Raw genomic sequence first — 112,256 nt, forward strand, 5'->3', positions numbered from 1 at the left:
TCACCTCATTTCGAAGGTGATGCGCGATGGCAAGCGTTCCCTGGCTGAGCGCATTGTTTACGCCGCCATCGATAAGGCCAACGAAGGTGTCGATACCGTCGACCCCCTCGAAGTGGTCACCCGCGCCATCGAAAACGCCAAGCCGCGCGTTGAGGTCAAGAGCCGCCGTGTGGGTGGTGCGACCTATCAGGTGCCGCTTGAAGTGGCTCCGGATCGTTCCGAGTCGCTCGCTCTGCGCTGGATCGTGGGTTACGCCCGCAATCGTAAGGGCACCCCAATGCACGTCGCCCTCGCCAACGAGATCAAGGACGCCGCCAACAACCAAGGCAGCTCCGTTCGTAAGCGTGATGACGTTCACAAGATGGCACAGGCCAACCGCGCCTTTGCTCACTTCCGCTGGTAATCCGACCTGCTGATCCTTCTCTACCGCGCCCGCATTCGATGAGCTCCGCCCAATCACCATCCGATCGCCCGTTTCCGCTTGAGCGGACTCGGAACATTGGGATTGCGGCGCACATCGACGCTGGCAAAACCACACTGACTGAGCGGATCCTCTTCTACACGGGGATGATCCACAAGATCGGTGAGGTGCACGACGGCGCTGCGACCACCGACTGGATGGAGCAGGAGCGCGAGCGCGGGATCACCATCACCTCCGCTGCTGTCACCGCCGATTGGTGGCAGCACGAGGAAGAGGGGGTCTTCAAGTTGTTTGACGGGGTTAAGCACCGCGTCAATATCATCGACACTCCCGGACACGTCGACTTCACCGCTGAGGTCGAGCGTTCGCTCCGGGTGCTGGATGGTGCCATCGTCGTCTTCTGCGGCGTGGCTGGCGTCCAGCCCCAAACGGAAACGGTCTGGCGTCAGGCGACGAAGTACAAGGTCCCACGGATCGTCTTCGTGAATAAGATGGACCGGGTGGGCGCGAACTTCGACAATGTCGTCGAAGAAATTCGCACCAAGCTCAATGCCAAGCCTGTCCGGATCTTGATTCCCATCGGCTCCGAGGAGAACCTCCGAGGTCAGATTGATGTGATCAACCGCCGGGCAGTTGTGTATTCCGACAGTGAGGTGCTCGGCTCAACTTATGAAGTTGCCGATCTCACACCAGAGCAGGCTGCCCTCGCCGAAGAAGCCTACGAGGAGTTGATTTCGCTCCTTGCGGATCACGACGAAGCCATCGGTGAAAAATTCCTCCTCGAAGAGGAAATCACCCTTGGAGATGCCAAGCAGGCATTGCGGCGTTGCACCATTGCCAATCAACTGATCCCCGTGGCGGGTGGATCCGCTTTCAAAAACAAAGGCGTTCAGTACCTCTTGGATGCCGTTCTCGATTACCTTCCCAGTCCGCTCGACATTCCAGCCGCGGTGGGAATGGACCCCGATGACGAGGAGCATGCGATTGAAGTGCCAACTTCCGATGAAGGAAAGTTCTGCGCTCTCGCCTTCAAACTCTGGGCTGACAAATTCGTCGGAAAGCTTGTTTTCTTCCGGGTCTACTCTGGAGTCGTTCGCAAGGGCGACACGATTTACAATCCTCGCACTCGCAAATCCGAGCGAGTGGGCCGCCTGATTCAGATTCAGTCAGATACTCATCAGGACATTGACGTTTGTCATGCCGGTGATATCGCCGCGATGGTGGGACTGAAGAACGTCCAAACCGGTGATACCCTCGCAGCACCCGGCTTTGATGTGGTGCTTGAGCCGCCGAGTTTCCCGGAGCCGGTCATTTCGATGGCTGTCGAGCCGAAGACCAAAGCGGATCAGGAAAAGCTCGCCAATGCCTTGGTGCGCCTGTCCGAAGAGGATCCGACCTTCGTCGTGAAGACCGACGAAGACACCGGACAAACCATCATTTCCGGGATGGGTGAACTTCACCTTGAAATCATCGTCGACCGTTTGCGTCGCGAGTTTAAGGTCGAGGCCAACACCGGAGCTCCCCAAATCGCCTATCGCGAAACCATCACGGGTGCCGCGGATGGCGAGGGTAAGCTCGTCAAGCAATCCGGTGGCCGTGGGCAATATGGCCACGTGCGCCTCCGGATGAAGCCGAACGAAAAGGGCAAAGGTCTCACCATTGAGAACCAGATCGTCGGCGGAGAGATTCCCAAGGAATATCACAATGCCGTCTTCAAAGGCGTCGAGCAGGCCATGAGCAATGGCATCGTCGCCGGATACCCCGTCGTGGATGTCCACGTCGACGTCCTCGGGGGTTCGTTCCACGATGTGGATTCGAACGAAAACGCTTTCACCATGGCGGCCATTTTCGCCATGCGCGATGGCTTCAAGAAAGCCTCTCCCATCCTTCTGGAGCCCATCATGGGTGTGGAAGTCTCCACGCCAGATGACTACCAGGGTGACGTGATGGGGGATCTTTCTCGCCGTCGTGGCCAAATCGGCCAAATGGAGTCGAAGGGTAACCTCGCCATCATCCATGCGGCCGTGCCGCTTAAGGAGATGTTTGGTTACTCGACAGCGGTTCGCACGCTGTCGTCCGGACGGGCCTCCTACTCCATGACCCCCTCGCACTTCGAGCAAGTGCCCCAGAACATCGTCGAAGAGATCGTCAACGAACGCTGATCCCAGCCATCCTCAAAGAATCAACCGCCACCGTTCCGACACCATGGAAAACCAAAAGATCCGCATCCGCCTCCGGGCTTTCGATCATCGTGCCATCGATCGCTCCGCCCAGGAGATTGTCGAGACCGCCAAGCGCACCGGCGCCAAGGTGGCGGGTCCGATTCCGCTTCCGACTCGCATCGAGAAGTTCTCGGTGAACCGCTCGGTCCACGTGAACAAGAAGTCCGCAGAGCAGTTCGAAATCCGCACGCACAAGCGCGTGTTGGACATCGTTGACCCGACCGCCCGCACGGTGGATGAGCTGAAGAAGCTCAACCTGCCCGCTGGTGTGGACATCGCGATCCGCATCTGAGTTAGCCCCTGAAATCACCCATCTCTTTCAATCTCCAATTTTCCCACTAGCCATGTCTCTCGGACTACTCGGAAAGAAACTCGGCATGACCCGTCTGTTTGACGAGGAAAGCCAGTCCATGATCCCCGTCACGGTGATCGAAGTCGGCGGTAATGAAATCGTGCAAACCAAGACCGTTGAAAAGGACGGCTACAGCGCGGTGCAAGTCGGCTACGATGACAAAAAGGAGTTCCGCGTCGGTAAGCCGGCCCTCGGACACTTCAAAAAGCACGGAGCTTCTCCAAAATACAAGGTGCAGGAATTCCGCTTCGCCGAAGGCGAAGAAGTTCCCGCCGAGCATCCTGGTGCTGCGCTGTTCGAAGCGGGTCAATGGATCGATGTGATCGGAACGACCAAGGGTCGCGGTTTCCAGGGTGCCGTGAAGCGCCACGGATTCGGCGGTCTCAAGCAGACTCACGGTTCGATGATGCACCGCCGGACGGGCGCCATCGCCGCGGGCTCGACCCCGGGCCGCGTCTGGAAAAATCAAAAGATGCCCGGGCACATGGGCACCGATCGCCGCACGGTTCAGAACCTCAAGGTGGTTGCTGTCCGTGCCGAGGACAATGTGATCCTCGTCTCGGGTGCCGTCCCTGGCCACAAGGGAGCCTACGTCACCGTCCGCCCCGCCAAGAAGAAGACTGCCTGATTCTCGATCCGGCGAAACCATTGCTAAACGACCATGTCTGCCAAAGTTTTCACTGCTGACGACGCCAAGGCCGCCAAGATCACGCTGGCCGAGGAAGGCAAGGGCTCCCAGGCCGTGCACGACCTCGTGACTGCCTACCGCGCCAACCGCCGCTCCGGCTCCGCGAACACCAAAACCCGTGGTGAAGTCCGCGGGAACAACAAGAAGATCTACCGCCAGAAGGGCACGGGTAACGCTCGTCACGGCGATAAGCGCGCCCCGATTTTCGTCGGAGGTGGTGTGGTCTTCGGACCGAAGCCTCGCGACTACTCCAAGAAGGTGACCAAGAATACCCGTCGCCTCGCCTTGCGCCGCGTGCTCGCTGATCTCATCGCTGAAGGCACCCTCAAGGTGCTGCCTTCCTTCTCCATCGCTGATGGCAAAACTAAGTCCTTTGTCTCGACGGTTTCCTCCGAAGCCGATCCGAAGAAGGTGCTGCTGGTCGCCAAAAGCTTCGACGACGCCACTTACCTCGCCGCTCGCAACGTCGGTTGGGCCCAGCTGGTCACCGCCGACAGCGTCAACGTGGAAGAGCTCCTCCATGCCAATACCGTGCTCCTCGTTGAGGATGCGCTGGAAACCCTCGCTACCCGCACCGCCTGAAGCCCTATCCGCTGAAACGCGCCATGAAAGACCTTTACCAAGTCATCAAGAACGTCCGTGTCTCGGAGAAGGCCACGATGCTCAACGAGCTGAACAACGAGGTTGTTCTCGAAGTGGATCGCCGGGCCAACAAGATCGAGATCGCCCAGGCCGTTGAAAAGGTCCTCGGCAAGAAAGTCGAGGCCGTCCGCACCCTCAACCAGTGTGGAAAGCTGAAGCGCCAGCGTCGTGCCGACGCCGGTCGCACCGCCCACTGGAAAAAGGCCATCGTCCGCCTCAAGGAGGGCGAAACCCTCGACCTCGTCTAATTCACCATTTCACCCGCTTTCCAAGCGCAACACCCTAACGAGCCATGTCTCTCAAGGAGTTCAAACCCCACACGCCGCCACAGCGCTACAAGGTGCTTCCGGGCTTCGACGAAATCACCAAGAAGTCGCCGGAGAAGTCGTTGCTGACCCCGCTCAAAAAGAGCGGTGGCCGGAACAACACCGGACGCATCACCACCCGCCACATCGGCGGTGGTCACAAGCGCCACTATCGTCTGGTCGACTTCAAGCGCCGCAAGCATGACGTCGCCGCCGAAGTTCTCGGCATCGAATACGATCCGAACCGTACCTGCCGGATCGCCCTCATCCAATATGAGGACGGCCAAAAGAGCTACATCCTGGCTCCTGTCGGTCTTGAGGTTGGTGCTAAGGTTGTGGCCGGCGAATCCGCCGCTCCCAAGCCTGGCAATTCTCTGCCGCTTTCGAAGGTTCCTCTCGGCACCGCGATCCACAACATCGAGTTGGTTCCTGGATCCGGTGGCAAGGTGGCACGCGCCGCCGGTCAGCAAGCCATCCTCTCCAACCGCGATGGGGAATGGGCGCTGGTCAAGATGCCTTCCGGCGAAATCCGCCGCTTCAATGCCCGGTGCTACTGCACCGTGGGTCAGGTCGGAAACCGCGATCACATGAACGAGGTTTCGGGCAAGGCTGGCCGCACCCGTTGGCAGGGCACCCGCCCGACCGTCCGCGGGATGTGCATGAACCCTGTCGACCACCCGAACGGTGGTGGTGAGGGTAAGTCGAAGTCCGGTGGTGGTCGTCAGCACCTTCTCAGCCCCTGGGGCCACGCGAAGGGCGAAAAGACCCGCAACCCGAAAAAGCCGACCAGCACCTTCATTGTCGAGCGCCGCAAGAACAAGAAGCGCTGAGCCTAAACTTAGACCTTAAGAAGCCATGCCCCGTTCTCTCAAGAAAGGCCCGTTTGTCGATCAGAAGCTGCTCGTCAAGATCGATAAGGCCGTCGAAACCAACGACAAGAAGCCGATCAAGACCTGGAGCCGCAAGTCGATGATCACACCCGACTTTGTCGGACTCAACTTCTCGGTCCACAACGGCAAAACCTTTGTTCCGGTGTATGTCACCGAAAACATGGTGGGCCACAAACTGGGTGAATTTGCACCGACCCGTATCTTCCGTGCTCACGGAGGTATCGGTAAGAAGTAATCCCTGAGTTTTCGGTCAACGGTCCGCATCTCCATGAAACTTTCCTCCACGACCCTTTTGGCTCCCGCTGCGCTTGCGCTGCTGGTGGGTCCGGTCGTGGGGCAGGGGAGCGATGCGGACCAACTCCAGGGCATCATCGCCCAGCTCCAGACCGAGAACCAAACCCTCCGGGATTCCCTCGCCGCTGCCAATCGCGCGGAAAAGGAAGCATCGGAACAACTGGCGGAGATCCGGATCCGCCTCAATGCCATGGGTGGGAGTCTCCTCGAAGGAGGGGACCAGCGCCTTCTCGACGCGGTTTCCGACCGCATTCTTCTCGAGGAGCGAAACACTCAGCTTGAAACTTCGGCCAGTGGATTCTCCGCAGCCGTCACGGAATACCTCCGCCAGGCGGTGGCTTCCGACCCTCAGGCGCGACTTCGTGTCGAATCCGCCATGAGAGAGCTTGACGTCGTCCTCGGACTGCGCCACAAGCCCGCCCCCGCCGCTCAGGCGTCCGGCACGGCCAACCGTGCCAACGTGATGAGCATCGATTCGGAGAGTGGTCTTCTCGTCCTCAATGTGGGGGAGAAGCAGCAGACCCGGATCGGATCCACCTATCGCCTCTACCGGGGCGACCAGCCCTATGGCACCGCCATCATCGCCGATGTTCGATCGACGATCGCCGGTGCCTTCGTCGAATCGCTCGAGCCCGGAACGGGTGGCGTGCGTGTCGGCGACCTTGCCCTTCTCGAAACCGAATAACCGCACAGGCCCAGCCAACCCTTCACCTTCAACTCCGATGGAAGTCAAGAGCACCAGCAAATTCGTCCGCGTCTCGCCGAAGAAGGCACGTGACGTGGCGCGCGAGATCCAGGGTCTCCCTGTTTCCGCCGCCCTCGATATCCTCGCCTTCACTCCGAAGAAGGCGGCCTTCCTGATCAACAAGACGCTTAAGACCGCTGTGGCGGATGCGGAGAACAACTTCTCGCTGAATGCCGATGACCTTGTGGTCAAAGAAGCGGTGATCGGTGCAGGTCCGGTTCTCAAGCGTTTCCAACCTCGGGCCCGTGGGTCCGCCGGTGCCATCCTCAAGCGCACCAGCCATATTTTCATCACGCTTTCCGAAGCTCCGGAAGCAGCTCCGAAGAAAAAGCGGGTCAACGTGTCCGCCAAAGCCAACGCCTGATCCCGTCTAATAACTCACTCTCGCTATGGGCCAGAAAGTCAACCCCATCGGATTCCGTCTCGCCGTCAATAAAGACTGGCGCTCGAAGTGGTACGCCTCCGGCAAGGACTACGCCGAGAAGCTTCACGAAGACCTGCGCATCCGGAAGTATCTGAAGGATCGCCTCCAATTCGCCGCTCTCTCGAAGGTCGTCATCGAGCGCGCCTGGGCCAGCGTCCGTGTCACCCTCCACACCTCTCGTCCGGGTTTGATCATCGGTCGTAAGGGTTCGGAGATCGAGCGCATGACCAACGACCTTGCCAAGATCTGCAAGAACTCGAACGTCAAGATCGACATCGTCGAGATCCGCAAGCCGGAACTGGATGCACAGTTGGTCGCTGAGCAGGTGGCGGTGCAACTTGAGCGCCGGATCTCGTTCCGCCGCGCCATGAAGCGCGCGGTGCAAACCACCATGGATTTCGGTGCTGATGGCATCCGTATCCGCTGCGCTGGCCGCCTCGGTGGTGCTGACATCGCGCGTGCTGAGTGGTACCGCGAGGGCAAAGTGCCGCTGCAAACGCTTCGTGTCCCTCTCGACTACGGATTTGCTGAAGCCCGCACCGTCTACGGCGTCATTGGCGTCAAGTGCTGGGTGAACAAGAAGGAGGAGGCCGAGCGTGCCCCCTCGCCGAACCAAGAGCGTCGTCCCCGTCGCCGGAACAACTCGGCCCCTGCTGGCCAAGCCTGAATCTGAACATCTAACTCATTTTAGGAGGACCCTGTCATGCCTTTGATGCCCAAACGCACGAAGTTCCGGAAGTCTCACCGTGGAAGCCGCGCCGGCAATGCGCAGCGCGGCACCACCGTCGCTTTCGGTGACTTCGGTCTCCAGTGCCTCGGCCGCGGCTGGATGACCAACCGCCAGATTGAAGCCTGCCGTATCGCCATCAACCGTTACCTCAAGCGTAAGGGTAAGGTGTGGATCCGGATCTTCCCTCACAAGTCGATCACCTCGCGTCCTCCTGAAACCCGGATGGGTAAGGGTAAGGGTGCTGTCGATGCCTGGGTGGCTGTGGTTCGCCCTGGTAATATGCTCTTCGAAGTCGCCGGCGTGCCGGAATCCCAAGCTCGCGAAGCCATGCGCCTCGCCTCTTACAAGCTGGGTGTTCCGACCCGTTTCGTCGTCCGCAACCCCCACGCCTGATCCAACCATGGCTACGACCAAGAAACATCCTTTCGCCGAGCTCACTGCCAAGGAGCTGGAGGCCAAGATTCGTGATCTCAAGGAAGAATCCTTCGCTCTGCGCTTGCAAAAAGCGACGGGTCAGCTTGAGAACACCGCCCGCATCCGCACCGTCCGTCGCGATCTCGCCCGGGCTATGACTTTCCTCAACGCCCGCCAAGAGGCCTGAATCCCTAGCCATTTGATCTCCCAGCCATGAGCGAGACCCAACAGGACTCCCGTCCGCACATCCGCAAGACCCGCGTCGGCGTCGTGGTTTCTGACAAGATGGATAAAACCATCGTTGTCGAACACGTGGCACGCGTTCCGCACCCGCAGTTCAAGAAGATCGTCAAGCGCTCCAAGAAGTACTACGTGCATGACGAAGATGGTGTCGCCAAGATCGGTGACAAAGTTCGCATCGTCGAGACTCGGCCGATGTCGAAGAGCAAGCGCTGGAAGGTGGCCGAAGTTCTCAGCCACTAATCCAACTAGGATCCTTAGACTCCAACCACTTTTCAGCCATGATTCAGATGGAATCCCTCGTCTCGGTCGCCGACAACACCGGTGCCCGTTCCGCCAAGATGATCGGTGTTCTCGGAACCCGCTCCCGCGTTGCCAACGTGGGTGATATCATCACTGCCCACATCCGTGACTCGATCCCGACCGCTTCGGTCAAGAAGGGTTCCGTGGTCAAGGCCGTGGTCGTTCGCACTGCGGCACCGATTCGTCGCGCCGATGGTTCGGTGTTGCGATTCGACAACAACGCCATTGTCGTCATCGACAAGGACAACAACCCCAAGGGAACCCGTATTTTCGGACCGGTTGCCCGTGAACTTCGCGAAAAGCAGTTCATGAAAATCGTGTCCCTCGCTCCCGAGGTTCTCTAACTTTCAACCACCGAAATTTCATGAAATCTCACGTCAAAAAGGGTGATGAGGTCGAAGTCATCTCCGGCGGCAGCAAAGGCAAGCGCGGCAAGGTTCTTTCCGTCAATGCCAAGAAGCAGCAAGTCGTGGTTGAAGGCGCCCGCACCATGAAAAAGGCCATTCGCCGGTCCGAACAGAATCCCGATGGTGGGATCGTCGACCAGGATGGACCGATCCACCTTTCCAATGTGAAAAAACTGGGCTGAGTCGGCTTGCCGACCCCGCCCGCGCTTAAGCGCAACGAGCAAAACCAGCGCTGACCCGCTAAAACAACATGAGCACCCCAGTCCTGCTACAACACTACAAGGATAAGGTTGTGCCGGCTCTCAACGAGAAGCACGGCTACACCAATCCCCACCAAGTGCCCCAGCTTGAGAAGATCGTCGTGACTTCCTGCATGGGCAAGGCCCCCGACCGGAAGGTCGCGGTGGATGACGCTGTTTCCGAGATCGCCAAGATCACCGGACAAAAGCCTTCGATCACCTTCTCGAAGAAGGCAGTTGCCAACTTCAAGCTCCGTGCGGGTGAGCCGCTCGGTGCTCGCGTCACCCTCCGCGGTGAGCGCATGTGGGAGTTCCTCTACCGTTTCATCAACATCACCTCGCCGAACATCCGCGACTTCCGTGGCATCGGCTCGAAGGGATTTGATGGCCGCGGCAACTATGCTGTCGGTTTCGCCGACCAGTCGATTTTCCCGGAAATCGAGCTCGATCAAATCAAGCGCCAGATCGGTTTCGACCTGATCTTCGTGACCACCGCCAAGACGGATGCCGAAGGCAAGTCGCTCCTTTCCGAGCTCGGCCTGCCGTTCCGTGACACCGCCAAGGCCGCCGAAGAAGGTGCCGCCGCCTGAACGACCCCGAACCGATAGATTACCATGGCTGTTCTTTCAGACCCCATTTCCGATTTCCTGACCCGTTTCAAAAACTGCTGCCGGGCGGGTAACGAGGAATTCACCGCTCCTTACTCCCGGATCAAGGCGGACATCGCCAAGATTCTTCAGGAAGAAGGTTACATCTGGAACTACGAGGTCGTTACGACCGGTAAGTTCCCCGAAATCAAGGTGAAGGCCCGCTATGTCGATGGTCGCCCCGTGCTGACCGACCTCAAGCGTGTTTCCAAGCCAGGCCGCCGGGTTTACTCCGGCTCGGAAGACATCCCTCGCGTCCTCAATGGACTCGGCATCGCGATCGTGTCCACCTCGAAAGGGGTGATGTCCGGTGCCACCGCCAAGCGCTCCAAGCTGGGCGGCGAGATCATCGCCAACGTTTGGTAAACCCCAACCCGAGAAAGGAAATAGAACCATGTCACGAGTTGGATTGAAGCCCATTTCCCTTCCCGAAAAGGTGAAGGTGAGTGTGAGCGGAAGCACCGTTCAAGTCGAAGGCCCGAAGGGCAAGCTCGACTTCGCCCTCCCGCAGGGCATTCATGTGAAGGAGGAAGATGGCTCTGTGGTTGTCTCCCGCGCCACTGAGCAGCGCGAGCACCGCGCGCTTCACGGCACCGTTCGCAGCATCGTCAACAACATGATCACCGGCGTCAGCCAGGGCTTCATCAAGGAGCTGGAGATTCAAGGTGTGGGTATGCGTGCCGCAGTCAAGGGCCAGGATCTTGACCTGTCGCTTGGTAAGTCCCACCCGATTCTTCACCCGATCCCGGCCGATCTGACGGTCAGTGTTGCTGACAACACCAAGATCAAGGTCGAAGGCATCGATAAGCAAAAGGTCGGTCAATTCGCAGCCGAAGTCCGCGGTTACTACCCGCCGGAACCCTACAAGGGCAAGGGTGTTCGCTACGCAGGCGAGCGCGTGCGCCGTAAGGAAGGTAAGAGCGTCGGCAAATAACACTCCGCAACCGCCCCAACATCATGAGTCAAATCAAACGCAAGGAAGTGCGCCGCCGGATTCACAAGCGGATCCGCCGCAAGGTTGCCGGAACCGCCGATCGTCCGCGTCTGGCCGTGCATTACTCGAACCAGCACATCTACGCCCAAGTGATCGACGATACCGCCGGTCGCACCCTGGCTTCCGCTTCGACGCTCGACAAGAGCGTGGAAACCAGCGCCTCGAACGTTGTTTGCGCCACCTCGGTGGGCAAGCTGATCGCCGAGCGTGCCAAGGAAGCCAACGTCAGCGCCGTGGTCTTCGACCGTGGCGGCCACCTGTATCATGGCAAGATCAAGGCACTTGCCGAAGCAGCCCGGGAAGCCGGTCTCCAATTCTAATCTCCGACCGCGCATAACGTCATGGTGACCACCAACGAAAATCCGTCCGCCTCTCATAACCGCCCGCCCCGCGAGGGTCGGGGTCGTGGACCGCGCCGCGAAGAGCGTCAACCCATTGAAGTTGACGGCAAGGAAGTGACCGAAAAGGTCGTCTTCATCAACCGCTGCGCCAAGGTCGTGAAAGGCGGCCGTCGCTTCAGCTTCTCCGCACTTGTCGTGATCGGCGACAAGGAAGGGAAGGTTGGCCTCGGCTTCGGCAAGGCGAATGAGGTCGCGGATGCCATCCGCAAGGCCAGCGAAGCGGGTCGCAAGTCTCTGGTGCTGATGAATATCGGCACTGAAGGCACGATCCCTCACGAAATCTACGCCGAATACGGCGGCGGTAAGGTGCTTTTGAAGCCCGCCTCTCCCGGAACTGGGATCATCGCTGGCGGTGGCGTTCGCGCCGTCTGCGAGGCTGTCGGTATCCGCGACGTGCTGGCCAAGTCTCTTGGTTCAGCCAACCACGCGAATGTGGTGAAGGCGACGCTCAAGGCGCTTTCCCTGCTTCGCACTCGCGATCAGATCCTCGGCGCACGGGGCAAGAAGAAGGGGGAGTCGATCTAATTTTCGATCGCACCTCGAACGTCCAACAGAGAACGTCGAATTATGAAACTTCACACTCTCAAGCCGAACAAGGGAGCCAAGCACCGGGTCAAGCGCCTCGGTTGCGGCGAAAGCTCCGGCCACGGCAAAACCTCCTGCAAGGGCAATAAGGGCCAAAAGGCTCGCTCCGGGGGTTCCGTCCGTCCGGGTTTCGAAGGTGGCCAGATGCCCCTTCACCGCCGTCTTCCCAAGAAGGGCTTCAATAACTTCAACTTCAAAACGAAGGTGTCTGTGGTCAATGTGGCCCAGCTCGAAAAGCTCTTCGAAGCCGGTGAAACGGTCAACGAAGAGGCCCTTCGTGCCAAGGGAGCCGTCAGTCGCCAATGCGATGTGGTCAAGGTTCTCGGTCAAGGTCAGCTGAGCAAGAAGCTGACGGTCACGGGCTGCACTGTCAGTGCTTCTGCCCGTGAGAAGATCGAGCAGGCAGGCGGTACCGTGGAAGGCTGATTCGTTCCACAGCCAAGAATGAATTCCAAACGTCGAGGAAGCGCTTGCCCGCTTCCTCGACGCGTTTAAAAGAGCGCGTCTTTTTTCCAAATCCACCAACATGATTTCCGCATTCGCGAATACCTGGAAGGTACCCGAGCTCCGCGACCGCATTCTGTTCACTTTGGCGATGATCATCATCGTGCGCCTTGGGGTGCACGTGACGCTTCCCGGCGTGGACGCTACGGTGATCGATGCCTGGGTTCAGCATACGAAAGAAAGCCGTGATGCCACCGAGCAAGGCGGCCTTCAGGCGATTTTGGGTATTTTCTCCGGCGGTGCCTTGCAGCAGGCCGGGGTTTTTGCGTTGGGGATCATGCCTTACATCTCGGCATCGATCATGATCCAGCTGATGACGGCGGTGGTGCCCAAGCTGGCGCGTCTTTCGCGGGAAGATGGGGGTCGGCAGAAGATCACCCAGATGACCCGCTATTTGACGATTGCCATTGCGCTCGTTCAAGGAACGTTCGTCGCTCGTTCGCTGGTGAATCCGGAGTCGTTGCAATACATGCAAGGCATTGGGAAGGTGATTCAAGAGTTGGGACGGCCCTTGGTGCCGGATCCGAGCATGATGTGGCAGGTGTTGACTGTGATCACGATCGTGACGGGAACGCTGCTGCTGATGTGGATTGGCGATCAGATGACCGAGCGAGGGATTGGCAACGGCACCTCGATCATCATTACGGTGAACATCATTGCGGCGCTGCCGAGTGCTTTGTTCCAAACTTGGCAGTTCTTCGTGGCTCGTGAGGATGCCAATGCGACCGATGTGATTTGGTTGGTGGTGATGATCGCCATGTTGTTGCTGGTGATCGCTGGGACCATTGCGATCACCCAGGCGCAACGCCGGATTGCGATCCAGTATGCGAAGCGTGTGGTGGGCCGGAAGCAATTCGGTGGTCAGACGCAGTACCTCCCGTTGAAGGTGAACTATGCGGGGGTGATGCCGATCATTTTCGCGAGTGCGGTGCTGTCGTTGCCGACGGTGATTCTGGCGCAGATTTTCCCGACGGCGGCTTGGGCGCACAAGCTCCAGGCAGCTTTGGCGGGTGGTTACTGGTATTATGTGCTAGGTGCCATTTTCATCTTCTTCTTCTCCTATTTCTGGGTGGCCACCATGTTCCAGCCGTCTCAGATCTCTGAAGATCTCAAGCGCAATGGTGGCTACATTCCGGGCGTTCGTCCGGGCAAGCCTACGGCTGAGTTCCTCGACTTCACGATGACTCGCTTGACCTTTGCCGGTGCGATTTTCCTGACCGCTATTTTCCTGCTTCCTGCGACCATCGCGAAGTTTGTTGGCCTGCCTCCGGGTTCGATGGTGTTGCAATTCTTCGGTGGTACTTCCCTGCTGATTTTGGTCGGCGTGGTGCTGGATACCATGCGTCAGGTTGAAACCCACCTCCTGCAGCGCCACTACGATGGTTTCCTCCGCAAAGGAAAACTGAAGGGACGCTATGACCGCATGGCCCAAGGTGGATCGTCCACGGGTTCCAGCAGCGCGCTGGTGTTCTTGTGGACGGTGATCGGGATTCTCCTGATCGTTGGAGCAGTTGCTTGGTTCGCCAAGGGCTGATGTGCCACTCGAAGCGATGCCTCTGAGGCTGATCCTTCTAGGTCCCCCTGCGTCTGGAAAAGGCACGCAGGGGCGCCGGATTGCCGAGAGAGAGGGCCTCGCCTATTTGAGTACGGGTGCCCTTTTGAGGGAGGCCCTTGAGCAAGGGGGAACACTTTCAGAAGAGATCCGGCCGATCTTGGCGCGTGGTGGCTACATTGCCGATGGGACCATGTGCCAGATTCTTGAGCCTTGGCTCCAGACCCACCATGCGACAGGTTGGGTTTTGGATGGATTTCCAAGAACTCTGGTTCAGGATAATTTTCTCCGCGACTGGTTGGCGAAGGTCGACTGTGAAGTCGATGCTGCGGTCGCTCTTGATGTTCCGAAAGAGGACCTGATCGCCCGGATTCATGATCGGGTCGAGTGCCCCGATTGCCGCTGGTCAGGACGGCGTTGCGACAGTGTCGCGGGAAGGTGTCCAAAATGTGGAGGTCCTGCGGGGCCGCGTGCCGATGACGATCTTGACAATTTTCTCCACCGGTTTGACGAGTTCGTCTTGCACGCGGTGCCGGTGATCGAAAGATATGCCGGACTTGATCGTCTGATTCGAGCGGAAGCGACAGGAGGCATCGAGGTGGTGGCAGATGGGATCCGGGAGCAAATTCAACGATTTATTCAAGATGGCCAAGAGGCGTAAAAGAATCCGGATCAAGTCCGCAGCTGACATCGAAGGCATGCGGGTGGCGGGTGCGCTTGCCAGTCAGATCCTTTGTGAGATGGCGGCGGCGGTGGTTCCCGGCGTGACGACCCGTGAGCTTGATGAGCTCGCGGCAGCTCGGATGAAGGAGAGCGGGAGCAAGAGTGCGTTTTTGGGTTATCGCGGTTTCCCGGGATACACCTGCCTGTCGGTCAACGAAGAGGTGGTCCACGGAATCGGTGGGCCTCGTGTCTTGCAGATGGGTGACATCATCAAGATTGATGTGGGGGTCCTGAAGGACGGCTGGATCGGTGACAACGCCACGACGGTTCCTGTTGGAGAGGTTGATTTGACGACCAAGCGTTTGTTGGCGGTGACCGAGCAGTCATTGTTTGAAGCGATTGCGCTCGCTCGGGCCGGGAATCGGCTCGCCGACGTCTGCGGTGCGGTGGAAGCCTATGTCAAACCTCAAGGCTTTACGGTGGTGAGGGAGTTTGTTGGGCACGGTGTGGGGCGTGAACTCCATGAAGAGCCTCAGGTTCCGAATTACCGACCCGTGGGGAAGACGCCCATTTTGGAGCCTGGAATGGTGCTGGCGATTGAGCCGATGGTGAATGCCGGTACCGCCTCGGTTCGAATTTTGGACGATGGCTGGACGGTGATCACTGCGGATCGAAAGATGTCTGCCCACTTTGAGCACACCGTGTTGATCACGGAGGGTGAGGCTGAGCTGCTGACGGCCCGCCCGCGCGAAGCGACGCCGGAGATTCTGGGAATCCTTTGAGGTCAGGGTCTCGATCGACTATTGCGTGCGGTTCATGGCGGGGGGTGCTGGAGCACTGGGTTGGCGGCCGACCGCGAACCGGTATCGTGAAACGGCATTGGCGATCAATTTGGCCAAGGTCCTTTGATAGCCGGAGTCGTGAATGAGTTTGGCCTCGTAGGGATTGGTCATGAAGCCGCATTCAACGAGGATGGAGGGGTGTCGCACTCCGGTTAAGACGCTGAAGCGAGCCCGCTTGATCCCACGATCGAGGGTGTATTGCTTTCCGGACGTTTTGTCGGCGAGTTTGCTGAGAAGCATGCCGTGAACCGCCGTGGCTAATGCGACATTGGCGGAGTCGTGCGAGTTCCCGGTTGCCGCACGGAAATCGCTCGCTTTGAGTCCGCGACCGTAGTGGGCGACGCCTACGGGCGAGAGGGTAAAGGTCTCGATGCCGCGGGCTGCTGAGCGGCCGGAGTTGTGGTGAATCGAGATGAAAATGGCGTTTTCGCGAACGGCGTTGGCGACGTCGACACGTTGTTGGAGGGTCAGATAATGGTCGTCAGAGCGGGTCATGACGACCTTGAACTGGGCCGCTTCGAGTTGCTGTTTGAGCAGTTTCGCTACTTGGAGGTTATAGCGAGATTCGGTTCCATAGCGATTGGTAGCACCGGCGTCTTTGCCTCCATGACCTGGGTCGATGATCACGGTGCGGAAGGTCCCTGCGTTTTCGATGAACGTGGGTCTCAGCACGGGGTGAATCAATTTCACCAAATCGATGCGGGAGATCCACGATTTTCCGGCGGACTCGACGACAGGGTAGCTGAAAACGAACTTGATGCCGTTCATCAGGCATTCCACGCCACCGACCGAGAGGTTGAGGCGGGTTTTGGAGTCTTCGAGGGTGATGCCTTTCCCTGTCCGCTTGAGGGAGGTGAATTGGTAATAGGCCTTGATGGACTCGACGCTGACGTAACCGCGGCCATTGATTTCCCGCTGCTCCCATTCGGCCCGAGCGATCAGGGTGCAGGCGAAGAGGATCAGGGGAATCAGGCGGAATCTGGAGATCAGGCGATCCATGGTAAAAGAGAATCCGGCAGGTCAGGGGACCGGGGATCGATACTGTGAAGCGGGGAATATGACAAATCCGATTTGGTTTGAGAAAGGGGATGTTTTCTTGTCGTGACGAGCTTCTTGGCGGAAGCATGAAGCATGCACAGTAGGGCGAGTGAAGACCTGCCGGATTTCTTTGGTTCGATGCTGGTGAAGGAAATGCGGCAAAATCTGCGGAGGGGCAGCTTCATCGTCCCTTTTCTGGCGGTGCATGTGCTGGCAGTGGCGGCGATTCTCGTCGAATTTCAGGGTGGGCGGGTGCCTTCGTTGTCGGTGCCGGCAGGGATGTTGAATCTTCAAATTCTGGTGGATTCGGGTCCGCTGTGGTGGGTGATCGGTGCGGTTTGTGGGGTGGTGATGCCTGCGGCGGGGTTGATTTTGATGGGACAGGAGTTGGAAGAAGGGAATCATGAGTTGCTCTTGCTCACGAAGTTGTCGCGCTGGTCCGTGGTGCGCGGGAAGTTTCTGAGTCTTTGGTCGCTGTGTGTTCTGACCTTGTCCTCTCTGTTGCCCTATGTGTTGGTTCGCTATCAGGTGGGTGCGATTGAGTTGGTGGACGATCTGGCCTGCACTCTGACGGTACTTGGGTGGTCAGCGATTTTTTCTGCGGGCGCCATTGGAGCTTCCTCGTTCAAAGGTTTGGGAGCCCGCGTGATGGCCATGATCTTGTTTGTTGGATCGTCCATGGCATCAGTTTTCATTTCTCTGATGTTGTTTTTGGTCGAGGACGAGGTGGGGGTGATGTGGAATCTCAATGCCGTCGCTGGGATCTTTTGCTTCACGACGTTGGGACTGGCGCTGGGTCGCTCGCGATTGCGATTGGTGATTCACGCGTTCGAGGTGAAGCCAAGCTACATGGTTTTGGGACTGCTGTTTTTCACCCCATTTGTGGTTGGGATTACCACGGCGATGTCGATCGGATACGCTGGGTTGGTGGGGCTGTTGGCGATGGCGGGAGTCGGAATCTATGCGGATGTGACACCCAAGATGCCTGTGGGAGCTGCGGCACCACAGCCTCAGATCCCGGGACCTACCCCAGGGGCCTCCAAGGGAACGCTGGGGGGATAAAAAAAAACGTCCTCCGCGGTGATGGACCGGGAGGACGATGGAAAAGAATCGAGGCGGAATATCAGTGACCGACAGGGCTTTCGCCGGAGGCGTCACCCAAGTGCTCCAGTTCCTTGGGAAGGAAGGGTTTGAAGCGGGTCTTGTCGATGGCCTTCATGTAGGCCTCTTGCGGCGAGATCATGCCGGACTGGAGGCGCTGCCAAATGGATTCGTCCATGAACTGCATACCCTCGCCCTTACCGCCGGTGATGACGTCGTAGAGCTTCTGGGTCGCACCTTCCCGAATGATGGCCGCGACCGCAGGGGTGGCGAACATGATTTCGTGGACGGCGGTCCGACCGGGCTTGTCGACTCGCTTGCAGAGCAGCTGGGCAAGCACCCCACGGAGTGAGGCCGCAAGCATGGTGCGAACTTGAGATTGCTGGTCGGCAGGGAAGACGTCGATGATCCGGTCAACGGTCTTTCGTGCGTTGTTGGTGTGCAGCGTACCGAAGACGAGAAGGCCGGTTTCAGCTGCGGTGAGCGCGAGGGAGATGGTTTCCAGGTCCCGCATTTCACCCACCAGAACGATGTCCGCGTCTTCCCGCAGTGCGGCACGGAGGCCATCGGCGAAGGAGGGAGTTTGGATGGGCACCTCGCGTTGGGTGAAAATCGAACTTTTGTTGCGGTGCACGAACTCGATTGGCTCTTCGATGGTGATGATGTGCCGGTTGAAGTTCGTGTTGATGTAGTCGAGGATCGCCGCCAGGGTCGTTGATTTCCCGGAACCGGTGGGACCGGTGACGAGGATGAGGCCGGAGCGGATTTGCGCGAAGCGTTTGACCACTTCCGGAACACCGAGCTGTTCCATGGTCATGATTTCGGTCGGAATGAGACGGAACACGGCTCCCAATCCATTTTTCTGCTTCAGGTAGTTGCAGCGGAATCGGGATTCTTCGTCCATTTCATAGGCAAAGTCGAGGTCGCCGGATTCGAGGTAGTGCTCGAAAGCCTTGGGATCGCAGATTTCCTCAAGCATGCGACGAATCGTGTCGTGCTCAAGAATGGGTTCATCAGGGATTGGGGTGACGGCACCGTGGACGCGGGTCTTCGGCGCCTGGCCCTCGGCAAGGTGGAGGTCCGAGCCACCACTGGAAACGAGGTATTGGAAAAGTCGGTCGATTTCGGCCATGGGATGAGGTCGTAAAAGGTTTTTGGCTCAGTGGTGAGGGCTCAGGATTGGAAGAACGAAGCCATTTGGTTTTTGTCTTCGGCCCGGTAGTAGGCTTCTTCCTGGGAGATGAGTCCCTTGATGTAGAGCTGCCGAAGCGACTCATCCATGGTGATCATTCCGACGTTTTTGCCGGTTTGCATGACGCCGGGGAGCATGAAGGTCTTGCCCTCCCGAATGCAGTTGCCGACGGCGGGGGTGTTGACGAGAAGCTCGAGGGCGAGAGCTCGACCTTGACCATCGGCCCGGGGAACGAGCTGTTGGGAAAGCACTCCTCGCAGCGATTCAGAGACCATGATCCGGATTTGGTCCCGTTGGTCAGTGGGGAACACGTCGAGAATCCGGTCGAGTGTCCGAGGGGCATTCCCGGTGTGCAGGGTTCCCAGCACCAAGTGGCCCGTTTCAGCAGCGGTGAGGGCGAGCTGAATCGTCTCCAGGTCGCGCATTTCCCCGACCATGATGACGTCCGGGTCCTCCCGCAGGGCTCCACGCAGGGCCTTGGCGAAGGATTCGGTGTGAAGGTGAACTTCGCGCTGATTGACGTGGCAACCTTTCGATTCGAAGACGTACTCGATGGGGTCCTCAAGGGTGAGGATGTGATCTTCACGGTCGCGGTTGATGAAATCCACCAGTGCTGCGAGGGTGGTCGATTTGCCCGAGCCCACGGCACCGGTCACGAGGATGAGGCCGTTGTGGTAACGGGTCAATGGGCGCAAGTGCTCGAGAGGCAAGCCTAGGGTCTCGATGTCACGGATTTCAGAATCGATGATCCGGAAAACCATATCGTAACCGAGACGCTGTTTCACGACGGATGCACGGAAACGTCCTTCTTCGTTCGAGTAGGCGAAGTCGACGTCGCCCTTTTCTTGCAAGCGCTTCCATTCCCGTTCCTCAAGGAACGAACGGGCAAGGCGCTCGGTGTCCTCGGCGCTAAGCGGGGGATGATCGTCCCAAATGGGCTGGAGTTGGCCAAAGCGTCTCCAAGCGGGAGGATAGGCAGTCGGAAGGTGAATGTCGGAGCAGCTATACTCACGCCCAAGGCGGAGATACTGGTCCACGTGATCGAGCACTTGGTGTTCGGACATGAGGTCGATGGTTTTTTAGGAAAGGGTGGTGGCGGAGCGGGTTGGGGCCACAGGACGCATCGCGGAGCGGCGGGCGTCGAAGGATTTCAGGAGGCTTTTTCGGAGTTCGGCGGTGAGAATTCGCATCAAGGTGGGTTTGAGGGCGGCGAAGATCGCTCCGAGGATAAAACCCAGCACGCCGCGCTTTCGTTTCGCAGGCTTTGGCCGACGCCGAAAACGACTCAACAAAAAGCCAGCACCCAGCATGCCGCCGAAGACGGGAATCGGGTTTTTTGACGTAAACTGCAGGAGATGCTTCTTCGCGCGACGGGGCGCGTCCAGCTTGGCACGGAGCGAGGAGATCTCAGCTCCGGCTGAGCGCCGGGAAGCTTCGATTCTGCCGATCAGTGCTTCGATTTCCCGGATTCTTTGAGAGTTTGCAGCCATGCGCGGTCTTTCGCGAGTTCCGAGCGGGTGAAGGGAAACAAAGTCACCGATTGTTTGAGCAAGACGACAGCGATTCCGGCGACCAAGGCATGGAGCACAGCGGCCCCAAGGGTCACAAAATACCAAGGCCAGCCTGAGGCGGCCGAAATCCAACCGATGAGGCCGATCAGCCCTAAGGCCCACAGTGCCAACGCGCAGATGAGCACGAGGGCGATCAGCGCGAGTTTGCGGCTGATTTCGCGGCCAGCATCCTGCGCCTCGATCTGAAACAGTCCGAGACGCGCGTCGATAAACTCGGCGACGGTGGCTTTCCAGCCATCGGCTGGGGGCGGTGGAGGGAGGTCACTCATGCAGCGTGGCGGATGCCGGGAAGGCAGCCGGTCAGCGGCGGGTGATGAGGCCGATGAGGAAGCCCACCCCGAGGGCACCCAGCACGCACTGAGTAGGGTGTTGGCGGACGTAGTCTTCGGCGGAGATGTGAAGCTCCTTGGCCCGATCGCGAGTCTGACCCCACTGTTCGTCTGCGACCGTGCGGAAGTGGTCGGCTTGCTCACCCGCTGCGCTGCGCAAGGTGGTGGCGCGCTCGGAAGCGACGGCCTTGAGGGCCTGGGCCTTTTTCATGGCGCTGTCGCGGAATTGTTGGGCTGATTCGCGGGCCCGATCGGATGCTTGCTTGGCGTGATCCGATTGTTCGTGGGCGAAAGCCCGGGCCTTCTCCGTCACCGCTTCTTTGAGGTGACCGGCGGCATCACGAAGTTCGTTGGCGGCCTTGCTGACCGACGATCCGGGGACTGCGGGGTCGACCGGGGTGAATCCCGCATTGGGATCGAGCGAATCCGAGAAATTCTCTGACATGGGAGTAAAAGGTTAAGGTTAGGAAACTCGCGTCGTTGCTTGGGGACGGTTGCACCGATGTCGGCGGGAGGCAAGACGTGACTCGGGATGGAAGTTATCTCTTCTTTCGTGGAGACAGGGTTTCGCGATGGGGGCGGGGTGCGCCTTCGAGCACCGGCAGTGCTCGTGGAGGCTCCATCAGCCGTTGGTTTTGTTCCTCATCGGGTGGCGAAGTGAACATGACATTGTCCCATTCCGGGTTTTGGAGCGGCCCTGTCCCCCGAAATTGGAAAAGGCCATAGAATGGTTTGAGAGGCAGGGTGATCACTCCCAACAACCCTCGGGCATTCATGCGCACGGTCATGTCTAGAGTTTGATCATTGAGGTCCGCTGAACCATCGGCGGTGAACACCAGGGACGGAGTGGTGGTCAGGAAATCGTGACTGTGGAGGACTCCCTCCTCCACGTTGAAGGTGAAAAATGCGGAGGAGGCTTCTTGGAATCCGGCTTTTCGATTGCCCAGCACCGTGGCAACGACGGGCGAAAGCGGGCCGAGAATGGGGACGTCGAACAGTTGAGAATCCTCGATGGCGAGGTGTCCCTGCGCGTCCAGGCCTGAGACTTGATCTCCTTTGAGACTGAAATCGGCCCTGCCGGTGATTCTGCCAGGGAGAGGGCTTTTGAGGTGATAGGCGTTGGCGATTTTCTTGAGATCGAGTTCGGTCCAGTCAAGGGAACCGCTGAGACGAGGTTTTTTCCCCTGAAGACTGTTCACGGAGGCCCGGATCGCGCCGCCAAGAGTGTCAAACGCCAGATCTTCCACGCGCACCCGGTCGGGAAGCACCCTGACCACTCCCTCGGGACGTTCCAGAACGAGATTCTCGTCAAGAAATGTGTAGTCCATGGGGGACTTGCTGGAGAAATTCACGGTCAGATTCTGTTTGGGTAGACCCTCAAGAATCCCGATGACTCCATTCGCAGCAAGATCCGGCGGCTGGTGGAATCCATAAACTTCCAATTCGTCGGCCACCTCCGGCGCAAAGGTCCGCAAGATGGGGGCAGGCCAGGCGGTGCCCTTGAGGTTTTCGATGATGACGACTTGTTGGGCATCGTCATAGCGAATCAAGTCCATGTCGGCGGTTCCGCTCGCCGCCCCTCCGTGGCGCAGTTTGAGGGGGTATTTTTCGTAGTCAAAGACCACGTGGCCTTCACGAAAATCGAGTTTTTCACCACTGAGATCGAGCTTCACTCGGCCTTCCCGTGCTGGCACCCCTTGGTAAAGGAGGTGGTGAGCGGAAGCATCTCCGATAAAAGACCAGTCATGGTCGTGGTGGGGGTGGGCGTGACCGTGGAAAACCACCTGGGAGTCGAATCCTTCCCCGGCGGAAAAGTCGTTGAGGATGGTTCGCAGAGGCTCGATGGGGATGCCTTGTTGCCAGAGGTGGAGAGGTAAGGTGCTGGCGGCATCGTAGCGAATCATCTCAGGCTGGATGAAAATGCGGCCGGTCAGCTCGCCGCCTTCGGCTTGCACGTCGAGATCTTCCAGCAGCAACTGGCTTCCGTCCCATGCAAAGGAGGTCGAGACTTGGTCGACGGCGATGTCTCTCCAGCGAGGTCCGGCCAATTGGAGCTGACCGATCACGCGTTTATCCCAATTCCCATCATCGTTTCGGGAGAACTCTGCTCGAGCTTCCAAGACGGGAGGTGCCGAAAAGGAGGGCAAATCCTCAGGGAGGGGAATTTGAAGCTGACGCAGCAGGGCGGGGATATCGAGTGTGGAGCGAAGATTGCAATGTCCACGAGCTTTCCACAGGTCGTATTCCGCATTGCCGGTCAGTTCTCCCCGATCCGCGCGGATGTTGCCGTGGTGGAGCACCAGTGTGGAGCCATAGAGTTCACCCCGAAGATCGACTTCCCGCAGGTTCACTTCGCGGGCGAGCAGGTTGCTGGCGCGGACTTGAATAGAAGCTCGCAGGCTCTCTGGATCTTCGAGATCACCGCGGATTTCCAGTCGGATCCGAGGCGGAAGGGATGCCGGGAATTCGAAGCTTTCGAGAGTTTGAATCACCTGAATGAGCACCTGCCGGCGCTGATCGCGCGCCAGTTCTTCTTCGACGGGGTCGGTGATCCCCGGAGTGCGGTAAAGGTCGAGAAGACAGTGAAGATCGAGGCGGATTCCATGGATGCGTCCGCTCGCTTCACTGATTACCAGAGAATGGGGGCCGGCAAATTCGATTTGGCCGGTGAGGTCGGAAATATCGAGCGTCTCTGACTGAGGATCGAGTGGGTCGGCAGCGAGCATGAAACGCGCCCCTGAAAGCTGGAGGCGTTCGATCTGAAATTCCCCCCGGGTGAGTTGCGAGCGGTCGAGGTCGAAAATCAACTGCTGCAAGCGTCCTGCGACCCTTTGATGGGAGGGATCGGAAAACAAGACGACTTCTCCGGCCACGAATCCACGGAATGGCACGAAGCGGAGGCTGGCGATCTCCGCATGGACGCCGTGTTTGGCGAGGGCCTCGCTGATACCCTGTCGCCAAGCGTCGGGAAGCCCGGTTTGATTCGCCCATGCCACCAATCCCACCAGGGTGGCGACGGCTAAGAAGCCGGCAACCGCCACACAAATGCGGAATCGGTGAATGATGCGGATGTGTCTCACGTGTCGGGCATTAGCATGCCGCGAACGTGCTGCGAATCAATGGCGAGGATGCGCCATTTTCTTCTCATGCGCCAAGATCGTAGGTCTGACCGGGCTCTGGAATGATCGCCTCGGTGCTCGGGAGCAGCTCCCGCAGCTGAGCACGAAACCATTCACTTGCCGGTCGGTCCCCATGGACGAGGAAAGTGCGCTTCGGTTTTACCTTGAGAATGTAGGCGAGCAAATCGTCCCGGGTGGCGTGCCCGGAAAAGTCGAAGATGTCGACTTCAGCCCTCAAGCGAACGGCCGGGTGGCGGGGATCTAGAGAGATCAAATCGTCCCGTTGAGCTGCACGAATATGACCGGCAGGCGAGTCCGGATCGGCATATCCGACGAACAACAGGCGGTTTTTCGGGTTTTCCAAAAAGCCGGCCCGGGCAAATCCGTTGGAAACGGTGTTCTCGGTCATCATGCCACTGGACAGGCAGAAAATCGCACCGGGCTCGGGAACGATCGGAGCCTTTCGGCGCCGGGTGCCCGCGCGCAGGTCCATGTCCTTGAGAATTCGGAAGTCGTCATCGTGACGTCGGGTCAGCCCCTTGGCGTAACGATCGTAGATGACGGTCATTTTGGTCGAAAGGCCTCCGATGACCACAGGCGCCCTACTTGGAATCCAGCCCCGTTGTTTGAAGCGATGGATCATCGTCAGAACCTCCTGAGTTTTTCCCATGGCGAAGACGGGCACGAGAACCGTGCCTCCACGCGCGACAGTTTCGGCGATGGCGTCGGCAAATCGCCGTTCCTCGGCCTCGCGCGTGTAGCTCTCGGGTCGTGGGCTATCCCCGCGGGTGGTTTCGATCACCAGGGTATCGACCGGTCCCTCGGGCAGATAGGCGCCCTTGATCAGCGTGGAGGATTCAAAATTGACGTCTCCTGTATAGAGCAAGGTGTGGTCTTTGGACTGAACGGTGACGGCCACCGATCCCAGCACGTGCCCGGCATCGTGGAAGGTGGCACGAAGATGTCCGTCGGCATCCAAGTCAAAGGGCCTTTCGGTCGCTCGAGTTTCGATCCGGCGCTCAATCTCGTCGAGTTGAGTGTGACCAAAAAAGGGATAGTCGGTCAGGCCGAGCTCGGTGCGCTTGGCCTGCATCACATTCACCGAATTGTGGAGCATCGCGAAGCCCAAGTCGGCACCGGCGGGGGAGAAAAACACCCGTGAATTCGGTTGGTCGTCGAGCAACACGGGCAGGGACCCGATGTGGTCGAGGTGGGCATGGGTGATCACCGTGGCATCCACGGAACCTTCCTCCAACAGGTCATATCGGGGCAAAGCGTCGCCGCCCTCGTGTTTCGGGTGCATTCCGGCATCGAGCACGATCCGGGCATCGTCGACTTCGACGACGTAGGAGTTGGAGCCGATTTCGGCATGGCGGCAAAGACTGCGAAAGCGCATGGGCGCGGCACCATGAGGCCTTGTCGGCAAATGTCGAAGACGGATTTTGCCGTGCTTTCCCGAGGTCAACGGAGCTTTTCAAGGATTGCGCCCTGCATGGCTCGGTCGCTATCCTCGCGTCATGGCGACGGATTGCTTCGAGTTGCAGGTTTTTCTCTACCAGATCACCCCGAAAATTTGGCGTCGGGTGGCGGTTCCCGCAGATTTCACATTTGCGCAGGTGCATGATGCCTTGCAGGCCGTGCTGGGTTGGGAAAACAAGCACCCTCATGAGTTTCGTCATGGGAAAGGAAAGCGCCTGGTCGATGTGATTGGGCCCGTGGGATTGGCCGATCAGGTTCCTCCCGGTGGTTCCTTTCAGGATGAGGCCCAGCTCACCCTCGCTGACTATGTGGGACGTCGGAGACTGCCCTTGCGCCTCCTCTATCGGTATGATTTCGCCGAAGAGTGGATCCATGAACTGGTTATTGAGAAACGGAGCGAGCAGTCCACCGCGCCGGTAGTTCTGGGCGGGGAGAGGGCCTGTCCTCCTGAAGATTTCGGAGGAGCATTCCAATACATGCAGGCTTCCGCTGGCGAAATTGCTTGGGATCAGCCCGGCTATGATCCTGACGCCTTCGATCCAAAGAAGGTCGACTTCACTCCGCCGAAAAAGCGCAAACGGCGCGTTTGACGAGCTGCTGGGCTCGGGAAATTCCGCAGATCGGGCGATTGCGTGACAGTTCCGTTTGCTTTTGGTCCGGCCCATGCAGAGAGGTCTAGGGACGCACGGTTCGACCTGCGTTTGATTCGACCCCAAACCCTCATGAAAATTGTCCGCAAAAAGGCTGATGGAGAAACCCGTGAACTTCTCCTCAAGGAATACTTTCTCAATGCCTACCTGATCGCTGCCCTCAAATCGGTGGGCGAGCAAGTGCGTCGCGCTCGCGGCCAGAAATTTGACGAACCTGCCGTGGTGCCGGTCCGGCGTTCCTAAGATGAGGGAATTTCTCCTAAGGAGAGCGACTTCTCCTTAGGCTTGGCGCCGTTCGCGGACGGCTTGGGCGAACACCTCAAGGATTTCCACAGTGTCGTCCCAGCCGATGCAGGCATCAGTGACGGATTGGCCGTAGGTCAGCGCGTCGAGCTGAGGCACCAGTTTCTGGTTTCCTTCGACTAGGTTTGATTCGACCATCACGGCTGCAATGGCGGAAGATCCTCGGGAGATCTGTCCGGCGAGGTCTTTCGCCACTAGCGGTTGGTTCCGATAATCCTTGCGGGAGTTCCCGTGGGAGCAATCGACCATCACATAGGGTGGCAGGCCCTGTCCGTTCAGCATTCCAAGCACTTGGTCGACATCCTTTTCTTCGTAGTTCGGGCCCGATTTCCCCCCGCGGAGGATGATGTGGCACGAGTCGTTTCCTGAAGTGGAGACGATAGCTGACACCCCTTGTTTGGTAACGGAAAGAAAATGGTGGGGTCGGGAAGCGGACTGAATGGCATCGAGGGCCAGCTGAATGGAGCCTCCGGTTCCATTCTTGAAGCCGACCGGCATGGATAGGCCAGAAGCGAGCTCGCGGTGGACTTGCGACTCCGTCGTCCGCGCACCAATCGCCCCCCAGGCGATCAAGTCTGCGATGTACTGCGGCGAAATCGTGTCGAGAAACTCAGTCCCGGCTGGGATTCCAAGCTTCGCCAAGTCGATCAAGAGACCGCGGGCCACACGAAGTCCGTGATTGATGTCGAAAGAGTCGTCGAGATGGGGATCATTGATCAGCCCCTTCCAGCCGACCGTGGTCCGCGGCTTCTCAAAGTAGACCCGCATGATGATCTGGAGGTCTTCCTTGTGCTGCTCCATCAATGGGAGCAGACGCTTTCCATAATCGATAGCGGCCTCGGGATCGTGGATGGAGCAAGGACCGATCACGACCAAGAGGCGGTCGTCGTGCCCTTTGAGGATGGCATCGGCCTCCGATCGGGCGGCGGCCACGATTTCTGAAATGTCCTCGGTGACAGGCAGGAAATAGTTCAGGACCGCCGGTGAAATCAAGGGGTTGAGTCCGGAAATGCGAAGGTCGTCGGTGCGGTGCTGCGTCACGCCCGGGAGAAAAGGAAACTCACAGGCGAGAAGCAAGTAGCAAGGCTGTCCGGTTTTCCGATCTTGTCAGACCCGTGAGCCGGGTGGCTACTGGGAACCCGATGCCGAAGGAACGAGTCGATTTGCTATTGGTCGCCCGTGGATTGTGTGAAACCCGCGAGCAGGCGAAGCGTCTGCTCCTCGCAGGGGAAGTTCGCAGTGGGGATCGCATCATCGACAAGGCGAGCACCAAATTGCCTGACGATGCCCCTCTGGAGCTTAAGGAAAAACTTCGCTACGTCGGACGGGGAGGATTGAAAATGGAGGGGGCTCTCGATGCTTTTGGGATGTCTCCTGAAGGCTTGGTCTGCTTGGACATTGGTGCCTCAACTGGGGGGTTCACAGATTGTCTCCTTCAGCGGGGCGCCTTGCGTGTCCACGCCGTCGATGTCGGGACCAACCAGCTCGCCTGGAAAATTCGCAGCGATCCACGCGTGGTGGTGAAGGAGAAATTCAATGCTCGTGGCTTGGTCGAGTCCGATTTGGGGGAGAAAGTGGCCTTGGTGGTCATGGATGTATCCTTCATTTCCCTCACCAAAATTCTACCCGCTGCCTTTGGGGTTCTCGCTGATGGGGGGTCGATCGTGTGTCTGATCAAGCCACAGTTTGAACTTGAGCGCGAAGACATTGGGAAAGGGGGAATCGTCCGGGATCCACAGCTCCATGAGCGGGCAGTGGAAAAGATCCGTGAGTTTGTCGCGGAGTCAGGGAGGGAATGGCGAGGCGTGATGGACTCACCGATCACTGGCACGGACGGCAATCGCGAGTTCCTCGCGTGGCTGCAGTAAAGCTGAGAAGGAGGAAGAGAATATCTCTCTGCTCGGGAAGGTCAGTAGGGGGTTATCCGTCACCTTTGTGATGGGTTTTGCCTTGCTTCCGAGTTCGAAAGAAAGGGAGTTTTTGCTCCCGGAACGCGCAAAAGGTTGCGATCGAAAGAAGGGTGATCGCTGAAATCATGGCCTGATCCGCTGGTCCGAGAGCAGGGGAAGTGGTGGTCAACGACACGGGAGATCCGAGTCGTGGGCTCAACCCGAAAAGGTAGTCATCTGTCGGGTAGAGGTAAGCCGTGTCGAAGTCCTTCCAGACTCCGTCGAGATGCAAGCCATCAAGGGGCCACCGGACTGGGACTTCGGTGTCGAGAGAGGACCAAGAAAGGATAGGTTCTCCGGTTGAGGATTCCTCAAGAATGAGGCAAACTTGGCGATGTGGAGTGGAATCATGTTCCAGATGGAGGGGGGAGGCCGTGGTTGAGGAAAGCGCTTGAGCCGAGGAGTCGGGTTGATGGACTCCGGGCGCGGGGTCAGGGAAAAGTCGACAGCTCCACTTTTGCCCGTTTCCGTAGTGAGAAGAGGCGAGGCTCCAACTCGCATCCGTGAGAGTTTCACTCTGCTCCAAGCGGTAGAAGACTCCTGGAACTGAGTAGACCGTGATCGCCTTCCACCACAAACCTGAAGAATCTTGTAGGGATTCCAGCTTCGATTCGGTGGGCCATTCTCTGGCGAAAAGTGGGGAGAGTGCCATTCCGAGAAATGAAAGTGAGGACACGGCGTTTTTGAGCCACCTTTGGGAAGTCGTTGGGAGTTTCATGGATGGAGGGGGAGAGGAATCGCCGGCTTTGGCGTTCGGCTTAGCCGGATGTTCCGATGGGAAGCGCAATGAAATTTCGCAACGAACACATCACGAGTGCTTAATGAAGGTGTTTTTGCCTGGGGGATGGATCTTCTCGAGGGATGGAGGGCCAACCGGGCGGCGGAATAAGACCTTCGGTTTCAAAAAACTTTGCGTGGGGTTGGGGGTATTTTTGATAAATGGTTAAGATTTTTTAATAAATCGAAACCACCACATCATGTGTCAAAATTGGAAAATGGATACCGTATATAGTGTTTTTCTCCAACAGAGCTTTTCCACGGGTAGACGTTCACTAAGCTGCCTCCTGCCCGGATTCCCTCCTGGGCGGAACCTCGAACCCACTCCTGTCTGAATGTATTTAAAATCGCTTGATATCCACGGCTTCAAGTCGTTCGCGGACAAGACGCGGCTGGAGTTTCACCAGGGGGTGACCGGCATTGTGGGCCCGAATGGATGTGGAAAGTCGAACGTCGTCGACGCCATCCGTTGGGTCCTCGGGGAGACCTCTGCCAAAGCCCTGCGTGGGGGAGAAATGGCAGACGTCATTTTCAATGGCACCGAACGGCGCAAGCCTCTGGGAATGGCTGAGGTGACCCTGACGATGGCCGACTGTGAAGGCTCCCTGGGAGTTGACTACAACGAGGTGGCCATCACCCGGCGAGTCTTCCGCGATGGCAAATCGGAGTACCGGATCAATGGCACTTTGTGCCGGCTGAAGGACATCCACGACCTCTTCATGGATACGGGGATCGGTCGGACGGCGTACTCGATCATGGCTCAGGGGCAGATCGATCAGATTCTCTCGTCGAAGCCCGAGGAACGTCGGGCGGTGTTCGAGGAGGCGGCAGGGATCACCAAGTACAAGCGGGAAAAGAAGGATGCGCTGAGAAAGTTGGACTACACGGAGGCCAATTTGTTGCGGGTGAGTGACGTGCTGGCGGAGCAGGAGCGACGGATGAATTCATTGAAGCGGCAGGTAGCGAAAGCCCGTCGTTATCAGACATTGGCCAACGATGTGCGGGTTTTGGACACGCATTTGGGGCACAAAAAGTTTGTGGAAATGAGTGCGGCGGCCGCGGAGTTGCGGACGTCGATTCGGTCCCTGGAGATCACGGAAGGGGACTTGGAGCGAAAGATGGCGCCCAAGGAGGAGGCCGTGGCAGGGGCCCGGGAAGCGGCGAGAAGTTTTGAGGGCTTATTGGCAGAGCGGAGACAGGAGCTCAACGAGCACCGCAATGCTTTGGCGAGTGCGGAAGGTCGCATTGCTTTCAACATGGAACGGCGCGCCGAGCTCGAAGGCCGGATCGAGCAGAACAAGGCGGAGATCGATGCAACGCAGGAAAAGCTCGCTCAGCAGGAGTTTGATGTGGTGGCGGCCAATGAGGCCTTGGAGGCGCTGGTGCGTCGGATTGCCGAGATGGAAATTTCGCTGTCTCAGCAGGAAGAGCAGACGGCTTCCGCGCGCGCTCGCCGGGAAACCTTAGAAGCTGCTCAACGGGAGTCGCGCTCCGAAGCCAATCGGACCCAGACGGTGATCGCCACGATGCAAGCGAAGATCGAAAGTTCGCTGGCTCAGCTGGAAACGAGCCGTGAGCGGTCCCGTCAGTTGGCGGATGAAGAGCAACGCCTCCACAACGAGCTGGAAGAGGCGATGATGCAGCGTGACCAGATCGTGCAGGAGCTCGATGAGCATGCGCGAAGGACGCAGGAGCTGGAGGAGAATTTGCAGCGGGCTGAGCGGCAATATCAGCACGTGAGAGGCGATCTGGATGCTGCTCGAACGGCGGCGGCAGAAGCCCACAAGGTGTTGGCGCAGCGATCTTCGCGCTTGGAGGTTTTGCGCCAACTGGTGGCGAGTGGTGAAGGTTTTGAGCAGGGCACCCGGAAGGTTCTGGAGGGACTTGGGGAACCGGAACGGTTCCGCTCGGGAGTCCATGGCGTGCTCGCGGGTTTCATTGAGGCGGAAAAGGAGTGTGCGCGGGCGCTGGAAGCGGCTTTGGGAGGGCATCTTCAGGCGGTTTTGGTCGAGGATGCCGCCTTGGCGGAGGCGGTGATTGCCCGGCTCACGGAAAAGAAGTTGGGTCAGGCAAAGATTCTCCCACGGGAGTTTGTGACGGCCTCGAATGGCACGCAGATCGAGACCATTCCAGGGGGCGCCATTGCGTGGGCACTCGACCGGGTCAAGATCGATGAGAAGGTCCGCAGCGTGGTCGAGCGCTTGTTGGAACGGGTGCTGATCGTGCCCGATTTGGCGACGGGCATGCGCCTGCGCAAAGATTTTCCAGATGTGTCGATGGCCACCCTCGCGGGGGAGTGGATCGGTGCTGAGGGAATTGTCTTCGGTGGAGCGGCGGGAGATGGAGCGGTATCGGTCCTGGAGAGGCAGAATGAGGTTCGCGAACTGGAGACCGAAGTGGCGGCGCTGACCGAGTCGGAAGCTCAGGCCAAAGCACGGGTGGAGCATTTGGAAGCGGAGTTGAGTCGGCTCCAGGAGGAGCATGAGGTGGCCCGGGACCGAGTGCAGCGGCACAAGGTGGAACTTTCGACTTTGGAGGGCCAGCGATCGCTGGCCGTGCGAGAGGTCGAAGCGGTGGAGACCAAGCTGGAGAACGTTCGTTGGGAGCGTGGAGATTTGGACCAGCGGGAAGCCGCGACGCAGGAAAACCGTGGGGCGATGGAGGCGGAGCTTTCCGCTGCGCGGGAGCGCCTGCACGCATGCGAGAGCGATCAATCCCGTCTCAACACGGAGTTGGAGGATTCCCGGCGGGATGAGGCGGAGTTGGCGGAGGCCCTCAACGAGGTCCGGACGTCGATCGCCGTGGAGCGCCGGGCGAAGGAAGCGCAAGAGGCTCAACAGCAGCCCATGGAAGCGCGGCTTGCGGAGTTGCGAGAGATTGCGGTGCGTCGCGAGACGGAGATCGGCGCCTTCATGCAGAGAATCGAAGCGGCGACCGGTGAAAATGCCGCTTTGGCTGAAGAGGTGGAGCAGCATCGCTGTGAGGCGGAAGATCTGGAGGTGGACATCCAGGAGCGGATGGGCCAGCGGAACGAGTTGATCGAATCGATCGAGATCGCCGAGCGGGAGCTGACTGAAGTCCGCAAGGGGCATGCTCGGGCTGCTGAGCAGCGAGGTCGCGAGGAAGTGGCTTTGACCAAGATCGAGCTGCGCCTCGAGAGCCTCGTCAATGCCATCTTGGAGCGTCACAATCTGGAGTTGGCTCACTTCGAACCGGACGCCCATGCCTTGCTTTCCTGCATTGCGACGCAGAAGTCGAATGGCCGTGGGCGGACGTCGGTGGTCGAATCTTCGGAAGACGGCGAGGACGGCGAAGACGCTGACGAGGTGGCAGTGACGGTGGTCGATGGCACCGCGGATGAGGTCGAACTTCCGCCACTGATGGAGGGCGAACCGGATTGGGATTTTGTGGAGTCCTGCGTCGGGGACTTGAAGCGGCGACTGGATTCGATGGGTCCGGTGAATCTGGATGCGATCGAAGAGTATGAGGAACTCGAAGCGCGTCACAATGATGTGAGGAGCAATTACGAGGATCTTGTGAGTTCGAAGGAGGAGTTGCTGCAGGTGATTGAGAAGATCAACGAGGAGACCAAACGTCGCTTCAGCGAAACCTTTGCCCAGGTGAAGACGAACTTCCGGGACATGTTCAAGGAGCTGTTTGGCGAGCAAGGCAAGGCGGATTTGCAGTTGGTGGACGAAGAGGATCCACTGGAATCCGGCATCGAGGTGATTGCCAAGCCGCCTGGTAAAAAGCTCCAGAGCATCACTTTGCTTTCGGGGGGAGAACGTTCCATGACGGCTGTGGCGCTGCTGTTTTCCATCTACATGATCAAGCCCAGCCCGTTCTGTGTGCTCGATGAGTTGGATGCACCGCTGGACGAGTCGAACATTGGGCGCTTCGTCAAGGTTTTGGACCGTTTCGTGAACAACTCGCAGTTCATCATCGTGACTCACTCGAAGCGCACGATGGGTCGCGCGGATGTGATGTATGGCGTGACGATGGAGGAATTCGGGGTGTCCAAGCCGGTGGGCATGCGCTTGACGACAGCGGACCAGCAAACTCCGAAGGGAGAGGCAAAGACCGCAGCTCAACGGGCGGCGCTGCGACTCGATGCCTGATTGAATTTCCTAGACAGGAGAGGGACGGGGGCGGTTGCGAAGACTCGAGTGAGTCCAGCAGCCGCCCCCACATCTTTCCCATACCGGGTGATGGGCCCCGTGGGGAAATGTTGGAAAGAAGGCGTTACAGGAAACTGCAGACGTAGTGGCAGGGCTCTCCCTCGACGGTGATGGTAAACCCACTCTTGCCAGGAACTTCGAAGGCCGAGCCTGCGGTGGTGGCGATTGAGCTTTCGGTGCCGTCAAGAACGTGGCTGCAAGATCCAGCAACGATGTCCATGCGTTCGGGGGCATCGGTACCGAAGTGATAGGAGCCGGGAAGAATCACACCGAGAGTCTTCTTTTCGCCGGAGGCGGTGAGGAGGGTGTGGGAGATCACTTTGCCATCGAAATAGACGTTGGCTTGGGCGAGAGCAGTGACATTGGGGAATTCCATGCGCCGTTCCCTACGCCTTCGGGATTCGCGGGTCAATGGGGCTGAGGAAGATGTCAGGGATTTGGAGGTGGGATTTCGAGAAATCGAGAGGAACGACCGCTTTCCAAGCGAAGGGTTCCCGCCCATGGTCGCACCGCCCATGGCTGTTCTCGATCCTACTGCACTTGGAAATCCGTCGGATAACGACGCGGTACTGGAGGCATTTCTCGAATACCTGCTCAGCGCGGGAATCGAGCCCTATGACCACCAGGAGAATGCGATTCTGGAACTGTTCGCCGGGAAGAACGTGATCTTGAACACGCCGACAGGGTCAGGGAAATCACTGGTAGCGATGGCGATGCAATTCCGTGCGATCTGCCTGGGTCGACGCTCGTACTACACGGTTCCGATCAAGGCATTGGCGAACGAGAAGTTCCTTTCCTTGTGTCGCACATTCGGGCCGGAGAGAGTCGGCATGATCACGGGGGATGCCACGGTCAATCCCTCGGCTCCGGTGATTTGCTGCACGGCGGAAATTCTCTCCAATTTGGCTCTGCGCGAGGGCTCGAGAGCCGAGGTGGATGATGTGATCATGGACGAGTTCCACTATTACTCGGACAAAGAGCGCGGCGTGGCGTGGCAGGTGCCTTTGCTGACCTTGCCACAGGCGACGTTCCTGCTGATGTCGGCGACCTTAGGCGATACTGGGTTTTTCGAGAAGGAGCTGACAGCCTTGAATGGGGCTCCAACGGCCCTGGTGAAGTCGGAAGAGCGACCGGTGCCACTTGAATTTGAATACAGCCTCACTCTGCTAGAAGAGCGAGTGGAGGAATTGGTGAACGCGAACCGAGCGCCGATTTATTTGGTTCATTTCACCCAGCGCAGTTGTGCGGAGACGGCGCAAAAGCTGATGAGCCGCAATTTCTGCTCGAAGGAGGAGAAGGCGCGGATTGCCGAACTTTTGGAAGATGCGGATTTCAAGAGCCCCTATGGTAAGGAGATCAAAAAGCTGCTGAGGCATGGCCTAGGCATTCACCACGCGGGCCTCTTGCCGAAGTATCGAGTCCTAGTGGAGCGATTGGCGCAGGAGGGGTTGCTGAAAGTGATTTGCGGAACCGACACACTGGGCGTGGGGGTGAATGTGCCGATCCGCACCGTCCTTTTCACCCAGCTATTCAAGTTCGGTGGTGATCGGACCAACACGCTGGCGGTGCGCGATTTCAAGCAGATATGCGGTCGGGCAGGGCGACGGGGGTTTGATGATATCGGGTATGTGGTGGCGCAGGCACCGGAATATGTCATCGAGAACAAAAAGGCTGAAGAGAAAGCCGCCGCCAAGGGAGGGAAGAGCAAGGCGATGAAAAAGCGGCCGCCGGAGAAGGGCTTCGTCAATTGGGATGACAAGACCTTCCAAAAACTGCAGGAGTCCCCTCCCGAACGCTTGCAGTCTCAATTTCGCATCAGTCACGGGATGTTGCTCAATGTACTTGGGCGTGAGAATGAAGATGGGTGTGAGGCGTTGAGAAGACTGATCCGCCAGTGCCATGAGACGCCCGCAGGGAAGAAAGCGCTCCGACGTCGGGGGTTTGAATTGTTCAAGGCGCTGGTTCACGGGGGCGTGTTGCGGATTTTGCCAAAGGAAGAGCGAACGGGGCCCGTAAAGGTAGTGCTGCAAGAGCAACTGCCCGAAGATTTTTCGATGCACCAGACTCTGGGGTTGTGGTTGTTGGATACGCTGCCTCAGCTGGATCCGGAAGATGGCAACTATGCTCTCCAGTTGTTGTCTTTGGTGGAGTCCATTCTTGAAGATCCGGCAGCGGTTTTGAAGAAGCAGGTCGACAAAGCCAAGGGAGAGCTGCTGGCGGAATTGAAGGCGGAAGGCTTGGAATACGAGGAGCGCATGGAGCGGTTGATGGAGGTCGAGCATCCCAAGCCGGGGAAGGAGTTCATCTACGCGACCTACAACGAATTTGTGCTCAAACATCCATGGGCAAAGGAGGCCGGAGTGCGGCCGAAGTCGGTCGCTCGGGAAATGGTGGAACGTTGGGAAAGCTTTGAAGATTACGTGAAGCGCTATGGTCTCGAGCGCAGCGAAGGTGTGCTATTGCGGTATCTTTCGGAGGTTTGGAAAGTGCTTGTGCAGACGATTCCACCCGCCCTCAAAACCGACGAATTGGACAAGGCTGAGGCGTTGTTGGAAGAGACCGTGAGAGGAGTGGATTCGAGTCTGATCGATGAATGGGAGAAGATGCGTGAGCTATCGTTAGCGGAGCAGGAATCATCTTGATGACACGGAAATCCACATTCATGGCTTGAAACATTCCCTTCATTCTCGGGGGCTTGACAGATTGAATCCCAGAAGGGCTTTTTGTCTGAGATGAACGGAATGAAGGGTCGATGGGCCACCGGAGGTGCCGTCTTGGCGATTTCAGGAGCATTGATTTCCTGTGAGGATGAGGAGTTGAAGAAGGCGCATCTTCAAACACAGCAGCAACTCCAAAAGATGGAGGAGAAGGTTGAAGCCTTGGAGGCGGATTTGAAGAAATCCGATGAGGTCGTGGATGCGGGAGAGAGGCGGCTGGCCGAGATCCAACAGCAGTTGGACTCCGCGCTACGCCAGAATGAAAGCTTGGTCAGCGAGAAGGAAGGTCTGGTGCGTCAACTGGAGGATGCTCAGGAGGATTTCCAAAAGCTTCGTCAAGACCAGTCGGATCAGGCTGCCTCCCTGTGGGCGTCGGCGGAAGGTGAGAAATTTGACCGGGTTCGCACTCAGGATGGGAAGAGCTTCGAGGAAGTAACGATTCGCGAAATTAGCCAAGCTGGGGTCAAAATTCGGCACCGGAATGGGTCGGCGACCTTAAGTTTTGACCAAGTTCCGACCGATTGGCTGAACCGATATGGTCTGAAAAATGCGGCTGTGGAGGCGAAGGCCAGCGAGGTGGCGGCCGCGGAGCCGACGACAGAAAGGTCCATGGAGGTGGGTGAGCATGGTTTGCCCAAAGCGGTGCTGAACTCGATGGTGATGATCGAGGGCGACCAAGGGAAGGGGAGTGGCTTCATTTGCCGGGTTGACGGAGGCTATTATGTTTACACGGCGGCCCATGTGTTGAGTGGCCAATCCCGCTTGGAAGTGAAGCTGGTGAGTGGTCAGGTGTTGCGGGAGTTCGCTTATTTGGAAGCATCGGAGAGTGCGGATTTGGTGCGTTTGCGGCTTTCGCATCCGGTGAATGATTTCCTCGAGGTTGCTAGCGGAAAGGGCGCGGAAGAGCCCGCGCTTGGGGTCAAGGTGGTAGCGATTGGAGATAGTGGGGGGCTTAGCACGGTAACCCGCCTGAATGGAAAGGTCGCAGGTGTGGGTACGGGCCAGCTGGAGATCGACAATCAGGTCATCCAAGGGAACAGCGGAGGGCCTGTTCTTCTGGAGAACTGCTGGAAAGTGGCCGGTTTGGTAACGCATGGCGTCCAGAACCGGGATGATGTCTTTTCCGCGGGGACTCGATTTGCCCAAGTTCGCCGGTTCGCCTGTCGTCTGGATCTCCCCCATCGGTGGCGGCAGCTATCCGTCTCTGATTTCCTGGGCGAGGCGAAACGGATCGATGAATTGGACCGGGTGACGCGACTGGTCTTTGCCCTTGCGGCGCTGACACCAACGCAGGCTGGCCTGCGTCTCGATACTCAAATGAAGGGCGGCATGACGGTCTTGAGCATCTTCGAAGAGAACAAGGAAATGCGAGTGGTTCGCCAACTGATGCAGATGAACCGTGAGCTGGCGGAGAAAAAGCTCCTGACCAGTGAGAAGGATCTGATCAAAAAATACCGGGAGATCTACTACAGTGCTCTAAACGGTTCCAAGGGCCAAGCGGACGAGTTCGCACCGGAGCGTTACAGCTACTATCACCGTGAGTCGGCGAAGGCGTCCAAGGAGTGGCGTTTGAAAGCGAATCAATTGCTCGCGGCCCAGGTCCGGAATCTCAATAGCTGAGACCTGGGACCTGCTGCAGAACGGGAGTCATCATGCCCTGAACCTACCGCGGTGGGTTCAGGGTGGATGGTTTCAGAGAATGCGCCCCCAGATCAACTTGAGGTAGCGTGACTCAGGGTAGTTGGAGAGTGTCGGATGATCTGGGCCGGCCCCCGTGCGATCAAAGATTTGTAGGCGCTTCTGTTCCTTGTGAACGGCGGTGGTCACGAGTTTTTCAAACTCGAACTCGTTGACCATGCCGGAGCAGGAACAGGTGACCAGAAGTCCCCCGGGTTTGACCAATTGGGCGGCGAGACGGTTGAGGTCATTGTATTTTCCTCGGCCCCGTTCGTCGTCGCGACCCGTGACGAACTTGGGTGGATCGGCGAGGACGATGTCCCACTGGCGGCCATTCTCCACCATGGTGCGTGCCCAGGTAAAGGCATCGGCGTGGGTGAACTTGATCCGAGCTTGGTTGAGATTGGCATTCCGTTTGGCCATGGCCACGGCTTTTTCGTCGAGGTCGACGGCCGTGACTTCGTCGGCTCCCGCCAGAGCGGCGTGAACACTGAACCCTCCGGTGTAGCAGCAAAGATCGAGCAGAGTTTTGCCTGCAGCGAGAGCTGCCAGCTTGCGGCGATTGTCGCGCTGGTCGCAGAAAAATCCCGTTTTATGACCCTCCGCGAAGTCGATTTCAAAAGTGACGCCATGTTCTCGGATTTTGACGCGACGCAGCTGGGTGGAGGAAAGGGGGTGGGGGTGTCCTGGGATGCGTTCGACCTGGGCGAGATGAGGATCGACCCGGATGTGAGCGGTGGTGGTGCCGAAAGCTTCGTGGAGGGCTGGGATCCACGTTTCGAGGCGCCGCCACGCGGCGAGAGTGGTGATCTCCACGGAGAGGATTTCGCCAAAGCGGTCGGCGACGAGTCCGGGAAGTTGATCGGCATCTCCATGGATGCAGCGGTAGGCATCGGTTTCCTCGTCGATATGGAAAAGTCCGCGTCGTAGATCGGCGGCTCGCTGGATGGCGCGAAGGAAGAAATCTTCGTCGATGGCTTCGGCGCCGTGTTTGACGATCCGCAAGGGCATGTTGGACCGAGGATTGTAGAAGCCCCAGCCAAAGGTGGCGCCATCTTTGTCGAGAACCTCAACGAGATCGCCGGATTTGGCGTCGCGCGAAGCATCGCCGATCATCTTGGGCCAGATGGACGGATGGTAGGAGAAGGTCTTGATCGAGACGGTGGGCACGTGGCGAAGCGTGATCGGGAGGAGCCTCGGTGCCGAGTGCGAAAGCGGAGATGGGTGGAAAAGGCTCTCAAAGCTATACTGGCGATCCGCTGATGGATTTGCAGGATGCGCGGTATGAAATCGAAGAAACCGGTCGGTTGCTGGGTGGTGGCAGGGCTTTCCGTCGCGCTCTTGGTGGCGTTGGTTGCCGGGACGATCTACGGGATGATGCGGATGGTGGAAAAGGGGACGCAGCGATTGGAGCAGGCGAAAGAGGCGGAGGCGAGCGAGGCTGAGCCTGAGAAGCTCGAGATTCCTGTCGATGCTGCGGGTGAGTTGCCGGATGGCCAGCCGTGGGAGTTGTCGCTGGAGAGCTATTTGCGGTTTTTGAATGATTCAACGCTAACCAGCTTGGCTCGCGATGCCTTCGAGGAATCGGCCAAGGGGGCACAAGTTGAGTGGCGAATGCAGATGGTGGATGTTTCGGAATCTCCCCAATCTCTGGTCGCGGGGATGATGGTGGACTATCTCCGTCTGCCGGATGAGGGTCAGCCGAGAACGACGGTTCATTGGGCGATCCCGGTGCTGTTCGATGTGGCCGAACGGGCTAAGTTGGTGAAGGTATCCCGCGGGGATTGGGTGCATTTTCGCGGAACGCTGCAGTATCGAGATCACAAGTGGGTGGTCGAGAGTGCCCGATTGGTATCCGACGACGAATGATCCGGGTTAAGCAAGGTGCTTCAGGGCACCTTGTGCGGCTTGGAAGCCGGTGGCGAAGCAGGCCTGGATCAGATAGCCTCCGGTGGGAGCTTCCCAATCGATCATTTCGCCCGCCACGAAGACTCCGGGCAGGCGGTGGAGCATGAGGTGATCGTCGATTTCCGTCCAAGCCACACCACCGGCCGACGAAATGGCTTCGGCGATGGGTCGTGGCCGAGTGAGGGAAATCGGAAGCGCTTTCGCGGTCTGGGCGAGATGCAGCACGGAGGAATAGGGTCCGTGAAGGCGGAGAAGCTCGGAGGCTTGAGGAGATAGTTTCCAACGCTGAGAGCCAGCTTCCAGAAAATCGCGGCGGACGCTCTCCATCTTTCTCACGAGGACTTCGAGCGGCACTTCGGGTTTGAGGTCGATGATCAGCCGGGGGAGTTCCATCGATCGGAGTGCGGGTCCGAGCTGATAGATGGCTCCTCCTTCGAGCCCATAGCGGGTGAGCATGAGTTCCCCTCGAACGTCCGTGGCACCCGCACGGGCTGCCAGGTTTTTGAGCGGAAGTCCTTCTAGTTGGGGAATGGAATCAGCGGGCCAATCGACTTCCCAGCCGCAATTGGCCGGCTCGAAGGGTGTCACGCGGACTCCGTGAGACTCCAGCATCGGAATCCAGTGGGCATCGGATCCAGTTCGGGGCCACGAGGCGCCTCCGAGGGCAAGGATGCAGGCGTTGAAGGCTTCGTGCGTTCCGTTTTCAAAATTCAATGTCGGGCCGGGGCCCAAGTGCGTGAGCCGATGATGAACGTTGAGGGAAACTTCGAGCTCACGAAGTCGAGCCAGCCAAGCACGGACGAGGGGTGCGGCCTTCATGAGCTTGGGATAGACTCGGCCTGTGCGCTGCTCGAAGGTTTCGATGCCAAGATCCGTGGCCCAATCGCGAAGTGAGGAGGGAGGGAACTGGGTGATCATTTTCCCGAAACCATCGGGAAGCTGGGGTCCCTGATAGCGGGTAATGAAGCGTTCGAGAGGCTCACCGTGGGTCAGGTTGAGCCCGCCATAGCCTGCCACAAGGAGTTTTCGAGCGACGCTACGGCTTGCATCGTAGACCGAGACCTTCGCCCCCTCTCGAGCGGCGGTTTCCGCTGCGAAAAGTCCTGCTGGCCCACCGCCTACGATGGCGATGCGGGGTGGGGAGCCGGCCATCAGGATCCTGAGCGAAGAGTGTCGAGCCAGCGGGCAATGTCCTGAATTACCTGATCCTTGTCCGTGTCGTACATGAGGAGGTGATGGGCCTCCGGATAGTAGCACTCCGTCAGGGGGGTGGCGGCGGGGATGTGATTGGCGAACGCTTGGACGTCTGCCTTGGTGGTGAAGAAATCCTTTCCACCGTGAAGAATGAGGGTGGGCTCGCGGAAGGCTTCAGCGTTCGCGGGCATTTCATCGATCAGGTCGCCCAGGGCCACCAGAAGCCGCAGCGTATTGGTCTCCAGATTCCATGAGTTCGTTTCGCTCTGTTCGGAATGGAAGCTGGTCTCGGTCATCTGAACATCCTGTCCCCCGGATAGGGTGTCCATGGAGATGCGAGCGGCTGGGGCGACGACGGAAAGCCCCCGGACGAGTTCTTTTTTCCAAGTCGGGAAATCGGAGCGGAGCGTGACCACGGGAGAGGAAAGGGCGAGGGCATCACAAGGTGGAGAATGCCCTGCTGCGATTTGGTCGTGATAGGTTTTGGAAAGAATCAGGCTGCCCATGCTTTCACCGAACCAGACAAGGGTGGCGTCGGGGTGGCGACTCTTGATGAGGCGGGTGAAAGTTAATAGGTCGTTGGACCAGTTGGCGGGGTCGTCGATGTCGCCACGGCGATCCTTTTTGGGATCTCGGCCTTGGCCGCGAACCTCGTAGGCATAGAGGGCCGTGGATGGCTGATGGCGCATCAGGTAGGAAGCCAGGTTCTCGTAATCGATGGAGGCACCACTGAAGCCATGAAGAGCAATCACGACGACATCGGGATTCGTTCCGTGACGCTGCCACTTGCGGTAGGAGAAGGTTTCTTCCTTCACCGCTTGCTTGGGATTGGCGGTTACCAATTGGTAGCTGGGGGCGCACGACGCCAGCAGCACGGCCAAGCCGATGAAGACGAGGGCTGCCAGGCGGTTGGGGAAAGAATGGGTTCCCATGGGGATCACGACGGGAGCTTCCCTTGAATTCGAAGCAAGGGCAATGCCTGGGTGCCAGAAATCCACGGAATGAGCATTAGCTTTTTGACACAAAGTAAAATTCTCGGTAGAAGGTCGAACGTATGAAATGGTTGTTACTGTGTGGATTGTCGGGTTGGGTTGCCGGAGCCGATTTGGTGCCTGGGGATGTCGTCACGCTCAAGTTGAGGGGTGTTCAGGGGGGAAGCGAAGAGGTGGACGGCGATTACACCGTGGATGAGCTGGGGATGATCCGGCTTCCGTTGTTGGAGAAACCGTTGGAGGCGGCGGCAAGGAGTCCGATCGCTTTTGCGAGGGCCGCTGAGTCGGCGTATCGAACAGCGGGGATTTATCAAAATCCAGCCATCGAGGCGGTGGCAAAGAAGGCGGTCGAGGCGGAAGGGGCGGTGCTCTCCGTGGGGGGGCACGTACGGCGTAGTTCGCAGGTGCCTTACCGTCAGGGAATGACGATGATTCAGGCGATCGATGCGGTGGGAGGGCGCACGGAATTTGCTAGTCGGAATGTGCTGTTGATCCGGGACGGGAAGCAATACTGCCTGGATTTTGAACAGCTGGCTCACAAGAACCTGAAGTTGCTGGCAGGAGATTCGCTTCAGGTGGAACAGAAACCGGCGTGGTTGGACCGGTGGAAGGGGACGAAAGAAGGGGTGGCGAAGCTATTGAAAGAGAAGGGGGACTGATCCAGTCGTCGGGAGGGGTGGGCGGAGCTGGGGGGACGGAGCCGACGTGTCGGCTCCGGGGAGCGTGATGGGGTGGGAGAGGGTGTGACGGGAAAGCGGTGACGTGTCACCGCAGTCCGAGAGGAAAGGGGGGGCGGAGCTGGGGAGGGCGGAGCCGACGTGTCGGCTCCGGGGAGAGTGATGGGGAGGGAGAAGGTGTGAGGGGAAAGCGGTGACGTGTCACCGCAGTCCGAAAGAGGAAAGGGGGGCGGAGCTGGGAGGGCGGAGCCGACGTGTCGGCTCCGGGGAGAGTGATGGGGTGGGAGAAGGTGTGAGGGGAAAGCGGTGACGTGTCACCGCAGTCCGAAAGAGGAAAGGGGGCGGGCTAGGGGAGATCGGGGAGGGACTCTAGGTCCAAGGTCTCGCCGATGGCTGGTAGGAGGAGCTCAACCCCTTTCTCTGCGAACGCGCCCTTGGCCGCTTCGTGGTCGATCCGAATGGGCGGAAATGTGTCGTAGTGGGTGCCGATGACTTTCTTCGCACCCACCCATTGAGCGGCGATCGCGGCATCTTCAGGACCCATGGTGAAGTTGTCGCCGATGCAGAGAGCGGCGAAAGCGAGGGAATGCAATTCGCCGATGGTCTTCATGTCCCGATGAAGCGCCGTATCCCCCGAGACATAGAATGTTCCCTCGGGGGTGGTGATGACGAAGCCTCCTGGATTTCCTCCGTAAGTGCCATCGGGCAAACTGGAGGAATGGATGGCGTTGACATACTGAACGCGACCAAAGGGGAAGGGGTGGCCGCCGCCATGATTCATTCCGTGACCGTTCTCGATGCCTTTGGCGGCAAACCATGTCACGATCTCAAAATTGGAGATCAGCGTGGCTCCCGTGCGTTTGAGGAGGGCTTCCGCGTCGGCGACGTGGTCGGCATGCCCATGGGTGAGCAAAATGAAATCGGTATCGATGGAGTCGATATCGATGCCGGATGCAGCCTCATTGGGCGTGATGAATGGATCGAAAAGGAGTCGAGTGCCGTCGTGGAGTTCGATGGCAAAGCAAGAGTGTCCGTAGTAGGTGAATTTCATGGCGGCGGAGTGAACTCATTCTTGAGCGCCTGGAAGCTGGAAGGGCATGCCAGCGGGGGCGGCTGGGGCGTCCTGGATCTTCTCCAGCTCGACCTCGAAAATGAGCACGGAGTTGGGGCCAATTTCTGCGCTGCGGCGCTGATCGCCATAGGCCAATTCGCTGGGAATGTAGAGACGCCATTTGGCTCCGATGGGCATGGCCTGGAGTGCTTCCTTGAAGCCATCAATGACCTGAAGGGTCATGGGCACGGATTCACCTTCGGGTGAGGCATCGAACTCGGTGCCGTCGATGAGAGTGCCACGGTAATTCACGAGGAATTCCTTATCGGGTTCGCCTTCCTTGGGCGCCTGATAGGTTTCTTCGCCTCCGGGTTCGAGAACCTGATATTGGAGACCGCTTTCGGTGGTTTTGATGCCATCTTTTTTGGCATTCTCAGCGAGGAAGGCTTTGCCCGTCTCCAGGTTTGAGGCCGCGACTTCTTTTTCGCGGCCTTGGAGTAGGTCGCCGAGGGCTTGCATGGCTGCCCCCAGTTTTTCTTCCGAGATCGCGGGGTCTTCTCCTTTGAATCCGGCAAGGAATCCGGCGAGGAAAGATTCGGTTTGCAGGTCATCGGGGGTGATGCCGAAGTTTCCGTAGCGTTGACCGAACTCACCGCCGGTTCGGTAGCCCAGGGCGTAGGAAGAGTCCGGCTTGACGGTAGCTGGATCCGCGGCAGGTGCTTCGACCGGTGGGGTCGGAGCTGTCTCCTGAGCGGCGACAGGAATCAGCGAGGCGAGGCCGAAGGCGAGAGTTCCGATGAGGAAAGGCTGGGTCATGTGCCGGGCAGGCTAGGTGAGCTTGGGTTTTTGTCGAATGGGGAATGCGCGGCGAATTCTGAAGGGATTACTTCCGGCGGCGTTTGTGGTTGAGCTTTTTGGGCCTTTTGGATGGCTTTCCGGCGGTCGACTTGGCGGGGTTCTTGGGCTTGCCTCTTTTTGGCGATTTCTCGGTGTGGGATTTTTCCGCGCGGGGAGATGTGAAGCCTTTGCCCGTGGAGCGGCGAGGACGGCGGGCATCTGAGGTGGTTTCGCCGGGGCCTTCTCCGACGATGCGGAAATCGACAAATTTGCGATCGCGATCGATCCGGGCGACTTCGAGCTGGACGCGTTGTCCCATGAGAAGTCGACGGCCATCGCGGGAAACGGCGCGGTCGAAGCGAGCCTCGATCGTCCATCCGGGCCCCAGGTCTTCGCGTTTGACTAGGCCGCGGGTGGAGATTCCCGTGGCTTCCACCATCAATCCCATCGGGCGGACCTCGGTGATGAGGCCCTCGAAGTGGACGGGTTCGGGGAGCTGAGTGGTGTGTTCGAGGTACTCGAGAAGTTTGAGGTTCTTCGATTCGTTTTCGGCATCGGCGGAGGCGCGCTCGGTATCGGAGATGTGGCGAGCCAGCTCGTGAAGTTCGGTTTGACGCGGGGTTTTGTCGGGTTGTTGCGGCGGGTTATCGAGAAAGGGTTGGAGAGAACGATGGACGACGAGGTCGGCGTATCGGCGGATCGGTGATGTGAAGTGGCAGTAGTCGGTCTTCGACAAACCGTAGTGTCCGAGGGGATCCGGCGAATAGGCGGCCCGTTTGAGAGACTTGAGCAAACCAATCTTGATGGCGTGTTCGTCGGGCTGACCTTTCGCTGCATCGAGAAGCTTCTGGATGTGATCTTTGTTGGTGAGGTCGCCGAAGCTGTAACCGAAAGCTTTGGCTGTTTCACCGTAGTCAAGGAGACGTCCGGAGTCCGGCTCTTCGTGGATTCGATAGATGGTCGGCTTCTGGCGAATTTTCAGGATGCGTGCGACCGATTCGTTGGCCGCGAGCATGCATTCCTCGATGAGTTGATGGCTTTCGGTGTGGATGACATTTTCGATCCGAGTTGCCTTGCCTTGGTCATCGAGACGGACCCGAATCTCGGGCATTTCAAGATCGAGTGCTCCTTCGGCGAAGCGGCGGGAGCGCATTTTTGAGGCCATGGCCCAAGCTTCGCGAACCATGGGGGCGAGGCCTTTGACGGAACCTTTCGGTGCCTTGCCTCCGTCTAAGATCGTCTGGGCTTGTTCGTAGGACAGCTTGGCTTGGGAATGGATGATGGCATTGCAAAAGCGGGAGCCGATGACCTTGCCTTGGCGATTGATCTCCAGAACGGCGCATTTGGTGAAGCGGTCGACATCGGGCTTGAGGGAGCAGAGACCGTTGGACAGTTCGACAGGCAACATCGGAATGACCCGATCGACAAGGTAGGTTGAGTTGCCGCGTTCAGCGGCTTCTTTGTCGAGCTCGGTACGAGGCTTCACGTAGTGGGAAACATCAGCGATGTGGACGGCGAGTTGCCAACCGTTCTCCGTTTTCTCGACCCAGATGGCATCGTCGTGGTCTTTCGCGTCGGCTGGATCGATCGTGATGACCAGACGATTGCGCCAATCTTCGCGATGGGTGGTTTCGGCAGGGTCGACCTCATCGCCGAAGGCCCGAGCCTCTGCGAGGACATCGTCAGGAAAGGATTGGCGGATGCCGTTTTTGTGAATGATCGCCAAGATATCGACGCCTGCGTCGTCAGGCCAGCCGAGGACTTCGATGATGCGGGCGTATGGGGTGTCGTTTTGCCATTGTTCGACTCGGGCAACCACCAGTTGCCCCGGCCGTGCGGTGGTATCGCCGATCAGTTCGACGTTGCCGTTGATGGCGGGGTCGTCGCATTCGATCCACCCCAGTTTGGCTTTTTGCCGGAAAATGCCGACGAGCTTACCGGAACGGCGGGTGAGGACTTTTTCGACGCGTGCTCGCCATTCGGGTTCGGTTTCAGGCTCAGGGGAGCGGCGCTGGCGTCGAAAATCGCGGGGGCTGATCTTGGGGCGGAGCACGGTAACCAGAACGCGGTCGCCATCGAGGGCGGTACCGGTATCTCTCCGGGGGACGTGAACTCGAGAAAGTTCTTCGAGGTCGTGTCCCGTGGCGAGGTTATCGGGATCGCCAGCGTCGGGGAAAAACCAGGCATGGCCTTTGGGTGTGAATTTGATGGAGCCGCGGAGCTGGTCAGGTTGGGCGCTAGAAAGTTCGTAGCGGCCTTTTTTGCCTGCGGCAATTTTCCCCTGATTTTCGAGTGCGGCGAGTTCCTTGCGAAGCAAAGGACGGGCGCTGGCGGGGAGTTCGAGGGCGCGGATCAGTTCCGACTTGTTCATCGGGCGGGCGCCGGGCGACCGCAGGATTTCAACAATGCGGTCGCGGAGTTGGGTACGAGACATGGATTCGTTAGGATAGGAGACTGCGGAATCCTGCGGCCGCAAGCACGGAATTGAGGTGCTGCATGCCCGGGACAGAGCAATCATGGGATCCTCCGTGGGCGGTTTCTTCCAAAAGAAGGCGGCGCCGTCGGGGAGATAACCGGGAAAAACCGGCCGGGTCCGGGGTCGGTAAAATTGAGCCGACGGCGGGAAGATGGCGATTTTTCAGCGAAATGCAAGGTTTCGTTCTCGCATGTCGAAGGTCATCGGTGGGCGCGGCCTTCGAGAGCGCGGATCAGCAATGGTCGCACTTGGTGAGAAATGGGGGAGAGTGTGAGGTGGATGCCCGCGGTGCGTTCGGAGTTGAAGTGGAGTGTCAAGTGATCCTCGTCTTCGATGTCGATGGCGATGATCTCGCTCCACGCGACCACTTGCATGCCGGAAGCGGGGCGGATGAGGGGAAAGATCTCGATCCCAATTGGGGTGAGGATGAGATAGGCGTGGCGGGCGCAGTGGAGTGCGAGACGGATCAGCCCGATGGCCAAGGCGCAAGGCAACGCGGCCCATGCTGGATGGGGGGAACCGCGGAAGATGGCGATCGCGACGAGAGTGACCGCGGAAGAAAGAGCGACGCCTGCCGCGAGAAAAAACACGGCGGCTTGGCGTGCGCGGGTAAATCGGAGCTCCTTGTGGGGTTCGGCGACGGACATGGTTGACTTAGGGAGCTTGGAGGGCGGGCAGGAGAGGGCGGAGACGGAAGAGAAAGGTATCGCCGAGGGCAAGCTGGGTGACGATCTTAAGTGCCTGTGGGTGTTGGCGGAGGGCGGTGACGATGGGCTGGCGGCGATCGGCTTCGAGCAGATCCTGGGCGATCCATGCGAAGTAGAGGCCGGCCTCGGTTCTCAATTCGGCGTGGGAGGGGTCGTTAATGATGCGGGCGAGCACTGGGAGCGAGGAATCCACCTGTCCTTGACGAAGCTGGACGGCGGCTTTGAGGAGCGAGAGATCTGCCAAGTACGGTGTGTCTGGGAAATCTTTCTGATAGAGCTCGATGGCGGCTAACAAACTCGAAGGCTCTGTTCCGGTCTGGGATGGAGGCATTACTGCCCGCTTGTATCCTCCGGGGATGGGCGCGTCGGGGAATTGGAACGGCTCGATGGAAGGCACAGGAGCGTAATCTCGGACTTGCTTGCGGAGAATGCGGAGGCGAACCGCATCCGCCTTGGGGCTGCTGGGGAAAGTGTCCAAGTAGGCTTGCCAGTTGGTGGTGGTGTTGGTTTGGACAGCGAGCTGATTGAACTCGACCATGGGAGCGAAGATTTCTGGGAGATCCGGGGGTGGGCTGGATGTAATACGGGATTCGGCGTAGATATGGAACGAGTCTGGGTCCACGCCCGGGAGATGTGCTGCCACGGTGAGGTCGCGGATATGGTCTCCGATGGTGTTGATGTCTTCCGGGAACAGGTGGGGGCGGGCGACCACGAATTCGTTGGCGAGGTGGTCGAGCTGGTCGCGAATTTGGAAGAGTTTCAGAGGACGACGGGCAAGGGCGCGGATGGCGTTGTGGAGGCGTGTGGCGGTTTCTGCTTTGAGGTCGGAATCGGAAGCTGAATCGGATGAGTGGAGGGAGGTCAACGTGGCGTTGAGCGCGAGTGCGGAGTTAGCGCGATTGTAGTCTCCGGGCATCCAATCGGATAACGTTAGTGGAGGGAGGAAGACCTGGGGGAGAGCGCGAAGGGCTTCGGGGCGATGGGGAAAACGTGTGTGAAGTTGGTCGACGAGGTCGGCGGAAAGGGCGTCAGCGTCGGTTTCGACGGCACGGGATCCGCGGTAGAGAGAGAATTCGGAGAGGGCGCGGAGGGTTTCGTTGGCTTCTTCCAGGGCGGGCGCGGCGATGTCGGGATCGGACGATGGGGCGGCGAGGAGGAAATGGCGGAGGGCGTGGGTGAGTTCATCGAGCTTGTCGAGGTGCGCCACGACGGTGGTGTCGGGAAGGTTCAGCACGCGTCCATTGCGCCGCCGGAGGAGGTCGAGTTTGGGGCCCTCGCTGTTGCTGTAGTCGATCCATTCGTTGAGTGGCAGCGTGACCCGGCCACGGGCGGCAACCCAGCGACGGGCGAGTTCGAGATGATCTGCTGGGCTGGACGCTTGGGCTGTGAGTTCAGCCAAGGGGGTGATCTCCTGGGCCCACCGAGTTTCATCCATGGGGATGAAGTCATCGGCTCTCCATCGGTTGGTCCACCGTGAGATCGGCTCGACAGCGGGGAGGGGAGGATCAAGGTGGCGCCGGGCTCGTTCGAAATCCTCGTCCGCGAGAGCACGCAGACGGATGATTCTTCGCAGCTCGGTGGTGGCGGGGTGGTCCGCCGAAAGTTGTTGGAGGGGGTCTTCCAATTCATCGAGGGGAGCAAACTGAGCGATGGAATCGACCCATTGAGAGATGACGTTCTCGGGCAGAAATGGAACAGGTCGAGTATCCGGTGAGAAGTGCCCTTCGATTTCCCATAGGCGGAGGAGGGCCTCTCCAGAACGCTGGGCACGAAAGAGAGCGATGGCGTGATCGAATTGTGACGGTCCGGTGAGAGGGCTTTCAGGTGCTTGAATTTCGAGCTGAGCAAAGGCATCGGCGGCTTCGGCGTAGCGACCCAGTCGATCGAGGGTGACTGCGCGTGCGTGCAACAGTTCGTCCGTGGGACCCGCCTTTAGAGCACGATCGAAGAGGACAAGGGCTTGTGGGGTCTGCTCTTCACGCAGGGCGGACCAGCCGAGGATGAGCAACGATGTGGGATCGGTGGCCGCTTGGGGTTGGGAAGTGACGGCCGAAGCGAGGTGGGCGAGCAGATGGGTAGTGTAAGGGGTGGCTCGAATGATCTTGTTTGAGAGGAAGCGTAAAGTACGGCGGTCCCCGGAGGTGTTGTCATAGGGAAGGGGGAGGATCACCTGATAGGCGGGATCGAGGCAGTGGTAGAGGAGCAAGCGGGTGACGAGAGGATGGGCGGCAATTTGCTGGAAGTCAGGTTCGTCGAGGTAGTATCGGAACTCGCTGGTGAGGTCGTTTTCGGCGGCTTCGGAAATGAGGTCGGCGAAAAGTTGATCGCACTCTCTGAGAACGGAAAGTGTGGCCTCGCGGGTGGGTTGCAGCGATAGGCGGAGGAGTTGTTGATGGATGGCTTCTCTGGTTTTCCCCTCGGCGAGTTCCACGGCGCCCAACCACCCGTGCACATCGCCAACGAAGCGGCCCTGGGGGTAATCCGCGAGGTAGGTTGTGAGGTGATCGCGGGCATGGGTGAGTGCCTGATTCCGTCGTTCCGGGTCATTCTTCAAGAGGCGAGCTTCAGTGATCCCAAGGCGTCCCAACATGAAGCGGGCAACTTCCGCTCGAGGGTGGTTTGGGTTTGAGGAAATGATGCCTTGGTAGAGGAGGTGCGCGGGTTCAAAACGCTGGAGTTCTGTGAGGAGGACCGCGTGACGAATTTGCAGGTAGGGAGCGAGGTCGGGAGGGGCGAGTCCCATGGCTTTTCCCGATTCTCGAATTCGCTGGGAGGTGTCCGATTCCCACTGGCGGTGTCGGGCTTGGAATTCTTCCTCGGTTTCTCTCCAGCTCTGAAAAGGTTCGGGGGGAAGGGGCGAATTTTTGAGCGGATCGAGGCGCGAGATCAAGTAGTCGGCGGCTCCAGGTGGATGAGTCGGCGCGAGTTCGCGGGCTTCGAGGAGCACATTGGCCAAGAGGATGTCCATTCGGGAGAGGTTGCGATTGCGCGCGGCGAGGGTCTCCAGAGCGGCGACGGTGTCGTTGGCCGAGAGATGTTGGAAGCGATCGAGTGCTTCGGTACGGAGGATTTCGGAGGTCTCCGTGTTGGGGGGCAAAACTTCGTCGGTGAGTTGGTCCCAGCGTTTTCCCGGAAGGCGATCGAAGTAGGCGTCGAGTGGGGGTGGTGCTTGGTAGAAGAACGGTCCGCAAGCGAGCAGCCATGGCGTGAGAAAGAGCCAGCGAGCGATCAGGGTGCGGGTGCGAGATTCCATGAAGGTGGGGTGTTGGCAGTGAAAAAACCTTCGCCGGTCGTGAGGGATTGCGAGGCAGGCAGTTGATGAAAACGCAGGGAGATTGTCGCGGAAAATTCAGGGTGAAGCAGTGAAGCATCTGATTCCCCGAGGCTGGAGAAATCGCCGGTTTGAAGTTCCGCGAAATCGCCGGGCTGGCTGGTGAGGGTGAGCGTCCAAGGTTGGGCCCCGGTGCGCAGGGGGAGGTCGCCTTTGCCCCCGTTGGAGAGGCGAATTCGACCCTGGGGAAGGAGGGTCAGTTCGAGCTTTGGACGGGGAGATTCTGCAAGGTGAACGAGGTGGGACACGGACCGCCAAGGGGTGGGAGCAGAAGCGGGATGGGCGAACCAAAGAACGCCAGCGGCACCTGCTCGGCGTGCGGTTTCTGCGGCTTGGCGGGCGAGGGATTCGTCAGGTTGACGCCAGAGGAGGATCTCACCGGGGATGAGTGCCCGGCGGGCGAGGCTGGTTGAGGAGGTGATTTCGTAGCGGGCGGGGGTGGGGTCGGCGAGGCGGAGTCCGGGGTGCGAGTCGAGCCAGGCAGGTTGGAAGGAAGGGAGATGCCCGGACAAGGTGCCATCGGGGTGAAACAGGGTGAGCCGCTGGAAGTTTGGGAGACCTGCGCGCCATGGCCGTGGGCAGGATTTCCAACGGCGAATCCAGCGGAGCGTTTTTTGGCTGACCATGGGTTCAAATCGACCGGCTCGGACGGCCGCTGGGGGGTCCGGGTGCAGATCGTAGAACATGGGGACGAGCTCATCCACGGCCTCAGCGAGTTCGCGAAAATCGGGAGATTCGATCCACGACGCCAGGGCGGTGATGGAGAGTCGGGTGGTGCCGAGTTGTTGGCGCAGGCGACGCAATGCGGCGGCGTAATCGGCGAGGCGCGAGGCGGGACAATCGAAATCGATCTGGATGCAGGGGGGGGCGGTTTCCCAAAATGAGGGAAGGGCGGCGATGCCGCGGGGGTGATCCAGCATTTCCAGTGCGGGCTCGAATCGAATGACAGGAATCGAGGAGTCGCCGGGAGTCGTGGGAGGTCTTCGATCTTGCCAGCCGGAGCGGCGAGTGACTTCAGCGGCTTGCCAGTAGAGTGTGGGCTGCCCGCAACTGGTGAGTTCGCTTCGATCCGAGGACGACAGCGGCTGGGGGTGATTCCAAACCCAGAAGGAGGTATCCCATCCCGCTGCGACCGCGACGGTGGTGCGAGCCAGAAGGATGAGAAGGAGGCGCCCCATAGAGGGACAAGCTTAGGGGGTTATCCTACGGGGGAGAAGCTTGATCCGGTGATGAGCTGATCAAGGATTTCGCGGAAGCGATGACGAAAGGCCTCAAGGCTCATCTTGGTGCGAATGGCTTGGCAAAGCTCGGCAGGGGGGGCTTGGCGGGGCCCATCGAGGAAGCCTCTGAGTTCGCGGGAAAGGGCGAGGCTGGAGCTGGCATCGATGCGGAAATTCTCCGGTAGGATATCGCGCATGCCATCGCGATCGGTGCCCAAGACGGGGACCCCGCAAGCGAGGGCTTCAAGCATGACGAGAGGAACGCCTTCGTAGCGGGAAGGGATAACGACGGCATCGGCGGCACGGTAGAGCTGGGCTGTGTCTGCCCAGGGCCAACGGCGCACTCGGGAGGCGAGGCCCCTAGCTTGAATCATTTCATCAAGAGTCGCGGAATCAGGACCATCGCCGGCGAAAACGAGGTGGCAGTCGGCAAGGGCAGGACGGGCCAGAGCGCGCAGCAGGCGGTCCTGTTGCTTTTGATGAAAATCGATGCGGCCGACACAGGCGAAAACGGGGGTCTCCAAGGGCAAAGAAAGAGCCCGGCGCGCGGTTTGCTGATCTCCCGGATGGAAAAGGGCGGTGTCGATCCCGGGGTAAAGGACTTCGACTGGGACGGTGGCGCCGCGCTCGCGCAGCAGGGCCGCCATTTCATCCGAGAGGGTGATGTAGGCATGAGGCATGCCGATGAGGGAAGGGGTCAAACGATCGAGGACACTGGCAAGGCGAGCCCCGGTGGTTTTGTAAGTGTGGGGCATGGCCAGATAGCTGATGGCTTTCACTCCGGCACGGCGTGCGGCGAGGATGCCCAGCGAGGAGAGTTCTAGCCCCCCCTGAACGGAAACCACGGCATCGGGGGCGTGGCGTTCGATGGTGGTGGCGAGGTCGGAAATGCGCCCACGGCAGATAAAATGGCGGGCGGCTTCGAAGGTCGTCGGCTGTTCGTCGGTTTCTTCGAAAGTGAGTTGCGGGTAGCGCCGGGCGAGGTCGGCTAGGTGCTTGAGGAGGGTGGTGTTTTCCTCGGAGGCAATGAAGTGGAGCTGCCAGCGACCGTCCTCGAGGAGGGCTTCGAGGCCGTGGAGTGTCATGGCCTCATGGCCTCCGAAAACAGGGCGGTCGTTGTAGAAGAGGAGCCTCACCAGTGCACGAGGAATTACATCACTCCTACGGAGGCGGGAAGGTCATTTCTTGCGTTCGGAATCCCCGTAGGTGGCGGTGAATTCGTTGAGATCTCGTTCGTGTCCATAGAGGACCAGGACGTCGCCTCGTTTGAATTCATGTTCGGGTGTGGGGATGGATTCAAGGGCGCGTCGGCTTTTTTCCTGACCAGACCGGGAAAGGATCGTGATGAGGTTGAGTCGGTGCTTTGAACGCAAGGCGACTTCGCCCAGGGTGCGGCCGATGTATTCTTCAGGGACCCGGATTTCAGCGACGGCATGGACATCGTCGATGATGATATGGCGAATGTATTCGAGGTGATTGAGACGATGGGCGAAGTTGACGGCGGCGAGACTCTCGACGCGGATGGCTTCGTCAACGCCGGTCATTTCGAGAAGCTGGTGGTGCAGGTCGGAAATGGAGCGGACGAAGAGACGTGGGCCCTGGATCTGGCGCAAGCGGGTGGTGACCATCATGCTGGCTTCGAATCCTTTGCCGATGGCCACGACGATGAGGTCCATGGATGAGAGAGAGAGTTCGTCGATGACTTCCTTGCTGGAGGCATCGGCCACGACGGCGTAGGTGGCGGCCGCTTTGATGCGGTCGACGAGTTCTTCGCGGAGATCCACGGCGAGGATCTCATGATCCATGGCGGCGAGTTCGCGGACGAGGGCGGAGCCAAATTTTCCGAGTCCGATGATAGCGATTCTCATGGCGGGGTCAGTTCAAGGGGAGGCGAGCCTCCGGGTAGCGGAAGTGTTGCGGGCGCGGGCTGCCTGCTAGAGTCAGAGCAAAGGTGAGGATGCCGATCCTTCCGATGAGCATCGAGAGGATGATGACGAGTTTGGAAAACTCGTTGAGCTCCGGAGTGATGCCGCGGCTGAGGCCCACGGTGGCGAATGCGCTGACGCATTCGAAGAGAACGTCATCGAGCGCCATGTTGGGTTGCGAGGCGCTGATGGCGAGGGCGGAAACGACAATCCAGAGGAAGGAGAGAAAGAGGGTGACGTGGCAACGATCGAGAACCGCCCGAGGAATCCGCCGGCCTCCGAAATGGACGTCGCAGCGGCCGCGGAGGAGGCGTTGCAGTTCGAGCATGGCGAGGGCAAAGGTGGTGGTGCGCACGCCGCCAGCGGTGCCTCCTGGGCTGCCGCCGATGATCATCAGGAAGCACATGAGAACGACGGCGGCGGCAGGCAAAGCGGCCATGTCGGAGACATTGAATCCTGCCGTGCGGGCGGTGACGCTATTGAAGAGGGCGGTCCATATCCGGCCCGCAGGTGCCTCCGCGGCAGGATCGAGGAGGGCGAAACCCAGAGTGCCGCCGAGCAGGAGAGCGGCGGTGGTGATGAGGACGAGGCGAACGTGAACGGGAACGCGGTGGCGTGGATGCCGGCATTTCGCCCAGGGTTGCAGCAACATCCGCTTAGCGGGGGAAAGGATGAGCAGGTGAAGTTGTCCGGCGACCACAAAGCCGAGCCCACCCATGATGATGAGAATCATGATGACGGCCTGAGCTCCGTAATCGGTGACCGCGGCGGGATGCATGAGTCCTCCGGGGAGGGTCGAAAAACCAGCGTTGCAGAAGGCGGAGACCGAATGGAAGGCCGCTTCCCAAAAGGGCCGTTGCAGGGTGCTTTCACCCCTCCAGCACAGGTAGATCAGCCCTGCGCCGAGTGCTTCGGAAAGGAGGGTGATGCTGACGATGCGTGAGACGACGCGGCCTACCTGGTGGATGTTGGATTCGGAAAGGATTTCGCCGAGCAGGGCGCGATCACGCAGACCGATCCCCTGACCCGTCATGAGGGTGAGGAAATAGGCGAGGGTCATCACTCCCAAACCGCCGATTTGAATGAGCCCGAGGATGATGGCTTGGCCGGTGAAGGTGAAATCGGCAGAGGTGTCGAGCGTGGCAAGTCCGGTCACGCAGACGGCGCTGGTGCTGGTGAAGAGGGCGTCGAGGAAGCCAATGCCGTGCGTGGTGGCGGCGGGGGTCATCAGCAGTCCGGCACCGCCGAAGATGGCCAGCACGAAGGTGCCAAACACGAGCAGAGCGGGCGGGATCTTGCGCAGCCGGCCTTCGCTGGTCAGGCGGACAGCGCGCAGGAGGGTATCGCCGACCAAGGTGAGTTGGCTGATGGCGAGAAGGAGGAGTCCGGATGCGCGAATCAGAGACCCTTGGGGGCCGATATCCCGGAGCCATTCGCTGAACGAGGCTTCCAGAAGCGCGATGAAGGGAATGGCGAGGAAGGTGAGGCGACTGCGCCATTTGCGACGTTCGGTGCGGGCGCCGATCAGCCGTAGGAGTTCGGTGGCGAGAATGCCCACCGCGAGCAGACCGGTAAGGACGGTATTTCTGCGGCGAATCGCGGGTTCGATGTCCCAGCCGATTTCGTGGATGAGGAGTCCGCAGATGGCGATGCCAAAGGCAAGCGCGGTGAAGTTCAGGATGCGGACCGTGCGGGGCGAAACTGTCACAAGGAAGGGGCCTCGCCGTCGGCAAGGTGGCGAGGAGCCTAATCGGCGACCCTAAGGGCGTCAACGGGCATGGACCCCGCCGTTTTGTAGTGGACGGCGGGGTGGGTGAAGGGAGCAGGTCAGCCTGCGAAGGTGTGCGAAGGAAGCCCGTGGACTCCTAGGCCCTTGATGACGAGCAATCGGCCTGCGAGTTCTTCGACTTCGGTTTTGTGCACTCCGGTGGTGACGTAGAGGTCGCTCAAGTCCGGTCCACCGAAGGCGCAGGAGGTGGTTTCGAGGCAGGGGAGGTCGATTCGGTGAAGGGTTTCGCCGGTGACTGGGGAGTAGCAGACGACGCAGGCCCCGTGGCAGAAGGCGATCCAGAGGTTGCCGTCGGCATCGAGGGTCATGCCATCGGGAGAGGCGTCGATGGCGGAGGTGTCGACAACCCCTCGGAGGTTGGAGAGGTGGCCGTCAGCATAATCGAAGGCAAGGACTTCCTTGCGAGGGGTGTCGATGTAGTAGCAGGTCTTTCCGTCTGGGCTCCAGATGATGCCGTTTGAGTTGGTGACAGGACCGAAAACTTCGTGGACGGAGAGGTCGGGATCGAGCCGATAGAGGCGGGCATCGCCGGTCTTTTTGACCAGGCTGATGGTGCCTGCGAAGAAGCGTCCATCGGGGGAGCATTTGCCATCGTTGAACCGGTTATCGGGTTTGTCCGGTTCGGGATCGGAGAGAGGGCTCAGGCCTCCGGTTGCGGGATCGAGAAAGTGAAATCCATGGTCGCCGGCGATGAGGAGGCCGCCGGAGTCGCGAACGACGACGGTGCCGACGCGTTCACCGATCTGCCACGATGTTTCCTGTCCGGTGGCGGGTTGAAAGCGGTGGACCTGCTGGCCCTCGATATCGACGTAGTAGAGGGAATCCTGATGCCAGAGGGCTCCTTCGCCCCATTGGGAGTGGATGGTGCCGGCGGGTTCGATGGTCATGATGCCGGAGAAAAGGGGAGGGAGGTGGCAGGCGGCAAGGGGAAAGGGCCGGAAGCGAGGGCAAGGGGAGCCGCAGCGGGTGAGCGATGTTTCCGGGGTGGAGATCAGTCTTGCGGCAGGTGCGGCTCGAAGCGCATGGCGCGTTCGTGTTCGTGGGCTTTGGCGGACTTGCGCGCTTCCCGGAAGAAGTGCTCCTGGGCGCGGAAAGTTTTTTCGCCTGCGGAAGGGCGAATTTTTTCTGATGTGCCGTCTGGAAGGATGCGGGAAGCTTGGGAGTTATCGCGGAAGAAGGTATCGAGAGTTTTGATCAATCGACGGCGCGCACGGGCGTCCTCAATGGGGACCATGAGTTCGACTCGGCGATCGAGGTTGCGGCCCATCCAGTCAGCGGATGCGATGAAGACTTCGGGGTCGCCGCCGTTGTGGAAGTGGAAGATCCGGGCGTGTTCGAGGTAGCGATCGATGATGGAGATGACCGTGATGTTCCGCTGCATTTTGGTGTTGCCGGGTTTGAGGCAACAGATCCCACGGACATTGAGTTGAATGGTCACTCCGGCTGCCGAAGCGTCGTAGAGGGCGGCAATGATCTCGGGGTCTTGTAAGGAGTTGACCTTGGCGGTGATGCGGGCGGTTTCTCCCTGGCGCGCACGCTCGGCCTCGGAGGCGATGAGCGACAACAGCCGTGGCTTCATGGCGGTGGGTGCGGGCACGAGGCGTTGGAACCGGAGCAGTTTGGAGCGGCCGGTGACGGCGTTGAAGAAGATGGAGGCATCGGCGCCAAATTCGGGTCGGCAGGTCAGCAGGGAGATGTCGGTGTAGAGGCGTGAAGTGGATTCGTTGTAGTTGCCGGTGCCGAGGTGGACGTAGCGACGCAGCCGTCCGGATTCGCGACGGACGACCATGCAGATTTTGGCATGGGTTTTGAGGCCTTTGACGCCATAGACGATCTGAGCACCCGCGCGTTGCAGTTCTTCGGCGCGGACGAGGTTGCGGGCTTCATCGAAACGGGCTTTGAGTTCGACGAGGACGGTGACCTGCTTGCCGTTCTCTGCTGCGCGGATGAGGGCATCGATGATGCGGGAGTTTTTCGCCGTGCGGTAGAGAACCTGTTTGATGGAGAGCACATCGGGATCGACCGCGGCTTCGGCAATGAAGCGGACGATGGGTTCGAAGCTTTCGTAGGGGTGGTGGAGAAGGATGTCGCCGCGGGCAATGGCATCGAAAACGGGTTCGTTGGGAGGCAGGGCGGGTGAAGGCTGGGCGGGCCATTCTGCATCGCGCAGTTCATCGAAGCCAGGAATGAAGGCGAGTTCCATGAAGCCAGAAAGGCCGAGGGGCCCCGGGCAGCGGTAGGTTTCTGCCGAGCTGGCCCGACAAAGATCCTGAATGACTTTCCCTAATTCTCGCGGCATCGGGGTGCCGAGTTCGAGGCGGACGGTATCGGCGATTTTGCGCGCGGCGAGGACGTCTTCCATTTCGCCTGCGAGGTCGATCGCGTCTTCTTCCTGGACGGCGATGTCGCCATTGCGAGTGACGCGGAAGGTGGCGGTGGCGGAAAGAGTTTCCCCGGGAAACAAAGATTCGGCGTGGCGGGCGATGACTTCCTCGATGAGAACGAAAGCTTGGGCTTCGCCGGGGACGTCGACAGGAATGCGCCGGGGAAGGATTTCCGGCACGGGGACCAGGACGTCGCGGATGGCGCCGGTTTCGTCATCGGTCAACCGGCAGGCGAGGGTGATCTGCAGGGCGGGAACGTGCGGCGGTGGCCCCTCGGGATCGATGGCCAAGGGGGTGAGAAGTGGACCGACGTGGGTGTGGAAGGAGGCCGCGACTTGCTCGGCCTGGGTGGAGTCGAGGGCGTCGATGGAGAGCAGCAGGAGGCCGTGGCTTTCGAGTTCGGGAAGGAGGGACTCTGCAAGCAATTGGTACTGGTCTTCCATGAATTGGAGGACGCGTTTCCGAATCGCTTGGATCTGTTGATGGGGAGTGAGGCCGGAAAGGTCTCTGCGCTGGCGTCCACTGCGGCGCATGAGCATCAGGCCGCCGACGCGGACTTGAAAGAACTCGTCGAGATTGGAGGCGGTGATGGCGAGGAATTTGAGTCGCTCCAGCAGGGGGAGGTCGACGCGCAGCGCTTCGTTGAGGACCCGCTGGTTGAATTCCAGCCAAGAGAGTTCGCGATTGAGGTAGGGCAGCATCGGTGGTGGATCAGGCGGGGTCTTCGATGAACACGTCGAGGCCGAAAACTTCGGCGAAAAGGTCGCCCTTTCCCTGCATGGCGAGGCGTTCGACGGCGACGTCGGTGACCCCGGGGAGGCGAAGTTTCAGGCGGCTATTGTCGAGGCTGACGATGATGTCACGGACCCGCTGAGCGTGGGTCCGCTCAAGGGCGTCGGCGACGCGAAGGATGGCGGCGAGTTTGGAAACGAGGATGCGGTCGGCGGTGTCGAGCGCGGCGTAGATGGGGTGATCGAGCTTCGGCCCGGAATGCCGGTGATAGCGGGAGACGAGGGCGATGATGGTGACGTCACGGCGGTCGAGCCCGAAGATCTCGCTATTGAGAATGATGTATTCGGAGTGTTTGTGGTGAGCACGTGGGCTGACGTAGGTGCCGACTTCGTGAAGGATGGCGGCGACGTGGAGCAGGAGGGCATCGTGTTGGCCCATGCCATGGAGGGCCTGGAGTTGCTCAAACAAGTGGAGGGAGATGCGGCCGACGTGTTCTCCGTGGCTGGGATCTGACTGGTAGCGCGAGGAGAGGATGCGGGCGGACCGCAGGACTTCCTGGTCGAGGGAGTCGGTGAGGTTCGAGGAAACGAGGAGATCGAGGAGCAGTCCGCGTTCGTAGTCGCTTGAGGGGATGTGGAGGGACTCCGACCCGAGGGATTCCGCGATGGCGAGGTTGATTTCGAGGGCGGGGACGAGGGCCTCCGCGGTTTGGTAGTCGATCTGGAAATGCTGGACGAGTTCGAGTTCGCTCATTTCCGAGGCTTGGCGGGCGAGGCGCCGGAGGAGTTTGCGCGAGGAGATGCCCTTGGTGTCGGTGAGGAACGAGGCGACCTGTTGGATTTCGTAGCCAATGAGGACGAGGGCATCGAGGCGGGCATCCAGGTAGTCGAAACGCAGCTGCGTGAGGTTGGCGGAGCCACTTTCGCGAATCACGCGGAGCATGGCTGCACCTCCGTTGTGGGAGCCTTCGATGGCTTCCCGAGTACGGTGAGCGCCCATCCGATAGGAGGTGTAGCGAGTGATGGCACTCTCTTCGAAGAACAAGGCGCGGGTGTTGCCGGGGCCGACGTGGATGACCAAGGCCCGCGGGTGCTGCATGGCGGGCATGTCTTTGAGCCGACGCCGAGTCTTGAGATAGATCAGCCGGGTCATTTCGCCATCATCGATGGGGGCGATGGCGAGGCCGCAGGCGATGCGGATGCGGTTGAGAAAGCGTTCGTGGTTGGTGGCCTCGATGATGATGTTGGTGGCGACCGCACGGGAGGCGGCATCAAGGCGGATGCCATTCTCGCGGGCGGTGTCGGCGAAGCCACTGAGGATGGTGACGATGCGTTCGATGGTTTCGCTGGTGATTTCACCGTGGCGGAAAATATCGCGAGCGAGCGGGGCGGGCTGCTCAAGAATATCGATGGGGATGTGGCAGCCTTCCTCGTTGGTCTCGGCAATGAGCATCGAGACGGAGCTGGCTCCGATGTGGATGACCACCGATGGGGTGGATTCAGGGGCGGGAACGGTCGTTGCCGGCTCGGACATCAGGGATCGACAGTGGCGCGGAAGGGGCTGCTTGCAACGCTGAAAATGTGACAGAGGTTCATTCGCTCAATTGGTGCTTTTCTCTCCGCGCCAATGTCGCAAGCATGGGCTGACATGAAGTTAGGCGACCCGCGCAAGGCGTTCCTCGTCCCTGAAGGGGGAAAGGTGAAGCTGACGGAAGAGGGAGCGGATGAGCTCAAGATCTTTCCCAAAGGAGGGAAGTCGGATGGAGAGCAGTTGTTCTTGGAGATTCTCCAGAAAATCAAAGCCCAACAGAAGGTGCTCTATGCTCAGGGCAAGCACCGGGTGTTGGTGATCATCCAGGCGATGGATACGGGAGGCAAGGACGGCTGTGTGAAGTCGGTGTTTTCCACGGTGGATCCGGCGGGCATTTCTGTGAAGTCCTTCAAGAAGCCGAACGAGGAGGATCTGGCCCACGATTTCCTGTGGCGGGTGCATCCGCATGTGCCGGGAAATGGAGAAATCACGGTGTTCAACCGCAGTCATTATGAGGACATCATCGCGGTGAGGGTGAAGAAGCTCTATGACGACAGTGTGTGGAAGCGCCGCTATCGCCATGTGATCGAGTTCGAAAGAATGTTGGCGGAGGAGGGCACGACGATTCTGAAGATTTTCCTTCATATTTCGAAGGCGGAGCAGAAGCGGCGGCTTGAGGCGCGGTTGAAGAACCCCGCGAAGCATTGGAAATTTCATCCGGACGATTTGGCGGATCGGGAGCGTTGGGAATGCTTTCAAAATGCCTATGAGGATCTGATTGAGCGGACCAGTACTGAGCACGCGCCTTGGTATGTGATCCCGGCAGATCGCAAGTGGTTCCGGAACCTTGCGGTGGCGCAGCTCTTTTCTGAGACGCTGCAAGATTTGGATCTCACTTTCCCCAAGGTGTCATGGGACGCAGAGGAGATTCGCATCAGCGATTGACAGGCCGGAAGTCGTAGGATGAAACACGGCCATGGGTTCATGGGACACAACCGCGTTCGCAAACGATACCGCTGCTGATTGGCTGGCGGAACTGGTAGAGACTTCCGGCTGGAGCATGATCGACGAGGCTTTTTCGTCGGTGATCGCGGCAGGCGGCGACTTCATTGAAGCGCAGCAGGGGGAGGAAGCGATTGCTGCCGCTGAGGTGGTGGCATGGATCAATGGTCAGCCAGGGGATACCGCCGAGGATACGGATGCTCTGGAGGAGTGGATCGACGAACAGGAGTTCGAGGCTGATGCCAACCGCGCCAAGCGAGCCCGCAAGGTGGTGGACCGGATTTTCAATGAACCTTCGGAACTTCGGACGCAGTGGGAAGAAGAAGGAGAATTCGACGACTGGCGCAAAGAGCTGACTTCGTTGAAGGATCGCCTCGCAGGAGGTTGATCGAAGGCTGGGCCTGAGAGAAGAGGCGTTACGTGGAACTGCCGGAGACAGGGTCTCCGGTGGTGGACCCGGCAGGAATCGAACCTGCATCTGCGCCTTCGGAGGGCGCCATTCTATCCGTTGAAATACGGGTCCTTTTTGACCGGTGCCGCGGGTTTCCGCGGGCGGGCGGGAGTGTTAATGCCCGCTTCCGGAATTGGCAAGGGAGAAGCAGAGATTTTGCAGGGTGGATGAGGGAGGCGGGAATCGCCCTTGCGCCGCTGCCGGCTTTGGCTCGTGACGACGAGCTGGAATCGCCCGTCGTCACGAAGGAAGGGACGGTTTCAAGCTTCGAGGTCCTTGTGCGCACGCTCGAGTGCGGCCTTGACGAAGCCCGAGAACAAGGGGTGGGGTCGGTTGGGCTTCGATTGGAATTCCGGATGGAATTGGGAGGCCACGTAGAACGGGTGCTCGGGGACTTCGATGATCTCTACGAGGCCTTCCCCGGCGGAAACCGAGGAGATGACCAGGCCGGCCTTTTGCAGGCGATCCTGGTAGTCGGAGTTGAATTCGTAGCGGTGGCGGTGGCGTTCGTGAATGCGATCCGCACCGCCATAGAGGTCGGATGCTTTGGTGCCGGCGAAGAGGATGCTCTCGCAGGAGCCGAGACGCATGGTCGCTCCCATGGTGTCGACCCCCTTCTGCTCTTCCTGCAGGCAGATGACGGGGTGCACGGTGTTTTTATCGAACTCGGTGGAGTTGGCGTTTTCGAGATCGCAGACGTTGCGGGCGAATTCGATGGTGGCGATCTGCATGCCGAGGCAGATGCCGAAATAGGGGATCTTATTTTCGCGAGCGTAGCGAGCGGCCTGGATCTTTCCTTCGATGCCTCGGTCGCCGAATCCGCCGGGAACGAGGATGCCATGAACGGCTCCGATGGCTTCCGATGCGCCGCGGTCTTCGATGGCCTCGGCTTCGACTCGGACGATTTCGATTTTGGTATCGTGATGGGCGCCCGCGTGGATGAGGGATTCGTAGATCGATTTGTAGGCGTCCTGCAGTTCGATGTACTTGCCGACGACGGCAATCGTCGCACGATTGCGGGGTTTGATGATTTTCTGGACGAAGGTTTCCCAATCTTCGAGGGCAGGGGACGGGGTGTGTCCGAGCCCGATTTTGTCGACGACGAGGCGGTCGATCTTATCGCGGCGCAGGTCGAGTGGGCATTCGTAGATGGTGTGGGCGACGTCGCGGAAGGCGACAACGTTCTTGCGTTCGACGTTGCAGAACATGGCGATTTTGCGCCGGTTGTCTTCGTCGAGGTCGGCCTCGGTGCGGCAGATGATGATATCAGGTTGAATGCCGATTTCGCGCAGTTTGGCGACGGATTGTTGGGTCGGCTTGGTTTTCACTTCTCCGGCGGCCTTGATGAAGGGCAGCAGGGTGACGTGGATGAAGCAGACGTTTTCCTTGCCCACTTCGAGGGCGAATTGGCGGAGGGCTTCGAGGAAAAGGAGGCCTTCCATGTCCCCCACGGTGCCGCCGATTTCGGTGATGAGGACGTCAACTTCCGGGTTGTCGTCGGTGACTTTGTGCAGCCGGGCTTTGATCTCGTCGGTGACGTGAGGGATGAACTGGACGGTTTTGCCCAAGTAGTCGCCGCGGCGTTCTTTTTTGATGACGGCGTCAAATACCTGTCCGGAGGTGAGGTTGTTCATCCGGGAGAGGACGCCCGAGGTGAAACGCTCGTAGTGGCCGAGGTCGAGGTCCGTTTCCGCCCCGTCGTCGAGGACGTAGACCTCCCCGTGCTGGTAAGGGGACATGGTGCCGGGGTCGACGTTGAGGTATGGGTCGAACTTCTGCATCAGCACCTTGAGGCCGCGATGTTCGAGGAGGGTGCCAATGGACGCGGCGGCAAGGCCCTTGCCGAGGGAGGAGACGACGCCGCCGGTGACGAAGATGTATTTCATGAAGTTCCGGGATGAATCAGTGTGCTGCGGAAAGGAGGCGCTCCACTTCGAGGGCTTGCTCGGGTGTGTCAACCCCTGGTGAGGTATCGAGGGTAGGAAGAACCTGAATGGATGCCCCATTTTCGAGGGCGCGAAGTTGCTCAAGGGATTCGGCGCGTTCGAGCGGCGAGGGGGGCCAAGTCACGAATTTCTCCAGGAATTCGCGGCGGTAGGCGTAGATGCCTTTGTGGCGGTAGACGGGGAGGCCGTCGACGGGATTGCGGAAGTAGGGCAGAGGTGAGCGGGAGAAATAGAGGGCACGGCCGTCGAGGGCGGTGACGACTTTGACGACATTCGGGTCTTGGACGGCGGGATCGGCAGGATCGAGAGGATTGGCTGCGGTGGCCATGTCGAGGCGCGGATGGGCGGCCATGGTGGCGGCGAGTTCGTCGACCAATTCGGGGTCGATCAACGGCTCGTCGCCTTGAATATTCACGATGTGAGTGGCGCTGGGCAGGGATGCCAGTGCCTCGGCAATGCGGTCGGTGCCCGTGGGGTGATCCGGCGAGGTGAGAATCACCCGGGCTCCAAATGCCTCGGCGGCCTCGTAGATGCGCGAATCGTCGGTGGCGATGGCCAATTCGTCGAGTTGTCGGCATTGGCGACAGCGTTCCCAGACGTGCTGGACCAGCGGTTTTCCCGCGATGAGGTGAAGGGGCTTCCCGGGGAAGCGTGAGGACCCCCAGCGGGCTGGGAGAATGCCGACGATGTGTGTTCCGCCTGAGTTCAACAAAGCGGACGGAGAGTAGTCAGCCCGTGTGCGGGCGGGCAAGAGCGGTGTTGAGATGCTGGAGGGAAAATGCTCTCAGTGCCCCGTCCACTGGCCGTCTGACTCGAGCAGTCTCAGAGCCTTATCGAAAGATTTGCCGGTCAAGAAATGCTCGAGCCGGGAAGACAGTTGGCCGCGATGTTGATGATGCCAGTGATCAATGTTCTCGGAGACCTCTTGAAGGGCGACAAGGTGCCCCTGCGGGTCTTTTTCATACCACGCGCGGTCTGCGATGACTGCAAGGCGGTGGCGAAGAAGTTCGGCAAGGTCGGCGTGAATCATCGACAGGACCATGCATGGGTGCTGCCTCGAGGGCAAATCCGTCGTCGACGGACCCTGTCGGCGCTTTCTAGCCTCCGCCATGTTCATTGCGGGGATTTCCATTCATTTTACGTGGATCGATTGGCTGGTGTTGTTTGGTTACCTCGGGCTGTGCACCTGGATTGGGCATCGGATGAGTGGTGCGCAGGCCACCATCCGAGATTTTTTCCTCGGGGGGCGTTCGCTTCCCTGGCCTGCGGTGACTGGCTCGATCATCGCCACGGAAATCAGTGGTGTGACCTTTGTGGGGGTCCCTGGGACGCTGTTCGCGTTGGAGGGGGATTTCACCTACCTGCAATGGGCCATTGGTTCGATTTTCGCCCGCTTCCTTGTCGCGAAGTATCTTGTGCCCCTTTATTACGAGCAGGAGATCTACAGCCCGTATGACTACATGGGTCGGCGCTTGGGCCGCGGGGCGAAGACGGTGGCGACGGTGTTGTTCACAGCGGGCAGCATTCTCGGTCAGAGTGTGCGCGTGCTGGTGGCAGCCATCCCATTGAAGGTGGTGACGGGAATGCCCATTGAAACAAGCATTCTGATCATTGGTTTGTTTGCGATCGCGTGGACTTTGATGGGGGGGATGCGCACGGTGATCTGGACGGACGTGATGCAGTTTGTGATTTTCGCTCTCGGCGGTGCAGTGGCGTTGGTGTGGATCGTGGGAAGTTTGCAGGGTGGCTGGGGCGAATTCTGGGAGACGGCCAGCCGGTTTGGTCGCACGAGGTTGTTGGATTTCACCCCTGGGTTCAGGGCGGAGCTGGAATTCACATTTTGGGTGGCGCTGTTGGCGGTGCCTTTCCAGAACCTGACTTCGTTTGGAGTCGATCAGTTGAATGCCCAGAGGATGTTTTGCTGTCGGAATGCCAAAGATGCTTCAAAGGCCCTGATTTTCAGCTGTTTTGGGCAGGTTTTGACTTTGTTGATGTTGATGGTCGGCGCGGCCTTGTTTGTGCACTATCACGTCCATCCGTTCACTGCGGACGAGGCTGCCTTGGTCAAGGCGGGTGAGGAGACGGTGGCGGGGAGTGCGGTGCGCCTGCCAGCGGAAGGGGACTATGTGTTTCCGATGTGGATTGTGACGATGCTACCCACGGGGCTGAGTGGACTCTTGTTGGCCGGGGTGTTCGCCGCGTCGATCTCGAGCCTCGATTCGATCCTGGCTGCGTTGAGTCAGACGACACTTTCTGTGTTTTACCATCCTGAAGATCGCAGCGATGAGGAGTTGGAAGGTCTGAATCTGGTTTGGAAGTCCCGGATGCTGGTGATTTTCTGGGGGGTGCTGCTGACCGGCTTCACCCTGCTGCTGAATGTGGCACGAGAAGGGATTCCGATTCTCCCGTTGGCCTTTGGGATGACCAGCTACACGGTGGGTCCGCTGTTGGGCATCATGGCGTGCGCGGTTTTGAAGCGTGGCAGTGTGCTTGGCGTGGCCCTGGGATCAGCGATTTCGTTTTTGTTGGTGGCGCTCATCCGCCCGGATTTCTGGGTGTTACTGAGTAAGGCGGGAGTTTCGATTTCCTGGTTGGCTCCCCTCCACACGTTCGACCCTGTTGCTCTGGGTGCGGGCAAGGCGGTGCCGCTCTGGTTTTATGGTTGGGCCTGGCCGGTGACCGCGATTTTGACCTTCGCGGTGGGTTGCCTTGTGCCCCGCACGGGTCGAAGCGCCTGAACTTCAAATGTTCACCCCCCATCACGGGGGTTTTTGAGAGTCCCGTGACGGACTTGTCACCCCCGAACGGACTGTGTGTAACTTCGTAAATGACCTATAATCAAAAATTTGTATCTTCGGTTAGAGGATTTTACGAAGATTAAAATTTTAGGCGTCCGAATCAAATCGAGGGTCAAGTTCTAAAAAAATTTAGACGTGGAACGCTTGTGGAAAGGGGGGTTGCAAGATGTCCTGTTAGAGCAGCGAGAATTCCATTTTTCGTTGCCTCTCGGATGGGTTTAAAACCCGGGGCATGTCGTCTCGCGACGCGACCCGCTGGGTCGAGGTGGCGAGGGAAACCCAGAAGAACTGAACGATCGAGAGACTTGCAGAAGGAGATGGAACCGGTGGGAGCGTTGAGCAAAGTGGATGGGGTTGGGGAGTTGTCCGATCAGGCCAAGGCATGGTCGGAGGCGTGTAGGCACCTCAGCCCGATGGTGGGAAGTGACGCCTTCGAGCGTTGGTTCAAGGCGGCCCAATTGGGCCGGGCGGTGGACGGGGTGGCCGTGGTGGAGGTTCCCAATGAGATCCACCAAGTGTGGATCGAGACGAACTACATCGACGAGTTGCGTGCGGCTCTGGGTGAGGTTTTTGAAGATTTGGTGCAGGTGCGGATTGAGGTCGTGGAGGCTGGGGAGGCTCGAGGGGAGGGTGCGGATGCGGAGGACGCGGGGGAGAAGTCGCCGGATTGGTTTCCTGAGACGCTTCCGGATGAGGTGCCGGACCGCTTTGACAAACGGTTGAAGCGGGCGGGTTTGAACCCGTCATTCACGTTTGATGGATTTGTGGTGGGGGCGAATAGCCAGTTTGCGCATGCGGCCTGTGAAGCGGTGGCTGACGGGCGCGGGGGGGCTTACAATCCTCTTTTCATCTACGGGGGACCGGGTCTTGGAAAGACGCACCTGATGCAGGCCGTGGGGCAGGAGTGGTTGAAACGCTCGGTCCCGGCCAAGGTGGTGTATTTCACCTGCGAAAGGTTCACGAATGAGTTCATCGAAGCGATCCGCAAGGGGGATTTGGCGCGGTTCCGCAACCGGTATCGGAGTGCGGAGCTGATGTTGATCGATGACGTGCAGTTTTTGAGTGGGAAGGATCGCTCCCAGGAGGAGTTTTTCCACACCTTCAATACCTTGATGGATGGGCGCTGTCAGTTGATTCTGACGAGTGACCGACCTGCATCTGAGATCAAGCAGCTGGAGCCTCGATTGGTGTCCCGTTTCGAATGTGGACTCACTGTTGAGCTGCAACCACCGGCGTTTGAAACGCGGTTGGCAATTCTTCACAAAAAGGTCGAAGAATGGGGGGTTCGGGTCGAGGAAGGGATTGTGCGCATGTTGGCGGAGCGGCTGAAAACCAATGTGCGACGCTTGGAGGGTGGCTTGATGCGAGTGGGGACCTATGCGTCCTTAGCAGGAGAGCGGGTGACTCAGGAAAAGGTCGAGCATCTGTTGCGGGATTTGTTCCGCGAGGAAAACAGCCGGCAGGTGACGATTGATTCGATCCAACGGTTGGTGGCGGAGCATTTCGACATTCGTTTGGCGGACATGACCAGCCGTCGTCGGCCGGCGAGCATTGCGGGTCCGCGTCAGGTGGCGATGTATTTGAGCCGGACGTTGACCAAGAGTTCGTTGATTGAGATTGGCGAAGCCTTTGGGGGGCGGGATCACGGCACGGTGATTCACGCGGTGAGGAAGGTGGCGGGGTTGATGGAGACCGATGGGGAATTGAGGGATCGGGTGGAGCGGATCCAATCGGACCTCAGACGCTGAGGGACTTGGGAAAAGTTTTTGAAATTCAGTCAGGCCCGAGGGGGCGGGAAGGGCGATTTTTCTAGTCAAACGAAGGCTTGCCAACCCTTCTGAAATGCGGAGAGCATGCCCGTGCCGCACTACGAATGAGTCGCGGTATTCCCGCCATGAAGTTCACTGTTTCCAAAGAGGCCCTCTTGGATGGGCTGCAGAAGGTCCAGCACGTGGTCAGCACGCGCACCACGCTTCCCATCCTTTCCAACGTTCTCCTCGTCGCCGAAGACGGGCGTCTGCGCCTGACGACGACCGATTTGGACGTGGGGATTACGGGATCGGTGGAGGCCAACGTGATCAAGGAAGGGGCAACGACCCTTCCGGCCAAGCGACTGGTGAATATCATCCGCGAGCTTCCTGCGAGCGAGGTGGAGATCACGGTCGATGCCAAGAATGTTGCCTCGATCCAATGTGGTCCTTCGTTCTTCAAGATCATCGGTCTGGGTCAGGATGACTTCCCTCCGTTGCCGGACTTTGAAGGAGCCAAGGAATACCGGATTCCCCAGTCGCTGTTGCGGGACGGTCTGAAGAAGACGGCTTATGCAATTTCGACGGATGAGACCCGTTACGTGCTCAATGGGATCTACACCTCTTTCCGTGAAGGAAAGTTGACCTTGGTGGCGACGGATGGTCGTCGTCTGGCGATGGTGGAAAATGATCTCGAGTTTCCTGCGAGCCAGGAAGTCGATGTGATCGTTCCGACCAAGGCGGTGCAGGAGTTGCAGCGACTCTTGGGGATCGAGGGCGAGGTATTGGTCCGCCTTAGCGACAATCAGATTTCGTTTACGATTGGCGAGCACCTGCTGGTGAGCAAGCTGATCGAGGGCAACTATCCGAACTACCGTCAGGTGATTCCGGGCGAGTCGAGCATTCGGGTGGAATTGCCGCGGGAGGCGACTCTGGAGACGGTGCGACGAGTTTCGCTGCTGTCATCGGACAAGTCCAACTCGGTGAAGCTGGTGTTTTCGCCTAATCAGGTGGAAGTGACTGCGAACTCACCGGATGTCGGTGAAGCCCGCGAAACGATGGAAGTGTCCTATGATGCAAAGGATCTGCAAATTGCCTTCAATCCGGAATTCCTGAAGGCGCCCTTGCAGAATCTGGAGGACGAAACGGTTTATCTGGATCTGATCGATGAGATGAGTCCGGGTGTCGTTCGGATCGAGGGGAGCTTCCTGTATGTGATCATGCCGATGCGGGTGACGAACTGATCCGAGGTAAGATCGAGCTTTTTCAAGAAGGGCGAGGAGGAATCCTCGCCCTTTGTGCGTGGGGAGCGGAGGGGGTTCAGAGCTTTTTGGCGATCATCCACAGGGCCATGGCGATCATGAATAGGTTCTCGCTGAGGGAGACGAAGCCTAGGGGAACGGAGCTGCCGCCGCCCACGCAGGCGCAGTGGAGATCGCGCTTTTCGATGTAGACCGCTTTGATGATGGAGATGGCGCCGAGGGTGCTGACGAGAAGTGCCAGGGGGGCGACGATCCAGGTGAATAGCCCGGCAATCATGAAGATGCCGGCGCCCGCTTCGATGAACGGGTAGATGGAGGAGTAGGGAACGTAGCGGCGCGCGAGGAGGTCATATTGGACGAAGCCCGTGGCGAAGGAGGAGAGGTCCTGCAGCTTGAGGATGCCGAGGATGGCCATGGAGAAGGCGATGAAGAGCTCGAGGACCCGAAGAGGGGCCAGAGTGCCGAGTTGAGCCCAGCAGGTGGTCATGGCGAGGCCGAAAGCGACGGAGAACACGGCGATGACGGGCTGATAGGTGGTGCCCTCTTTGGGGTCGGGAGGGAGGTGGAGGAATTTTCGAAGATCGTCGTATCCACCGATGCGTTCCCCTTCGATCCAGATTTGCGGGGTTTCGTCGTAGCCATGTTCTTTTTTGTAAGCGGAGTTGGCTTCCATGGAGGTCAGGTGGTGATCCTCGGGTGCGTAGCCGTGCCGGCGCAGGAGATCGATGGCTTTGATTCCCCACGGGCAGAGGTGATTGGGAGTGACCATGCGGTAGAGGGAGGCGTGCTTCTTTTTCATGGCGATGGGTGGAAGGTCCGGAGCGGCAAGGTTCCTCGGGATCGCGAGATGTCGACCGAAGGATGGCCGCAGGTTTTCGGGGGGCGAGGGTGGATGGTTGCCGGGGGCGGAGTGCGTGGTATTTTTCCGCCCGAACATGGAGGAGATCACGTTTGAGCAGTTTTTGCAGGTGGAGCTTCGGGTGGGGGAAATCGTCGAGGCAGAGGTTTTTGCGGAGGCCCGAAAGCCAGCTTACAAGTTGATGGTGGACTTTGGCCCTGAGGTGGGAATCCGGAAATCGAGTGCGCAGATCACGACTCACTACACGCCGGAGGAGTTGGTGGGGCGGCAGGTGGTGGCAGTGGTGAATTTCCCGAAGAAGCAGATTGGTCCTCTGATGTCAGAATGTTTGGTGACGGGGTTTCACGCTGCGGATGGAGGGGTGGTGCTGTGCGTGCCGGATCAAAAGGTGCCGTTGGGGAGTCGGCTCTGTTGACGAGAGAATCGGGAATGGACCCGCTGGGAAGACCGCCGGATGCTTGCCCCGATGACGATCGAGCCGGTGGGATGGGTGCGGACCTGTTTTGAGGAAAAATTCGGTGTGCCGCGGCAGCCGGGGCTGTGCCCTTCGGCGTGGGGTGAGTTGCGGTTCGCGCCTGAGTTTCGGTCGGTCGACGCGGTGAGGGGGCTGGAAGGTTTCAGCCATGTGTGGTTGGTTTTTGGTTTTCATCTGACCGTCGAGCAGGGTTGGCGGCCAACGGTGCGGCCGCCGCGGTTGGGGGGGAACGAACGGCGGGGGGTCTTTGCGAGTCGGTCGACATTCCGGCCGAATGGCTTGGGGCTCTCGCTGGTGACTCTGGAGGAGGTGGAGTTGGGCGCGGAAGGCCCGGTTTTGCATTTGGGGGGATTGGATTTGGTGAGCGGGACACCGGTCTATGATGTGAAGCCGATGATTCCCTTCGCGGAGGCCTTGGTCGAGGTGCGTGGCGGCTACGCGGAGGAGGTTCCGATGCGAATGCCGGTGGTTGGAGTGGAGAAACTGGAGGGAATGCGTGCGCGGGACCGTGAGGTCGTGGTGGAGGCACTTTCCCTCGATCCGCGGCCCGCGGCAGGACGGGCGGAGGTGGGACGAGAATTCGGGGTGGGGATGTGCGGGAAGAATGTGAAATTTCGTGTGGAGGATGGGGAATGCCAAATCCTAGGAGTCGAGGAGTGGCGGGGCGGGGGGATGGAGTGATGCGGCCGGGAAGGAGTCGCTCATTGCGAAGACTTGCGCATCGGGTGGATGCAGGGCAAAGGGGGGTGTGGACCGTTGGGCTTTGATCATTGCCACCCTCCTCGCCGCGATCGGTGGGGTGAATGGCATGCTATCGTTGCGCCACGGTCATCGATCCGGTGCCACGGTTTATTGGATGGTGGCAACCTTGGTGGCGCAGTTGGTGTTTCTGTCGGTGCGCGGCGAGGCTCGCGCGGCGTGTCCGTTGATGGGGCTGGGGGAGATCTTGGTGTTTTTGGCGTGGTCGTTGACGGTGTTCTATTTGTTGGTCGGCACCACGTATCGATTGTCGCTTTTGGGAGTGTTTTCGACGCCGGTGGTGGTGGTTTTGCAGTTGGTGGCGTTGATTCCGGGTGTTTTGGAGTCGAATCCGCAGCGGGTAGCGGCGACGGATGCCTGGCGTGAGACGCATGCGGCGATGTCGGTGCTGGGTTATGGTGCGCTGGCCTTGGCGGCGGTGGCGGCGGTGATGTTTTTGGTTCTGAACCAGCAGTTGAAGTCGCACCATCTGGGGTCGGGGCTTTTCAAGAATCTGCCGCCGGCTCGGGAGTTGTTGGTGTCTTTGCGGCGTCTGTTATGGCTGGGGTGGGTGATGTTGAGCGTGGGAGTGGTGGCTGGGGTGAGAATGCCTCGGACGGAAGGTTCGGAAGCCCATCTGGTGGCGGCGATGGGGGTTTGGGTGGCCTATGCGGTGTTGCTGGGCGTGCTGCAATTGCGGGGGATTACGGGAAAGCGGCTGTCGATGTGGACGGTGCTGCTGTTTGTGGTGTCCCTTTCGGTCTTTGCCTCGGTGTGATGGAATTGGTTTGCTACGGATTGAATCACCGAAGCGCACCGGTTGAGGTGCGCGAGCGTTTCGCGGTAGCGACCTCGAAGCTGGGTGAGCATGCGCTTTCGTTGCGGGAGATGGAAGGGATCGAAGAGGCCGTGGTGCTGTCGACTTGCAATCGGACCGAGTTTTATCTGGCGGGATCATCGGCGGCTGAAGCGGCCGAGGCCTTGCGGCAGCAATTGGGTGCTGGTGGGCAGGATCACTGGTATGAGATGCATCGCATGGAGGCGGCCCAGCATTTGTGTGAGGTGGCCAGTGGATTGGATTCGATGGTATTGGGAGAAACGGAGATTTTTGGTCAGTTGAAGACGGCCTACCGCCACGCGCATGAGGCAGGAGCGACGGGAGGGGTGTTGAACCGGCTTTTCCAGAGGGCGTTTGGGGTGGGCAAGAAGGTGCGGACGGAGACTTCCATTCAGGAGGGAGCGACATCGGTGGCGGGAACCGCTGTGGAGTTGGCGGAAAAGATTTTCGGACGTCTCGATGGATGCCGGGTGATTGTGATCGGCGCGGGGGAGACGAGTCGCCAGACGGCTCAGGCTCTGGTGTCTCGAGGGGCCTCGACGGTTTTCGTGACCAATCGCTCGCACGATCGGGCGGTGGAGTTGGCGGAGGAGTTGGGAGGGCGCGCGGTGAGGTTTGAGGAATGGCAGAGTGTGCTGGCTGGAGTGGACGTGGTGATTTCGTCGACGGCGGCTCCGCATCATGTGGTGCAGCCATTTCACGTGGAAGCGGTGCGGCGGGTGCGAAAGTTCCGGCCACTATTTCTGATCGACATTGCCGTTCCGCGCGACATTGACCCGGCGGTTGGGGGGATTGAGGAAGTGTACCTTTACGATATTGATACGCTCGACCAGCTTGCGCGGGACGCGCGCGGTCGCCGGGAGCGGCAGATCGCAGAATGCCGGGAGCTGATCACGCGTGAGTTGGAGAAATTGAATTTGCCGGGAACATGATGATGGAGCAGGTGAGGATTGGAACTCGGGGGAGTGCGTTGGCGCTGGTGCAGGCGGAGGCAACGGAGCGTGCTTTGGCGATGCATTTCCCGGCGTTGGAGGTGGTGAGGGAGGTGATCAAGACGACGGGAGACCGCCGGACGGATGTGGCGTTGAGCGAGGTGGCGAAGGTGGAAGGGGTGCTGGATAAGGGTGTTTTTACCAAGGAGTTGGAGTTAGCCCTAGAGGCGGAAACGATCGATATCGCGGTGCATTCGTTGAAGGATGTGCCGACGGTTTTGGATCCTCAGTTCAAGATCGCGGGGACTCTGGAGCGTGCTCCGATCCGGGATGTGCTGGTGTCCAAGACGGTGGGTGGGCTGGATGCCTTGCCTGCGGGTGCCGTGGTGGGAACGAGCAGTGTGCGGCGGGCCAAGCAGTTGGTCTGGTTGCGTCCTGATGTGAGGGTGGTCGATTTGCGGGGCAATGTGCCGACGCGGATGGCAAAGGCGGCAGGACCGGAATACGATGCCATCATGCTAGCCGAAGCGGGTTTGGTTCGGCTCGGACATGATCTGTCGCGACCTTGGGTGCATGAGGGGGTCGCGCTGCATTTTGCGCCTCTGGCGGAAGAGGTTTTTTATCCGGCGGCCGGGCAGGGTGCGATTGGTTTTGAGATCCGGGCGGACGATGCGGAGTCGGCGGCGGTGGTGAGAGCGATTCATCACCCGGCGACCTTCGTGCGGGTGACGGCGGAGCGAGAGTTTCTGCGCTTGCTTGATGCAGGCTGCCACACCCCTGTCGGAGTGTTCACGAGGTTGGAGGGGGGATGGATCACGATGGAAGCCCGGGTTTTTCCGGAGCAAGGTGGAGAGCCGAAGACCGGCCGCGCCGAGGGCAGCGATCCCCTGGAGATCGCAAAGGAACTTTTCGAATCACTGGCATGAGCAGCATGAAGAACGAGGGCATTTGTTATTTGGTCGGGGCCGGACCCGGCGACCTGGGTTTGGTCACGCTGCGGGCAAAGGAGTGCGTGGAGCGTGCCGATGTGGTGATTTACGATGCCTTGAGCAGCCCGGAGATCCTGCGCTGGATGAAGAAGGGCGCCGAGAAGGTGTATGTGGGGAAGCGTGCGAAGAACCATGCAATGAGCCAGGAGGCGATCAATGCTTTGATCGTCGAGCGGACTCAAGCGGGGCAGCACGTGGTGCGGCTGAAGGGGGGCGATCCGATGATTTTCGGCCGTGGTGGGGAGGAAGCGGCGGAGTTGGCCGCCGCGGGCGTGGCTTTTGAGATTGTTCCGGGAATCAGCTCATCGATCGGTGGACCGGCGTATGCCGGCATTCCGGTGACGCATCGGGACCATTGTTCCCAGCTGACTATTTTCACGGGTCACGAGGACCCGACGAAGGAGGACAGTTCGATCGACTACGCGCAGTTGGCGAAGGCCCCAGGAACCAAGGTATTCCTGATGGGCGTGGCTCGACTGCGAGCGATTGCCGATTCCTTAGTGGCAGGAGGAGCCGATCCGGAGACGCCGATGGCGCTGGTGCGGTGGGCGACGACTGGTTCGCAGAAAACGTTGGTGGGGACGCTGGGAACGATGGCGGATTTGGCCGAGGCAGCCGATTTTCAAAGTCCGGCCGTCGCCGTGGTGGGGGATGTGGTGAAAGAGCGGGCGAAGATCCAATGGTTTGAGCGCCGACCTTTGTTTGGCAGGCGGATCGTGGTGACACGGACGCGTGAGCAGGCTGGGGGTTTGAGCCGTGAACTGGCGGGCTTGGGGGCGGACGTGATCGAGTTGCCGACGATCCGGATTGAGCTCCCTGAAGACCGCCAAGGGTTTGCCGAAGGGGTGGCGAATGCCCACGAGTATGATTGGTTGGTTTTCACCAGTCCGAACGGGGTGCAGCGGTTTTTTGATGGGTTTTTCGCGGTGTATGAAGATGCCCGAAGTTTGGGGAATCCGAAGATTGCGGTGATCGGTGAAGGTACGGCAGCGAAGGTTCGGGAATACCACTTCGGAGTGGATTTGATCCCGGAAAAGTATGTCGCCGAAGGATTGGTGGAGGCGTTTGCGGAGGAGTCGATCGAGAATCTTACGGTACTGTGGGTGCGGGCGGCGGAAGCGCGGGACGTGGTTTTCGACGGATTGACGGCGCTTGGAGCGATTGTCGATGAATGCGTGGCGTACCGTACGGTGCCGGAAACGGAGGATCCGACAGGGGCCGTGGCAAAGCTGCAATCGGAGGGTGCGGATCTGATCACTTTCACTTCCAGTTCGACAGTGGACCACTTTTTCCAGCTAGGCATGCCCTGGCCGGTGGGCTGTGTGGCTGGGAGCATTGGTCCGGTAACGAGCGAGACTTTGCGAAAGCATGGCGTGGAGCCTGCCTTCGAGGCAAAGAAGCATGACATTCCAGGACTGGTGACCGCGATCCGGGAATGGGCCGGTTCCTGAGCGACCCCCGGGATCTTGTGCATCCTTCGGGATTGGCAAGGGAGGCGGAGTCGTTAGGTTGATGGGCGTGAACGATGATGTGTTGCGGTTGATCGATGCGGCCCTGGCGGAAGATATCGGCGAGGGCGATGTGACGTCCGCGTATTTTGTGCCGGAGGAGCGGAAGGTACGGGCCTTCATCGTGGCCCGAGAGGAAGGGGTTCTGGCCGGGGTGCCGGTAGCGGCGGAGGTTTTCCGGCGGGTGGATGATGCGATCGATGTGCGTCCGATGTTGGGTGACGGAGCTCGCGTGACGCGTGGTGCCCACGTCTTGGCGATCGAGGGATCGGCCCGTTCGGTGCTGACGGCGGAGCGGACCGCATTGAATTTCCTGCAACGGCTTTCGGGAGTGGCCTCTGCCACGGCGAAATATGTGAAGGCAGTGGAAGGGCAGCGGGCGCGAATTCTTGATACCCGCAAGACCACTCCAGGGTGGCGGCAGTTGGAAAAAGCAGCGGTGGCTTCGGGCGGAGGAACGAACCATCGGATGGGGCTGTATGATCGGGTGATGGTGAAGGACAATCACCTGGTGGCCGAACATGATTTGGATTCGTTGCAGGCAGCGATTCGGCGAGTGAAGGCGGAAAAGCCGGGCATGGAAGTGGAATTGGAGGCGGATTCTCTGGAGCAGGTGGAGGCCTTTCTAGGGATGGAGGGCGTGGATCACATCCTCCTCGACAACATGACGGCGGCTGAGCTGAAGAAGGCGGTGGAGATGCGCGGTGAGCGCGCGTTTCCCCGGTTGGAAGCCAGCGGTGGAGTGAGTTTTGAAACCGTGGCGGGACTTGCGGAGTCGGGGGTCGATTACATCTCTGTAGGCGCCATCACCCATTCGGTGAAGGCGCTGGATCTGGGGCTGGATTTTGTGCCCTTGGAAACTTCATGAACGGTTTGGGAGATTGGCAGATTGAGCGAATCGTAGAGATCGATTCGACGAGTGAAGCTTGGAAGCGTCGCCAGCCCGCCCATGGAGCGGTGTTGGTGGCGGAGAGGCAAACCGCAGGGCGAGGTCGACGAGGGGCACCGTGGCTGAGTGAGCCGGGGGCGGGTTTGACGTTTTCGGTGGCGTTGAGGCCCCCCGAACCGAAAGCGCTTTGGCCGAGATTGGCTTTGGCGACCGGCTTGGCAGTCGCAGAGGCCTTGAGTCGACTGGGTGTCGAGGCGGAGGTGAAGTGGCCCAATGACGTGATGTTGGGCGGGCGAAAGGCCTGTGGGATTTTAGTCGAGGCTGCGGGGGAAGTCGCGGTGGTTGGGATCGGCCTGAACGTGAACGCCACGCAGTTTCCTGAGGGAATTGAGGCGAGTTCTTTGAAGTTGGCGACGGGCTTGGAGATGGATCCGGAGGTGGTGCTGCTCGCTATTCTGGTCGCCTTGAAGGCGCGGACCGCGGAGATCGGAGCGGGGTTTCCTGAGCTGATCCGAGCTTTGAGACAGCGTTGTTATCTCAGCGGAAAGAGGGTGGCATTGAAAACCCCATCGGGACCTCGGGAGGGAGTGGTTGAGGAGATCGGAGCGGGTGGCGAACTGGTCCTAAAAACCGAGGAGGGTCTCTTGACGCTGCTGCAGGCGGATGAGGTCCGGGTGATCGATCAGTCCTGAGGAGGTGACCAATTTGGGTATTTCCGTTTGAGCTCGGTCGCATACTGGGTGGCATCGGCGGTGTTGCCGGCGGCCTTGAGTGCGAGGATGAGCTTGTGGTAGGCGAGGGGTTTGACGACCTGATCGCTATCGTCCATGAGCTCTACGGGAAGGATGTAGGCACGGACGGCTTCCTGAGCTTGGTTTTCTGCGAGGAAGATGTCTCCGCGAACGAGATTGAGTTGGGCTCCGGTGCGACCTTCCGGGCGGAGGGCGAGCCCTTCTTCGACGGCTTGAGTTGCCTCTTTTGACTTTCCGAGTTTGAGAAGGGCGGAGGCTCGATCTGCGAGTCCATCGGCCTTCCAAGCAGGGTCTTCCTCGGTCTGCAAGGCATGGTCGATGGCGGTGAGCGCACCAGCCGCATCTCCGGAGCGAAGTCGCGCTTTCCCGAGGAAGCGCCAGACTTCTTTGGGCGCGAGTTCGGGGTTTTCGCCATCGGCAATGAGGTCGTAGAATCGGGCGGCATTGAGGAAATCCTCGCTGCTGAATGCCTGATCAGCGGCCCATCGGATGAGGGGCTCGGGGAGGTCGATGGCATAGCCGCCTTCGATGGCAAGTCCGACTTCAGGGATAAGCTTCTCGCGGTTTTTCTCGGAGAGGTAGACGAGGCAGAGGAGCAGTCCGGCGTGCTTGTTGTAGCGTTTGGGAGCGACTTCTCGGGCGCGGGTGAGATAGTCGATGGCCTTGGCGCCGGCGCTGGTTTTGACGAGACCCCATCCGGTCCAATAGCAGGCTTTGGCGATGGCATCGGGGTCGGTCGTCAACTCGGCTTCGAGGAAGCGCTGAAAGTAGTCGACCATCTGTTTGAGATTGCCGTCGCGTTTGCAGATTTCGGCGGCGTCGAGATAGGCGAGAGTGAGGAGGCTGCGGTCCTCGGAGGCGGCGATGACCGCGTTGAAGTCCGCGAGGGCCTTGGCGTTTTCTCCGGTTTCGAGGTAGGCGCGGCCGCGGGTTGCGAGGGCGGTGGCGGTCCGTGAATCGCTAGGATTTGCCTGGATGAAGCTGGAGAGTGAGCGGATGGCCGCGGCGTAGTCGTTGGCTTCAAATAGGCAGCGTCCGCGTTGGTATTCGAGGCCGACGCGATTTTTCTCGGAGAGAAGACTGCTTTCGATTTCGCGGTAGGCATTGGCGGCGTCCTCGACTTTGCCTTCGGCAAACAAGGTCTCGGCCTTCATGAGCCGAGCGGTTTGCAGTTTCGGATCTTTGGAGAATTTCTCTCCGTAGAGCTGAAGGAAGGCATCCACCTGATCAAGGACGTGGCGGCCTTCGATTCGGTAGAAGCAGAGCAAGCGGTAGTAGGCGGCGTCGAAAGCGCGATCCGATGTTGGGGGTTCCAAGCGCTCGACCTGGCGGAAGAGCGGCATGGCATCGGCGTTGCGATCGAGCATCATGAAAGCCCGGGCGGCGAGCATCAGGCGGCGGGATTCGACTTCGCCTTCGCCGGTGAGGGTGCTGCTCTGGAAGATTTTGATGACCTCACGGTAGTTCTTTTGCTCGAACTGGGCGGCCATCATGGCGATTTGGGCCTCGACCCGCTCGGCTTCCATCCCGGGTGTGCGAAGGATGAGCTGGAAGTAGCGTTCCGAATCGTCGAAGCGACCGAGTTTGGCGGCAGTCGCACCGGCGGCCAGGGCGGCTTTGCCGCGGGTTTCGGCCGATTCGGTCTTGGAATTGACGACTTGTTCGAACAGTTGGAGGGCCTCGGCATGGTCGCCCCCGGCTGCGATCAGGCGGCCATAGTCGAGTGCGGCCTTGGTGCGATAGACGTTCGACGGGTCGGCGTCGTTGAGCACGGTTTTGAAGTGCTGCAAGGCGGGCCTGGACTGGCCCAGAAGTTCGTAGCTTTTGGCGGCGTAGTAGTGACCGCGGAGCCGATCGGAAGGTTGGGTGGCGATGGCGGCCTGTTTTTCGAACAAGGTGGCAGCGAGGCCGTATTGGCGATTGTTGAAATGATCGGCAGCCAGGGTGTAGGCGGCGGCGGCGGCGTAGCGACCTTTCCCGAAGCGATTGAGGAGCGTGTGGAAGGCGCGTTTGGCTTCATCGATGCGGCCGGTGCTGTAGCAGGACTGGCCAAGGTACCACCAAGCGGCTTCGGCATTTTCGTGGCCGGGGAAGTTGGTGAGGTATTGGGAAAAGATCTCCGCGGCGCGGGAGTAAAGATCGAGTTGAGTCTGGCCGCTGGCGCGCTTGGCCGATTCGTAGACATTGCGGCCGTGCTGGAACCAATCCTGTGCGGGGTCCTGAACCAGCGATGGGTCGACGGGGACGGCGCGCGGGGCATCCTGAGCCAGCCCCGGGAAGGGAGCGAGCAGGGCGAGGGCGAGAAGGCGGCGCATGGCGGTCGAATGAAAGGGAAGGGGGAGCAATTGGCAAGCCACGCCCTTAGGGACATAGCGCCACGGAAAGAGCGATTTGCCACGGGAACTCCCGCCCGGGCATCATTCCTCAACTGGCTTCTGAGTGGCAAAGGAAATGTTCCAAATGCCCGAGCGCTGGCAGACGTCCATCACCTTGACGATTTCTTGGAAGGGGGTGCCGGCGTCGCCACGGATGCGTACGGGTTGGTTTTCGTGCTGAGCGGAAATCTGTGAGAGGGTTTCGGCGAGTTGGGCGTGGGTTTTCGTCTGCCCCCAGACCGAAACGGTGCCGTCGGTGCGGACATTGAGGATGATTTCACCGAGGACGCGTTGGGGATCGGCCCCCTCTTCCGAGGTTGGGACGGCGATCTTCAGGTCCATTTCTTCCCGGGAGAACTGCCAGGTAACGATGAAGAAAATGAGCAGAAGGAACACGATGTCGATCATCGGTGCCAACTGCATGCCCGCGGGCTGCGGCTCTCGGTTCTGGAATTTCATCAGATGCCGTGAAGGTCGGGCCGGTCTCCGGCCAGCGGAGAGGAGGGGAGGGGCATGGCGTATTCGTCGCTGCGGCGCGGCGCGGGTTCCGGTTGACGGCGCTCGGGCTGTTGGAGGTGAGTTTGAGCGTGCAGCATCGCCATCAAGTGAGTGGTGGCTGCTTCGAGCTCAGAGACATAGCGCTGAACCCGGCCGCGGAAGATCGAGTAGAAGACGAGCGCAGGAATGCCGATGCTGAGTCCGGCCGCCGTGGTGACGAGGGCTTCCGAAACTCCGGAGGCGAGCTGCATTTGTTTCACTCCTTCAAAGTTCCCTTGGGAGATGTGGAGGAAGCTTTTGATCATGCCGAGGACGGTGCCGAGCAGGCCGACCATGGGCGCGATCGAGCCGATATCGGCAAGATAGGTGATGCGCGATCCCAGCAAACCTGCCTGACGGGACCCTTCGGATTCAGCGATTTCCCGAACCTCAGAGAACGAGACATTCTCATTGCGGGTCATGAATTCGAGGCTTTTCTGGGTGATGCGGGCCATGCACTGACCTTGGCGGTGGCAATAGCCGATGAGCCCTTGGAAGTCGCGTTTGCGAATGAGGGCCTCGGCGGTGTTCATGAATCGATCACTGACGACGGCGTTGCGGCGGATGGTGAGGAGATAGAGGAGGATGAGCACCATGGCCGCCACAGAAAGGAGGGCGAGGGGATACATCATGAGACCTCCTCGATCGATGAGCTGCATGAAGTCGAAGCTGGCGGCTTCGGCAGGGGCCTCGGCGTCGGCCGCGGAGGCAGGAAGCAACAGGGCGATGGAGGAAAGGGAGAGAATGGCGGACCGCATCATAAGAAGGGGTGGGCAAAAGCTTAATGGCCCTAGCTGGCAACGCAAGAGCCGCGCCGGAGGAGCGATACGGACGCAAGGTCTCGTCTTTTCAGCTTTCCGGGGCGCTGGGTAGGGGTGGAGTGACAAGATAGCGGGTCGGATCCGGCACCCCGGCGAGCAGGAAAGCTTCGCGTCGCTCGACGCAGGTGCCGCAGGTGCCGCAATGGATATCGCCGCCTTTGTAGCAGGACCAGGTGGTGGAGAAATCGATTCCGAGCTCGGCTCCACGGCGGGCGATGGCGGTTTTATCGAGATCGATGAAGGGTCGCAGGAGTTCGATGCGGGCGTAGGTTCCTTCGCGCATGGCAGTGGCCATGCCTGCCATGAATGGCTCGCGGCAATCGGGGTAGATGGCGTGATCGCCAGAATGAGCGGCAATGACAAGTCCTTGCGCTTCGACGCTTTCAGCGAACCCACAGGCAATCGCGAGCATGATCCCGTTGCGAAAGGGGACGACGGTGCGCTTCATGTTCGCCTCTGCGTAGTGCCCATCGGGGATTTCCCCGCCACTATGGAGGAGGTCGGACTGAAAATGCCGGTCCATGAAGCCGAGCTCGATGGTTTCGTGGCGCACACCGGCGTTGTTTGCGTGGAGCTGGGCGAAAGGGATCTCGCGGGCGTTGTGCTTGGAACCGTAGTCGAAGGAGAGGGCGGCGACGACCTCATGTTCGTTGAGGGCGTGGTGGAAGGCGGTCACGGAGTCCATGCCGCCGCTCAGGAGAACGATCGCTTTCATGCTGCCGGGTGGCTGGCCTCACAGGTGAGCTGGATGCCGCCGCGGGCACCGAATTTTCCGCTGACGTGGAGCTCGGTGGGGTCGAGAGCCGCGACGAGGTCATCGAGGATGCGATTGACGATGACCTCATTGAATGAGGGGGTATTGCGGAAGGAGGCGAGGTAGAATTTGAGCGATTTCGTCTCCACGCAACGTTCCCCGGGGACGTAGCGGATGACGATGTGCGCGGTGTCGGGCTGGCCTGTGACCGGGCAGAGGGAGGAGAACTCGGGGCAATCGAGGTGGATCCAAAACCGCCGGCCGGGCCGGCAATTGGGGAAGGTTTCCAGTTTCGCCTCATCCGGCGAACTGGGCAGTCGATTCTCGGAATGGCCGAGGAGCGTGAGATCGTTGGCAGTCACGCCGCGGAGGCTAGGGCCCCGGCGGCGCGCTGTCGATGGCGGGTCTTATCGAGCCTGCGCCTTGATGTCGGTGAATTGGGCCAGCAGTCGGTCGGTTTGAGCGCTGTAGTTGCGCACTCCGATCATGCCATGTTGGAACGTGCCGTCCTCGGCTTCGATCACGAGCTGGTTGTCGAGGAACACGTGGATTTTCGGTCCGACGGCTTCGACTTTGAGGCGGTAATCGTGGTCGGCATCGATGGGTTGCGAATGGCTGGCCAACTCGGTCCAGGAGCCGCCGGCTTTGCCGAGGACAATTCGATCGTCGGTGGCGCGGATTCCTGCGTAGTAGCCTTGGTAGGCATCGGGCCCCATGGCGGGCTCGCTGACACGGAAAATCAGGCCCGAATCACCGGCATCGCCAATGGAGACCACCGCCTCGTAGCTGAAGTCGCGAAAGTCGGTATCGACCGCCACGGCTTTGACCCCGAAGGAGCCGAAGGAGCCTGAATGGGCGTTGGTAGCGGGCTGAAGACGGCCGTCGAGGACATACCAACTGCCTCCATAGGTCAGCCATCCGTCGAAGTTGCCGTCCGCGAAATCGTCGGCGAATTCGCGGGCGGATTCAGGCTTTTGGCCGACGGTCGGAAAGCTCGTCACCCGCAACATTTGGCTGCCGAAGGGGACGAGGGTGAGCTCCTTGTCCTGGCCAGCGCTGGTCACTGGGCTGGTGGGCGGGTCATTGGCGAGGCGGCCATGCCAGGCAAGATCCCACTCAGGGAGGAGTTTGCCGCGGACACGGGCGTGGATGGGAGTGTGTGCAGGATCGAAGGGATTGCCTTCGAGCGGTGCGACATCGACGGCAATCGAGGACTCGGGCGAGGAGGGATCCACCTCAAGAGCATAGTTCCAGGGTGAGGTGGACTTGATGTTGTAGGCGTCGAATGAGGCCAGTGGAGGTTGGCCCATGGATTCCCAGTCTTCGTCGACTTTCAAGGAAAGCAGGAGGGGGCCGTAGAGGAAGGCGAGGGTGTGCTTGATGCCTTCCTCCGCGCGGACTTTGCGGGGAAGCTTCAGCTCGACGGTATCTCCTTCCTTCCATTCATGATCGGTGATGCGATCGGTAAAAGGGATGCTTTCGCCGTTGATTGACAGGGTCGGGGCCTCGCACCAGCCGGGTTGCCGCAGCGCAAGAGGAAAGCGCATGGGCTTTTCGAGATGGAAGGTGAAGGTGATGGTGTCTCCGAAAGGATAGGTGGTGTTCTCTTCGATGCGGACCGGTGTGCCATCGGGAAGTACCGTGTTCACCGTCGTGGGGACGTAGACCAAGGGCGCGAGGCCGCCGTCTGCCGTGGCAGCCCAGGCATTTTGAGCCAGTTTCGGCCAGCCCATGTGGAAGTTGTAGCAACAGCAGGGGAATCCGGAGATCGGCGACGGATTGGTGGCGTTGTGGTGATCCTGATCATAGCCTTTCGGCCCGAGAGCGGCGACGACGTTATTGGGAACGCAGTAGTAAACGTGTTGGTGGATGTCGGGCGATAGGGAGCCGGGCAAGGCGTTGAAAGCCATGCGCTCAAGGTGATCACTAACGGAAGGGTCGCCGAGGATGCGGGCGACGGTCGCGTCGCTCAGCATGCGTTCGACGACGGAACACAGTTCAATGCCTTCGACTGTGCTACGGCCAGCGAGGAACTCGGTGCCCGAATTGATCCCGACGGAGAGGCCATGATCTCGCATCAGGTTGGCCTGACCTTTGGCGTAGGCGGCGCGGTCTTCCTCGCGATGGGACATCAACGAAATCAGTGCAGGAGTTTTGATCGCCTGCGGGATGTTCACGCCGTGGCGTGGCTGAAATTCTTCGTAGGTGAGGAAGGTGTTGTCGGTGAAGATTTCCGTCCAGGGATAGGCCTGTTCGGACAGAAGCTTGGCCACGGGAAGGAGTTCCTGGTTGCCGGTGCGGTTGTAGAGCCAGAAAAGCGTTTCGATGTCATCGCCGGCACGGGATTTCCCCCAGTCCCTGAGGGGGCGCCCGGGGAGTTCCCGTCCCATGTGGAGGAAATAGCGGGTGAGGAATGGGATGACGCGTTCGTCTCCGCTGGCTTCCTGATAGTCGCGTAGCAGGTGATTGACGACCATTCGGGGCCACCAGTCGTCGTTGCTCGCCGGGCCGTAGAATCCATCTTCGCGCTGGCTGGCGAGGATGGGTTCGATCCAAGCCATGGCTTCATTTTTGAGGGTTTCGTCGTTGAGTCCCCAGGCCAAGGGGATGAGCCCCTTCACATAGTAGGGGCCTTTTTCCCAGTCCTCGCCCTTGCCCCCACGCCAGGCAGAATCGGGTGACACGGCGGGTAGCAACTCTTCGGCGTGTCCTGAGAGGCCACTGCGCTGAAGTTCCATTTGGGTCCGCAGCCAGCCCTGAGGTTCGATACTGCCGAGGGGCAGCGCGGCCATGGGGGTTGGCGCCAACGGTTCACGGTTGGCGACTGGAGCTTGCTGGCCCATTGCGGGAGGTACGAGAAGAAACAGAAGGGAGGAGAGGCGAATCATGGCTTGGAAAGCGAGAAGTTGTGGAAGCTGGCGTGGGTATCGACGACGCGAAGGCCGACGCTGCCGTGACTCCAGGAGTCATCCTTGAAGTCGATGAGAGTTTTTCCGTCGACGGAAACTGTGAGTTGATTGCCTTGGGCGGTGACGCCGAGTGTGGCTTTTCCGCTCAGTTTTTTGGGCAGATCGGAAGCGGCAAGTTCGGTCCAATTTTTGCCATCGGTCTTGCCGAGGATGACGCGGTTTTGCCCAGGAAGAATGCCGGCAAAGTAACCTTTTTGGGCGTCGAATCCGACGGTGGGTTCGGTAATCCGGAAAAGCAGGCCGGCATCGCGCTCACCGTGAACCCAAGCGATGTCGACGGAAGCTTTGAAATCGGAGAGATCGCCACCGCGCAGCACCAGCTTCTCGCCGCATCGGTAGTCATTGACGGGTGCTGCGGGAATCACGCCGAGGTGGACACCGTCCTTTTCCTGGGTGATGAACTGTTGGTGGCCATAGTAGGCAAAGGCCTCAAGAGCATCCTTTTCCCGCAGGTTGCTGCGGAAGGGTAGAGAGATCGCGGATGAGGTGGCACCGCTGGGCAAGGGGAGCGATGAACCTGCCACGACCGGTTGCCCGAAATCAGGCAATCCCTCGGGGGTAAAGGTGAATGGCTGGGCGAAGATCGCCCGCTGCCAACCGGGATTGCGTGAGCGTTTGGCATGATAAACGTGCCACCACTCGGAGCCATCGGGACTGGTTACGAACGAGCCATGGCCGACGCCAAAGGTGTCTTCCGTGCTGCGGAACACCGGTTCGGGAAATTTCGTCCAAGCTGCCGGATCGAGCGGATCTTCTCCCGTGAGTTCGAGCATTCCGAGTTTGTAGGTCGTATCCCACGAGGCACCGCAGGAGTAGACGACGAAGGTGCGGCCATCGTGTTGGAGGATCTGGGGCCCTTCGTTGAGTCCCCGGGAGGTGGCAGTTTCCTCGGTGCGTTCCCAGAGGTAGTCGGCGTTGTCGCACAGCAAGACCCGAGGCCCCGAGAGTTCGACCGGGGACTTCATGGGGGCGATGTAGAGATACTGACGGTCGGTGCCGGGGGCATCCCAGCCCGACCAGATGGCGAACTGTTTTCCGTCGAGTTCAAGAACGGTCATGTCGATGGCCCAGATGTTGGGCGACTTGCCGTCAGGACCCTCTCCAGTGGCAAACGGTCCGTGCAGCTCGTACGGTCCCAAAGGGTCTTTGCCTTTGGAGGCGAGGGCATAAGCAAGGTGGTTGGCGTTGTTGCCATCGTCGGCGGCGAAGTAGATGTACCAATGTCCGTCGATGAAATGGGCTTCAGGGGCCCAAACTTCCTTTGAAAAGGGGCCGGACTCAGGGGCCATCCAGACGACGTGGCGGGTGCCGAGGGACCCGGGATGATCGGCCAACCACAAGGAGACGCCACGATTGCCTTCGGACTGGCACCAAACGTACTGGTCTCCCTCTCGGGTTAACCAAGGATCGGCCCCTTCTCCAATCGGGTTGGTAATGGTGGGAGCGGCGTGGACGGCAAGGGTGCCGACGAGGGTCAGAAGTGCGATTCGTGGGTTGAGCATCTTGGTGGCAGGAATACTTCCTACTCCGGCGCTGGCTTACAAACGATCCGCGTCAGTTTTTGATTGGGCGTGAAAGAGTGATTGGGGGCGCGAGGAGATTTTCGAGATAAGAATGACGGGGCCCGACCCCAAGCGGATCCCAAAGGGATCAGGAGGCGGGATGGCGGCCACCTGCCGGGTGTCAGGCACTCATTCCGAGCCGATAGCCGATGCTGCGGACCGTCAGGATGAGGTCGGGGTCGGAGGGATTGGCTTCGATCTTCCGCCGAAGCACGCAGATGTGCTGATCCAGAGTGCGGGAGTCGGGGAAATAGTCCGAACCCCAGCAGGTATCGAAGAAGGCATCTCGGCTGACGGCTTCCCCGCGATGTTGGTGAAGCAGGCGAAGGATGGAGATTTCTCTGGGAGTCAGCTCAATCGAAGTTCCTCCACGCAGGGCGCATTGGCGGGAGGGGTGAATCACCAGGGGACCGACGGAAAATGAGCCCGGGGCGGTGCCGATTCTGCGTCGGAGTGCAGCGCGAATGCGGGCAAGGACTTCATGGCGGGTGAAGGGCTTGCGGATGAAATCATCGGCGCCGAGATCGAGGCCAGCGACGATGTCGATTTCCTGGTTTTTGGCGGAAAGAAATAGGATGGGCACCTCACGATCACTTTCGCGGACTCGGCGGCAGAGGGAATAGCCATCGAGACCCGGCATCATGATGTCGAGACACAGGAGATCTGGCTGGTGAAGGCGCCACATTTCGAGGGCGGCGCGTCCGTCCGGGGCGCGGAGGGTAGCAAAGCCTTCGCGTTCGATGCAGGTCGCGAGGGCTTCGAGGGTGATGGGGTCGTCTTCAGCGATGAGGATGGTCATGCCACTTGGAATCGACGGTGAAGGGGTTCCGCCGCGGGAGCGGGGATTTGGAGTTCGAATCGGGCTCCACGATGCGATTTCCGGAGATGGAGGTCGCCGCCATGGCGGCGGGCAAGCTCACGGCCGATCGCCAAGCCGAGACCCGTGCCGCTGGAGCCTTCGTGAGTGCTGGAGTGAACCCGTTCGAAAGGCCGAAAGATGCGTTCTTGGTCGGCGGGCGGGATGCCAGGGCCGAGGTCGGAAACGGTCAGGGAAAAGACTCCATTTTGCCATGCCGAAATGAGCGTCGCTCGGTGCCCCGAGGCGGCGTATTTTTCGACGTTCGAAAGCAGATTGCCCGCGATTTGCTCGAGGGCATCGGGATCGAGAATCACGGCAACTCCGGAGGCAAGGGATCGTTCCAGCTGGATTCCTCGTCGTTCGAGGGCAGGGGCGAAAGTATCGGCTACGCGCATAAGGATCTCGTCGGGCAGGCATCGAACGGGGGAGAGTTGGAGCGCGTTTCGTTCGCGGCGGGAAAAAGTGAGAACGTTGGCGACGAGCCGTGAGAGTCGCGCGATCTCCTCGCGGACCAAGCTGAGGCGTTGATGGGCCGCGGTTCGGTCTTGGTCGATTGCGTCGTCAGCGAGATCGAGATTGAGGGAGAGATTGGTGAGGGGGGATCCGAGTTCGTGCGAGACGCGGTTGACGAAGGAGACTCGCTCCGAAGCAAGTTGGAGGGCGCGGCGTTGTTGACGGTGGAGCAGGAGACCGCAGGCGGCGAGGATGAGGGAGAACCCCCACCCGGTCGCCAGGGTGGCTGGATCGTGATCGTGGTTCTGAGTCACCCGGTCCCAGCCGCGGATTTGCCAAGTTCCGGAAAAGGTATGGATCGGTAAAATGGCGGCTGCAGGGCCTTCGTGAGAAGGTCCGATCGAGTAGACGGAATCTCCGTGGGGAGCTTCGATGCGGAACGATGCTCCAGTTTGCTTGAGGGGCCCAGCGGGTTCGCGGAGCCAGTTTTGAAGGTGGGATGCGAGTCGTTCTTGCACTTCAGGAAGGTGAATCAGAGCGGCGCAAAGGACTCCGGATTCAGGGCGAGAAAGGTGGATTTTGTAGTCGGAGCTGGGAGTGGAAAGCCACACGCCTTGCTCTGGTATTGGCCGATCGAGCCAGTCTCTTTCAAGGACAACAGCGTGGTCAGGATTGAAGGGAGAACGGGCGTCGACGAGAGTGATTTCCGGCGGGCCGACTTCCTGAGGTCGAGGATCGTAGATGCGTTCGGGGCCCTTTTTCCGAAACAGTTGAATCCGACGGACTCCCGCGCCGGGGTCGCTCAGGTGTCCCCGGTAAAGGAGGTCCTGAGCATCCCGTTGGAGGTAACCACGGAAGAGGGAGTCGAGCCGTGCGAACTCCTGACGCAGAACATCGTCGAGGGCCAGCAGTTGGTCGCGATCGATGGGCGTGCGGTTCTCCTCAGTGCGCCGGGCCAGGCGCTCGGCGGCGATGGCGGTGAGCAACGCCAAGGCAAACATGGGGAGTAGGGTGAACCATGCGGGACGCATCACGGCCGGGAAAGTGTGGCCGTCATGAATACCAACCAGACTTCACTCGGCGAGTCTGGATTTGGGGTATGGGAAGAGGGGTTGAAGCTGCCGATGAGGAGGGGTCGATTGACCCGGCAGGTCAGCGCTGTGCGGATTTCCTGGCGATCGAAGATCGGCATTTCGACGCGAGCCAGCCCGTTGCCATAGGCTTGATTTCCATGATGGAGAACCCGCTCCAAGTTGACGGAAAGGTCAATGATCTCACCATTCATTCCGAGGTTGGGGGAAATTTCGGCGGTGAGCCCCAATTCCCGGGTTTCAAAGGCGCAGGGTTTCAGAATCGGGTTCTCGGAACCAGAGGGGAGAGCGAGGCTGAGAGAGGTGGCTTCGGGACTGTCCGCCGAGGCTGAAGGGTCTTGCGGGGGGCGATTGACGATCGCGTCGTATTCGGTGGGGAAGATGAAGTCGCTGGCGGACTTGGCCGTCGCTTTTTCCCCTGAACGGGCCCGAACAATCATCAGGACTTCCCTTTGAAGGGTTCCGCCGGTGGCCTGTTTCACCAAGGATTCGTAGAACTCGATATCTGGGGTTCGCTGGGCGAGTTGCTCGGCTGCTGATTTCTGATCGAGTTTGAACACCTCAAAGCAACAAGAGACCTGTTGAGGTCCTTCCCACCGCGGTTCGGCAGGTGCGTCGGTTTGGGTTTTGAAGGGGTCAGCTTCCGTTTGAGCATGGAGGAAGCTGGCGGCGAGCAGGCAGAGGATGGGAGCGAAGGATTTCATCACCCAGCCACGATAGAAGATCGCGGCTGGGAATGGGTCAGCAGTTTGTCAAAAGCTTAGGGGCGTTCGAAATCGGATCCTTTGTCGGCCGGCATGGCTTGGTGCCAGGCGAGGAGTTCGCGGGTCAGGCGAGCCACGATCTTGGGCTTCTTGGAGGCGAGGTTTTGAGTTTCTTCGCGATCGCTGTCCAAGTTGTAGAGTTGGGGTTCGGAGCCGTCATACTCGCAGAGGAGCTTCCATTGGCCGTCGCGGACCGCGAGATCGGGAAGGTCCTGGTTTTCGTTGCCTGGACGATCCGGGGGGCGGCGGAAGAAGAGCGGCTTGTCGCGAGATTCCGTCGACTTTCCAAGAAAGGTCGCGAGACGGGCTTGGCCATCGAAATGGGCGTCGGGGGCTTCGACTCCAGCCAGTTCGAGTAAGGAGGGGACGAGGTCGATGGCTGCGAGCACCGATTGGGTGTTAGTTTTTCCCGCCTGATCGGCAGCGAGAAAGCCTGGACTCCAGACGATGAGAGGCGAGCGAACGCCCCCTTCGTAGAGTTCCGTTTTGTGTCCTTTGAAGGGGCCAGCGGTCCCGGCCCCGGGTTCCGGGCCGTTGTCGGAGCAGACGACGATGACGGTGTTGCCTCGGAGCTTCTCGCTACGACGGACGTAGTCGAGGATTGGTGCGAGTTGCTCATCGGCGGAATCGAGGACACGCTGATAGAGTTTGCGCTTGGCGTCGCCTTGGCGGTTGCCAGGCGGGAAGAAGGGGGAATGGACGTCGTCCGGCCAAAGATTCACGTAGAAAGGGGTGTCGGAAGACTCGGCTTTCTTGATGAAATCCAAAGCGGCTTCCGCAAAGCGGGTGGTGACCTTGGAGCGGTCTTCCCACTCGATGGGTCCGTGTCCGAGGCCGGCGCTACCGAGGTCCCATGGATGGGTAGGTTTTCCGTTATGCGGATCGCAGATCGGAAGCACGCGCGGACCAAGTCCTTCGAAATTGGTCAGCGAGGCATCGAAGCCATATTCGGTGATCAGAGGGGCATCGGCGACATCGCGTTGGCCGCCCATGTGCCACTTGCCAAAGTGGCCGGTGGCGTAGCCTGCCTGGTGAAGGTAGCGGGCGAGCATGGGGGCCTTCGGATCAAGCCACTGGGCCATGCCGCGGCGTTCGTTCTGGGCGCGGTTGTCGAGGTAGGAATGGATTTTCCAGCGTTGCGGGTATTGGCCCGTGGAAATGGCAGTGCGTGATGGCGAGCAAATCGGGGAGTTGACGTAGAATTGCTCAAATCGCAGCCCCTCGGATGCGAGTTGGTCGATGTGTTGAGTTTCGACCTGTGCATTGCCAAAGCAGGAAAAATCCCCCCATCCCATGTCGTCGATGAAGACAAAGAGGATATTGGGTTTGTCGGGAGCGGCCTGCAGGCCGGTCACCAGCAGGAGGAGCAAAGCGAAGGCGCGGATCATCTTCGATAGTATGGCCAAGAATGACCCAATGTTACGCGAAAAACGACAGAATCCGGGCTTTTCAGAGTTTGAGAGCCTCCTCAGTCTTTCGTCATGATCGGTAAGGCTCTGGGGATGTGGGGATTGTTGGCGATGGCGTCGTTTGGCGATGTCGAGGCCCGCATGGTCCGAATCCGGGGATGGCATGCCGCGATGGATGAGGGTAAGGCGGTGAGCGTGCGGACCCTCCACCAAGATTACCAAAGGGGGCGCTACTCTGTCACGGCGACCCATCGTGAATTCGATCAGGGTCTAAGCTCGGTGACCTTGGAATTGATGGAAGGGAAACATGGTGGTTACACTTTCCACTACTACTATAAGAAGGGTGAGTTGTTTTTGCTCTACGTGGTTTCAGAATCTTGGCACTTTTCTGGTGGTGAAGGGGAAACAGAAAAGATCTCAGGGAGCCGGAAGGAGGATCGTTACTACTATGAAGATGGGACGTGCATCCGGCAGATGAGTCGGTCGCTCGCTCGGGAAGGTCCGACTGAGCTGGCGTCTGAGTTGGCGATGATGGAACAAAAATCCATGAAGCCAGATGAGTTTGCGAAGTTCTATGCCGACCAGGCGAAGGCCTTGTTGCGTGTGAGATCGCATGAGGATCTGCACGAATTTGTGGACGGGGATTCGATCGATTTCTGATCAACCTTTGCCTCCACTGATCCGGGAGGAAGGCTCTTCATTGAGTCGATGGTCGAGTTCGAAAGCCGCACTGATCATGGCGAGGTGGCTGAATGCCTGGGGGATGTTTCCGAGGCATTCGCCCCGTTTCCCCAGTTGTTCGGAAAACAGTCCGAGAGGGCTCGCATACCCGAGCATCTTTTCAAAAAGCAGTCGGGCTCGTTGCAGATCTCCGGAGCGCGAAACACACTCAATGTACCAAAACGAACAAATGGAGAAGCTGCCTTCCTTGCCTTCCAAACAGTCGGAAAAGGCTTCACCCACGCGGTAGCGATCGACCAAGGAGTCGTGAACCAGGGTATGGGATAAGGCGTCAAGGTGCTGGAGCCATTGGGGGTCGGTTGGGCTGATCATGCGCACCAGGGGCATGACGAGGGAGGAAGCATCAAGGGCGGTTCCCCCTTTGAATTGGACAAAGGCGCCTTGATCTGGATCCCAAAACTCGTCGAAGACCTCTTCGTAAATGGCATCGCGTGACTTTTGCCAATCGGCGACGGGCCCGGGGAGTCCGCGTTTGGTTGTCAGGCGGATGGCACGATCCAAGGCAACCCAGCTCATGATGCGGGAATACAGGAAGTGGCGGTTTTCGCTGCGAACTTCCCAGATGCTGGCATCGGCCTCATGAGCGTGGCGGCAGACATGGTTGGCGAGTTCGCGGATGTTCCTCCAAAGTCGATGTGAAATGGGCGAGCCGGTGGCGTCGAAGAGCTCAATGGAGTCCATGACTTCCCCGTAGATATCCAGCTGTTTCTGATCGTGATTGGTGGAGCCTATTCTAACGGGCCGGGAGTGCCGGTATCCCTCGAAATGATCGAGATGGACCTCGCCGTCGATGTCGGAGCCATCAATGCGGTACATGGTTTTCAAAGTGGCGTCGTCCTCATCTTCGGTGATCCGGTCCTCGAGCCACTTCATGAAGGCCCCGGCTTCTTCGGTGTAACCTAGCCGCATGAGGGCATAGGTGCTGAAGGAAGCGTCGCGCAACCATGTGTAACGGTAGTCCCAATTGCGCACTCCGCCAATTTCATTGGGGAATCCGAAGCAGGGCGCTGCGATGATGGAGCCGTATTGGCGAGAGGTAAGAAGCTTGAGAGCGAGAGCCGCACGGTGCACCGATTCCCGCCAACGGCCGTTGTAGTGGCAACGGCCGATCCAGCGGCGCCAGAAGTTGCAGGTCCTTTTGAAGGCATCTGCCGAGTATCCCTCGTGGCCGCAGGAAGCCGCATCGGGAGCATTCGCCTCGCGCATGATGAAGGAGGCATGTTCTCCTTCGAGAAGGAGGAACTCGGCGGCGCCATCACGGTTTCGTATTTCGAGGGGGACACTGGAATGCAGGAGAAGACGGAGCGGGACTTCCTGATCGGACTCAAAGAGCAAGGTGTGAGCGTCCAGCGCGGTGACGTGATGGGAGGCGCGCCCATAGTCGAACCTCGGAGCAAAGGTGAGAGAAAACCGGACATCGCCGATGACGCTCTTCGCGCGACGCACCAGGGCCTGTGGGATGGCTTCGTCGGCTTCGTCCAGGGCCATGAAGCTGGAGACTTCTGCCACTCCATCTTCCGAGAGGAAGCGGGTGATGAGGACATTGGTGTCCGGAAGGTAGAGTTGCTTTTCTGCGCGGTCGTCGAGCACCGGTTCGATTTGAAATCGTCCTCCATTTTTTCGATCGACGTGGGCAGCGAAGATGGATGGGGAATCGAAATGGGGAAAACACATCGATTCGACGGCACCGTTGGGTCCGAGCAGGGCGACGGTGCGAAGATCGCCAATGATTCCGTAAGCGGAAATGGGAGGGAAAGGATCGTGAGGCATGGATGGAGGGAGGTCGGATCGCGCGTTGACCCCTTCGCAGATTTCCGGCCGATGATCGAATCGGAGCCTTGAGAGGTTAAGAGGACGCGACGTGGAAGGGGCCTCAGACCTGATAAGTGTCGTGACGTTGAAGCCGTGGGCATTCGGCTTCGCGTCTCAAATCGCACGGTAGCGAAGAGACAACATGGTGTTCTGCAATGGAAGCGGAAGGGAGAAGCCTTGGATTTCAAGGTATCAGCGGCGGGTACAGACCCTGCAGGGGTGGCGGGCATGGAAATGAGCGTTCCTGCCGAGGCGGAAGGAGTTCGAGCGGGTGAGTCCACGCGGCCTCATCCGATGGCCGAAATGAAATCGATGTCACTGGACCATCGGGTCGCGGTGGTCACGGGGTCGGACTCAGGGATCGGCAGAGCGATTGCGATCGAGTTGGCTCAAGCGGGAGCAGATGTGGCCGTTTCCTACCACAGCGATCGTGAAGGTGCGGAGGAGACCGCGGCGCGGGTGCGGGCAGCGGGAGCGCGGGCATGGGTGGGACGATTGGATGTCACTGATCCAGTTTCGGTCGCCTCTTACATGAAGACGATTTCCGAGGAACTGGGGCGGATTGCCATTCTGGTGAACAATGCCGGAATGGATGGCGACGAGGCTCACGTCGCTTCCATCTCCTTGGATGAGTGGGACAAGGTGATCTCGGTGAATCTTCGGGGGCCATTTTTGTGCACGCAGGCCGTGCTCTCGGATATGATTTTGGCGCGCCAAGGGGTCGTGCTCAATGTGACTTCAGTCCACGAGACGATTCCTTGGGCAGGTCATGCGGCTTACTGCGCTGCCAAGGCGGGAGTCTCGATGATGACCCGAAGCATGGCGCTTGAATTGCAGAACGTGGGGGTTCGAGTGGTGGCATTGGCACCAGGGGCGATTGCGACGCCGATCAATGCGGAGGTCCGCAATGATCCCAAGGGGATGGCGGATTTGAAAACAAAGATTCCCCTCCAACGAGTGGGTGAGCCTCAGGAAATTGCCCAAATTGCCCGAGTGTTGGTTTCCGATGCGGCATCTTACGTCACTGGTACGACGGTGACCGTCGATGGAGGGATGACTGCGTATCCGAGTTTTTCTCATGGGGGCTGAGATATCGATCTCTGGCAAGGTTCTTCGCACCTGGCAGTGGTTGCGCGCCCGGTGGGGCGTGCCGATGCTCGCGGTAGTTCTGTTAGGGGGAGCCTTCGGCTTCCTCGAAATTGCCGAGGAAGTGGGGGAGGCTGAGACGCGGAAAGTGGACGAGACGATCCTTCTGGCGATGCGACAGGAGGGTCATGCGGATCGTCCTGTCGGTCCGGAAGGGTTAGCGGAAGTTGCGCGAGATATCACCGCTTTGGGAGGAGCAACCTTGTTGACGTTGATCTGTTTGGTCGCGTGGGGAATGACCTTGTTTGCCGGGAAGCGGAGATTGGCGTGGGTGGGTGTGGGAGCCGTGGTGGTGGCCATGCTGGTGATGAAGTTGCTGAAGCTGGGCTATGATCGACCGCGCCCGGATTTGGTGGAACATGGAACTCGGGTGGTGAGTGCGAGTTTCCCTAGTGGGCATTCGATGATGTCGGCTGTGGTGTATCTGACTCTTGGGATTTTGGTGGCGCGGACCCAACCGAAGCGTCGAGTGCAGGCGTTCGTACTGGCCGTTTCTGTGGGGGTCACGGTGGCTGTGGGATTGAGTCGAGTCTATTTGGGTGTGCATTGGCCGACGGATGTGCTGGCCGGCTGGATGTTAGGGGGTGTCTGGGCGCTCGCGGTGTGGATTCTGGCGGGAGTGCTGGAGGACCGCTGTCGGGCCGAAAAAAAGACGACCCCCGGAAGGGGGCCGTCTTGAGAGGGAAGAGAGCGATCGAGATGGTGCCTCAGGCGAGGCGTGCGGCGAGAAGCTCGCGCTGGAAGACGATTTCCTTCGGCATCAGATCGTAGAGCTTCAGGAACAGGCGACCTTGGTCGACGAGCTCTTCGGCCCATTCGTCCGGATTGTAAGCCATGCACTTGTCGAACTGCTCTTCGGTGAAGCCTTCGAGGCCATCCGAGTTGAATTCGGTGAAGTGAGGTGTCCAACCGATCGGTGTTTCGTGGCCCAGCACGCGGCCTTTGCAGCGGTTCACGATCCACTCGAGAACCCGCATATTCTGTCCATATCCGGGCCACAGGAACTTGCCGTTTTCATCGAGACGGAACCAGTTCACGTGGAAGAAGCGAGGCAGGTGCTCGATCTTGTCGCGCATGTCCAACCAGTGGTGGAAGTATTCCGCCATGTTGTATCCGCAGAATGGGAGCATGGCCATGGGATCGCGGCGGACGCCGGCTTTGAGACCGATGGCTGCAGCAGTGACTTCCGAGCCCATGGTGGCACCGACATAGACGCCGTGTGACCAGTTGAAGGCCTGATAGACGAGCGGCATGGTGTTCGGGCGGCGGCCGCCGAAGACGATGGCCGAGATCGGCACCCCATCGGGATTTTGCCACTCAGGGTCGATCGTCGGGCACTGTTCGGCCGGTGCGGTGAAGCGGGCGTTCGGATGCGCAGCCTTTTCGCCGCTGCCGGGAGTCCAGTCGTTGCCCTTCCAGTCGATCAAGTGAGCAGGAGCTTCCTTCGTCAGGCCTTCCCACCAGACATCTCCGTCATCCGTGAGGGCGACATTGGTGAAGATCGCGTTCTCTGTCATCGAGTCCATCGCGATCGGGTTGGTGTCGTAAGACGTGCCCGGTGCGACACCGAAGTATCCGGTTTCTGGGTTGATGGCGTGGAGTTTGCCGTCTTCGTGGCCCCACATCCATGCGATGTCGTCGCCAATGATCGAGGTCTTCCAACCCTTGTCCGCGTATTCTTTCGGCGGAATGAGCATGGCGAGGTTGGTCTTACCACAAGCGCTCGGGAAGGCTGCAGCGATGTAGGTCTTTTCCTTTTCTGGCGATTCGATACCGACGACCAGCATGTGTTCGGCCATCCAATCGTGCTCGCGGGCGATGTTGCTGGCGATCCGCAGGGCCAGGCACTTTTTGCCGAGCAAGGCATTCCCACCGTAGCCCGATCCGTAGGACCAGATCTCGCGGGTTTCAGGGAAGTGACAGATGTATTTGTCTTCGTTGCAGGGCCAAGTGACGTCTTGTTGGCCGGGTTCCAGGGGGGCGCCGACGGTGTGGACGCAGGGGATGAAATTGCCGTGGCCGTCACGCTTGGCCGGGATCTCGCCTGCGGCTTCTGCTTCGAGGCGGTCGAGCACCTTCTTGCCCATGTGGGCCATGATGCGCATGTTGACGACGACGTATGCGCTATCGGTGATTTCAATGCCGATCTTCGCCAAAGGCGAGTCGAGGGGCCCCATGCAGAAAGGAATCACATACATGGTGCGGCCCTTCATGCAGCCGGTGAACTTTGGCTTCAGGATGGCCTTCATTTCCTTGGGGTCCATCCAGTTGTTCGTGCCGCCGGCAGCGCCTTTGCGGCGGGTGCAGATGTAAGTCCGGTCTTCGACCCGGGCCACGTCCGATGGGGTCGAGCGGGCAAGGAAGGAATTTGGCCGTTTTTCGGGATTGAGGCGAGTAAAGGTTCCTTTGTCGCAAAGAAGTTGGGTCAGCCGGTCCCATTCTTCCTGCGATCCGTCGCACCATTCGACGGCATCGGGCTGGCAGAGCTGAGTCATTTCCTCGACCCAGGCGGCGAGGGCTTCGTGTTTGGTAGGATTGCTCATTGCGGCGCTATCCTGAGCTATCGAGCTGACGCTGGGCAACGCGATCCGAAAATACGGCAGAAAATGATCCGAATTCGCGGAGTGGGTGACTCATCGCGCGAATTGATGCACAGTGGATGCGGGAATCCGGGGGAGTGAGACGGCAAAAGGTGCCGAGAATTCGGCGTCTGACCGAAAAAAGAGGGGCGCAAGGTTTCCCCCGAAACCATGCGCCCCAAGCGAGTTTCACCGAACCGAACTCTTGCGGAGCCCGATGTTGAGGACCAGCCCCCCAGCCGGTACACATCAACACATTCGAGAAACCCACTCATGGTGACGAAAGCCAGCGGCTTTCACCGTTGTCTTCCATCAGTTCGTATATCGGAGTTTTCAACCTTCCTTTCCATTCAATTGGAAAAAATGCGTAAACATTCGAAGTGGGATGAGGCGGGGCGGGAGCGGCCCCAATGATCTAACCAAATCTCATCGAGAGAGTTGAATCGAATCAAGGAGAGGAGAGGCTCCGTAGAGATCAGGGGGAGTTGGAGAGCTGAAGTCCGGCCATGAAAAAGGACGGACATCCTGAGATGCCCGTCCTCGCCAAGTGAAAAGGGGTGCGAAGTCTTAGCGGCGGCGGCGCAGCAGGCCGAGGAGACCGAGTCCGCCGAGGAGGGCGACCGTCGGTTCCGGAACTGCCAGAGGATTGGAAGTCAGCTCGCCAGTGCTGTAGTAGAGGTTATCGATACTGACGTGCCCGTCCTGACCGCCAGCGAGTCCAAAGGCCGCGAGGCTAGAGGTTCCCAGAGAATTCCGGAATGCGGAATCCGAGGCTCCCAGGACGCCGTCGTCCGTGCCAGTGGAGGTGTACATGTCAAAGGTGTTCGCGGTGGTATCCACGACCAACCAGACATTGTACCAGGTATCCTCAGACATGTTGTCGATCACGATGGTCGAGTTGGATGCCTTGAGGTCGACGCTGCCGGATGTGCCGGAAACGAAAGGCATGACGGCGAAGTCTGCCCAAGAGTCGTTGTTGTCGAGGGTGGCAGTGGTGTCGGTCAGGCCGATCATCGTGTCATAGGACGAACCACCGCTGACCACCATGACTTGGAAGAAAATGGTGGTGATGCTGGAGTCCGCGACGGTGAAGTCGCTGGAGTAGGCGGAGGAGAGGTTCGTGACGGCACCGCGCCAGCCGGCAGCAGCTTGAGCGGGGAGACCCCAAACTTCGAGGGCGTTGTCCGCGGCGCTTGAGTCATCGGTGATGATGGCATTGGAAGTGCCGTTCCAGACTCCGGTCCAAACTCCGGAAGTGGCATCACCTGCGCCTGCGGCGCCGATCGTCGTGATACTGCTGTTGTCGTAAGAATCGAAGCTGTCGATGAGCGACCAAGCCGCGTGAGCGGAAAGGGAGCTGAGTGCAAGGGCGGTAGCGGCGACCGCGGCCGTGGGCCGGGAAGCTGGAATCCAGTGTCTTCTCATGTTGATGGAGGTAGGGTCTTGAGTTCAGATGACACTCGGGGAGGGACGCGGGCTGGAAACTGGTATCGCCGAGTAAGTGGCCACGGGTGTGGCCTGCACGGCAGAGCAACCCTCAAACCATCTCGACCCCTCCATATGGGTTGGAAAGCTCTAAGGTTCTCATTTTCAGAGGTCGCATTTCATGCCTCTGCCGTCGACTAGATGAAAGGGGGGGAGGGATGCCTGAGGTGCGGAGACGAGGAAGGTGGCGGAAGCGTCAAATGACGGCGTTTGTGAGGCCGGAGCGAGGACCTAGCCTTGCGCGCATGAGTTGGACGAAGATTGTGTCGATGATGGGGGTGATGTTGGCGGTCTCCGGGGCGTGGGGGGAGGAGCTGCGGTTGAATGATTTTCAGATGATTGGAACGCACAATTCCTACCATCTTTCTCCGACCGAGGCGGAGTTGCAGATGATCGCCCGAAACAAGCCGGAGGATGCGAAGGCGGTGGTTTATTCGAATCGAACTCTCACGGAGCAGTTGAATCGTGGAATCCGCCAATTCGAATTGGATCTGTGGTCCGATCCCAGCGGACGGCGGTTTGCCCATCCGATGGCATTGCGTCTCGCATCCAGGCCGGGAAGCTCGGGCGGGGTGAGTTCACACGATCCTGCCGGGAAGTTGCTCTGGCCGGGGGCGAAAGTCCTGCACGCGCCCCACTATGATTTCCGCACGACGGTGCTGACGCTGAAAGATGCGCTGGAGGAGATGGGAAAGTGGTCGGAGGAGCACCCAGATCATCATCCGGTGATGGTGATTCTTGAGCTGAAAGGTCAGACCAAGGATTGGACGAACGAGAAGCTCAAGGTGCTGGAGGCGGAGGTGCTTGAGGGGATGTCGAGGGAGCGTCTCCTGACTCCGGACGACGTTCGTGGCGATGCCAAGGATCTTCGATCGGCGGTGGTCGGCAGGGGCTGGCCGGAAATGTCTCAATGCCAGGGGAAGTTTCTTCTGATGTTGGACAACGAAGGAGAGGTTCGAGACGGCTATGTGGACGCCGATCCGATTCTGAAGGGTCGGTTGTTGTTCCCGAGTTGTGAGAGCGAGAACGAACCGGCGGCCGGGTGGTTCAAGCTCAACAACGTGATGAAGGATGCGCAGAGAATCCGTCAGCTAGTGGAGTCCGGGTTTTTGGTCAGGACCCGTTCGGACGTGGGGCTCAAGGAAGGTCGGGAGAATGATCCGACACGGAGAGATCTCGCCCTCAAGTCGGGGGCTCAATTTGTGAGTACCGATTTTCCCGAACCGAAAGAAGGGATGAGCGACTATCAGGTGGTTTTCGAGGATGGTGGCTATGTGCGGAGAAATCCGGTGACGAAGAAGTGACCGGGCCACGAAAATGGCGGACCCCGGGGTCGGAGTCCGCCATGCGTTCGGTTCGGTGAATGGCTCGATCAGCGACGTTGGCGCCGGATCAATCCGAGAACTCCGAGGCCGCTGAGAAGGGCGATCGAAGGTTCCGGGACCGGGACGGTCAGGAGGGTGCCGTCCGAGTAGTAAATGTTGTCGACCGTAAGCTGAGTGCCGGCATTTCCGCCCGCCATGAAGCCGATCGCGTTGAGGTCGAGATTGCCCGAGAAGTTGCGCCAGTTGGCGTCCCCGGTGACGAGCACAGCTGCGTCGGTGCCGGTCGACATGTAGAGGGCATAGGTGGGGTCGGTGGCGTCATTGTTGACCACAACCCAGACATTGTACCAGACATCCGGGGTCATGGCGGCCCAGAAGGTGCCAGGAGCGTCGGCGTTGATGTAGGGAGTGGTGGCGTCATTGTTGACGTAGGGCATGACGGCGAAGTCCTGCCAGGCATCGGTCGTGTCGATGTTGCTGACATCGGGTGAGAGCCCCATCATGAAGTCGTAGTCCCATCCCGCGCCGTTGGAGGTGTAGGATGCCTTGACCTGCCAATAGAAAGTTTTGATTTCGCCCACCGTGATGGCGGCGTCGGTGCCGGTGAGGTTGCGCTCGGCACCGCTCCAGGTGAAGCCCCCGAGGGTCTGGAGAGAGTTTCCTTGGTCGGTGGCGATGATGGTTGATGCGGAGCTATCGGTCACCTCGGTGTTCCAGGTGCCCGAGGTCGCCGCGCTGGTTTCGCCGAGTGCATAGCTGTCGAAGTTGTCGAGCAAAGCCCACGCGGCTTGGGCAGAGGGAAGGGCCAAGGCGGCGGCAATGGATGGAATCACGATACGCCGAAGGGGGCGAAATGGAGTCAATCTGGAGTTCATTCTGGGGTAGGTTGGTTGGCTTTTCATCGAAGGTATCCGCGTCAAAAACGCGAAAGCACCCTCCATGGTTGACGTTATAGAAAGCGTTTCTTGTGGGGTGGGGTCAATCAAAAGAAACGTATCTTGTGACAGCGTACTGGGATCCCTAGGTGCCCGTATCACTTGGGCTCAGAGAATCTGATCGCGAAGCGAAGCCCGAAGAGAACTAGGGAAGTTGGGCTTGAAGTGGAGCGTTCGTTGGGGGGTGATCCAGAACCCAGTGTGGGATGGCAGCTCCACGGTATTCATCAAATCTCGAATCGCCTGAAGCCGGGAAGGGCTGAAATGCCCCTTCCGGACTTTGAGCTGCCCGGCGCGGATTTCAATCCACTCGGCAGCGTGACGTTCAAGGTGATGCATGCCGATCCAAGAAAAGAATCGGCCATCAGGAGGCAAGGGCGAAGTGCCGTAGAGCGATTCAGAGGTGCTTGTCGATCTTCTCCAATGCGGCTTCGACGGTGAGGCCGTGCTTGGCACGCAGGATGTCAATCTTGCCATGTTCGATCCATTCGTCAGGCCAGCCGATGCGAACGACCGGGGTGGCGACGCCAGCGTCGTGGAGATGTTCGATGACGCTGCTGCCAAAACCACCGACGAGCACGTGGTCTTCGAAGGTGCAGACGACCTTGGCTTGGCGGGCGACGCGTTCGATCAGGTCTCCATCGAGAGGTTTGATGAAGCGAGGATTGACGAGGGAAACGGAGAGTCCTCGAGCTTCGAGGCGGGCTTTGGTTTCCTCGGCCATGGAAAACAGGGTGCCTAGGCCGATGAGGGCGACATCGGTTCCTTCGGAAATCCACTCACCCTTGCCGAGCTCGATGGGCTCGCAAGGGCCATCGACGGGAGTGCCGGCGATCGGGCCGCGAGGGTAGCGGATGGCGGTGGGACCATCATCGTAGACCGCCATCCATTTCAGCATGGCGACGAATTCGGCCTCGTCCTTCGGCTGCATGTGAATGAGCCCGGGAACGATGCGCAGATAGCCAATGTCGAACAGTCCGTGGTGGGTAGGACCATCATCGCCGGATAGGCTGCCGCGGTCCATGCAGAGACGCACGGGAAGGTTCTGCAGGGCAATGTCATGAAGGATCATGTCATAGGCGCGCTGCATGAAGGTGGAGTAGATCGCCAGGAAGGGCCGGATGCCTTTGGTGGCCAGACCACTGGCGAACAGGGCGGCATGTTCTTCCGCAATCCCGACATCGAAGTAGCGCTCCGGGATCTCATTTTTGAAGATCTCGAGCTTGGTTCCCCCGGGCATGGCGCCGGTGATGGCGACGATTTTTTCGTCCTCCTTGGCGAGATCGGTCACGGTGCGGCCGAAGATGTCCGAGGCGGTGGGGGTGGAAGATACGTCAGTGGATCCGTCCTCGATTTTGTAGGTACCGAGGCCGTGGAATTTGCCTGGGTTGTCGATGGCGGGTTGATAACCGCGGCCTTTTTCGGTGATCACATGGAGGACTACCGGCTCGTTGAGAGTCTTGAGGTAGTCGAAAGTTTTGACCAGAAGGGGAAGGTCGTGGCCATCGATGGGGCCGAAGTAACGAATGCCGAATTTCTCAAAAAGAACATTCGGGAACAGGAGGTTCTTGGCGCCTTCTTCGACCTTGTGGGCCAGATTGCGGGCGGCCTTGCCGGCAAGCCTTTCGACGAATTCGGCGGCAGCATTGCGCACCGAGGAGTAGGTCGAGTGAGTCTGAAGGGCATTGAAGTATCGGGCGATGGCACCGACGTTCTTGTCGATCGACCATTCATTGTCGTTGAGAACGACGATGAACTTCTTGGTGGTCTCCGCGATGTTATTGAGCGCCTCGAGAGTGGGTCCGCAGGTGAAGGCCGCGTCGCCGGCAAGGGCGACGACCTGGCAATCTTCGTGGGTGAGGTCGCGAGCTGCGGCCATGCCGAGAGCGGCAGAAAGGGCTGTGCCTGCGTGTCCAGCACCGTAGCAGTCATGTTCAGACTCACTGCGCAGGAGGAAGCCATTGAGGCCCTCGTAGGTGCGGATGGTGTGAATGCGCTCCGCTCGGCCGGTCAGCATCTTGTGGACATAGCCTTGGTGGGCCACGTCGAAAACGAAGTGGTCCTTGGGCGTGGAGAAGACGCGGTGGAGGGCGATGGTCAGCTCAACGACTCCGAGGTTCGGTCCGAGGTGTCCGCCCGTTTTGGAGAGATTCGTGATGAGGGCATCACGGATCTCCTGTGCCAACTTGGGCAGATCGGATTCAGGGAGCGCCTTGAGATCCTCCGGAGAGTGCAGGTTGGCGAGAAGGGTGCCGAGGTGAGGAGGCTCAGAAGAGGCGGATGTCGTCATCGGGATCGTCGTCGGACGATTCGTTGGTCACGTCTTCGTCCGGGGTCAAGGGGTTTGAAGCTTGTTGGCTGATGGTTTGGAGTCGTTCCCGAGCACCTTGCAGCACCGTTTGGCAGCGGTCGAGGAGCTTCACGCCCTTCTCGTAACGCGAAACCAGTTGTTCCAGTGGGAGTTGTTCCTCCTCCATGGATTGAACGATGGCCTCAAGCTCACTGAGTGCGTCCTCGAAGGAGGGTTCAGAGAGATTTTCCGGCTCTGCTTTTTTCCGGGCAGGCATCAGTTGTCGAGGGTGTCGTCGGAAATCCGCTTTTCGCTGTAGTAGATGATATTTTGGCCGAGGAGGGGATAGCGAATGGGGAAGCGCTTGGCGAAATCGGCCATGGTGGGGGCCTTGTCGTAAAGCGGGAACCCGACTTGGGATTTGGTGGCACCGGTGATTGAGGCGACGGTTCCGTCGAGGATCAGTGGGGCGAAATCTTCGTTGTCGGAGACGATCGTGCTCACGTTGCCCTGGTTGCGAGAGGAGGGGGTGATGAGGACTCCGGTGAATTGGTTGCCTTGGTCATTGGCCTTCTGTTCGAGTTGATCGAAGTCGGCCATGGTTTTGGGCAACCAGAGGGAATGGACGTCGGCATACCAAGCCACCGCCCAGGGTTGGTCGGAGACCACGACCTCGGTGGAGGTGGGGCTCTTGTCGACCCAGGTGGCCAAACCTCGGTTGAGGATCAGGGGGTAGTAGGGAGGCCATTGAGGCCATCCGCCTTTATCGGAGAACAGGAGGAAAAGTTTCACGTCGCGAGGGAGCGACAGAAGCAAGGGTGCTGCGGAGAGCACCACGACGGCATAGTAGTGCGCGTTGCGGAGATACGGGGTGTTGTTCACCGCGGGGAGGCGGCTCCAAAGAATGGAGAGAAAGGCCAACCCGTAGGCTGCCATGATCGGGGCAAAGAGGAGGTGGATTTGGTTGGAGTGAAGAGTCACCCGGCTGTCGATTCCGAAGACGGCCATGCCAATGGCACCAAACAACCACATGATGGCGATCAGCCAGCGGAATCGAGCAATGGCAGGGCGCTTGAACGGGTGGAGAAGGGCGATGAAGAAGATGGGTGCCGCGAGGATGCCCCCGAGGAAGGGGATCAAATCGGTGACCTGAACCAGGGTGGTGGCAAAGATTTTCAGCAACAACCCGTCGAGAACGAGGGGAGTGGAGCTGAGATCGAGGGTCCGCATCACGGCGGATTCCGAGCCGGAAGAAAGTCCATTGTAGAAGACGAATCGTGCCACTCCGAACGGCTGGCCAGTCACTTGAGCCATGCGGATCAAGGGATAAGCGATGACGGCGAGAAGGATAGCAAGGGAGGACAAGGCGATCACCCCGCGTGGGCGGAATGCAACAGCGGCGAAGATCAGGTAGCCGAAGAAGACCCAAGCCGTGATCCAGTGGGCGAGGACCATGAGGGAGAAGAACAGAGCCGCGAGGAGGGGCTGCACGTAGTTGGTTTTTCCTTCCTCCTGTTCTTCAATGGCGCGGTAGGCAAAATAGACCCCGCAGGTGAAGAGAAGAAGGAGGAGCATCTGCGGCAGGCCACTCTGGGAGAATTTCCAGAACATGTCGGAAAACAACATCAGCACCGCCGTGAATCCGGCGATTTTGCCATCGAAGATGCGACTGACCAAGAGGAAGGTCACGCCGATGGCCATCAAAAAGAAGAGCGTAGAAACGACCGCGACCACCCGGTCCAATTCATAGACGAGTTCGGTGGCGGGAATGGTCCATTTCTCCGGCTGATCGGCGCCGACGAGCTTGAACACCGCCCCCAGAATCATGGGGTTGAGGGGGGATTGGTAGGTGTCCTTGAGGGTGACGAGGGAGACGGCCCCGCCTTCGTGCGATTCGGCGAGGTGGAGTTCGAGGGGGCGGATCACCTTGGTGGTGAGGCCTTCGCCACGGGAAATTTGCCGAGCGAGTTGGGCCTGATCCATGGCTTCGGGAGTGCTGAGGCCGCGGAAGATCACGAAGATGTGAATCAAAGCGAGGGCGATCAGGCACACGAAGAAGACGGCACGGCGTACCACGGTGGCCGGGTCGAAAGTCGAAGAGGGGTCGCTCATGAGTGATGAAAAAAGTCGGGAGAAGTGGAATCAGAGCCCCATTTCCTTGAGCTTGCGCTGAAGGGTGCGGCGACTGATGCCAAGAAGCTCGGCGGCCCGGGTGCGGTTGTCCTCGGCCTCGGCCAAGGCGGCCCGGATCGTCTGAGCTTCGAGGGCATGCAAGTTGAATTCCCGGGGAGCGGCAAGGTGGATTTTGCCGGGAAGGTCTCCGCTGGCAGGTGGAGGGGGCGGGGGCTCCCGCAGGAGGCTGGAAGGGAGGTGCTTGAGGTCGATGACGGGATCGTTGGACATGACGACTCCGTGTTCGATGGCGGTGCGCAGTTCACGGACGTTTCCCGGCCACGGATAGTGGCGGAGGGCGGCCATGGCGGCATCGGACAAGGGTTTGACGGGGCGTCCGTTTTCTTCGGCGAATTCTTTGAGAAATCGGCCTGCGAGGAGCACCACATCCTCCGCGCGCTGCCGCAGGGGGGGCATTTCGATGCGCACCACATTGAGTCGGAAGAAGAGGTCTTCGCGAAAGTCTCCGGAAGCAACGAGAGCGGCGAGATCTTTGTTGGTGGCGGCGACGACCCGTACATCCACCTTGATGGTGGAATTGGAGCCGACGCGTTCGATAGTTCTTTCGGAGAGGGCGCGGAGGAGTTTGACCTGAGTGGAGGCGTCGATTTCGCCGATTTCATCGAGGAATAAGGTGCCTCCGTCGGCTTGTTCGAAACGGCCGATGCGGCGTTGAGCAGCTCCGGTGAAGGCTCCCTTTTCGTGACCGAAAAGCTCGGATTCGAGGAGCTGGGGGGAGAGTGCGGCGCAGTGGACGATGACGAGTTTGTCTGCCGGCCGTCCTGAAAGGCTATGGACGGCGTGGGCAACGACTTCCTTGCCGGTGCCGCTTTCGCCTTCAATGAGGACGGTGGCCCGGGTCGGGGCGACCTGTTTCACGGTTTCGACGACGCGGCGGATGGCCGGAGATTTTCCAACGAGTCGTCCGAGGCCTGCGGGATCAGGGACTTGCTGGCGGAGTTGCTGGTTTTCGACTTCGAGGCGCTGATTGCGGAGGGCTCGCTTGAGGAGCATTTCCACCTCGTCGAGGTTGAGGGGCTTGGTGACGAAGTGCCAGGCGCCGCGGCGCATGGCTTCGACGGCTGTGTCTACCGAGCCATAGGCGGTCATCATGATCGCGACCGGGGGCTGGGGTAGGGCAAGGGCATCGTCGAGGATTTCCATGCCGGAGTCGCCGCCGAGGCGAAGGTCGGTGAGCAGGAGGTCCGGGGTATCGGCCTTGAGAATGGCTTTGGCCTCCTCGCGGTTGGAGGCGACGATGACGTCGAATTCCTCTTCCAGGGCGGCACGGAGGCCGTCTCGGGTGGCTTTTTCGTCGTCGACGATCAGAAGCGTGGGGGTCATGGCGGAGGGTTGCGCAGGATGGCGCGAGCAAGAGGTGATGAGGTGCCGGTCTCTCGGTGGGCGGAGATTCAATCGATGTCGATGATCCCGGTGGTGTCCTCGAGGAGGCGAACGGGGCGGGGCCCGCGTGGGAGGTGGATGGAAATGGTGGTGCCGACGTCCGGCTCGGATTCGATTTCGATTTCACCGCCATGGCTGCGCACGACCCGCCGGACGATCAGGAGTCCGAGCCCCGTTCCCGATTGTTTGGTGGTTTGGTAGGGTTCGAACAGCGAGCCCATTTGTTCCGGGGAGATGCCACTTCCGTTGTCGATGAATGAGATACGGGATTCGTAGTCATTGGCGAAGGTGGCGATGCGAATGTGCCCGTTTTTGCCGCGGATCGCCTGATAGGCATTGCGGAGAAGGTTGTAGAAAACTTGCTGGAATTGGGAGGGATCGATTTCGAGGCGTGGAAAATCGGAAGCGAGATCGAGCTCAACGGCGATGCCACGAGAGGCGAGTTCGGGTTCCAGGAGCCGGAGGGTTTCGTGGAGGAGGGCGAGGGTATCCGTGGATTCGCGGTGGGGAGTGCTCGGTCGAATCGCCTCCAAGAATTGTCGCAAAATGGTATCGAGGCGCTGGATTTCTCGGCGGGCGGTATCGAGATGCTCTTCGAGGGGGGCGCGATCTCCTGGGGGGAGTTTGCGGAGCTTCCGGGCGAGCAGTTGGAGATGGATGTCGAGCGAGTTGAGGGGGTTGCCAATTTCATGGGCGACCCCGGCAGCAAGCAGGGTGAGGGCATTGAGTCGTTCGCTCTCAAGGGTGTCTTCCGCTTCACGGCGGGTCGCGGTCTGGTCGCGGACGAGCATGACCCAGCCGAAGGAGCCTGTCCCTTTGGGGGTGGCGATCGGGGAGAGGTAGAAATTGAGGTAGCGGTTTTCGGGATAGAAGACTTCGAGGTCTCGGGAAACGGTCTTCCCGGGTTTGGCGAGGGTGGAAAAGTCGAGCCCGGGAACGCGACGTTGCAAGGACTGTCCAATCACCTCGTCGTCGAGGCCGAAGAATTTTTGGGCGGCACCATTGATGAAGGTGACCAAGCCATCCTCGTCGAGGACGATGACTCCTTCGTGGAGGGCCTCGAAGACTTGTTCAAGGAAGCCTTTTTCCCGAATCAGGCGGGATAGCAGTTGCTGCGCCTCGATGGGGTCGATGCGGTCAAGGCGGGCCAGGAGCTTTTCAAGGAAGCCGGATTTCAACTCGAAGTTGGACGTTTCAAGTTTTCAGGTTCAAGTCACCTCATGACTGAGGTTCTTGTGGTGCTTTGTACCTTTCCCCATGGGGAATCGGCGCGACAGATTGGCGCGGCTCTGGTGGAAAAGCAAGTGGCCGCCTGTGTCAACCTGCTGCCCGTGGTGATGTCGATCTACCAGTGGGAGGGAAAAACCTGCGAAGAGGCGGAGGTGCTGGCAGTGATCAAGACGACTCGGGCCGCCTATCCGGAGTTGCAGGCGGCGCTGCTGGCGGTCCATCCCTATGAGACTCCCGAAGTAGTGGCACTGCCAGTCGTGGATGGGTCGCCGGGGTATTTGGAATGGGTGATGGGGATCAACCGGTGATCGAGAAGCCTTTCACTCCTTCCAGTGGAGGGATGTTTTTGACGTGCATGCCCTTGATGTTGTGTGCCATTGGGCTTTCTTCTGCGATTTCTTGGATGAAATCTTCGACTTCACCGGATTCTCCCATGACTTCGAGTTCCACGGTGCCCTCGGGGAGATTTCGCACGGTGCCGACGACTTCGAAGCCTTTGGCGAGATCCTTGCAGGTATAGCGGAAGCCGACGCCTTGGACGCGGCCTTCAAAGGTGACTCGGCGAGCGATCATGAAAGGAGGGTGGATTGGTATTGGGCCATGCCGTTGAGGAACATTTGCACGGCAATCAGGATGAGGAGGAGGCCCATCAGGCGTTCGAGGGCACGAGTGCCCTTTTTTCCGAGAAAGCGCATGAGGGTGGGTGAAAGGAGGAGAATGACTGACGAGGCGAGCCAAGCAAGCCCGAGAGCGAGGGCGATGGCGGGGAGGTCGTCCGGATGCTTGGAGGTGGTGAGAAGGAGGAGCGCAATGGCGGAGGGACCGGCGAACATCGGGACGGCCATGGGGACGATGAACGGTTCCTCATCTTCCTCTTCATGAAGCAGGCTGCGCGCCGGGAACAGCATGCCGAGGGCAATGAGGAAGAGAATGATGCCGCCGGAGATACTCAGGGTGGCAGGGTGAAGACCGAGAAAGCTCAGAAGGTGCCGACCAAGCAGCAGAAATAACACCATCACGCCCAGCGCGATCAGCATTTCCCGCACGAGGACAGGACGCCGCCGGTGCTCGGGAAGCTTGGACAGAAGGGAATGGAAGACCGCGACATTGCCAAAGGGATCGAATACCAAAAAGAACGTGGCGGCGAGGGACAGGAGATTCATTCCGGACTGTGGTGGGTGAAGCGAACGCGGGTGGGGGTGGGGGTTTCCACCGAAATGCGGCTTCCATCGGGTGCGATCGCGGTTTCTCCCTCAGCGGGGTCGGTATCGGATTGGGCGAGGAAACCCGCCATGATGCGACCGGCTTCGGCGACCCGGGTGGCGGCGTCGGGAGTGGCCAGTTCGATCTCCCAATCGAGATCGAGTTGAGTGTCGGACCGGGCGACGAGGCGATAGCGGTCGCCCTTCCAAGCGGCGGCAGGCTCCAGCCATGGAGCGTCGCCTGGGTTGAGGGTTTCGAGCCACAGTTCGAGGCCGAGGCGACCGGCGCTTTCTTCGAGGACCAAGGTGCCGGAGAGCTCGGGGAATTCCAGGGCGATGGGGGTTTCGCCAGGTTGAGGGTAGAGCTGGGCGGTGAGGAGCGGCGGCGAGTGAAGAACGGGGGCGAGGGCGTCGCGGTTGAGGTGTCGTTCGGCGAACGGTAAGCCCACACGCGACGGGAAAGTGGCAAGACCCCGGATGTAAGCGGGAAGGCTGGCGAGGAGGTCCCCTGCGTCGTTGTTGCGGTTCTGACTACCCGTGAAGCCGATCCCGAGGGCTTGGCGGGCGAGGAAGCGATTTTCCAAGGCCAAGGCGGTCCCGTGGTGGAGGGCTTCACGGGAACGGTCCGGCTCGTCTCCCGAATAGCCGGGAGCGGGGGGATAATGTTGGTGAAGTAGGATGCGCACGAGAACCCGGAGAAGGGCTCCTTGGTCAGGGATGCTGGTGGGTTCGTATTGATCGGTTACCCATCCGTCGCCCGTTTGGTCGTCGAACCAAGAGCGGGCACCCAGGCTGCGAGTGGCGGCCAATTGAGGGGCGAACAGATCATCGGGGCCCAAGAGTCCCATCAGTCGCCAGGCCTGCTGACGGTGATCGAGTGAATTCGGGGGAAATCGCGATTCGATCGAAGCGATCACGCGGCCGCGAAGTTCTTCGAAGGCGACGCGGTGGACTACGGGAGAGCTCCGGAACTCAAGGCCCAGTGCGTCTTCCACATAGTGTTCGAGCGCGGTCGGGACTTCAATTTCCCCTCCCCCCTGGGCGAGGGAGCGCAGGCTGTCGTTTTCCGAGCGGAGGAGTTGGATTTCCGACTCCAACTCGCGGATGCGGGTCGCGTTCTCCTCCTGGAGGCCCGTATCCGCAGCTTTCTTCCACTGAAGGCCTTGGAGAAGGCCGCCAGCGCCGGTCGCCGCGCCCACGAGCAAGGCGAGTAAGGTAGGGGGGCGCATGCCGTCGATGAACCTTAGCGCCTGAGCGGTTTGGCGTTCGGGTTGGCGGGGCTGACTTCCTCGAGTTCGTTCAAGTTAGGAAGCGCCTGAACTTCGGGGACCACCCCTTTGCCGAAGACTTCTTCAGCCGTTTTGCCCTTGATCAGGGTCATGCCCACGGGGAGCTCGGCAGTGCCGTCCGGCTTGTACTTGTAAATAAACATGTGCACCGGCATCTCGTTTTTGCTGCCGGGAAAGAATCGCTTGACGCGGACATCATAGAGGAGCTCCTGAACCAACTTGCCAAGGGTCGGTCCCGGGCGCTTCGAGTAGCCGAAGGAGGTCTTGTAGAGCTTGTTGCCGAGGCCGTCGTAGATGTCGCATTTCAGGGGGTTGCCCTTGTCGTCAAGACGATAGACGGTCTTCAGAGTGAGGTTGTGGGCGCCTGCTGAATAGGTGGACTTGATCAGGGTGCGCTCGTCCTTGCCGCGCTCGAATCGGGTCTCGGACCCGTCTTCATTGCGTTTCACCCGAGCGAAAGGTCCTTTGATGTCGATGCCTGGGAGGCCTTGAGCGATGGCGTGAGTCCCCAGCAGAAGAGCAAAGAGCGCGCAAAGAATCGGGCGGGTCATGGGCGCGGAGATTAGTGCTTGGCCTTGGCGGGGGCAAGAAGGCATTCCGGGGGCGGCATGTGGTGGAAATCCCGCGGAAAATCGCTCGATCTGAGCCGCCGTGCGGCGGTGATGGGCATCTTGAATGTCACTCCCGATTCGTTCTCCGACGGGGGGCGTCACGACGCACCCGCCGGTGCATGGCGGCGTGCGAAGGAGATGATCGCGGAAGGCGTGGACATCATCGATATCGGAGGGGAATCGACTCGGCCGGGGGCCGCCCCGGTCGACGCCGACGATGAAATTGCCCGAATCCTTCCCGTGATTCAGGCACTAAGGAAACGGTGGAGCGGATGGATTTCGATCGATACGATGAAACCCGAGGTAGCGCGAGCGGCCTTGGCGGCGGGAGCTGATATCGTCAATGACGTCACGGGTCTCCGCGAACCGGCCATGGTGGAGCTGTGTCGGGAAACCGGTTGCGGCGTGGTGGTGATGCACATGAAAGGTGAGCCGCGGACCATGCAGCAAGCGCCCCATTACGAGGATGTGGTGGCGGAGGTGCGGGAGTTTTTCCAGCTCCGGCACGCAGAGTTGCGAGCGGCAGGGATTTCCGAAGAGGCATTGGTGTATGATCCCGGTATCGGCTTTGGGAAAACACTGGAGCACAACCTGGCGCTTCTTCGGGCGACGTCCACGTTGGCTCCTCATGGTCGGCCGCTTCTGATCGGCCTATCGCGCAAGGCGTTCATCGGAAAGTTGCTGGAAGGGGGAGAGCCCCTGGACCGAGACTGGGCGACGGTGGCTTTCACCGCTTGGACGCGAGAGGAAGGTGCCATCATTCACCGAGTCCACGAGGTGCGGCGCAATCGCGAGGCACTGCGGATGGTAGAAGCCGTTCTGGAAATCGCGAGCTAGTCAGGAGGGAGGAAGAAAAGCGACTTCGAGCAGGCGGGCCACCTCGGAGAACGTCGGATTCTCTCGGATGGGGGCGGCAT

Annotated in this window: 109 protein-coding genes and 1 tRNA gene (2 of these 110 running past the window's edge); 53 read left to right on the top strand and 57 right to left on the bottom strand. The window is 59.5% G+C overall.

Translation table 11 applies throughout. The features are described from left to right. The 25 genes from rpsG to map all read left to right on the top strand — a co-directional run. Window positions 1–403, top strand: the 3' portion of a protein-coding gene (rpsG, locus tag HNR46_RS06540; protein ID WP_184017015.1) for a 30S ribosomal protein S7. Its footprint begins 71 nt before the window's first position; 403 of the gene's 474 nt are visible here — the last part of the coding sequence; its start codon lies off the left edge, out of view; its stop codon occupies window positions 401–403. Between the two features lie 38 nt (window positions 404–441). Further along, entirely contained in the window at window positions 442–2,583 is a 2,142-nt protein-coding gene (gene fusA, locus HNR46_RS06545; protein ID WP_184017017.1) for an elongation factor G, read from the top strand. A 43-nt stretch (window positions 2,584–2,626) separates the two neighbouring features. Beyond that, entirely contained in the window at window positions 2,627–2,935 is a 309-nt protein-coding gene (rpsJ, locus tag HNR46_RS06550; RefSeq protein WP_184017019.1) for a 30S ribosomal protein S10, read from the top strand. Window positions 2,936–2,987: 52 nt separating this feature from the next. Then, a complete protein-coding gene (gene rplC, locus HNR46_RS06555; RefSeq protein WP_184017021.1) occupies window positions 2,988–3,623 on the top strand; it encodes a 50S ribosomal protein L3 in 636 nt (211 codons plus the stop codon). Window positions 3,624–3,656: 33 nt separating this feature from the next. Beyond that, window positions 3,657–4,265, top strand: coding sequence for a 50S ribosomal protein L4 (gene rplD / locus HNR46_RS06560; protein ID WP_184017023.1), 609 nt, complete (start codon window positions 3,657–3,659; stop codon window positions 4,263–4,265). A gap of 23 nt (window positions 4,266–4,288) precedes the next feature. Next, window positions 4,289–4,573 carry a 50S ribosomal protein L23 gene (rplW, locus tag HNR46_RS06565; protein ID WP_184017025.1) on the top strand — a complete coding sequence of 95 codons (285 nt, stop codon included), beginning with the start codon at window positions 4,289–4,291 and terminating at the stop codon, window positions 4,571–4,573. 44 nt (window positions 4,574–4,617) lie between these two features. Further along, entirely contained in the window at window positions 4,618–5,460 is an 843-nt protein-coding gene (gene rplB, locus HNR46_RS06570; protein WP_184017027.1) for a 50S ribosomal protein L2, read from the top strand. 25 nt (window positions 5,461–5,485) lie between these two features. After that, window positions 5,486–5,755: a 30S ribosomal protein S19 gene (gene rpsS / locus HNR46_RS06575; RefSeq protein WP_184017029.1), complete on the top strand. Its 270-nt coding sequence runs from the start codon at window positions 5,486–5,488 to the stop codon at window positions 5,753–5,755. Window positions 5,756–5,788: 33 nt separating this feature from the next. Next, window positions 5,789–6,499 carry a hypothetical protein gene (locus HNR46_RS06580; protein ID WP_184017031.1) on the top strand — a complete coding sequence of 237 codons (711 nt, stop codon included), beginning with the start codon at window positions 5,789–5,791 and terminating at the stop codon, window positions 6,497–6,499. Window positions 6,500–6,536: 37 nt separating this feature from the next. Beyond that, entirely contained in the window at window positions 6,537–6,923 is a 387-nt protein-coding gene (gene rplV / locus HNR46_RS06585) for a 50S ribosomal protein L22 (protein WP_184017033.1), read from the top strand. 25 nt (window positions 6,924–6,948) lie between these two features. Next, window positions 6,949–7,650, top strand: coding sequence for a 30S ribosomal protein S3 (rpsC, locus tag HNR46_RS06590; RefSeq protein WP_184017035.1), 702 nt, complete (start codon window positions 6,949–6,951; stop codon window positions 7,648–7,650). A 36-nt stretch (window positions 7,651–7,686) separates the two neighbouring features. Then, entirely contained in the window at window positions 7,687–8,106 is a 420-nt protein-coding gene (rplP, locus tag HNR46_RS06595; RefSeq protein WP_184017037.1) for a 50S ribosomal protein L16, read from the top strand. A 7-nt stretch (window positions 8,107–8,113) separates the two neighbouring features. After that, entirely contained in the window at window positions 8,114–8,314 is a 201-nt protein-coding gene (rpmC, locus tag HNR46_RS06600) for a 50S ribosomal protein L29 (RefSeq protein ID WP_184017039.1), read from the top strand. 26 nt (window positions 8,315–8,340) lie between these two features. Then, window positions 8,341–8,610 (top strand): 30S ribosomal protein S17, encoded by a 270-nt coding sequence (gene rpsQ, locus HNR46_RS06605; RefSeq protein ID WP_184017041.1) that lies wholly within the window; start codon window positions 8,341–8,343, stop codon window positions 8,608–8,610. Window positions 8,611–8,648: 38 nt separating this feature from the next. Continuing rightward, window positions 8,649–9,014, top strand: coding sequence for a 50S ribosomal protein L14 (gene rplN / locus HNR46_RS06610; protein WP_184017043.1), 366 nt, complete (start codon window positions 8,649–8,651; stop codon window positions 9,012–9,014). A gap of 20 nt (window positions 9,015–9,034) precedes the next feature. Continuing rightward, window positions 9,035–9,259 (top strand): 50S ribosomal protein L24, encoded by a 225-nt coding sequence (gene rplX / locus HNR46_RS06615; RefSeq protein ID WP_184017045.1) that lies wholly within the window; start codon window positions 9,035–9,037, stop codon window positions 9,257–9,259. A 68-nt stretch (window positions 9,260–9,327) separates the two neighbouring features. Next, the gene (gene rplE / locus HNR46_RS06620; RefSeq protein WP_184017047.1) at window positions 9,328–9,906 is read left to right on the top strand and encodes a 50S ribosomal protein L5; all 579 of its coding nucleotides are present in this window, start codon (window positions 9,328–9,330) and stop codon (window positions 9,904–9,906) included. Window positions 9,907–9,930: 24 nt separating this feature from the next. Beyond that, window positions 9,931–10,329, top strand: a complete 399-nt coding sequence (gene rpsH, locus HNR46_RS06625) for a 30S ribosomal protein S8 (RefSeq protein WP_184017049.1) — start codon at window positions 9,931–9,933, stop codon at window positions 10,327–10,329. A gap of 28 nt (window positions 10,330–10,357) precedes the next feature. After that, window positions 10,358–10,897: a 50S ribosomal protein L6 gene (rplF, locus tag HNR46_RS06630; protein WP_184017051.1), complete on the top strand. Its 540-nt coding sequence runs from the start codon at window positions 10,358–10,360 to the stop codon at window positions 10,895–10,897. A gap of 23 nt (window positions 10,898–10,920) precedes the next feature. Further along, complete coding sequence (gene rplR / locus HNR46_RS06635) at window positions 10,921–11,277, top strand: 50S ribosomal protein L18 (RefSeq protein ID WP_221285048.1); 357 nt, start codon at window positions 10,921–10,923, stop codon at window positions 11,275–11,277. Window positions 11,278–11,298: 21 nt separating this feature from the next. Then, window positions 11,299–11,883 carry a 30S ribosomal protein S5 gene (rpsE, locus tag HNR46_RS06640; RefSeq protein ID WP_184017053.1) on the top strand — a complete coding sequence of 195 codons (585 nt, stop codon included), beginning with the start codon at window positions 11,299–11,301 and terminating at the stop codon, window positions 11,881–11,883. A 42-nt stretch (window positions 11,884–11,925) separates the two neighbouring features. Next, window positions 11,926–12,369 (top strand): 50S ribosomal protein L15, encoded by a 444-nt coding sequence (gene rplO / locus HNR46_RS06645; protein WP_184017055.1) that lies wholly within the window; start codon window positions 11,926–11,928, stop codon window positions 12,367–12,369. A gap of 100 nt (window positions 12,370–12,469) precedes the next feature. Next, window positions 12,470–13,981, top strand: a complete 1,512-nt coding sequence (gene secY / locus HNR46_RS06650; RefSeq protein ID WP_184017057.1) for a preprotein translocase subunit SecY — start codon at window positions 12,470–12,472, stop codon at window positions 13,979–13,981. A gap of 16 nt (window positions 13,982–13,997) precedes the next feature. Continuing rightward, the gene (locus HNR46_RS06655) at window positions 13,998–14,660 is read left to right on the top strand and encodes an adenylate kinase family protein (protein WP_184017059.1); all 663 of its coding nucleotides are present in this window, start codon (window positions 13,998–14,000) and stop codon (window positions 14,658–14,660) included. Continuing rightward, a complete protein-coding gene (gene map, locus HNR46_RS06660) occupies window positions 14,644–15,444 on the top strand; it encodes a type I methionyl aminopeptidase (protein WP_184017061.1) in 801 nt (266 codons plus the stop codon). Before HNR46_RS06655 ends, map begins: the two co-directional genes overlap by 17 nt. Window positions 15,445–15,462: 18 nt before the next feature. Here map and HNR46_RS06665 read toward each other — a convergent pair whose 3' ends face one another. Continuing rightward, the gene (locus HNR46_RS06665; RefSeq protein WP_184017062.1) at window positions 15,463–16,503 is read right to left on the bottom strand and encodes an N-acetylmuramoyl-L-alanine amidase family protein; all 1,041 of its coding nucleotides are present in this window, start codon (window positions 16,501–16,503) and stop codon (window positions 15,463–15,465) included. Between the two features lie 132 nt (window positions 16,504–16,635). Between HNR46_RS06665 and HNR46_RS06670 the strand changes: the two genes are divergently transcribed. Beyond that, the gene (locus HNR46_RS06670; protein WP_184017065.1) at window positions 16,636–17,604 is read left to right on the top strand and encodes a hypothetical protein; all 969 of its coding nucleotides are present in this window, start codon (window positions 16,636–16,638) and stop codon (window positions 17,602–17,604) included. 61 nt (window positions 17,605–17,665) lie between these two features. Here the strand turns inward: HNR46_RS06670 and HNR46_RS06675 are convergent, their stop codons facing one another. The 7 genes from HNR46_RS06675 to HNR46_RS06705 all read right to left on the bottom strand — a co-directional run bounded on the left by HNR46_RS06675 (window position 17,666) and on the right by HNR46_RS06705 (window position 25,250). After that, the gene (locus tag HNR46_RS06675; RefSeq protein WP_184017067.1) at window positions 17,666–18,775 is read right to left on the bottom strand and encodes a type IV pilus twitching motility protein PilT; all 1,110 of its coding nucleotides are present in this window, start codon (window positions 18,773–18,775) and stop codon (window positions 17,666–17,668) included. A 41-nt stretch (window positions 18,776–18,816) separates the two neighbouring features. Continuing rightward, window positions 18,817–19,899, bottom strand: a complete 1,083-nt coding sequence (locus tag HNR46_RS06680; protein ID WP_184017069.1) for a type IV pilus twitching motility protein PilT — start codon at window positions 19,897–19,899, stop codon at window positions 18,817–18,819. A gap of 15 nt (window positions 19,900–19,914) precedes the next feature. Next, window positions 19,915–20,325 carry a hypothetical protein gene (locus HNR46_RS06685; RefSeq protein ID WP_184017071.1) on the bottom strand — a complete coding sequence of 137 codons (411 nt, stop codon included), beginning with the start codon at window positions 20,323–20,325 and terminating at the stop codon, window positions 19,915–19,917. After that, window positions 20,283–20,675 (bottom strand): phage holin family protein, encoded by a 393-nt coding sequence (locus HNR46_RS06690; RefSeq protein WP_184017073.1) that lies wholly within the window; start codon window positions 20,673–20,675, stop codon window positions 20,283–20,285. The genes HNR46_RS06685 and HNR46_RS06690 overlap by 43 nt, the downstream gene beginning before the upstream one ends. A gap of 31 nt (window positions 20,676–20,706) precedes the next feature. Further along, window positions 20,707–21,180 carry an ElaB/YgaM/YqjD family protein gene (locus HNR46_RS06695; RefSeq protein WP_184017075.1) on the bottom strand — a complete coding sequence of 158 codons (474 nt, stop codon included), beginning with the start codon at window positions 21,178–21,180 and terminating at the stop codon, window positions 20,707–20,709. Window positions 21,181–21,274: 94 nt separating this feature from the next. Next, on the bottom strand, window positions 21,275–23,815 hold the full coding sequence (locus HNR46_RS21345; protein ID WP_184017077.1) for an AsmA-like C-terminal region-containing protein: 2,541 nt from the start codon (window positions 23,813–23,815) through the stop codon (window positions 21,275–21,277). A gap of 64 nt (window positions 23,816–23,879) precedes the next feature. Further along, window positions 23,880–25,250 (bottom strand): MBL fold metallo-hydrolase, encoded by a 1,371-nt coding sequence (locus HNR46_RS06705; protein ID WP_184017078.1) that lies wholly within the window; start codon window positions 25,248–25,250, stop codon window positions 23,880–23,882. Between the two features lie 121 nt (window positions 25,251–25,371). On the opposite strand from HNR46_RS06705, the gene HNR46_RS06710 reads away from it, so the two are divergent. Together HNR46_RS06710 and HNR46_RS06715 are read left to right on the top strand one after the other, a co-directional pair. Then, complete coding sequence (locus tag HNR46_RS06710; protein WP_184017080.1) at window positions 25,372–25,923, top strand: plasmid pRiA4b ORF-3 family protein; 552 nt, start codon at window positions 25,372–25,374, stop codon at window positions 25,921–25,923. A 132-nt stretch (window positions 25,924–26,055) separates the two neighbouring features. Beyond that, a complete protein-coding gene (locus HNR46_RS06715) occupies window positions 26,056–26,226 on the top strand; it encodes a hypothetical protein (RefSeq protein ID WP_184017082.1) in 171 nt (56 codons plus the stop codon). A 36-nt stretch (window positions 26,227–26,262) separates the two neighbouring features. Here the strand turns inward: HNR46_RS06715 and HNR46_RS06720 are convergent, their stop codons facing one another. Continuing rightward, window positions 26,263–27,327, bottom strand: coding sequence for a 3-deoxy-7-phosphoheptulonate synthase (locus HNR46_RS06720; protein ID WP_184017084.1), 1,065 nt, complete (start codon window positions 27,325–27,327; stop codon window positions 26,263–26,265). A gap of 101 nt (window positions 27,328–27,428) precedes the next feature. Here HNR46_RS06720 and HNR46_RS06725 point away from each other — a divergent pair, with 101 nt between their 5' ends. Then, window positions 27,429–28,154 carry a TlyA family RNA methyltransferase gene (locus HNR46_RS06725; protein ID WP_184017086.1) on the top strand — a complete coding sequence of 242 codons (726 nt, stop codon included), beginning with the start codon at window positions 27,429–27,431 and terminating at the stop codon, window positions 28,152–28,154. 52 nt (window positions 28,155–28,206) lie between these two features. On the opposite strand, the gene HNR46_RS06730 is transcribed toward HNR46_RS06725, so the two are convergent. Further along, window positions 28,207–28,953: a hypothetical protein gene (locus HNR46_RS06730; RefSeq protein WP_184017088.1), complete on the bottom strand. Its 747-nt coding sequence runs from the start codon at window positions 28,951–28,953 to the stop codon at window positions 28,207–28,209. Window positions 28,954–29,347: 394 nt separating this feature from the next. On the opposite strand from HNR46_RS06730, the gene smc reads away from it, so the two are divergent. Further along, window positions 29,348–33,130 (top strand): chromosome segregation protein SMC, encoded by a 3,783-nt coding sequence (gene smc / locus HNR46_RS06735; RefSeq protein WP_184017090.1) that lies wholly within the window; start codon window positions 29,348–29,350, stop codon window positions 33,128–33,130. 124 nt (window positions 33,131–33,254) lie between these two features. On the opposite strand, the gene ppnP is transcribed toward smc, so the two are convergent. Then, entirely contained in the window at window positions 33,255–33,566 is a 312-nt protein-coding gene (gene ppnP / locus HNR46_RS06740; RefSeq protein WP_184017092.1) for a pyrimidine/purine nucleoside phosphorylase, read from the bottom strand. Between the two features lie 139 nt (window positions 33,567–33,705). On the opposite strand from ppnP, the gene HNR46_RS06745 reads away from it, so the two are divergent. Together HNR46_RS06745 and HNR46_RS06750 are read left to right on the top strand one after the other, a co-directional pair. Beyond that, entirely contained in the window at window positions 33,706–35,832 is a 2,127-nt protein-coding gene (locus HNR46_RS06745; RefSeq protein ID WP_184017094.1) for a DEAD/DEAH box helicase, read from the top strand. A 99-nt stretch (window positions 35,833–35,931) separates the two neighbouring features. Beyond that, a complete protein-coding gene (locus HNR46_RS06750; RefSeq protein ID WP_184017096.1) occupies window positions 35,932–37,527 on the top strand; it encodes a trypsin-like peptidase domain-containing protein in 1,596 nt (531 codons plus the stop codon). Window positions 37,528–37,599: 72 nt separating this feature from the next. On the opposite strand, the gene HNR46_RS06755 is transcribed toward HNR46_RS06750, so the two are convergent. Beyond that, complete coding sequence (locus tag HNR46_RS06755) at window positions 37,600–38,754, bottom strand: class I SAM-dependent methyltransferase (RefSeq protein WP_184017098.1); 1,155 nt, start codon at window positions 38,752–38,754, stop codon at window positions 37,600–37,602. A gap of 114 nt (window positions 38,755–38,868) precedes the next feature. Between HNR46_RS06755 and HNR46_RS06760 the strand changes: the two genes are divergently transcribed. Beyond that, the gene (locus HNR46_RS06760; RefSeq protein ID WP_184017100.1) at window positions 38,869–39,453 is read left to right on the top strand and encodes a hypothetical protein; all 585 of its coding nucleotides are present in this window, start codon (window positions 38,869–38,871) and stop codon (window positions 39,451–39,453) included. A gap of 6 nt (window positions 39,454–39,459) precedes the next feature. Here the strand turns inward: HNR46_RS06760 and HNR46_RS06765 are convergent, their stop codons facing one another. Beyond that, window positions 39,460–40,644 carry a BaiN/RdsA family NAD(P)/FAD-dependent oxidoreductase gene (locus HNR46_RS06765; RefSeq protein WP_184017102.1) on the bottom strand — a complete coding sequence of 395 codons (1,185 nt, stop codon included), beginning with the start codon at window positions 40,642–40,644 and terminating at the stop codon, window positions 39,460–39,462. Next, window positions 40,644–41,618, bottom strand: a complete 975-nt coding sequence (locus HNR46_RS06770) for an alpha/beta fold hydrolase (protein WP_184017104.1) — start codon at window positions 41,616–41,618, stop codon at window positions 40,644–40,646. Before HNR46_RS06770 ends, HNR46_RS06765 begins: the two co-directional genes overlap by 1 nt. Window positions 41,619–41,740: 122 nt before the next feature. On the opposite strand from HNR46_RS06770, the gene HNR46_RS06775 reads away from it, so the two are divergent. After that, window positions 41,741–42,337 (top strand): polysaccharide biosynthesis/export family protein, encoded by a 597-nt coding sequence (locus HNR46_RS06775; protein ID WP_184017106.1) that lies wholly within the window; start codon window positions 41,741–41,743, stop codon window positions 42,335–42,337. 364 nt (window positions 42,338–42,701) lie between these two features. On the opposite strand, the gene HNR46_RS06780 is transcribed toward HNR46_RS06775, so the two are convergent. The 12 genes from HNR46_RS06780 to HNR46_RS06835 all read right to left on the bottom strand — a co-directional run bounded on the left by HNR46_RS06780 (window position 42,702) and on the right by HNR46_RS06835 (window position 60,340). Further along, the gene (locus tag HNR46_RS06780; RefSeq protein WP_184017108.1) at window positions 42,702–43,406 is read right to left on the bottom strand and encodes a metal-dependent hydrolase; all 705 of its coding nucleotides are present in this window, start codon (window positions 43,404–43,406) and stop codon (window positions 42,702–42,704) included. Between the two features lie 15 nt (window positions 43,407–43,421). After that, on the bottom strand, window positions 43,422–44,222 hold the full coding sequence (locus HNR46_RS06785) for an FKBP-type peptidyl-prolyl cis-trans isomerase N-terminal domain-containing protein (protein ID WP_184017110.1): 801 nt from the start codon (window positions 44,220–44,222) through the stop codon (window positions 43,422–43,424). A 67-nt stretch (window positions 44,223–44,289) separates the two neighbouring features. Beyond that, window positions 44,290–46,677 (bottom strand): ribonuclease R family protein, encoded by a 2,388-nt coding sequence (locus HNR46_RS06790; protein ID WP_184017112.1) that lies wholly within the window; start codon window positions 46,675–46,677, stop codon window positions 44,290–44,292. A gap of 242 nt (window positions 46,678–46,919) precedes the next feature. After that, complete coding sequence (locus HNR46_RS06795) at window positions 46,920–47,366, bottom strand: hypothetical protein (protein ID WP_184017114.1); 447 nt, start codon at window positions 47,364–47,366, stop codon at window positions 46,920–46,922. Between the two features lie 7 nt (window positions 47,367–47,373). After that, window positions 47,374–50,679 carry a hypothetical protein gene (locus HNR46_RS06800; protein ID WP_184017116.1) on the bottom strand — a complete coding sequence of 1,102 codons (3,306 nt, stop codon included), beginning with the start codon at window positions 50,677–50,679 and terminating at the stop codon, window positions 47,374–47,376. After that, on the bottom strand, window positions 50,655–51,935 hold the full coding sequence (locus tag HNR46_RS06805; RefSeq protein WP_184017118.1) for a DUF3142 domain-containing protein: 1,281 nt from the start codon (window positions 51,933–51,935) through the stop codon (window positions 50,655–50,657). Before HNR46_RS06805 ends, HNR46_RS06800 begins: the two co-directional genes overlap by 25 nt. A gap of 20 nt (window positions 51,936–51,955) precedes the next feature. Beyond that, window positions 51,956–53,113: a glycosyltransferase gene (locus HNR46_RS21350; RefSeq protein ID WP_184017120.1), complete on the bottom strand. Its 1,158-nt coding sequence runs from the start codon at window positions 53,111–53,113 to the stop codon at window positions 51,956–51,958. 42 nt (window positions 53,114–53,155) lie between these two features. Next, window positions 53,156–53,845, bottom strand: a complete 690-nt coding sequence (locus HNR46_RS06815) for a potassium channel family protein (protein WP_184017122.1) — start codon at window positions 53,843–53,845, stop codon at window positions 53,156–53,158. A gap of 7 nt (window positions 53,846–53,852) precedes the next feature. Continuing rightward, a complete protein-coding gene (locus HNR46_RS06820; protein WP_184017124.1) occupies window positions 53,853–55,610 on the bottom strand; it encodes a potassium transporter TrkG in 1,758 nt (585 codons plus the stop codon). Window positions 55,611–55,729: 119 nt separating this feature from the next. Next, window positions 55,730–56,578 (bottom strand): SMP-30/gluconolactonase/LRE family protein, encoded by an 849-nt coding sequence (locus HNR46_RS06825; RefSeq protein ID WP_184017126.1) that lies wholly within the window; start codon window positions 56,576–56,578, stop codon window positions 55,730–55,732. A 104-nt stretch (window positions 56,579–56,682) separates the two neighbouring features. Further along, window positions 56,683–58,776, bottom strand: coding sequence for a polyphosphate kinase 1 (gene ppk1 / locus HNR46_RS06830; protein WP_184017128.1), 2,094 nt, complete (start codon window positions 58,774–58,776; stop codon window positions 56,683–56,685). A gap of 10 nt (window positions 58,777–58,786) precedes the next feature. Next, window positions 58,787–60,340: a Ppx/GppA phosphatase family protein gene (locus HNR46_RS06835; protein ID WP_184017130.1), complete on the bottom strand. Its 1,554-nt coding sequence runs from the start codon at window positions 60,338–60,340 to the stop codon at window positions 58,787–58,789. Window positions 60,341–60,433: 93 nt separating this feature from the next. Between HNR46_RS06835 and HNR46_RS06840 the strand changes: the two genes are divergently transcribed. Next, the gene (locus tag HNR46_RS06840) at window positions 60,434–61,282 is read left to right on the top strand and encodes a PPK2 family polyphosphate kinase (RefSeq protein WP_221285050.1); all 849 of its coding nucleotides are present in this window, start codon (window positions 60,434–60,436) and stop codon (window positions 61,280–61,282) included. Between the two features lie 31 nt (window positions 61,283–61,313). Then, entirely contained in the window at window positions 61,314–61,727 is a 414-nt protein-coding gene (locus HNR46_RS06845; protein ID WP_184017131.1) for a DUF4259 domain-containing protein, read from the top strand. Between the two features lie 60 nt (window positions 61,728–61,787). Here the strand turns inward: HNR46_RS06845 and HNR46_RS06850 are convergent. The 4 genes from HNR46_RS06850 to HNR46_RS06865 all read right to left on the bottom strand — a co-directional run bounded on the left by HNR46_RS06850 (window position 61,788) and on the right by HNR46_RS06865 (window position 64,766). Continuing rightward, a tRNA-Arg gene (locus HNR46_RS06850) sits at window positions 61,788–61,862 on the bottom strand. A 188-nt stretch (window positions 61,863–62,050) separates the two neighbouring features. Then, window positions 62,051–63,676 carry a CTP synthase gene (gene pyrG, locus HNR46_RS06855; RefSeq protein WP_184017132.1) on the bottom strand — a complete coding sequence of 542 codons (1,626 nt, stop codon included), beginning with the start codon at window positions 63,674–63,676 and terminating at the stop codon, window positions 62,051–62,053. 16 nt (window positions 63,677–63,692) lie between these two features. After that, window positions 63,693–64,448 (bottom strand): 3-deoxy-manno-octulosonate cytidylyltransferase, encoded by a 756-nt coding sequence (gene kdsB, locus HNR46_RS06860; RefSeq protein ID WP_246417962.1) that lies wholly within the window; start codon window positions 64,446–64,448, stop codon window positions 63,693–63,695. Between the two features lie 72 nt (window positions 64,449–64,520). Further along, window positions 64,521–64,766: a hypothetical protein gene (locus HNR46_RS06865; protein ID WP_184017133.1), complete on the bottom strand. Its 246-nt coding sequence runs from the start codon at window positions 64,764–64,766 to the stop codon at window positions 64,521–64,523. Window positions 64,767–64,845: 79 nt separating this feature from the next. Here HNR46_RS06865 and HNR46_RS06870 point away from each other — a divergent pair, with 79 nt between their 5' ends. From HNR46_RS06870 to dnaN, 3 genes are all read left to right on the top strand, one after another. Next, entirely contained in the window at window positions 64,846–66,474 is a 1,629-nt protein-coding gene (locus HNR46_RS06870) for a sodium:solute symporter family transporter (protein WP_184017134.1), read from the top strand. A 377-nt stretch (window positions 66,475–66,851) separates the two neighbouring features. After that, on the top strand, window positions 66,852–68,282 hold the full coding sequence (gene dnaA, locus HNR46_RS06875) for a chromosomal replication initiator protein DnaA (RefSeq protein WP_184017135.1): 1,431 nt from the start codon (window positions 66,852–66,854) through the stop codon (window positions 68,280–68,282). 146 nt (window positions 68,283–68,428) lie between these two features. Further along, window positions 68,429–69,526 carry a DNA polymerase III subunit beta gene (dnaN, locus tag HNR46_RS06880; RefSeq protein WP_184017136.1) on the top strand — a complete coding sequence of 366 codons (1,098 nt, stop codon included), beginning with the start codon at window positions 68,429–68,431 and terminating at the stop codon, window positions 69,524–69,526. A 76-nt stretch (window positions 69,527–69,602) separates the two neighbouring features. Here dnaN and HNR46_RS06885 read toward each other — a convergent pair whose 3' ends face one another. After that, window positions 69,603–70,343 carry a glutaredoxin family protein gene (locus HNR46_RS06885; RefSeq protein ID WP_184017138.1) on the bottom strand — a complete coding sequence of 247 codons (741 nt, stop codon included), beginning with the start codon at window positions 70,341–70,343 and terminating at the stop codon, window positions 69,603–69,605. Window positions 70,344–70,479: 136 nt separating this feature from the next. Here HNR46_RS06885 and HNR46_RS06890 point away from each other — a divergent pair, with 136 nt between their 5' ends. The 8 genes from HNR46_RS06890 (at window position 70,480) to HNR46_RS06925 (ending at window position 77,464) form a co-directional block, all read left to right on the top strand. Then, window positions 70,480–70,818: a tRNA-binding protein gene (locus HNR46_RS06890; RefSeq protein WP_184017140.1), complete on the top strand. Its 339-nt coding sequence runs from the start codon at window positions 70,480–70,482 to the stop codon at window positions 70,816–70,818. Window positions 70,819–70,869: 51 nt separating this feature from the next. Then, window positions 70,870–71,559: a tRNA (N6-threonylcarbamoyladenosine(37)-N6)-methyltransferase TrmO gene (gene tsaA, locus HNR46_RS06895; RefSeq protein WP_184017142.1), complete on the top strand. Its 690-nt coding sequence runs from the start codon at window positions 70,870–70,872 to the stop codon at window positions 71,557–71,559. A gap of 67 nt (window positions 71,560–71,626) precedes the next feature. After that, the gene (gene ccsA / locus HNR46_RS06900) at window positions 71,627–72,394 is read left to right on the top strand and encodes a cytochrome c biogenesis protein CcsA (RefSeq protein ID WP_184017144.1); all 768 of its coding nucleotides are present in this window, start codon (window positions 71,627–71,629) and stop codon (window positions 72,392–72,394) included. Next, a complete protein-coding gene (gene hemA, locus HNR46_RS06905) occupies window positions 72,394–73,386 on the top strand; it encodes a glutamyl-tRNA reductase (RefSeq protein WP_184017146.1) in 993 nt (330 codons plus the stop codon). Before ccsA ends, hemA begins: the two co-directional genes overlap by 1 nt. Next, on the top strand, window positions 73,383–74,312 hold the full coding sequence (gene hemC / locus HNR46_RS06910) for a hydroxymethylbilane synthase (protein ID WP_281375554.1): 930 nt from the start codon (window positions 73,383–73,385) through the stop codon (window positions 74,310–74,312). The genes hemA and hemC overlap by 4 nt, the downstream gene beginning before the upstream one ends. Beyond that, window positions 74,309–75,826, top strand: a complete 1,518-nt coding sequence (gene cobA, locus HNR46_RS06915) for a uroporphyrinogen-III C-methyltransferase (protein ID WP_184017148.1) — start codon at window positions 74,309–74,311, stop codon at window positions 75,824–75,826. The genes hemC and cobA overlap by 4 nt, the downstream gene beginning before the upstream one ends. Window positions 75,827–75,893: 67 nt before the next feature. Then, a complete protein-coding gene (gene nadC, locus HNR46_RS06920) occupies window positions 75,894–76,751 on the top strand; it encodes a carboxylating nicotinate-nucleotide diphosphorylase (RefSeq protein ID WP_425491680.1) in 858 nt (285 codons plus the stop codon). Beyond that, window positions 76,748–77,464: a biotin--[acetyl-CoA-carboxylase] ligase gene (locus HNR46_RS06925; RefSeq protein ID WP_184017152.1), complete on the top strand. Its 717-nt coding sequence runs from the start codon at window positions 76,748–76,750 to the stop codon at window positions 77,462–77,464. The genes nadC and HNR46_RS06925 overlap by 4 nt, the downstream gene beginning before the upstream one ends. On the opposite strand, the gene HNR46_RS06930 is transcribed toward HNR46_RS06925, so the two are convergent. From HNR46_RS06930 to HNR46_RS06980, 11 genes are all read right to left on the bottom strand, one after another. Further along, complete coding sequence (locus HNR46_RS06930; protein ID WP_184017154.1) at window positions 77,455–79,839, bottom strand: tetratricopeptide repeat protein; 2,385 nt, start codon at window positions 79,837–79,839, stop codon at window positions 77,455–77,457. The genes HNR46_RS06925 and HNR46_RS06930 overlap by 10 nt on opposite strands. 102 nt (window positions 79,840–79,941) lie before the next feature. Continuing rightward, window positions 79,942–80,358 (bottom strand): ExbD/TolR family protein, encoded by a 417-nt coding sequence (locus HNR46_RS06935; RefSeq protein WP_184017156.1) that lies wholly within the window; start codon window positions 80,356–80,358, stop codon window positions 79,942–79,944. After that, window positions 80,358–81,197: a MotA/TolQ/ExbB proton channel family protein gene (locus tag HNR46_RS06940; RefSeq protein WP_246417964.1), complete on the bottom strand. Its 840-nt coding sequence runs from the start codon at window positions 81,195–81,197 to the stop codon at window positions 80,358–80,360. Before HNR46_RS06940 ends, HNR46_RS06935 begins: the two co-directional genes overlap by 1 nt. 88 nt (window positions 81,198–81,285) lie before the next feature. After that, window positions 81,286–81,972, bottom strand: a complete 687-nt coding sequence (gene queC, locus HNR46_RS06945; RefSeq protein ID WP_184017160.1) for a 7-cyano-7-deazaguanine synthase QueC — start codon at window positions 81,970–81,972, stop codon at window positions 81,286–81,288. Beyond that, on the bottom strand, window positions 81,969–82,328 hold the full coding sequence (gene queF / locus HNR46_RS06950) for a preQ(1) synthase (RefSeq protein ID WP_221285057.1): 360 nt from the start codon (window positions 82,326–82,328) through the stop codon (window positions 81,969–81,971). Before queF ends, queC begins: the two co-directional genes overlap by 4 nt. 90 nt (window positions 82,329–82,418) lie before the next feature. Further along, entirely contained in the window at window positions 82,419–84,899 is a 2,481-nt protein-coding gene (locus tag HNR46_RS06955) for a beta-L-arabinofuranosidase domain-containing protein (RefSeq protein ID WP_184017164.1), read from the bottom strand. Continuing rightward, window positions 84,896–86,482: a family 43 glycosylhydrolase gene (locus tag HNR46_RS06960; RefSeq protein ID WP_184017166.1), complete on the bottom strand. Its 1,587-nt coding sequence runs from the start codon at window positions 86,480–86,482 to the stop codon at window positions 84,896–84,898. The genes HNR46_RS06955 and HNR46_RS06960 overlap by 4 nt, the downstream gene beginning before the upstream one ends. A gap of 181 nt (window positions 86,483–86,663) precedes the next feature. Continuing rightward, window positions 86,664–87,341, bottom strand: coding sequence for a response regulator transcription factor (locus HNR46_RS06965; protein WP_184017168.1), 678 nt, complete (start codon window positions 87,339–87,341; stop codon window positions 86,664–86,666). Beyond that, a complete protein-coding gene (locus tag HNR46_RS06970; RefSeq protein WP_246417978.1) occupies window positions 87,338–88,885 on the bottom strand; it encodes a sensor histidine kinase in 1,548 nt (515 codons plus the stop codon). Before HNR46_RS06970 ends, HNR46_RS06965 begins: the two co-directional genes overlap by 4 nt. Further along, window positions 88,885–89,649: a hypothetical protein gene (locus HNR46_RS06975; protein WP_184017172.1), complete on the bottom strand. Its 765-nt coding sequence runs from the start codon at window positions 89,647–89,649 to the stop codon at window positions 88,885–88,887. The genes HNR46_RS06970 and HNR46_RS06975 overlap by 1 nt, the downstream gene beginning before the upstream one ends. Window positions 89,650–89,705: 56 nt before the next feature. Next, the gene (locus HNR46_RS06980) at window positions 89,706–91,097 is read right to left on the bottom strand and encodes a sulfatase family protein (RefSeq protein ID WP_184017174.1); all 1,392 of its coding nucleotides are present in this window, start codon (window positions 91,095–91,097) and stop codon (window positions 89,706–89,708) included. 93 nt (window positions 91,098–91,190) lie between these two features. Between HNR46_RS06980 and HNR46_RS06985 the strand changes: the two genes are divergently transcribed. Further along, window positions 91,191–91,778, top strand: coding sequence for a hypothetical protein (locus tag HNR46_RS06985; protein ID WP_184017176.1), 588 nt, complete (start codon window positions 91,191–91,193; stop codon window positions 91,776–91,778). Here HNR46_RS06985 and HNR46_RS06990 read toward each other — a convergent pair whose 3' ends face one another. After that, a complete protein-coding gene (locus HNR46_RS06990; protein ID WP_184017178.1) occupies window positions 91,779–93,629 on the bottom strand; it encodes a glycoside hydrolase family 15 protein in 1,851 nt (616 codons plus the stop codon). A 270-nt stretch (window positions 93,630–93,899) separates the two neighbouring features. Here HNR46_RS06990 and HNR46_RS06995 point away from each other — a divergent pair, with 270 nt between their 5' ends. Beyond that, entirely contained in the window at window positions 93,900–94,760 is an 861-nt protein-coding gene (locus tag HNR46_RS06995) for an SDR family oxidoreductase (RefSeq protein ID WP_221285051.1), read from the top strand. Continuing rightward, entirely contained in the window at window positions 94,750–95,496 is a 747-nt protein-coding gene (locus HNR46_RS07000; protein WP_184017180.1) for a phosphatase PAP2 family protein, read from the top strand. Before HNR46_RS06995 ends, HNR46_RS07000 begins: the two co-directional genes overlap by 11 nt. A gap of 28 nt (window positions 95,497–95,524) precedes the next feature. On the opposite strand, the gene HNR46_RS07005 is transcribed toward HNR46_RS07000, so the two are convergent. Both HNR46_RS07005 and HNR46_RS07010 read right to left on the bottom strand, forming a co-directional pair. Next, on the bottom strand, window positions 95,525–97,399 hold the full coding sequence (locus tag HNR46_RS07005; protein WP_281375555.1) for a phosphoenolpyruvate carboxykinase (GTP): 1,875 nt from the start codon (window positions 97,397–97,399) through the stop codon (window positions 95,525–95,527). 564 nt (window positions 97,400–97,963) lie between these two features. After that, window positions 97,964–98,821 (bottom strand): hypothetical protein, encoded by an 858-nt coding sequence (locus HNR46_RS07010; protein WP_184017184.1) that lies wholly within the window; start codon window positions 98,819–98,821, stop codon window positions 97,964–97,966. 305 nt (window positions 98,822–99,126) lie between these two features. Between HNR46_RS07010 and HNR46_RS07015 the strand changes: the two genes are divergently transcribed. Next, complete coding sequence (locus HNR46_RS07015) at window positions 99,127–100,185, top strand: Ca2+-dependent phosphoinositide-specific phospholipase C (protein WP_184017186.1); 1,059 nt, start codon at window positions 99,127–99,129, stop codon at window positions 100,183–100,185. A gap of 68 nt (window positions 100,186–100,253) precedes the next feature. Here HNR46_RS07015 and HNR46_RS07020 read toward each other — a convergent pair whose 3' ends face one another. The 7 genes from HNR46_RS07020 to HNR46_RS07050 form a co-directional block, all read right to left on the bottom strand. Further along, a complete protein-coding gene (locus HNR46_RS07020; RefSeq protein WP_221285052.1) occupies window positions 100,254–101,081 on the bottom strand; it encodes a PEP-CTERM sorting domain-containing protein in 828 nt (275 codons plus the stop codon). Between the two features lie 168 nt (window positions 101,082–101,249). Next, a complete protein-coding gene (locus tag HNR46_RS07025; protein WP_184017190.1) occupies window positions 101,250–101,480 on the bottom strand; it encodes a hypothetical protein in 231 nt (76 codons plus the stop codon). Window positions 101,481–101,538: 58 nt separating this feature from the next. Beyond that, window positions 101,539–103,431, bottom strand: a complete 1,893-nt coding sequence (dxs, locus tag HNR46_RS07030) for a 1-deoxy-D-xylulose-5-phosphate synthase (RefSeq protein WP_184017192.1) — start codon at window positions 103,429–103,431, stop codon at window positions 101,539–101,541. After that, the gene (xseB, locus tag HNR46_RS07035; RefSeq protein WP_184017194.1) at window positions 103,409–103,708 is read right to left on the bottom strand and encodes an exodeoxyribonuclease VII small subunit; all 300 of its coding nucleotides are present in this window, start codon (window positions 103,706–103,708) and stop codon (window positions 103,409–103,411) included. The genes dxs and xseB overlap by 23 nt, the downstream gene beginning before the upstream one ends. Further along, window positions 103,708–105,543, bottom strand: a complete 1,836-nt coding sequence (locus HNR46_RS07040) for an ArnT family glycosyltransferase (RefSeq protein WP_184017196.1) — start codon at window positions 105,541–105,543, stop codon at window positions 103,708–103,710. The genes xseB and HNR46_RS07040 overlap by 1 nt, the downstream gene beginning before the upstream one ends. 30 nt (window positions 105,544–105,573) lie before the next feature. Continuing rightward, window positions 105,574–106,947, bottom strand: coding sequence for a sigma-54-dependent transcriptional regulator (locus HNR46_RS07045; RefSeq protein WP_184017198.1), 1,374 nt, complete (start codon window positions 106,945–106,947; stop codon window positions 105,574–105,576). A gap of 68 nt (window positions 106,948–107,015) precedes the next feature. Then, a complete protein-coding gene (locus HNR46_RS07050; RefSeq protein WP_184017200.1) occupies window positions 107,016–108,185 on the bottom strand; it encodes a sensor histidine kinase in 1,170 nt (389 codons plus the stop codon). A gap of 42 nt (window positions 108,186–108,227) precedes the next feature. Between HNR46_RS07050 and cutA the strand changes: the two genes are divergently transcribed. After that, window positions 108,228–108,545: a divalent-cation tolerance protein CutA gene (gene cutA, locus HNR46_RS07055; RefSeq protein WP_184017202.1), complete on the top strand. Its 318-nt coding sequence runs from the start codon at window positions 108,228–108,230 to the stop codon at window positions 108,543–108,545. Here cutA and HNR46_RS07060 read toward each other — a convergent pair. Genes HNR46_RS07060 through HNR46_RS07075 form a run of 4 tightly spaced genes read right to left on the bottom strand, consistent with a single transcriptional unit; the run spans window position 108,535 to window position 111,279 of the window. Then, window positions 108,535–108,810: an acylphosphatase gene (locus tag HNR46_RS07060; protein ID WP_184017204.1), complete on the bottom strand. Its 276-nt coding sequence runs from the start codon at window positions 108,808–108,810 to the stop codon at window positions 108,535–108,537. The two genes, cutA and HNR46_RS07060, sit on opposite strands and share 11 nt — an antisense overlap. Continuing rightward, complete coding sequence (locus tag HNR46_RS07065) at window positions 108,807–109,400, bottom strand: MarC family protein (RefSeq protein ID WP_184017206.1); 594 nt, start codon at window positions 109,398–109,400, stop codon at window positions 108,807–108,809. The genes HNR46_RS07060 and HNR46_RS07065 overlap by 4 nt, the downstream gene beginning before the upstream one ends. Continuing rightward, window positions 109,397–110,668, bottom strand: a complete 1,272-nt coding sequence (locus HNR46_RS07070) for a hypothetical protein (protein ID WP_184017208.1) — start codon at window positions 110,666–110,668, stop codon at window positions 109,397–109,399. The genes HNR46_RS07065 and HNR46_RS07070 overlap by 4 nt, the downstream gene beginning before the upstream one ends. A gap of 14 nt (window positions 110,669–110,682) precedes the next feature. Beyond that, window positions 110,683–111,279 (bottom strand): hypothetical protein, encoded by a 597-nt coding sequence (locus tag HNR46_RS07075; protein ID WP_184017210.1) that lies wholly within the window; start codon window positions 111,277–111,279, stop codon window positions 110,683–110,685. A gap of 57 nt (window positions 111,280–111,336) precedes the next feature. Between HNR46_RS07075 and folP the strand changes: the two genes are divergently transcribed. Beyond that, a complete protein-coding gene (gene folP / locus HNR46_RS07080) occupies window positions 111,337–112,176 on the top strand; it encodes a dihydropteroate synthase (protein ID WP_184017212.1) in 840 nt (279 codons plus the stop codon). Here folP and HNR46_RS07085 read toward each other — a convergent pair whose 3' ends face one another. Further along, on the bottom strand, window positions 112,177–112,256 hold the end of the coding sequence (locus HNR46_RS07085) for a phosphopentomutase (RefSeq protein ID WP_184017214.1). 1,033 nt of this gene lie beyond the right edge of the window; 80 of the gene's 1,113 nt are visible here — the last part of the coding sequence; the start codon falls outside the window, past its right edge — the gene reads right to left on this strand; its stop codon occupies window positions 112,177–112,179.

Source organism: Haloferula luteola (assembly GCF_014201715.1).
Taxonomy (GTDB): Bacteria; Verrucomicrobiota; Verrucomicrobiia; order Verrucomicrobiales; family Akkermansiaceae; genus Haloferula; species Haloferula luteola.

Coding starts and splice junctions, on each gene's coding strand:
- rplO (WP_184017055.1), top strand. CDS start 11,926: ATGAAACTTCACACTCTCAAGCCGAACAAGGGAGCCAAGCACCGGGTC.
- rpsE (WP_184017053.1), top strand. CDS start 11,299: ATGGTGACCACCAACGAAAATCCGTCCGCCTCTCATAACCGCCCGCCC.
- HNR46_RS06975 (WP_184017172.1), bottom strand. CDS start 89,649: ATGAAATCCTTCGCTCCCATCCTCTGCCTGCTCGCCGCCAGCTTCCTC.
- HNR46_RS07075 (WP_184017210.1), bottom strand. CDS start 111,279: ATGACCCGCCCGATTCTTTGCGCGCTCTTTGCTCTTCTGCTGGGGACT.
- cutA (WP_184017202.1), top strand. CDS start 108,228: ATGACTGAGGTTCTTGTGGTGCTTTGTACCTTTCCCCATGGGGAATCG.
- HNR46_RS06825 (WP_184017126.1), bottom strand. CDS start 56,578: ATGACCATCGAACCCGCCGGCACCATCCACTCCCAATGGGGCGAAGGA.
- cobA (WP_184017148.1), top strand. CDS start 74,309: ATGAGCAGCATGAAGAACGAGGGCATTTGTTATTTGGTCGGGGCCGGA.
- ppnP (WP_184017092.1), bottom strand. CDS start 33,566: ATGGAATTCCCCAATGTCACTGCTCTCGCCCAAGCCAACGTCTATTTC.
- hemA (WP_184017146.1), top strand. CDS start 72,394: ATGGAATTGGTTTGCTACGGATTGAATCACCGAAGCGCACCGGTTGAG.
- rplV (WP_184017033.1), top strand. CDS start 6,537: ATGGAAGTCAAGAGCACCAGCAAATTCGTCCGCGTCTCGCCGAAGAAG.
- HNR46_RS06885 (WP_184017138.1), bottom strand. CDS start 70,343: ATGAAAAAGAAGCACGCCTCCCTCTACCGCATGGTCACTCCCAATCAC.
- HNR46_RS06695 (WP_184017075.1), bottom strand. CDS start 21,180: ATGTCAGAGAATTTCTCGGATTCGCTCGATCCCAATGCGGGATTCACC.
- HNR46_RS06995 (WP_221285051.1), top strand. CDS start 93,900: ATGGAAATGAGCGTTCCTGCCGAGGCGGAAGGAGTTCGAGCGGGTGAG.
- rplN (WP_184017043.1), top strand. CDS start 8,649: ATGATTCAGATGGAATCCCTCGTCTCGGTCGCCGACAACACCGGTGCC.
- map (WP_184017061.1), top strand. CDS start 14,644: ATGGCCAAGAGGCGTAAAAGAATCCGGATCAAGTCCGCAGCTGACATC.
- HNR46_RS06780 (WP_184017108.1), bottom strand. CDS start 43,406: ATGAAATTCACCTACTACGGACACTCTTGCTTTGCCATCGAACTCCAC.
- HNR46_RS06965 (WP_184017168.1), bottom strand. CDS start 87,341: ATGACCATCCTCATCGCTGAAGACGACCCCATCACCCTCGAAGCCCTC.
- rpsH (WP_184017049.1), top strand. CDS start 9,931: ATGGCTGTTCTTTCAGACCCCATTTCCGATTTCCTGACCCGTTTCAAA.
- rpmC (WP_184017039.1), top strand. CDS start 8,114: ATGGCTACGACCAAGAAACATCCTTTCGCCGAGCTCACTGCCAAGGAG.
- queC (WP_184017160.1), bottom strand. CDS start 81,972: ATGAAAGCGATCGTTCTCCTGAGCGGCGGCATGGACTCCGTGACCGCC.
- HNR46_RS07060 (WP_184017204.1), bottom strand. CDS start 108,810: ATGATCGCTCGCCGAGTCACCTTTGAAGGCCGCGTCCAAGGCGTCGGC.
- HNR46_RS06800 (WP_184017116.1), bottom strand. CDS start 50,679: ATGGAATCTCGCACCCGCACCCTGATCGCTCGCTGGCTCTTTCTCACG.
- smc (WP_184017090.1), top strand. CDS start 29,348: ATGTATTTAAAATCGCTTGATATCCACGGCTTCAAGTCGTTCGCGGAC.
- HNR46_RS06670 (WP_184017065.1), top strand. CDS start 16,636: ATGCACAGTAGGGCGAGTGAAGACCTGCCGGATTTCTTTGGTTCGATG.
- HNR46_RS06760 (WP_184017100.1), top strand. CDS start 38,869: ATGAAATCGAAGAAACCGGTCGGTTGCTGGGTGGTGGCAGGGCTTTCC.
- HNR46_RS06840 (WP_221285050.1), top strand. CDS start 60,434: ATGTCGCAAGCATGGGCTGACATGAAGTTAGGCGACCCGCGCAAGGCG.
- HNR46_RS06775 (WP_184017106.1), top strand. CDS start 41,741: ATGAAATGGTTGTTACTGTGTGGATTGTCGGGTTGGGTTGCCGGAGCC.
- rplW (WP_184017025.1), top strand. CDS start 4,289: ATGAAAGACCTTTACCAAGTCATCAAGAACGTCCGTGTCTCGGAGAAG.
- rplD (WP_184017023.1), top strand. CDS start 3,657: ATGTCTGCCAAAGTTTTCACTGCTGACGACGCCAAGGCCGCCAAGATC.
- HNR46_RS07025 (WP_184017190.1), bottom strand. CDS start 101,480: ATGCATCACCTTGAACGTCACGCTGCCGAGTGGATTGAAATCCGCGCC.
- tsaA (WP_184017142.1), top strand. CDS start 70,870: ATGACGATCGAGCCGGTGGGATGGGTGCGGACCTGTTTTGAGGAAAAA.
- rplR (WP_221285048.1), top strand. CDS start 10,921: ATGAGTCAAATCAAACGCAAGGAAGTGCGCCGCCGGATTCACAAGCGG.
- rpsJ (WP_184017019.1), top strand. CDS start 2,627: ATGGAAAACCAAAAGATCCGCATCCGCCTCCGGGCTTTCGATCATCGT.
- dnaN (WP_184017136.1), top strand. CDS start 68,429: ATGAAGTTCACTGTTTCCAAAGAGGCCCTCTTGGATGGGCTGCAGAAG.
- HNR46_RS06770 (WP_184017104.1), bottom strand. CDS start 41,618: ATGGGAACCCATTCTTTCCCCAACCGCCTGGCAGCCCTCGTCTTCATC.
- HNR46_RS06795 (WP_184017114.1), bottom strand. CDS start 47,366: ATGTCCGTCGCCGAACCCCACAAGGAGCTCCGATTTACCCGCGCACGC.
- rplC (WP_184017021.1), top strand. CDS start 2,988: ATGTCTCTCGGACTACTCGGAAAGAAACTCGGCATGACCCGTCTGTTT.
- HNR46_RS06765 (WP_184017102.1), bottom strand. CDS start 40,644: ATGGCCGGCTCCCCACCCCGCATCGCCATCGTAGGCGGTGGGCCAGCA.
- HNR46_RS07045 (WP_184017198.1), bottom strand. CDS start 106,947: ATGACCCCCACGCTTCTGATCGTCGACGACGAAAAAGCCACCCGAGAC.
- HNR46_RS06930 (WP_184017154.1), bottom strand. CDS start 79,839: ATGCGCCGCCTTCTCGCCCTCGCCCTGCTCGCTCCCTTCCCGGGGCTG.
- HNR46_RS06935 (WP_184017156.1), bottom strand. CDS start 80,358: ATGAAATTCCAGAACCGAGAGCCGCAGCCCGCGGGCATGCAGTTGGCA.
- pyrG (WP_184017132.1), bottom strand. CDS start 63,676: ATGAAATACATCTTCGTCACCGGCGGCGTCGTCTCCTCCCTCGGCAAG.
- HNR46_RS06710 (WP_184017080.1), top strand. CDS start 25,372: ATGGCGACGGATTGCTTCGAGTTGCAGGTTTTTCTCTACCAGATCACC.
- xseB (WP_184017194.1), bottom strand. CDS start 103,708: ATGCCTGCCCGGAAAAAAGCAGAGCCGGAAAATCTCTCTGAACCCTCC.
- HNR46_RS06925 (WP_184017152.1), top strand. CDS start 76,748: ATGAACGGTTTGGGAGATTGGCAGATTGAGCGAATCGTAGAGATCGAT.
- rplP (WP_184017037.1), top strand. CDS start 7,687: ATGCCTTTGATGCCCAAACGCACGAAGTTCCGGAAGTCTCACCGTGGA.
- rplB (WP_184017027.1), top strand. CDS start 4,618: ATGTCTCTCAAGGAGTTCAAACCCCACACGCCGCCACAGCGCTACAAG.
- ppk1 (WP_184017128.1), bottom strand. CDS start 58,776: ATGCTGCCCTACCTCAATCGCGAACTCTCTTGGCTGGAATTCAACCAG.
- rplE (WP_184017047.1), top strand. CDS start 9,328: ATGAGCACCCCAGTCCTGCTACAACACTACAAGGATAAGGTTGTGCCG.
- HNR46_RS07000 (WP_184017180.1), top strand. CDS start 94,750: ATGGGGGCTGAGATATCGATCTCTGGCAAGGTTCTTCGCACCTGGCAG.
- HNR46_RS06675 (WP_184017067.1), bottom strand. CDS start 18,775: ATGGCCGAAATCGACCGACTTTTCCAATACCTCGTTTCCAGTGGTGGC.
- HNR46_RS06745 (WP_184017094.1), top strand. CDS start 33,706: ATGGCTGTTCTCGATCCTACTGCACTTGGAAATCCGTCGGATAACGAC.
- HNR46_RS07020 (WP_221285052.1), bottom strand. CDS start 101,081: ATGAACTCCAGATTGACTCCATTTCGCCCCCTTCGGCGTATCGTGATT.
- HNR46_RS06725 (WP_184017086.1), top strand. CDS start 27,429: ATGCCGAAGGAACGAGTCGATTTGCTATTGGTCGCCCGTGGATTGTGT.
- HNR46_RS06730 (WP_184017088.1), bottom strand. CDS start 28,953: ATGAAACTCCCAACGACTTCCCAAAGGTGGCTCAAAAACGCCGTGTCC.
- HNR46_RS07040 (WP_184017196.1), bottom strand. CDS start 105,543: ATGAGCGACCCCTCTTCGACTTTCGACCCGGCCACCGTGGTACGCCGT.
- HNR46_RS06690 (WP_184017073.1), bottom strand. CDS start 20,675: ATGAGTGACCTCCCTCCACCGCCCCCAGCCGATGGCTGGAAAGCCACC.
- secY (WP_184017057.1), top strand. CDS start 12,470: ATGATTTCCGCATTCGCGAATACCTGGAAGGTACCCGAGCTCCGCGAC.
- rpsS (WP_184017029.1), top strand. CDS start 5,486: ATGCCCCGTTCTCTCAAGAAAGGCCCGTTTGTCGATCAGAAGCTGCTC.
- HNR46_RS07010 (WP_184017184.1), bottom strand. CDS start 98,821: ATGAGAAGACACTGGATTCCAGCTTCCCGGCCCACGGCCGCGGTCGCC.
- HNR46_RS06685 (WP_184017071.1), bottom strand. CDS start 20,325: ATGGCTGCAAACTCTCAAAGAATCCGGGAAATCGAAGCACTGATCGGC.
- dnaA (WP_184017135.1), top strand. CDS start 66,852: ATGGAACCGGTGGGAGCGTTGAGCAAAGTGGATGGGGTTGGGGAGTTG.
- HNR46_RS06940 (WP_246417964.1), bottom strand. CDS start 81,197: ATGATGCGGTCCGCCATTCTCTCCCTTTCCTCCATCGCCCTGTTGCTT.
- HNR46_RS06805 (WP_184017118.1), bottom strand. CDS start 51,935: ATGGGGCGCCTCCTTCTCATCCTTCTGGCTCGCACCACCGTCGCGGTC.
- HNR46_RS06955 (WP_184017164.1), bottom strand. CDS start 84,899: ATGATTCGCCTCTCCTCCCTTCTGTTTCTTCTCGTACCTCCCGCAATG.
- HNR46_RS07070 (WP_184017208.1), bottom strand. CDS start 110,668: ATGCGCCCCCCTACCTTACTCGCCTTGCTCGTGGGCGCGGCGACCGGC.
- HNR46_RS06865 (WP_184017133.1), bottom strand. CDS start 64,766: ATGATTCACGCCGACCTTGCCGAACTTCTTCGCCACCGCCTTGCAGTC.
- HNR46_RS06835 (WP_184017130.1), bottom strand. CDS start 60,340: ATGTCCGAGCCGGCAACGACCGTTCCCGCCCCTGAATCCACCCCATCG.
- rpsQ (WP_184017041.1), top strand. CDS start 8,341: ATGAGCGAGACCCAACAGGACTCCCGTCCGCACATCCGCAAGACCCGC.
- dxs (WP_184017192.1), bottom strand. CDS start 103,431: ATGACGACATCCGCCTCTTCTGAGCCTCCTCACCTCGGCACCCTTCTC.
- HNR46_RS06815 (WP_184017122.1), bottom strand. CDS start 53,845: ATGAGAATCGCTATCATCGGACTCGGAAAATTTGGCTCCGCCCTCGTC.
- HNR46_RS06665 (WP_184017062.1), bottom strand. CDS start 16,503: ATGGATCGCCTGATCTCCAGATTCCGCCTGATTCCCCTGATCCTCTTC.
- HNR46_RS06990 (WP_184017178.1), bottom strand. CDS start 93,629: ATGCCTCACGATCCTTTCCCTCCCATTTCCGCTTACGGAATCATTGGC.
- folP (WP_184017212.1), top strand. CDS start 111,337: ATGTGGTGGAAATCCCGCGGAAAATCGCTCGATCTGAGCCGCCGTGCG.
- fusA (WP_184017017.1), top strand. CDS start 442: ATGAGCTCCGCCCAATCACCATCCGATCGCCCGTTTCCGCTTGAGCGG.
- HNR46_RS06655 (WP_184017059.1), top strand. CDS start 13,998: ATGCCTCTGAGGCTGATCCTTCTAGGTCCCCCTGCGTCTGGAAAAGGC.
- HNR46_RS06580 (WP_184017031.1), top strand. CDS start 5,789: ATGAAACTTTCCTCCACGACCCTTTTGGCTCCCGCTGCGCTTGCGCTG.
- HNR46_RS06790 (WP_184017112.1), bottom strand. CDS start 46,677: ATGTCTCGTACCCAACTCCGCGACCGCATTGTTGAAATCCTGCGGTCG.
- HNR46_RS06970 (WP_246417978.1), bottom strand. CDS start 88,885: ATGCGTCCCGCATGGTTCACCCTACTCCCCATGTTTGCCTTGGCGTTG.
- hemC (WP_281375554.1), top strand. CDS start 73,383: ATGATGATGGAGCAGGTGAGGATTGGAACTCGGGGGAGTGCGTTGGCG.
- HNR46_RS06705 (WP_184017078.1), bottom strand. CDS start 25,250: ATGCGCTTTCGCAGTCTTTGCCGCCATGCCGAAATCGGCTCCAACTCC.
- HNR46_RS06960 (WP_184017166.1), bottom strand. CDS start 86,482: ATGCTCAACCCACGAATCGCACTTCTGACCCTCGTCGGCACCCTTGCC.
- HNR46_RS06680 (WP_184017069.1), bottom strand. CDS start 19,899: ATGTCCGAACACCAAGTGCTCGATCACGTGGACCAGTATCTCCGCCTT.
- HNR46_RS07065 (WP_184017206.1), bottom strand. CDS start 109,400: ATGAATCTCCTGTCCCTCGCCGCCACGTTCTTTTTGGTATTCGATCCC.
- HNR46_RS06985 (WP_184017176.1), top strand. CDS start 91,191: ATGATCGGTAAGGCTCTGGGGATGTGGGGATTGTTGGCGATGGCGTCG.
- HNR46_RS06715 (WP_184017082.1), top strand. CDS start 26,056: ATGAAAATTGTCCGCAAAAAGGCTGATGGAGAAACCCGTGAACTTCTC.
- HNR46_RS06980 (WP_184017174.1), bottom strand. CDS start 91,097: ATGATCCGCGCCTTCGCTTTGCTCCTCCTGCTGGTGACCGGCCTGCAG.
- rpsC (WP_184017035.1), top strand. CDS start 6,949: ATGGGCCAGAAAGTCAACCCCATCGGATTCCGTCTCGCCGTCAATAAA.
- HNR46_RS07015 (WP_184017186.1), top strand. CDS start 99,127: ATGAGTTGGACGAAGATTGTGTCGATGATGGGGGTGATGTTGGCGGTC.
- HNR46_RS06870 (WP_184017134.1), top strand. CDS start 64,846: ATGTTCATTGCGGGGATTTCCATTCATTTTACGTGGATCGATTGGCTG.
- HNR46_RS06785 (WP_184017110.1), bottom strand. CDS start 44,222: ATGACCCAGCCTTTCCTCATCGGAACTCTCGCCTTCGGCCTCGCCTCG.
- HNR46_RS06845 (WP_184017131.1), top strand. CDS start 61,314: ATGGGTTCATGGGACACAACCGCGTTCGCAAACGATACCGCTGCTGAT.
- HNR46_RS06750 (WP_184017096.1), top strand. CDS start 35,932: ATGAAGGGTCGATGGGCCACCGGAGGTGCCGTCTTGGCGATTTCAGGA.
- rplX (WP_184017045.1), top strand. CDS start 9,035: ATGAAATCTCACGTCAAAAAGGGTGATGAGGTCGAAGTCATCTCCGGC.
- rplF (WP_184017051.1), top strand. CDS start 10,358: ATGTCACGAGTTGGATTGAAGCCCATTTCCCTTCCCGAAAAGGTGAAG.
- HNR46_RS06890 (WP_184017140.1), top strand. CDS start 70,480: ATGGAGGAGATCACGTTTGAGCAGTTTTTGCAGGTGGAGCTTCGGGTG.